At 69.1% G+C, this 115,343-nt stretch carries 118 protein-coding genes, 3 pseudogenes and 1 riboswitch (1 of these 122 running past the window's edge); of the genes and pseudogenes, 109 read left to right on the top strand and 12 right to left on the bottom strand.

Annotated features, from left to right (window positions below):
* The 5 genes from QME70_11335 to QME70_11315 all read right to left on the bottom strand — a co-directional run.
* Positions 1-878: the 5' portion of a class A beta-lactamase-related serine hydrolase gene (locus QME70_11335; GenBank protein MDI6895168.1), read on the bottom strand. Its footprint begins 16 nt before the window's first position; only the first 878 of its 894 coding nucleotides appear in the window; its start codon is at positions 876-878; its stop codon lies beyond the left edge, outside the window.
* A gap of 113 nt (positions 879-991) precedes the next feature.
* Positions 992-1,828, bottom strand: coding sequence for an ABC transporter permease (locus QME70_11330; GenBank protein MDI6895167.1), 837 nt, complete (start codon positions 1,826-1,828; stop codon positions 992-994).
* Between the two features lies 1 nt (position 1,829).
* On the bottom strand, positions 1,830-2,771 hold the full coding sequence (locus QME70_11325; protein ID MDI6895166.1) for an ABC transporter permease: 942 nt from the start codon (positions 2,769-2,771) through the stop codon (positions 1,830-1,832).
* Positions 2,772-2,843: 72 nt separating this feature from the next.
* Positions 2,844-4,448, bottom strand: coding sequence for an ABC transporter substrate-binding protein (locus tag QME70_11320; protein ID MDI6895165.1), 1,605 nt, complete (start codon positions 4,446-4,448; stop codon positions 2,844-2,846).
* 144 nt (positions 4,449-4,592) lie between these two features.
* The gene (locus QME70_11315) at positions 4,593-5,255 is read right to left on the bottom strand and encodes an NAD/NADP octopine/nopaline dehydrogenase family protein (protein ID MDI6895164.1); all 663 of its coding nucleotides are present in this window, start codon (positions 5,253-5,255) and stop codon (positions 4,593-4,595) included.
* A 148-nt stretch (positions 5,256-5,403) separates the two neighbouring features.
* Here QME70_11315 and QME70_11310 point away from each other — a divergent pair, with 148 nt between their 5' ends.
* The 19 genes from QME70_11310 (at position 5,404) to hslO (ending at position 26,213) form a co-directional block, all read left to right on the top strand.
* Positions 5,404-6,819, top strand: coding sequence for a hypothetical protein (locus QME70_11310; protein ID MDI6895163.1), 1,416 nt, complete (start codon positions 5,404-5,406; stop codon positions 6,817-6,819).
* A 944-nt stretch (positions 6,820-7,763) separates the two neighbouring features.
* Positions 7,764-8,705, top strand: a complete 942-nt coding sequence (locus QME70_11305) for an ATP-binding cassette domain-containing protein (GenBank protein MDI6895162.1) — start codon at positions 7,764-7,766, stop codon at positions 8,703-8,705.
* A complete protein-coding gene (locus tag QME70_11300) occupies positions 8,702-9,553 on the top strand; it encodes an ABC transporter permease (GenBank protein ID MDI6895161.1) in 852 nt (283 codons plus the stop codon). The genes QME70_11305 and QME70_11300 overlap by 4 nt, the downstream gene beginning before the upstream one ends.
* 126 nt (positions 9,554-9,679) lie before the next feature.
* The gene (gene dapF / locus QME70_11295; protein ID MDI6895160.1) at positions 9,680-10,564 is read left to right on the top strand and encodes a diaminopimelate epimerase; all 885 of its coding nucleotides are present in this window, start codon (positions 9,680-9,682) and stop codon (positions 10,562-10,564) included.
* Between the two features lie 67 nt (positions 10,565-10,631).
* Positions 10,632-11,795: an LL-diaminopimelate aminotransferase gene (locus QME70_11290; protein MDI6895159.1), complete on the top strand. Its 1,164-nt coding sequence runs from the start codon at positions 10,632-10,634 to the stop codon at positions 11,793-11,795.
* A gap of 13 nt (positions 11,796-11,808) precedes the next feature.
* Positions 11,809-12,726 carry a YicC/YloC family endoribonuclease gene (locus QME70_11285; protein MDI6895158.1) on the top strand — a complete coding sequence of 306 codons (918 nt, stop codon included), beginning with the start codon at positions 11,809-11,811 and terminating at the stop codon, positions 12,724-12,726.
* Between the two features lie 26 nt (positions 12,727-12,752).
* Entirely contained in the window at positions 12,753-13,034 is a 282-nt protein-coding gene (locus QME70_11280) for a DUF370 domain-containing protein (GenBank protein MDI6895157.1), read from the top strand.
* A gap of 10 nt (positions 13,035-13,044) precedes the next feature.
* Entirely contained in the window at positions 13,045-13,659 is a 615-nt protein-coding gene (gene gmk, locus QME70_11275; protein ID MDI6895156.1) for a guanylate kinase, read from the top strand.
* 15 nt (positions 13,660-13,674) lie between these two features.
* Positions 13,675-13,887, top strand: a complete 213-nt coding sequence (gene rpoZ / locus QME70_11270) for a DNA-directed RNA polymerase subunit omega (protein MDI6895155.1) — start codon at positions 13,675-13,677, stop codon at positions 13,885-13,887.
* Positions 13,888-13,933: 46 nt separating this feature from the next.
* Positions 13,934-15,199, top strand: coding sequence for a bifunctional phosphopantothenoylcysteine decarboxylase/phosphopantothenate--cysteine ligase CoaBC (gene coaBC, locus QME70_11265; protein ID MDI6895154.1), 1,266 nt, complete (start codon positions 13,934-13,936; stop codon positions 15,197-15,199).
* Position 15,200: 1 nt separating this feature from the next.
* Positions 15,201-17,459 (top strand): primosomal protein N', encoded by a 2,259-nt coding sequence (priA, locus tag QME70_11260; protein ID MDI6895153.1) that lies wholly within the window; start codon positions 15,201-15,203, stop codon positions 17,457-17,459.
* 20 nt (positions 17,460-17,479) lie between these two features.
* Entirely contained in the window at positions 17,480-18,877 is a 1,398-nt protein-coding gene (gene fmt / locus QME70_11255; protein ID MDI6895152.1) for a methionyl-tRNA formyltransferase, read from the top strand.
* A gap of 1 nt (position 18,878) precedes the next feature.
* Positions 18,879-19,577: a zinc metallopeptidase gene (locus QME70_11250; protein MDI6895151.1), complete on the top strand. Its 699-nt coding sequence runs from the start codon at positions 18,879-18,881 to the stop codon at positions 19,575-19,577.
* Positions 19,578-20,918, top strand: a complete 1,341-nt coding sequence (gene rsmB, locus QME70_11245; protein MDI6895150.1) for a 16S rRNA (cytosine(967)-C(5))-methyltransferase RsmB — start codon at positions 19,578-19,580, stop codon at positions 20,916-20,918.
* Between the two features lie 40 nt (positions 20,919-20,958).
* Positions 20,959-21,780, top strand: a complete 822-nt coding sequence (locus tag QME70_11240) for a protein phosphatase 2C domain-containing protein (protein MDI6895149.1) — start codon at positions 20,959-20,961, stop codon at positions 21,778-21,780.
* The gene (locus QME70_11235) at positions 21,777-23,612 is read left to right on the top strand and encodes a PASTA domain-containing protein (protein MDI6895148.1); all 1,836 of its coding nucleotides are present in this window, start codon (positions 21,777-21,779) and stop codon (positions 23,610-23,612) included. Before QME70_11240 ends, QME70_11235 begins: the two co-directional genes overlap by 4 nt.
* 12 nt (positions 23,613-23,624) lie before the next feature.
* A complete protein-coding gene (gene rsgA / locus QME70_11230; protein MDI6895147.1) occupies positions 23,625-24,491 on the top strand; it encodes a ribosome small subunit-dependent GTPase A in 867 nt (288 codons plus the stop codon).
* 14 nt (positions 24,492-24,505) lie between these two features.
* Positions 24,506-25,174 carry a ribulose-phosphate 3-epimerase gene (rpe, locus tag QME70_11225; protein MDI6895146.1) on the top strand — a complete coding sequence of 223 codons (669 nt, stop codon included), beginning with the start codon at positions 24,506-24,508 and terminating at the stop codon, positions 25,172-25,174.
* 172 nt (positions 25,175-25,346) lie between these two features.
* Positions 25,347-26,213, top strand: coding sequence for an Hsp33 family molecular chaperone HslO (hslO, locus tag QME70_11220; protein MDI6895145.1), 867 nt, complete (start codon positions 25,347-25,349; stop codon positions 26,211-26,213).
* On the opposite strand, the gene rpmB is transcribed toward hslO, so the two are convergent.
* Positions 26,182-26,373, bottom strand: a complete 192-nt coding sequence (gene rpmB, locus QME70_11215; GenBank protein ID MDI6895144.1) for a 50S ribosomal protein L28 — start codon at positions 26,371-26,373, stop codon at positions 26,182-26,184. The genes hslO and rpmB overlap by 32 nt on opposite strands.
* 139 nt (positions 26,374-26,512) lie before the next feature.
* Between rpmB and QME70_11210 the strand changes: the two genes are divergently transcribed.
* The 4 genes from QME70_11210 (at position 26,513) to QME70_11195 (ending at position 31,002) form a co-directional block, all read left to right on the top strand.
* Entirely contained in the window at positions 26,513-26,857 is a 345-nt protein-coding gene (locus tag QME70_11210) for an Asp23/Gls24 family envelope stress response protein (GenBank protein ID MDI6895143.1), read from the top strand.
* 73 nt (positions 26,858-26,930) lie between these two features.
* On the top strand, positions 26,931-28,529 hold the full coding sequence (locus tag QME70_11205) for a DAK2 domain-containing protein (protein ID MDI6895142.1): 1,599 nt from the start codon (positions 26,931-26,933) through the stop codon (positions 28,527-28,529).
* Between the two features lie 6 nt (positions 28,530-28,535).
* Positions 28,536-30,605: an ATP-dependent DNA helicase RecG gene (gene recG, locus QME70_11200; protein MDI6895141.1), complete on the top strand. Its 2,070-nt coding sequence runs from the start codon at positions 28,536-28,538 to the stop codon at positions 30,603-30,605.
* 157 nt (positions 30,606-30,762) lie between these two features.
* On the top strand, positions 30,763-31,002 hold the full coding sequence (locus QME70_11195) for an alpha/beta-type small acid-soluble spore protein (GenBank protein MDI6895140.1): 240 nt from the start codon (positions 30,763-30,765) through the stop codon (positions 31,000-31,002).
* A 114-nt stretch (positions 31,003-31,116) separates the two neighbouring features.
* Here QME70_11195 and gpr read toward each other — a convergent pair whose 3' ends face one another.
* The gene (gpr, locus tag QME70_11190) at positions 31,117-32,106 is read right to left on the bottom strand and encodes a GPR endopeptidase (protein ID MDI6895139.1); all 990 of its coding nucleotides are present in this window, start codon (positions 32,104-32,106) and stop codon (positions 31,117-31,119) included.
* Between the two features lie 320 nt (positions 32,107-32,426).
* On the opposite strand from gpr, the gene QME70_11185 reads away from it, so the two are divergent.
* From QME70_11185 to QME70_10760, 86 genes and pseudogenes are all read left to right on the top strand, one after another.
* Positions 32,427-32,606, top strand: coding sequence for a hypothetical protein (locus tag QME70_11185; GenBank protein MDI6895138.1), 180 nt, complete (start codon positions 32,427-32,429; stop codon positions 32,604-32,606).
* A gap of 199 nt (positions 32,607-32,805) precedes the next feature.
* Positions 32,806-33,351 carry a 16S rRNA (guanine(966)-N(2))-methyltransferase RsmD gene (gene rsmD / locus QME70_11180; GenBank protein ID MDI6895137.1) on the top strand — a complete coding sequence of 182 codons (546 nt, stop codon included), beginning with the start codon at positions 32,806-32,808 and terminating at the stop codon, positions 33,349-33,351.
* A 1-nt stretch (position 33,352) separates the two neighbouring features.
* The gene (gene coaD / locus QME70_11175; protein ID MDI6895136.1) at positions 33,353-33,841 is read left to right on the top strand and encodes a pantetheine-phosphate adenylyltransferase; all 489 of its coding nucleotides are present in this window, start codon (positions 33,353-33,355) and stop codon (positions 33,839-33,841) included.
* Between the two features lie 92 nt (positions 33,842-33,933).
* Entirely contained in the window at positions 33,934-34,416 is a 483-nt protein-coding gene (locus tag QME70_11170) for an ATPase (GenBank protein MDI6895135.1), read from the top strand.
* 14 nt (positions 34,417-34,430) lie between these two features.
* Positions 34,431-35,375 (top strand): hypothetical protein, encoded by a 945-nt coding sequence (locus QME70_11165; GenBank protein ID MDI6895134.1) that lies wholly within the window; start codon positions 34,431-34,433, stop codon positions 35,373-35,375.
* A 52-nt stretch (positions 35,376-35,427) separates the two neighbouring features.
* Entirely contained in the window at positions 35,428-35,958 is a 531-nt protein-coding gene (locus tag QME70_11160) for a DUF177 domain-containing protein (protein MDI6895133.1), read from the top strand.
* Between the two features lie 6 nt (positions 35,959-35,964).
* Positions 35,965-36,165, top strand: coding sequence for a 50S ribosomal protein L32 (rpmF, locus tag QME70_11155; GenBank protein MDI6895132.1), 201 nt, complete (start codon positions 35,965-35,967; stop codon positions 36,163-36,165).
* Positions 36,166-36,325: 160 nt separating this feature from the next.
* Entirely contained in the window at positions 36,326-37,027 is a 702-nt protein-coding gene (fapR, locus tag QME70_11150; GenBank protein ID MDI6895131.1) for a transcription factor FapR, read from the top strand.
* Positions 37,028-37,050: 23 nt separating this feature from the next.
* On the top strand, positions 37,051-38,043 hold the full coding sequence (locus QME70_11145) for a beta-ketoacyl-ACP synthase III (GenBank protein MDI6895130.1): 993 nt from the start codon (positions 37,051-37,053) through the stop codon (positions 38,041-38,043).
* A gap of 13 nt (positions 38,044-38,056) precedes the next feature.
* On the top strand, positions 38,057-39,016 hold the full coding sequence (gene fabD, locus QME70_11140; GenBank protein ID MDI6895129.1) for an ACP S-malonyltransferase: 960 nt from the start codon (positions 38,057-38,059) through the stop codon (positions 39,014-39,016).
* Between the two features lie 73 nt (positions 39,017-39,089).
* Positions 39,090-39,335, top strand: coding sequence for an acyl carrier protein (gene acpP, locus QME70_11135; protein ID MDI6895128.1), 246 nt, complete (start codon positions 39,090-39,092; stop codon positions 39,333-39,335).
* 14 nt (positions 39,336-39,349) lie between these two features.
* Complete coding sequence (gene fabF, locus QME70_11130; GenBank protein MDI6895127.1) at positions 39,350-40,594, top strand: beta-ketoacyl-ACP synthase II; 1,245 nt, start codon at positions 39,350-39,352, stop codon at positions 40,592-40,594.
* Between the two features lie 27 nt (positions 40,595-40,621).
* Positions 40,622-41,335: a ribonuclease III gene (rnc, locus tag QME70_11125; protein MDI6895126.1), complete on the top strand. Its 714-nt coding sequence runs from the start codon at positions 40,622-40,624 to the stop codon at positions 41,333-41,335.
* Between the two features lie 48 nt (positions 41,336-41,383).
* Positions 41,384-41,644 (top strand): stage V sporulation protein S, encoded by a 261-nt coding sequence (locus QME70_11120; protein ID MDI6895125.1) that lies wholly within the window; start codon positions 41,384-41,386, stop codon positions 41,642-41,644.
* A 52-nt stretch (positions 41,645-41,696) separates the two neighbouring features.
* Entirely contained in the window at positions 41,697-45,266 is a 3,570-nt protein-coding gene (gene smc, locus QME70_11115; protein MDI6895124.1) for a chromosome segregation protein SMC, read from the top strand.
* A 119-nt stretch (positions 45,267-45,385) separates the two neighbouring features.
* On the top strand, positions 45,386-46,240 hold the full coding sequence (ftsY, locus tag QME70_11110) for a signal recognition particle-docking protein FtsY (GenBank protein MDI6895123.1): 855 nt from the start codon (positions 45,386-45,388) through the stop codon (positions 46,238-46,240).
* Positions 46,241-46,433: 193 nt separating this feature from the next.
* A complete protein-coding gene (gene ffh, locus QME70_11105) occupies positions 46,434-47,762 on the top strand; it encodes a signal recognition particle protein (protein ID MDI6895122.1) in 1,329 nt (442 codons plus the stop codon).
* The gene (gene rpsP, locus QME70_11100) at positions 47,753-48,025 is read left to right on the top strand and encodes a 30S ribosomal protein S16 (protein ID MDI6895121.1); all 273 of its coding nucleotides are present in this window, start codon (positions 47,753-47,755) and stop codon (positions 48,023-48,025) included. The genes ffh and rpsP overlap by 10 nt, the downstream gene beginning before the upstream one ends.
* 38 nt (positions 48,026-48,063) lie before the next feature.
* Positions 48,064-48,294: a KH domain-containing protein gene (locus QME70_11095; GenBank protein ID MDI6895120.1), complete on the top strand. Its 231-nt coding sequence runs from the start codon at positions 48,064-48,066 to the stop codon at positions 48,292-48,294.
* Positions 48,295-48,305: 11 nt separating this feature from the next.
* Positions 48,306-48,806 carry a ribosome maturation factor RimM gene (gene rimM, locus QME70_11090; protein ID MDI6895119.1) on the top strand — a complete coding sequence of 167 codons (501 nt, stop codon included), beginning with the start codon at positions 48,306-48,308 and terminating at the stop codon, positions 48,804-48,806.
* A gap of 6 nt (positions 48,807-48,812) precedes the next feature.
* Positions 48,813-49,631, top strand: coding sequence for a tRNA (guanosine(37)-N1)-methyltransferase TrmD (trmD, locus tag QME70_11085; GenBank protein ID MDI6895118.1), 819 nt, complete (start codon positions 48,813-48,815; stop codon positions 49,629-49,631).
* Positions 49,632-49,661: 30 nt separating this feature from the next.
* Positions 49,662-50,021, top strand: a complete 360-nt coding sequence (gene rplS, locus QME70_11080) for a 50S ribosomal protein L19 (protein MDI6895117.1) — start codon at positions 49,662-49,664, stop codon at positions 50,019-50,021.
* 13 nt (positions 50,022-50,034) lie between these two features.
* The gene (lepB, locus tag QME70_11075; protein ID MDI6895116.1) at positions 50,035-50,568 is read left to right on the top strand and encodes a signal peptidase I; all 534 of its coding nucleotides are present in this window, start codon (positions 50,035-50,037) and stop codon (positions 50,566-50,568) included.
* Between the two features lie 4 nt (positions 50,569-50,572).
* The gene (locus tag QME70_11070) at positions 50,573-51,052 is read left to right on the top strand and encodes a 23S rRNA (pseudouridine(1915)-N(3))-methyltransferase RlmH (protein ID MDI6895115.1); all 480 of its coding nucleotides are present in this window, start codon (positions 50,573-50,575) and stop codon (positions 51,050-51,052) included.
* 107 nt (positions 51,053-51,159) lie between these two features.
* Complete coding sequence (locus QME70_11065; protein MDI6895114.1) at positions 51,160-51,582, top strand: YraN family protein; 423 nt, start codon at positions 51,160-51,162, stop codon at positions 51,580-51,582.
* Positions 51,583-51,634: 52 nt separating this feature from the next.
* A complete protein-coding gene (locus QME70_11060) occupies positions 51,635-52,177 on the top strand; it encodes a prepilin-type N-terminal cleavage/methylation domain-containing protein (protein MDI6895113.1) in 543 nt (180 codons plus the stop codon).
* Complete coding sequence (locus QME70_11055; protein ID MDI6895112.1) at positions 52,174-53,169, top strand: type II secretion system F family protein; 996 nt, start codon at positions 52,174-52,176, stop codon at positions 53,167-53,169. The genes QME70_11060 and QME70_11055 overlap by 4 nt, the downstream gene beginning before the upstream one ends.
* A gap of 25 nt (positions 53,170-53,194) precedes the next feature.
* Positions 53,195-54,199, top strand: coding sequence for an ATPase, T2SS/T4P/T4SS family (locus tag QME70_11050; GenBank protein ID MDI6895111.1), 1,005 nt, complete (start codon positions 53,195-53,197; stop codon positions 54,197-54,199).
* Positions 54,189-56,873 (top strand): prepilin-type N-terminal cleavage/methylation domain-containing protein, encoded by a 2,685-nt coding sequence (locus QME70_11045; protein MDI6895110.1) that lies wholly within the window; start codon positions 54,189-54,191, stop codon positions 56,871-56,873. The genes QME70_11050 and QME70_11045 overlap by 11 nt, the downstream gene beginning before the upstream one ends.
* Positions 56,874-57,102: 229 nt before the next feature.
* On the top strand, positions 57,103-57,969 hold the full coding sequence (gene ylqF, locus QME70_11040; GenBank protein ID MDI6895109.1) for a ribosome biogenesis GTPase YlqF: 867 nt from the start codon (positions 57,103-57,105) through the stop codon (positions 57,967-57,969).
* A complete protein-coding gene (locus QME70_11035) occupies positions 57,969-58,601 on the top strand; it encodes a ribonuclease HII (protein ID MDI6895108.1) in 633 nt (210 codons plus the stop codon). The genes ylqF and QME70_11035 overlap by 1 nt, the downstream gene beginning before the upstream one ends.
* Entirely contained in the window at positions 58,598-59,458 is an 861-nt protein-coding gene (locus QME70_11030) for a histidinol-phosphatase HisJ family protein (protein ID MDI6895107.1), read from the top strand. The genes QME70_11035 and QME70_11030 overlap by 4 nt, the downstream gene beginning before the upstream one ends.
* Positions 59,459-61,033 (top strand): YifB family Mg chelatase-like AAA ATPase, encoded by a 1,575-nt coding sequence (locus tag QME70_11025; protein MDI6895106.1) that lies wholly within the window; start codon positions 59,459-59,461, stop codon positions 61,031-61,033.
* 102 nt (positions 61,034-61,135) lie between these two features.
* Positions 61,136-62,389 carry a serine hydroxymethyltransferase gene (gene glyA, locus QME70_11020; protein ID MDI6895105.1) on the top strand — a complete coding sequence of 418 codons (1,254 nt, stop codon included), beginning with the start codon at positions 61,136-61,138 and terminating at the stop codon, positions 62,387-62,389.
* A gap of 89 nt (positions 62,390-62,478) precedes the next feature.
* On the top strand, positions 62,479-63,909 hold the full coding sequence (selA, locus tag QME70_11015; protein MDI6895104.1) for an L-seryl-tRNA(Sec) selenium transferase: 1,431 nt from the start codon (positions 62,479-62,481) through the stop codon (positions 63,907-63,909).
* Entirely contained in the window at positions 63,876-65,033 is a 1,158-nt protein-coding gene (locus QME70_11010; protein MDI6895103.1) for an acyl-CoA dehydrogenase family protein, read from the top strand. The genes selA and QME70_11010 overlap by 34 nt, the downstream gene beginning before the upstream one ends.
* A gap of 6 nt (positions 65,034-65,039) precedes the next feature.
* A complete protein-coding gene (locus QME70_11005; protein ID MDI6895102.1) occupies positions 65,040-65,825 on the top strand; it encodes an electron transfer flavoprotein subunit beta/FixA family protein in 786 nt (261 codons plus the stop codon).
* A 12-nt stretch (positions 65,826-65,837) separates the two neighbouring features.
* The gene (locus QME70_11000) at positions 65,838-67,040 is read left to right on the top strand and encodes an electron transfer flavoprotein subunit alpha (GenBank protein ID MDI6895101.1); all 1,203 of its coding nucleotides are present in this window, start codon (positions 65,838-65,840) and stop codon (positions 67,038-67,040) included.
* A gap of 128 nt (positions 67,041-67,168) precedes the next feature.
* Entirely contained in the window at positions 67,169-68,470 is a 1,302-nt protein-coding gene (locus QME70_10995) for a glycosyl hydrolase family 18 protein (protein ID MDI6895100.1), read from the top strand.
* Between the two features lie 103 nt (positions 68,471-68,573).
* Complete coding sequence (dprA, locus tag QME70_10990) at positions 68,574-69,578, top strand: DNA-processing protein DprA (protein ID MDI6895099.1); 1,005 nt, start codon at positions 68,574-68,576, stop codon at positions 69,576-69,578.
* An 87-nt stretch (positions 69,579-69,665) separates the two neighbouring features.
* A complete protein-coding gene (topA, locus tag QME70_10985) occupies positions 69,666-71,837 on the top strand; it encodes a type I DNA topoisomerase (protein MDI6895098.1) in 2,172 nt (723 codons plus the stop codon).
* Between the two features lie 87 nt (positions 71,838-71,924).
* Positions 71,925-72,413 carry a nucleotidyltransferase domain-containing protein gene (locus QME70_10980; GenBank protein ID MDI6895097.1) on the top strand — a complete coding sequence of 163 codons (489 nt, stop codon included), beginning with the start codon at positions 71,925-71,927 and terminating at the stop codon, positions 72,411-72,413.
* Positions 72,410-72,889, top strand: coding sequence for a HEPN domain-containing protein (locus tag QME70_10975; GenBank protein MDI6895096.1), 480 nt, complete (start codon positions 72,410-72,412; stop codon positions 72,887-72,889). The genes QME70_10980 and QME70_10975 overlap by 4 nt, the downstream gene beginning before the upstream one ends.
* A gap of 172 nt (positions 72,890-73,061) precedes the next feature.
* Positions 73,062-74,024 carry a tyrosine recombinase gene (locus tag QME70_10970; GenBank protein ID MDI6895095.1) on the top strand — a complete coding sequence of 321 codons (963 nt, stop codon included), beginning with the start codon at positions 73,062-73,064 and terminating at the stop codon, positions 74,022-74,024.
* A 75-nt stretch (positions 74,025-74,099) separates the two neighbouring features.
* Positions 74,100-74,654 (top strand): ATP-dependent protease subunit HslV, encoded by a 555-nt coding sequence (hslV, locus tag QME70_10965; GenBank protein MDI6895094.1) that lies wholly within the window; start codon positions 74,100-74,102, stop codon positions 74,652-74,654.
* A 69-nt stretch (positions 74,655-74,723) separates the two neighbouring features.
* Positions 74,724-76,121, top strand: a complete 1,398-nt coding sequence (hslU, locus tag QME70_10960) for an ATP-dependent protease ATPase subunit HslU (protein ID MDI6895093.1) — start codon at positions 74,724-74,726, stop codon at positions 76,119-76,121.
* Positions 76,122-76,149: 28 nt separating this feature from the next.
* Positions 76,150-76,941: a GTP-sensing pleiotropic transcriptional regulator CodY gene (gene codY, locus QME70_10955; protein ID MDI6895092.1), complete on the top strand. Its 792-nt coding sequence runs from the start codon at positions 76,150-76,152 to the stop codon at positions 76,939-76,941.
* A 186-nt stretch (positions 76,942-77,127) separates the two neighbouring features.
* Positions 77,128-77,215: riboswitch (cyclic di-GMP riboswitch) on the top strand.
* Between the two features lie 72 nt (positions 77,216-77,287).
* Entirely contained in the window at positions 77,288-77,683 is a 396-nt protein-coding gene (gene flgB, locus QME70_10950) for a flagellar basal body rod protein FlgB (GenBank protein ID MDI6895091.1), read from the top strand.
* Position 77,684: 1 nt separating this feature from the next.
* The gene (gene flgC, locus QME70_10945) at positions 77,685-78,158 is read left to right on the top strand and encodes a flagellar basal body rod protein FlgC (protein MDI6895090.1); all 474 of its coding nucleotides are present in this window, start codon (positions 77,685-77,687) and stop codon (positions 78,156-78,158) included.
* 64 nt (positions 78,159-78,222) lie between these two features.
* Complete coding sequence (gene fliE / locus QME70_10940; protein ID MDI6895089.1) at positions 78,223-78,597, top strand: flagellar hook-basal body complex protein FliE; 375 nt, start codon at positions 78,223-78,225, stop codon at positions 78,595-78,597.
* Positions 78,598-78,699: 102 nt separating this feature from the next.
* Positions 78,700-80,217, top strand: a complete 1,518-nt coding sequence (gene fliF / locus QME70_10935) for a flagellar basal-body MS-ring/collar protein FliF (GenBank protein MDI6895088.1) — start codon at positions 78,700-78,702, stop codon at positions 80,215-80,217.
* A gap of 3 nt (positions 80,218-80,220) precedes the next feature.
* Positions 80,221-81,228 carry a flagellar motor switch protein FliG gene (fliG, locus tag QME70_10930; protein MDI6895087.1) on the top strand — a complete coding sequence of 336 codons (1,008 nt, stop codon included), beginning with the start codon at positions 80,221-80,223 and terminating at the stop codon, positions 81,226-81,228.
* Complete coding sequence (locus QME70_10925; GenBank protein MDI6895086.1) at positions 81,221-82,147, top strand: FliH/SctL family protein; 927 nt, start codon at positions 81,221-81,223, stop codon at positions 82,145-82,147. Before fliG ends, QME70_10925 begins: the two co-directional genes overlap by 8 nt.
* Positions 82,128-83,465, top strand: coding sequence for a FliI/YscN family ATPase (locus QME70_10920; GenBank protein ID MDI6895085.1), 1,338 nt, complete (start codon positions 82,128-82,130; stop codon positions 83,463-83,465). Before QME70_10925 ends, QME70_10920 begins: the two co-directional genes overlap by 20 nt.
* Positions 83,462-83,935 (top strand): flagellar FliJ family protein, encoded by a 474-nt coding sequence (locus QME70_10915; protein ID MDI6895084.1) that lies wholly within the window; start codon positions 83,462-83,464, stop codon positions 83,933-83,935. Before QME70_10920 ends, QME70_10915 begins: the two co-directional genes overlap by 4 nt.
* 4 nt (positions 83,936-83,939) lie before the next feature.
* Positions 83,940-85,571: a flagellar hook-length control protein FliK gene (locus tag QME70_10910; protein MDI6895083.1), complete on the top strand. Its 1,632-nt coding sequence runs from the start codon at positions 83,940-83,942 to the stop codon at positions 85,569-85,571.
* A 14-nt stretch (positions 85,572-85,585) separates the two neighbouring features.
* On the top strand, positions 85,586-85,978 hold the full coding sequence (locus QME70_10905) for a flagellar hook capping FlgD N-terminal domain-containing protein (GenBank protein ID MDI6895082.1): 393 nt from the start codon (positions 85,586-85,588) through the stop codon (positions 85,976-85,978).
* Entirely contained in the window at positions 85,975-86,433 is a 459-nt protein-coding gene (locus QME70_10900) for a hypothetical protein (GenBank protein ID MDI6895081.1), read from the top strand. Before QME70_10905 ends, QME70_10900 begins: the two co-directional genes overlap by 4 nt.
* Before the next feature lie 2 nt (positions 86,434-86,435).
* Positions 86,436-88,058 (top strand): flagellar hook protein FlgE, encoded by a 1,623-nt coding sequence (locus QME70_10895; GenBank protein MDI6895080.1) that lies wholly within the window; start codon positions 86,436-86,438, stop codon positions 88,056-88,058.
* A 71-nt stretch (positions 88,059-88,129) separates the two neighbouring features.
* Positions 88,130-88,303: pseudogene (locus QME70_10890) on the top strand (flagellar FlbD family protein).
* Between the two features lie 139 nt (positions 88,304-88,442).
* Positions 88,443-88,886: a flagellar basal body-associated FliL family protein gene (locus QME70_10885; protein ID MDI6895079.1), complete on the top strand. Its 444-nt coding sequence runs from the start codon at positions 88,443-88,445 to the stop codon at positions 88,884-88,886.
* Positions 88,887-88,899: 13 nt separating this feature from the next.
* On the top strand, positions 88,900-89,889 hold the full coding sequence (gene fliM / locus QME70_10880; GenBank protein MDI6895078.1) for a flagellar motor switch protein FliM: 990 nt from the start codon (positions 88,900-88,902) through the stop codon (positions 89,887-89,889).
* A gap of 100 nt (positions 89,890-89,989) precedes the next feature.
* Positions 89,990-90,244 (top strand): annotated as a pseudogene (fliN, locus tag QME70_10875) (flagellar motor switch protein FliN).
* A gap of 30 nt (positions 90,245-90,274) precedes the next feature.
* A complete protein-coding gene (locus tag QME70_10870; GenBank protein ID MDI6895077.1) occupies positions 90,275-90,772 on the top strand; it encodes a response regulator in 498 nt (165 codons plus the stop codon).
* A 62-nt stretch (positions 90,773-90,834) separates the two neighbouring features.
* Complete coding sequence (gene fliP, locus QME70_10865) at positions 90,835-91,896, top strand: flagellar type III secretion system pore protein FliP (protein MDI6895076.1); 1,062 nt, start codon at positions 90,835-90,837, stop codon at positions 91,894-91,896.
* A gap of 60 nt (positions 91,897-91,956) precedes the next feature.
* Complete coding sequence (gene fliQ, locus QME70_10860; GenBank protein MDI6895075.1) at positions 91,957-92,223, top strand: flagellar biosynthesis protein FliQ; 267 nt, start codon at positions 91,957-91,959, stop codon at positions 92,221-92,223.
* Positions 92,224-92,327: 104 nt separating this feature from the next.
* On the top strand, positions 92,328-93,116 hold the full coding sequence (fliR, locus tag QME70_10855; protein ID MDI6895074.1) for a flagellar biosynthetic protein FliR: 789 nt from the start codon (positions 92,328-92,330) through the stop codon (positions 93,114-93,116).
* Positions 93,113-94,210, top strand: coding sequence for an EscU/YscU/HrcU family type III secretion system export apparatus switch protein (locus QME70_10850; protein MDI6895073.1), 1,098 nt, complete (start codon positions 93,113-93,115; stop codon positions 94,208-94,210). Before fliR ends, QME70_10850 begins: the two co-directional genes overlap by 4 nt.
* Entirely contained in the window at positions 94,197-96,251 is a 2,055-nt protein-coding gene (flhA, locus tag QME70_10845; GenBank protein ID MDI6895072.1) for a flagellar biosynthesis protein FlhA, read from the top strand. The genes QME70_10850 and flhA overlap by 14 nt, the downstream gene beginning before the upstream one ends.
* Positions 96,252-96,266: 15 nt before the next feature.
* Positions 96,267-97,142 carry a hypothetical protein gene (locus tag QME70_10840; protein MDI6895071.1) on the top strand — a complete coding sequence of 292 codons (876 nt, stop codon included), beginning with the start codon at positions 96,267-96,269 and terminating at the stop codon, positions 97,140-97,142.
* The gene (locus QME70_10835; GenBank protein MDI6895070.1) at positions 97,142-97,900 is read left to right on the top strand and encodes a PilZ domain-containing protein; all 759 of its coding nucleotides are present in this window, start codon (positions 97,142-97,144) and stop codon (positions 97,898-97,900) included. The genes QME70_10840 and QME70_10835 overlap by 1 nt, the downstream gene beginning before the upstream one ends.
* Complete coding sequence (locus QME70_10830) at positions 97,900-98,700, top strand: FliA/WhiG family RNA polymerase sigma factor (protein MDI6895069.1); 801 nt, start codon at positions 97,900-97,902, stop codon at positions 98,698-98,700. The genes QME70_10835 and QME70_10830 overlap by 1 nt, the downstream gene beginning before the upstream one ends.
* Positions 98,701-98,705: 5 nt before the next feature.
* On the top strand, positions 98,706-98,972 hold the full coding sequence (locus QME70_10825; GenBank protein ID MDI6895068.1) for a hypothetical protein: 267 nt from the start codon (positions 98,706-98,708) through the stop codon (positions 98,970-98,972).
* A gap of 414 nt (positions 98,973-99,386) precedes the next feature.
* Positions 99,387-100,112 (top strand): 30S ribosomal protein S2, encoded by a 726-nt coding sequence (gene rpsB, locus QME70_10820; protein ID MDI6895067.1) that lies wholly within the window; start codon positions 99,387-99,389, stop codon positions 100,110-100,112.
* A complete protein-coding gene (tsf, locus tag QME70_10815) occupies positions 100,109-100,699 on the top strand; it encodes a translation elongation factor Ts (GenBank protein ID MDI6895066.1) in 591 nt (196 codons plus the stop codon). The genes rpsB and tsf overlap by 4 nt, the downstream gene beginning before the upstream one ends.
* 13 nt (positions 100,700-100,712) lie before the next feature.
* A complete protein-coding gene (gene pyrH, locus QME70_10810; protein MDI6895065.1) occupies positions 100,713-101,441 on the top strand; it encodes a UMP kinase in 729 nt (242 codons plus the stop codon).
* The gene (frr, locus tag QME70_10805) at positions 101,434-101,991 is read left to right on the top strand and encodes a ribosome recycling factor (protein MDI6895064.1); all 558 of its coding nucleotides are present in this window, start codon (positions 101,434-101,436) and stop codon (positions 101,989-101,991) included. The genes pyrH and frr overlap by 8 nt, the downstream gene beginning before the upstream one ends.
* Positions 101,988-102,263, top strand: coding sequence for a hypothetical protein (locus tag QME70_10800; protein MDI6895063.1), 276 nt, complete (start codon positions 101,988-101,990; stop codon positions 102,261-102,263). The genes frr and QME70_10800 overlap by 4 nt, the downstream gene beginning before the upstream one ends.
* Positions 102,226-103,011: an isoprenyl transferase gene (locus QME70_10795; GenBank protein MDI6895062.1), complete on the top strand. Its 786-nt coding sequence runs from the start codon at positions 102,226-102,228 to the stop codon at positions 103,009-103,011. The genes QME70_10800 and QME70_10795 overlap by 38 nt, the downstream gene beginning before the upstream one ends.
* Before the next feature lie 4 nt (positions 103,012-103,015).
* Entirely contained in the window at positions 103,016-103,795 is a 780-nt protein-coding gene (locus QME70_10790; GenBank protein MDI6895061.1) for a phosphatidate cytidylyltransferase, read from the top strand.
* Positions 103,796-103,858: 63 nt separating this feature from the next.
* Positions 103,859-104,911, top strand: coding sequence for a sporulation integral membrane protein YtvI (ytvI, locus tag QME70_10785; protein MDI6895060.1), 1,053 nt, complete (start codon positions 103,859-103,861; stop codon positions 104,909-104,911).
* A complete protein-coding gene (locus QME70_10780; GenBank protein MDI6895059.1) occupies positions 104,908-106,062 on the top strand; it encodes a 1-deoxy-D-xylulose-5-phosphate reductoisomerase in 1,155 nt (384 codons plus the stop codon). Before ytvI ends, QME70_10780 begins: the two co-directional genes overlap by 4 nt.
* Positions 106,059-107,078 carry an RIP metalloprotease RseP gene (gene rseP / locus QME70_10775; GenBank protein ID MDI6895058.1) on the top strand — a complete coding sequence of 340 codons (1,020 nt, stop codon included), beginning with the start codon at positions 106,059-106,061 and terminating at the stop codon, positions 107,076-107,078. The genes QME70_10780 and rseP overlap by 4 nt, the downstream gene beginning before the upstream one ends.
* A gap of 1 nt (position 107,079) precedes the next feature.
* A pseudogene (gene ispG, locus QME70_10770) lies at positions 107,080-108,123 on the top strand (flavodoxin-dependent (E)-4-hydroxy-3-methylbut-2-enyl-diphosphate synthase).
* A 151-nt stretch (positions 108,124-108,274) separates the two neighbouring features.
* Complete coding sequence (gene proS / locus QME70_10765; GenBank protein MDI6895057.1) at positions 108,275-109,708, top strand: proline--tRNA ligase; 1,434 nt, start codon at positions 108,275-108,277, stop codon at positions 109,706-109,708.
* A 75-nt stretch (positions 109,709-109,783) separates the two neighbouring features.
* Positions 109,784-110,413, top strand: coding sequence for a glycosyltransferase (locus QME70_10760; protein MDI6895056.1), 630 nt, complete (start codon positions 109,784-109,786; stop codon positions 110,411-110,413).
* Positions 110,414-110,447: 34 nt separating this feature from the next.
* On the opposite strand, the gene QME70_10755 is transcribed toward QME70_10760, so the two are convergent.
* The 5 genes from QME70_10755 to QME70_10735 are packed head-to-tail and all read right to left on the bottom strand — an operon-like array spanning position 110,448 to position 115,229.
* The gene (locus tag QME70_10755) at positions 110,448-111,614 is read right to left on the bottom strand and encodes a type IV pilus twitching motility protein PilT (protein ID MDI6895055.1); all 1,167 of its coding nucleotides are present in this window, start codon (positions 111,612-111,614) and stop codon (positions 110,448-110,450) included.
* Entirely contained in the window at positions 111,571-112,278 is a 708-nt protein-coding gene (locus QME70_10750) for a hypothetical protein (GenBank protein MDI6895054.1), read from the bottom strand. The genes QME70_10755 and QME70_10750 overlap by 44 nt, the downstream gene beginning before the upstream one ends.
* A complete protein-coding gene (locus QME70_10745; protein ID MDI6895053.1) occupies positions 112,278-113,615 on the bottom strand; it encodes a hypothetical protein in 1,338 nt (445 codons plus the stop codon). The genes QME70_10750 and QME70_10745 overlap by 1 nt, the downstream gene beginning before the upstream one ends.
* Complete coding sequence (locus QME70_10740) at positions 113,615-114,787, bottom strand: hypothetical protein (protein MDI6895052.1); 1,173 nt, start codon at positions 114,785-114,787, stop codon at positions 113,615-113,617. The genes QME70_10745 and QME70_10740 overlap by 1 nt, the downstream gene beginning before the upstream one ends.
* Position 114,788: 1 nt before the next feature.
* Complete coding sequence (locus QME70_10735; protein ID MDI6895051.1) at positions 114,789-115,229, bottom strand: hypothetical protein; 441 nt, start codon at positions 115,227-115,229, stop codon at positions 114,789-114,791.
* Positions 115,230-115,343 lie beyond the last annotated feature (114 nt).

The raw sequence follows: 115,343 nt of genomic DNA, 5'->3' as shown, positions 1-115,343 counted from the left end.
GCCCAGGCCTCGAAGAGCAGGTGCGCGCAATCGGCAATGACTCGATCGGCCGCGATGGGATCGGCCACTTTCTTGGTGAACACGGCCAGCGCTACCGTGGCCCGCGCGCCGAAGATGATTCCTGCGTCGTTGCGCACCGGTCCCAGGGTCCCGGTTTTATTGGCAACCTTGACCCGCAACGGGAGCAACAGGGGGATGCGCTGCCTTAGTTGCTGCCTCTTCATAATGTCCAGCGCCTGTTCGCACACCCAGGGGCTGACATAGCGTCTTTCTGCAAGCATGGTGAGGAGGGACGCGAAACCCCGCGGGGTGGCCACGTTGTTGTCGGATCCCTCGCTGAGAGCCGGGCTGTCCGGTGGCAACTCGGCGGCCTCCAGGCGCTGGCGGGCCAGTTCCAGTTCCTCCGCGCTGGGATTGTCGGATACGATCCCGGCGGCTCTGGCAAGGATCTGTGTGCAGTTGAGGACCACGTTAACCTCCTCTATACCGTGAACTCTGAGCGTTCGGTTAACGTTGTCAAGTCCCACCACGTTCGCCAGCATGTCTGTAGCCCAGTTGTCACTGAGGATGATCATCAGCACTGCCAAATCACGCACCGTCGGTTGCAGGCCGGGATCCAGCTCCTTCAGCACGCCAGAGCCGAAGACCCTGGCCTCCGGTGAGAGGCTGAACCTCGCCCCTAGGTCGACGCTACCGAGTTCTGCTAGGCGAAGCAGTTCCAGGAGAAGCGGTACCTTGAAGGTGCTCGCCAGCGGGAAAACCAGGCCGGAGTTGATGTGGACTTCCTCTCCCGTGCCCAGGTTGCGGGCAGCAAGCCCGACTATCCCGGAGATGGAGGTAACCACCGAGCGCAGTTGCGAGGTCAGTTCCCTTGTCAATCCTGCTCTGCCCCCTTCGATATGCCAACGTTTCCTACGAAGCAACTCGAACGGCTACCGCATGCCCCGGTCGTCCGGGCTGGGGGTCGGTCCGCCTGGCCTAGCGGACAGTCTTACTGTTTGAGGCGCGGATCGAGCGCATCACGGAGGCCGTCCCCCAGCAAATTGAAGCCCAGGATCACGAGGGTGATAGCCAGCCCCGGGAAAGTGGCGACCCACCACGCACGCAGGATCCAGTGGCGACCCTGGCTGAGCATGAGGCCCCATTCGGGGAACGGGGGCTGCGCCCCCAGACCGAGGAAGCTCAAGCCTGCAGCCCACAGAATGGCGCTGGCGATACCGAACGTCACCAGCACAATAATCGGTGCGAACACATTGGGCAGCACGTGGCGATACAGGACCACGGGGGTTGGCAATCCGAGGCTCCTGGCCGCTTCCACATACTGGTTCTCCTTGACGGAAAGGACACATCCCCGCACCACCCTGACGTAATCCGGGATGCCGAATATGCCCACTGCGATCATGGCGTTGTAAAGGCCCGGGCCCAGCATGGCCACAATGGCGATGGCCAGAAGCATGCCGGGGAATGCCAGCATCACGTCCACGAGTCTCATGATGAGGCTGTCGAGGGAAGGGATAAACCCCGCCACGAGACCCAGTACGGTTCCGAAAACACACGAAATGCCCACAGAGATCAGGCCCACGGTGAGGGATACACGCGCTCCGAACATGACCCGTGACAGAATATCACGTCCCAGTTCGTCCGTGCCCATGAGGTGCCGCGGGTTCGGCGGTTGCAGCCTGACCGCGGCGTTGGGCTCGAGGGGATCGTGGGGTGCTATCCAGGGGGCTGCCAGTGCCATCAGTAGAAAGCATGCTACGATGACACTGCCCAGGACGGCACCCCGGTTCCTCCGCAGTCGTCTCAGGAAGCGAGTGTAATTCCGCATGTCACCCGTACCTTATGCGCGGGTCGAGATATGCGTAGAACAAGTCCACCGCCATGTTGACCAGCACGAACATTAGGGCCACCAGCAAGACCATGCCCTGTACCACGGGGATGTCGCGCATGAAAATGGCCTGCACGCCCAGACGGCCCACGCCAGGCCACGCGAACACCGTCTCTACGATGAACGCTCCACCCAGGAGGGCGCCGAATTGGAGCCCGGCCAGTGTGGTAACTGGGATCAGGGCATTCCGGAGCGCGTGCCGGTAGATGACAACCCGCTCGGTAAGCCCTTTGGACCGGGCCGTACGGATGTAATCCTCCCGTATCACCTCCAGGAGGGTCGAGCGAGTCATCCGGGCAAGGATGGCGGCGCTCCGGGCTCCCAGGGTGACGGCGGGAAGGACGAGGCTCTTGATCCACTCCAGCGTAAAGACGGGGGTTGAGCGACCGAAGATGGGGAACCAGGGAACCTCAACGGCGAACAGGAGCTGCAGGATAATGCCCAGCCAAAAACTCGGCATGGAGACCCAGACGATGGCCAGAACCATGGAGCCGCTGTCCGCAGGGCTGTTCTGGCGTATGGCGGCGATTGTCCCGATCCCCACGCCCAGGGTGATGGCTATCGCAGTCGATAGGGCGGTCAATTCCACTGTGGCCGGGAACCTGCTTCCTATCTCTTCCATCACGGGGCGGTTGGTGCGGATGGAGTCACCCAGATCACCGTGTAAGATGTTTATGAGATAATGTCCGAACTGCACGTGCAGGGGTTGGTCGAGACCAAGCTTGGCCTTGAGCAGCGCTATGGCCTCGGGAGTCGCCTGATCGCCCAACATGAGCTGCACCGGGTCGCCGGGCGTCAGGTGGATCATTAGGAAAGTCAGCAAAGACACCCCAAGCAGAACGGGTACGACCAGGAGCAGTCGACGTGCGATATACCGCCTCAATCCGGCATCTCCTCTGCCGTCGGTCACAGGTGATCTGCGGGGAAGGGAGGTCATCCCTTCCCCGCCTCCGGCTTACTTTATCTCCTTGTACGCGTCATGCAGCAACCAGCCGCCGTGCACTGGATGGACCTTGAACCCCTTGACCTCCTTCCGGACGCCGGTCACGGCCTTGGGCACATACAGCGGCACCCACACTCCGTCCTGCATGATTGTTATCTGGACTTCCCTGTAAACCTCCGTCCGCTGGTCGGGGTTCACGGTAGTGCGTCCCCGCTCGAGCAACTCGTCCACCTTCGGGTTTACGTAATGGCAGCGGTTGGTGGTGGGGAGACGCGACGAATGGAAGAAGTAAAATAGTATGTCGGGGTCCCGGTAGCCGTATAGAATCAGGATGGCGTCGTGCTCGCCTTTTGGCGTCGAGGCGAGGAGCGTAGCGCGTTCCACGGTCTTGAGCCGCGCATCTACCCCGACCTTGCGAAGCTGAGATACCACCACCTCGCCGACCCGCACCCAGTCAGGCTCCGGATAGGTCATGATGTCCAGCGTAAGGCGCTTGCCGTCCTTGACGACAAAACCCTCGGAGTCCACCTTGTCCCATCCCGCCTGGGCGAGCAGCGGCTTGACCTTGTCGGGGGCGTACTGGGGCGCGTAGTCTTTGATGCCTTCCCAGTACCCCGACATGGCCGGGACCAGGGGGCCCCATGCCGGTACAGCCATCCCCTCGAGGGCCTGGGTTATGATTTCCTCCCGGTTGATGGCGTGGGCAATCGCCTGGCGCACTGGCGCCTCCGTCCACGGGTACTTCTTGAAGTTGAATCCCAGGTAAGTTAGCTGCTCCGTTAACGTCTCGTGCAGGGTAACATCGGGGTTCCCACGTAGCCTTGGCACTGCGGTGGTCGGTACGTCTGTTATGTCGATGTCGCCCTTCTCCAGGGCCAGGACGCGCGTGTTCTCGTCCGGAATGATCTTCATGACCACTTTCTCGAAGTACGCCGGTCCTCGGTTCTCGTAATACGGTGCTGGCCACCGGTAGTCCTCATTGCGCTTGTAACTCAGGTGGTCGCCGGGGACCCATTCTTCCACTATGAAGGGTCCGGTGCTGACTGGAGAGCGGTTGAAGTTGTCGCCCAGCGTCCTTACCGCCTCAGGCGACATGATCCCTAGGTATGCGGAGTCCATGACGTAAAAGAACGGAGCAAAGGGCTCCTTGTACACCATCTTCACCGTGTACTCGTCCGCTGCCACCACTTGTTCCAGGGGACCGATCTGCCCGGCGAAGGGGGCCGCCATGGCAGGGTCCTTGAGGCGGTCGTATGTGAACTTCACCGCTTCGGCGTTCAGTCGCTTGCCGTCGTGGAACTTGACGTCTTTCCTCAGTTTGATGGTTATCTCTTTTCCGTCGGGCGAGACATTCCACGACTCGGCGAGTTGGGGCACGTACTTGCGATCTAGGTCCAGAGTCAGCAAGGGGTCATAGATAAGGCTGTGTACGATGTCAGCCCAGGAAGTGCGGTGGACGTCGAGCGCAACAGGGTCCTGGGGAATGGCAATCGTGAGGGCGCCGCCTCTCCCGGGCTTGGCCTCTCGGGGCTTCTGCGCACACCCGGGGAGGATACACGTCCCGGCTAGAACCCCTGCGACCAACAGGGCCACCGCTTTGAGCTTGAGCCGCCCCATGTAGTTACCCTCCCTTCCCTTTTCCTTTCATGAGCTTAACTACCCGATACAGTTGCCTGCGCCACCACCGCTGTCGCTCGACATCTCCCACTCTCCGATAGACGCCCAAGCTCGCTCGTGCAACGCTGCTGTCGGGCTGGTCTGCTAATACGCCCACGATGGGCCTGAAACTACAATCGCCCGTTCATCATCGGATTCACCTCCCACACGCTTGTTCCAGGCAATTCCTTCATGACACCTTATAGGTTTCCACCTACGTAGAGACCTTCCCGCACCAGGCGCTCGATTTTCATCGGCCGAAAGGTGATCAATTCCCAACTTCGCCGGCGTCCTCCCCTCCGACCGGAAATCCCGATCACACACGGCCGAGCCTAGGGAAACGAAGGCCGCGATCAGCGGCTTGTTCATCCCTGCCCTGTGGGCAAGCCGGGAGAGGGGAGCCAAACCCTGGGGCAGGTCGTCCGTAATGTATCGGTCGCGCACGGAACTGGGCCCCTTGATCTGGGCGGTCACACCAAGGGTGTAAAAGGGGACCTGCAAAGCCATCGCCATGATGTTCCCGGTGCTGCTGAAGTCACGATCCTCGTACCCAAGCACCTCCGTCCTGTACGCACCCGCAACCCTATTCACTTCGTCGAACACCCGGTGGATGACCCGGGCCACGGCCGCAGCGCTCAGGGGCCGCCCGCCCGTCATCGCACGCACGGGGTCGCCGGGCATCAGGTGTACCGTGCTGAAGACCAGCACAGCCACCCCCACCCACACGGGGGTGAACTGCAACACCCTGCGCACCACGTAACTGCCCACGGGACATCCGCCCCCTCGAGGACTTACGGTCACTCGGCCGTAGAACTTCCCTATCACGGGAGGGATTTCGCCAGCGGGCGCAGAATTCCTGCACGAGCAAGGAGCATCATGCTCTGGGTCGCGTTGCCGGGGAGGTGCGGCTTCGGCGGTGGTCACCGGAGTGGTGGGCCCCCACGACATGGTAGAAAGAACCTGCCTGATGGCGGGTGACTTCCCGGAACTCGCGCTGGTCCCCCTCCCCTACGACGAGGAAACTGAGGCGCTGTCGGTACTGGAATCTCACCTCGACGAGATCGACATCGTCTTCTTCACGGGGAACTGGCCCTATCACTACGTGACCGAGCGGAGGGGGTTCCCCCTACCCAAACCCACTGTATATGTGAGCTCCCACGCGGGGTCATCCCTGCACAAGACCCTGGCGCAGATGGCCCACCGGGGTGTCGACATAGGGCGCATAAGCGTAGATACCCTCTCTCGCTCCGAGATCCGGGAGGCGTACGGCGAGATCGGCCTGGATCCAGGCGGCGTGCATCCCTTCGAGATCACCCGTGCCGTCCCACGCCGCGAACTGGTGGATTTCCACCTGCGCTTGTGGCAGCGCGGGGAGACCCGGGCCGCGGTGACGTTCCTCCGCACGGCCTTCGCAGCCCTCGAGGAGGCGGGCGTACCCGTCTTCCGCTGCACGCCCAGCACCCACGCCATCAGAGAGGCCCTGCTGAGGGCAGTGCTGGAAGCCCGCGCCCTGCGGGCAAAAGCAGCGCAAATCGCCGTGGGTCTGTGCCGTCTGGCCGACGCCGCGAACCCGGTGGCGACCGTAGCACCTGGCCGAGGGGCCGCCGGTCGTGGCACCGGGGGAGATGGCCGGGCAACCACGCGGGGCATGGCAGCTGGGGCCGCCTCTGGCAGCGAGTTGAGCCAGGCCCGGCTCAAACTCCTGCAGATCTTGTTTGACCTTGCCGGTGACCTGGCAGCTTCCGTCTTCCCGGTGCAGGGCCACGAGTTCGTCCTGTTCACCACACGCGGCGCCTTGGAGCAGGCCACGGCCTCATTCCGTTCCCTGCCCATACTCGAAGTCATCCGGGAAACCCTTGCCACCCCGGTAAGCTTCGGCTTCGGGGTGGGTAGCACAGCTCAGACTTCCCATCGCTGCGCCACCGTCGCACTCGACCTGGCCATCCGGCATGGGGGCGACTGTGCCTTCGTTTGCTTTGACGATGGGGCGCAGGTCGGCCCCCTGGGCCGACCCGACTGCCTGGAGTATTCGCGGCGGGCCGAACCGGCCGTAATCGACGTCGCCAATCGAGCCGGCCTGAGCAGCACCACCGTCAATCGGTTGCGTGCGGTGTTGCAGCGGACCCGCAGCGATGTCGTTACCGCCCGGGGACTAGCTGCAGAACTGGGCATCACGCCCCGCAACGCCCGGCGCATCCTCCAACACCTGGCGCAGGCCGGACTGGCAACCGTCGTGCAGGTCGAACAACCACCCCGGGGCCGGCCCAGCCTGGTCTACCGCCTGGACATAGGCGGCCGGCTCTCCCTCCGCCACTCTCCCCCGCCCGGCTAGCCCCTTTGTCATACCGCACGCCGTGGCTCCAGCACCGCCCGCAGGCCGGCTGCGCAGTGCGCTCAGGGCTGGCGGAAGCCGACCGGCGGCTGCGAAGCCCGCTCCAGGGCTACGGCGGGATGCCCCAGAGCCCGCGTGGCCCGCTCAGCTAGTAAGACTCAGGACACCGCCAGTACGATGGCGGCCGTCATGACCACCACTAAAGTTCTCTCACCGTCGCCCACCTGCGGACTGCTACCAAAGATCTCGTTCGCTTCCCGCGTGGCCTATAAGTGGGAGAAGAAGGTTCCCGTGGGGTTCGCGCACAGAAGTTGGTCTCGGGGTCAAACTGACCCTGGCAGCAAGAGTCATGCCATGGCCAAGGCGATGGCGCCGCAGTTCGGCATCAACGAGAAGACAGTGCGGTGCTCCTCGCACAGCCCGTACAGCGCGGAGGTGCGCAGCCGGCTCTCGGTGAAGTCGAATGGACATTTGCGACATCTTCTGGCGCACGGCCCTTCTCGTGTCGCTTCGGTACATCCGAGAACTTGTGCGCCAGTCTTGTCCAGCGCAGCGATATAGTCCCTAACCTCCCGGCTCGACCCGATCCTCTCGCCGATCTCCAGCCCGTACAGCCCGGAGGTGGGGAAGCACCGCTCCGTGAACTTGAATGCTGCGGACGTAGCATCTTTTGATACGCGCCTTTCTGGTGCTGGCGGGCAAGATCCACTTGCGTACCAACCTTGTCGAGCAGCGTAATGTGGTTTCGCACCTATAATATGCAATACCACCACGGCGAAGCACCCCCAAACCTGCCCCGCGGGAGGCGCTGTGCGCGCTGACCAGGCGACACGGGGCTGCCTTCGGCCACGTTGATAGTTGATAGAGGTACAATCGCCCTGGGCTAGCTCTTCGGGGGAGCAGGCGTCCTCGGCCATATCGTCACTTGCTTGGCTAGGGTGAGCGTGAATGTTTCGGATTGCGTCCCCGGTCCGAATGGCGCGGGCAAGACCACCACCATCATGATGCTCACCACCCTCATCCGGCCTACGTCGGGGCGGGCGATGGTGTGCGGTCGCGACGTGGCGGCCTCACCCCACCGGGTGAGGCAGCAGCTGGGATACGTGTCCCAGGACGTGGCGGTGGATGAGAGCCTGACCGGGCGGGAGAACCTTTACCTGCAGGGCAGGCTGTACCACCTGGCACCGGCGGTCTTGCGGGAGCGCATCGCCGACGTGCTGGCCACCGTCGAGCTGGAGGAGCATGCCCACCGGCCGGTGGCCACCTACTCCGGTGGGATGCGCAAGCGGCTCGATATCGCCGCCGGTCTCATCCACCGGCCGCGGCTGCTTTTCCTGGACGAACCCACCCTGGGTCTGGACATCCAGACCCGCAGCCGCATCTGGGAATACATCTGGCGGATGAGAGACGAGCACGGAGTGACCGTGTTCCTCACCACCCACTACATGGAGGAGGCCGACCGCTTGTGCGACCGGGTAGCGATCATCGACCATGGCCGCATCGTGGCCCTGGACACGCCGGCGGCGCTCAAGCGTTCCCTGGGCGGGGACCTCATCACCATCCACCTGGCGGGGGTGGCGGCTGCTCCTGACCTGGCGGCGGCCGCTCCCGACCTGGCGGCGGGCATAGGGGGTCTGCCCCTGGTGGAGTCGGTGCAGCCCGGGGCGGACGGTACTTTCCAGCTGGTGGTGCGGGAAGGGGAACGGGCCACCCCGGTGCTGCTGGACTTCCTGTCTTCGCGGGGGGTACGGGTCGACTCGGTGGCGCTGAAGCGCCCGACGCTGGATGACGTCTTCCTCCGCTATACCGGGCGCCAGCTGCGCGAGGAAGAGGGGGCGGCCGGTTACCACCGCATGATGAGAGCCGTGAGGAGGGTGCGGCGATGACGGACACGGGGCTTGCGTACGGAAAGACCTCCGGGGGCGTGACAGAGGCATACGGGGAGGGAAAGGGCATGGTAATCGGCAGTACCTTGCCGGGGGATACCTGGTGGATATGCTGGCGGGAGCTGAAGCGCCTGTGGGGGCAGAAGATCCGCATCTTCATGACCCTGATCCAGCCCCTCATCTGGCTGGCCCTGATGGGCAACATGTTCCAGCGCATAGCGGCCATTCCGGGATTCCCCGCCCGCTCTTACCTGGACTACATGGCCCCGGGGATCGTCACCATGGTCACCCTGTTCGGAGGCATTTTCGGGGGCATGGGAATCGTCTGGGACCGGCGCCTGGGCTACCTGCAGAAGCTGCTGGCCGCCCCCATCTCCCGCACCGCCGTGGTCACGGGCAAGATGCTGGCCATCGCCGTGCAGACCGCATTCCAGGCCCTGGTGATATTTGCCCTGGCCCTGGCCATGGGAGTCCGCTTCGCCGCCGGAGTGGCGGGGGTGCCCATGCTCCTCCTGCTGGCCGTGCTCCTCAGCCAGGTGTTCGCCGGGATCTCGCTCTGCCTGGGGGCGGTGCTCACCAGCCACGAGGCCCTCATGGCAGTGGTGAACTTCCTGACCATGCCCCTCATGTTCACCTCCAACGCCATGATGCCCCTGGACATGATGCCCTCGTGGCTGGCGAGGCTGGCGGTGCTGAATCCCCTCAGCTATGCCATCAACCCCATGCGCACCCTGTTCCTCAGCGGCTGGGACTGGGCTGGTCTGGCGCGGGGCCTGGTGGTCCTGGCCCTGAGCGGTCTCCTCATGACGGTGGCAGCCTCGTCCCTGTTCCGCCGCAGCATGGCCTGACCTGTCCGCCGCCCGCGCCGGTGACGCTCGGGTATTATTCTGCCCGGCCCGGTATTGCCAAAGGAAGCCGGCACGGCTATCCTAGAAGCGATGCCGGGGGGTGGTCGGTTGGTTCCCTTCGTCAAGATGCATGGCCTGGGGAACGACTATGTGTTCGTGGACCTGGTGAGTCGCGGGCTCCCGGATGTGGGAGAGCGTGATTACCCCGCCCTGGCGCGGGCGGTGAGCGATCGCCACCGGGGCGTGGGGTCGGACGGCCTCATCCTGGTGCTGCCGCCCCCGGCGCAAGGCAGCCCCCACCGCATGCGCATCTTTAACGCCGACGGTTCCGAGGCGGAGATGTGCGGTAACGGGGTGAGGTGCTTTGCCTTTTACCTGTACAGCCGGGGATACTGCCCGGGGCCGGACTGCGACGTGGATACCCTTGCGGGCAGTATCCACACCCGCATCCTGCGGGTGGACAGGTGGGCGGGTGAGCCCCGGCGCGCCGGGGTGCGGGTGGATATGGGCCCCCCCCGCGAGTGGCGGGAGCTGGTCGTCGCGGCAGGCAGGCGGGAGTTCCGGGTGATGTCCGTGTCCATGGGAAATCCCCACGCCGTCATCCTGGATGGCTGGGATGACGCCGACTTCCCGGTTTACGGTCCCCAGCTCGAGAGGAACCCGGCCTTCCCGCAGGGTGCCAACGTGGAGTTCGTGCGCGTCCGCCATCCCGGCCTGCCCGAGGGCGCGGCGGCCGGAGGCAGCCACGCGCCGCTGAGTGGTGGCGACCTGGCTCCGGGGGGCGGGCACCTGGAGGTGCTGGTGTGGGAAAGGGGGTCGGGTCCCACCCTGGCCTGCGGGACGGGAGCGTGTGCCTCCCTGGTGGCGGCGGTCCTGCAGGGGAGGGCGGCCCGGCGGGCACGGGTTTCCCTGCCCGGAGGGGACCTGGAGGTGGAGTGGACTTCCGAGGGCAACGTGTACATGACAGGGCCCGCCGAGGAGGTGTGCCGGGGCGAGTTCCTCTGGCCCTGATGTGTGTCCCCGCAGGTGGGCTGGGCCAGGCGCGCGTGGTTGGCGAAGAACTGGAGGTGGGTGAGCCATGCCGCAGGTGGCGAAGAGGATAGCGAGTGTTCCGCCGTACTTATTTGCCCGCATGGATAAGGTGCGCAAGGAGCTGGCGGCGCGCGGGGTGGACGTGATCAGCCTGGCCATCGGTGACCCCGACGTACCCACGCCGGGATATGTGGTGGATGCCCTGAACCAGGCCGCCCGGGACCCTGCCACCCACCGCTACCCGCCCTATGAGGGTACGGCGGAGTTCCGCCGCGCCATGGCCGACCGGTACCGGCAGCGGTTCGGGGTGGACCTGGACCCCGACCGGGAAGTGATGACCCTCATCGGTTCCAAGGAGGGCATCGCCCACCTCTTCTGGGCTTTCGTCGATCCCGGGGATGTGGTGATCCTGCCCGATCCCGCCTACCCGGTGTACCGCACCCATGCTGCCCTGTGCGGGGCGCGTATCCACTCCATGCCCCTCCTGCCCGAGAGGGGCTTCCTGCCCGACCTGGAGGCCATCCCGGAGGAGACGGCGCAGGCAGCCAAGCTCATGTTCATCAACTACCCCAACAACCCCACCGCTGGGGTGGCCGACCTGGACTTCATGCGCCGGGCGGTGGATTTCGCCCGCCGCTACGACATCCTCCTGTGTCACGATGCCGCCTACATCGAGAACACCTACGACGGCTTCGTGGCCCCCAGCGTGCTGCAGGTTGAGGGCGGCAAGAACGTGGCCCTGGAGTTCTACTCGCTGTCCAAGCCCTTCAACATGACGGGATGGCGCCTGGCGGCGGCGGTAGGCAACGCGGCCGCCGTGGCGGGGCTGGGGATCATCAAGACCAACACCGACTCGGGTCAGTTCGCCGCCGTGCAACGGGCGGGGGTCAAGGCGCTCGAGGACAGCCCCGACCGGTTCATCGCCTCCATGAACGAGGTGTACCGTGAGCGGCGCGACCTGGTGGTGTCCACCCTGCGGGAACTGGGGTTCGACATCCGGCCGCCGCGGGGGAGCTTCTACATCTGGCTGCGCGTTCCCGAGGGCTCGACGGACGAGGATTTCTCCACCCGTCTGCTGGAGAAGGCGGGGGTAATGGTTACGCCGGGGTCGGCGTACGGGCAAACGGGACGTAGCTTCGTGCGCATCTCCCTCACCGTGCCTACCTCGCGTCTGGAGGAGGCCATGGGTCGCCTCCGCGCCAGCCTGTGAGGGGAGCGGTGGCATGCGCAGCATGAGCGGATACGGGTGCGGGGAAGCCCGCGCGGCCGGCTGGCGGGTGAGGGTGGAGGTGCGCAGCCTCAACCACCGCTTCCTGGATGTGGCCCTGCGCTTCCCCCGCTTCTGCCTGGCCCTGGAGGAGCGGGTGCGCGAGCTGATGGAGCAGCGCCTGCAGCGGGGCCGGGTGGAGGTGTTCCTCACCGCCGAGTCCACCGGGGATCTGCCCCGCCAGGTGCGGGTAGACCGTTCCCTGGCGCAGGCATACCACGCCGCCCTGCAGGAACTGGCCCACGCCCTCGGCGACGCGGGTATCCGGGAAGGGTCCTCCGAGGGGGAGCAGGTCAGGGCGCAGCCGGGTCCGGGAGAAGTGACCTGGATCGCCCAGCTGCCCGGGGTGATGGAGCCGGGCGAGGCCGAGGTGGACGCAGAAGCGGTGTGGGCGGCAGCGCTGCCCGCTCTGGAGCAGGCCCTGGGCTCGGTGCAGGAAATGCGGGCCGCCGAGGGGGAGCGGCTGGCAGCCGACCTGAGCGGCCGGATCGCGCGGCTGCGGGAACTGGTGGCCGGGGCACAGGATCGCGCGCCTCGGCTGGAAGAGGAATACCGGGAGCGGCTGGTCAGGCGGCTGGAGGAACTGGCTGTTACGGTGGAGCCCGCCCGGCTGGCGGCGGAGGCCGCCCTGCACGCCGAGAAGGTGAGCATCCACGAGGAGCTGGTGCGTCTGGAGTCGCACCTGGGCGAAATGGAGCGGCTGCTGCCCGGGGACGAACCGGTGGGGCGGCGCCTGGACTTCCTCCTGCAGGAGGCATTCCGGGAGGCCACCACCATGGCCGCCAAGGCCCAGGACGCGGGCATCTCCGCGCTGGCGGTCGAGATCAAGGCCGAACTTGAGAAAATGAGAGAACAGGGACAGAATGTGGTGTAGGGCCGGATGCAGCAGGGGAGGTTGCCATGGAGCTGAGGCTGGTCAACGTAGGATTTGGTAATATAGTGTCGGCGAACCGCATTGTGGCCATTGTGAGCCCGGAGTCGGCGCCCATCAAGCGCATCATAGGTGAGGCCCGGGACCGGGGGTTGCTCATCGATGCTACCTACGGCCGGCGGACGCGGGCGGTGATCATTGCCGATTCGGGTCACGTGGTGCTGTCGGCCGTGCAGCCGGAGACGGTGGCCCATCGCGTGGGGGGCAGAGAGCCGGTTGAAGAGGAGGCGGAATCGCCGGAAAGGGAGTGACGGCTCCCTCATGGAAACCGGACTGCTGGTGCTCCTTTCCGGACCATCCGGCGTGGGTAAGGGTCGGGTGAGAGAGGCGCTCACCGCGCGGATGACCGACCTGGTATACGCGGTGTCGGCCACCACCCGGGCTCCCCGTCCGGGTGAGGTGGACGGGGTGCACTACCACTTCCTCGATGAGGAGGAGTTCCACCGGCGTCTGCGCGCGGGCGATTTCGTGGAATGGGCCAACGTTTACGGGCATCTGTATGGTACTCCGGGTGAGCCGGTGCGGCGCCTGTTATGCGAAGGGCGTACGGTCATCATGGAGAAGGACGTGCAGGGGGCGCGCACGCTCCGGGAGGTGTTCCCGGAGGCGGTGTTCATCTTCCTCCTTCCCCCATCGGTGGAGGAGCTGTGGCGCCGGCAGGAGGGACGGGCTACCGAAACGGAGGAGAGCCTGGCCGTGCGCAGGCAGGCGGCGGCGGTGGAACTGGCGGAGGTGGAGTGGTACGATTATGCGGTGGTGAACGACGATCTGGAGCAGGCGGTGGCCATGCTCAGTGCCATCATCACCGCGGAGCGGTGCCGTGTCAGCCGGGTTCTCGCCGGACTGAGCTTTTCAGGGCGCCTCAAGGACGCATGAAGGAGAGGTGACACCTTGGACCTGGTGGATTTGCCCCTCGAGCAGTTGCTGCCCTATGTGGATGCCAAGTACACCCTGGTTTCCCTGGCGGCCAGGAGGGCGCGGGAGTTGCTGGATGGTCACCCACCCCTCCTGCTGAGCCGTTCCACCAAGCCGGTCACCGTGGCTCTGGAGGAGATAGCGAACGGGCTCATCACGTACCGGCGCGAGGTCATCAGGATGAAGTAGGCCAGGCGCCCCAAGGGGGGGCGTTCCCGGGAGGGGGTGAGGGGCGGTGCCCCCGGAGCACTCCGCGACAGGTGATTCCGGCGAGCGGGTCCTGGCGGGAAAGACAGTGGTGGTGGGCATCACCGGTGGGATTGCCGCCTACAAGGCGGTAGAGGTGGTGAGCCGCCTGCGCCGGCTGGGGGCGGATGTCCACGTGGTGATGACCCGGGCCGCCACCCGGTTCGTGACTCCGCTCACCCTGCAGACCATTTCGGGGAATGCCGTGGTGACCTCCATGTTCTCGCGGACGACCCGCTGGAACGTGGAGCATGTGGCCCTGGCGGATAGGGCGGACCTGCTGCTGGTGGTGCCCGCCACCGCCAACGTGGTGGGTAAGGTGGCGGCAGGGGTCGCCGATGATTTCCTCACCACCACCATCATGGCCTGCCGGGCGCCGGTGGTGTTCTGTCCCGCCATGAACTTCCGCATGTACGAGAACCCGATTTTCCAGGCGAACGTGGCCCGGCTCGAGGATCTGGGGTACCGCTTCGTCCCGCCGGAAGCGGGCTGGCTGGCCGAGGGCACGGTGGGGGTGGGCAGGCTGCCCGACCCCTCCCTGATCGTGGACCGGGTGGTGCAGATGCTGGGCGGACCGTCCGCGGGCGGGGGCGACCTGGCCGGATGCCGGGTGCTGGTCACGGCCGGGCCCACCTGGGAGATGATCGATCCCGTTCGCTTCATATCCAATCCCTCTTCGGGGAAGATGGGATATGCCCTGGCCCGGGCGGCCAGGATGCGAGGGGCGGCTGTGGTGCTGGTGTCCGGCCCCGTGGCCCTGCCGCCGCCCGAAGGGGTCGAGCTGGTCCCTGTCACCTCGGCCGAGGACATGTTCGGCGCCGTGATGGACAGGTTGCCCGGAACCGACCTGGTGTTGAAGGCCGCGGCGGTGGGCGATTGGCGGCCGCGCCTGGTGCACCCGTCCAAGGTCAAGAAGGAGCAGATGGCGGCCTGGGTTCTGGAGCTGGATCCCACGCCGGATATCCTGGCGGAGGTGGGCCGGCGCAAGGGAAAGACGGTGGTGGTGGGGTTCGCTGCCGAGACGGATGACATCGAGCGTCACGCCCGGGAGAAAATCGCCTACAAGAATCTGGATTTGCTGGTGGTGAACGATGTGAGCCGTCCCGGCGTGGGTTTCGCCAGCGACGACAACCAGGTCACCCTCTATTGGCCGGACGGATCCAGCGAGGACCTGCCCGCCATGAGAAAGGCCGAGCTGGCCCACCGCATCCTGGACCGGGTTGTCCCCGTGGTGCGGGCACGCCGCGGTGGGTAAGTTGTCCGAAGAGGATTACGTGCAGGTGGTTGAAGAGGATTACGTGCAGGTGGTTCTGGACGGCGCTCCCGCACCGGCGGGCGGTATCTGGACTTATCTGGTTCCGCCCCACCTCAAGGGTTCTCTCAGGGTGGGCCAGCGGGTGGAGGTGCCCTTTGGTGGCCGGGTGATGGAGGCAACGGTGGTGGGGTGGGGTGGGCCCCCCGGGCGGGGAGAGGCCCGCCCCGTGCTGGGTACGGTTCCCCAGCGGGTGGATTTGCCGGAGGAGCTGGTGGGGCTTGCCCTCCGGGTGGCAAAGCTGTACCAGTGCTCTCCGGCGGCCGGCCTGCGCTGCGTATCCCCCCCGGCGCTGCGGGTGGACGAGAGGGAGACGGTGCGCCTGCTGGTCTCCGGGGAGGAACTCATGGCGCGGGCCGGGTCCCTTCGTTCCCCGCGGGCCAGGCGGCTGGCTGGGGTGCTGGCGGCCGCGCCCCGCCGCCGGAGCTTCCCCCTGGGGGAACTGGAAGACACCTGGGGGGAGGGGGCCGGGTCGCTTCGGGACACGCTGCGATTGATGTCCCGGCACGGACTGGTACAGGTGGTGAGGGCCCGGCGCGCCGCTTCCTCCCCCCGGGGGAAGGCGGCGCCTGCTTCCGCCCCCGCGGGCGGCCCGCGCGGTGGTATCCCGGTCCCGGCGGCTGAGGGCGTTCGGCCCGCTCACCCTTCTGCCCGTGTTCCCGCGGGCGGCCCGGCCGAGACACTGGTTCTGTGGGGCGGTGACCCTTACGGGCGAGCTGAGGCTTACCTGGAGACCGTGGAGGAGGCCCTGGCCCGGGGCCAGACCGCGATCGTGCTGGCTCCATCCATCGAACAGGTGAACAGGATGGCGGGATGGTGGCGCTCCCGCCTGGGGGAGCGCCTGGCAGTGCTGCACGCGGGACTTACGCCGGCACGCAGGCAGGGGGCGTGGCTATCCCTGGCCCGGGGTGAGGCGCGGGTGGCTCTGGGCACCCGGTCGGCGGTGTTCGCGCCGGTAGGGGATGGGGACCGGGCCCTCGAGGTGGTGGTGCTGGAGAGGGAGCACGACGAGGCCTACAAGCAGGAGGAGGTGCCCCGTTATCACGCCGGCCGGGTGGCTGCCCTGCGCCCGGCGCGCCAGGTGGTGCTGGGGAGCAGCACGCCGCGGCTGGAGACCTTCTTCCGGGCCGAGCGGGGCGAGTATGGTCTCCGGCAGCTCCCCGCCCCCGGGCGCCCCCCCGTGACCGTGGTCGATGTGCGCCTGGCGGCAGGAGGCCCTCGCCGGGGGAGCCTCAGCGGCCCCCTCCGGGCTGCCCTGGCTCGGGTGGTGGCACGCAGGGAGAGGGCGGTACTGTTCCTGAACCGCCGCGGGTATGCGGCCGCCCTGTCCTGCCGGGAATGTGGTCAGTCTCTGGGGTGCCCGCGCTGCCGGGTCTCCCTGGTGTACCACCGTCCGGGATGGCTGCACTGTCACCTGTGCGGGTTCTCGCGCCCCGTTCCCGATGTGTGTCCCTTGTGCGGTGGCCGGCAGCTGGGCCTGGTCGGCGCCGGCACCCAGAAGGTGGAGCAGGAAGTGCAGCAGTTTCTCCCCGGCACGCCCGTGCTCCGCCTGGATTCGGATGTGGCTTCCTGTCCCGACCGGGTGCAGGAGTTGTGGGAAGCCTTTCTGGCCCGCCGCCCGGCGGTCCTGGTGGGCACGCAGATGGTGGCGGGGGGAGCCCAGTTCCCCGACCTGGGGCTGGTGGCCGCGGTCAACGCCGACGTGGGCCTCCACCTGCCCGACTTCCGGGCTGCGGAGCGCACCTTCTCGCTGCTGTACGATCTCGGGGAGATGGCGGTGGACTGGGGTGGAGAGGTTATGGTGCAGACCCATCACCCCGACCACCATGCCATCCGGGCGGCGCGCGTGCACGATTACCGGGAGTTCTACCGGGAGGAGATCGGGTCGCGCGAGGAGCTGGGCTACCCCCCCTTCTCCCACCTGGTGCGGTTGATCTTTGCGGCTCCCCGTGAGGAGGAGGCCCGGCGGGCCATGGAAGACCTGTGTGCTGAGCTCCCGGCCGGAGCGGGAGTGGAGGTGCTGGGGCCGGCGCCGGCGCCCCTTTCGCCCCTCAAGGGGTCTTTCCGCTGGGTCGCGCTCTTGAAGAGCCGGGAACCCGAGGGAGCCGCTGTCATGCTCCAGGAAGCCATGGCCAGGTCGGGAATGGAACGGCGGCGTGGGGTAAGACTGACTGTGGACGTCGATCCTTATGATATGCTTTGAGGGGGGTGAGGCGGGAGCGTATGGCATCGGGTGATGTAAAGCAAGATCCCGATCCCGTGTTACGCAAGGTGGCCAAGCCCGTGCGCAAGGTGAACCGCCAGGTGCGGGAGTTGCTGGACGACATGCTGGTGGCCATGCGCCGGGCCCGGGGAGTGGGACTGGCGGCCCCCCAGGTGGGTATATCCCGGCGGGTGATCGTGGTGGATGTGGGCGGGGGACCCATCGAACTCGTGAATCCCGAGATCGTCCACGCGGAAGGAAGCGAAACCGGGGTGGAGGGGTGCCTGTCCGTCCCCGGCCTGGTGGGAGATGTGCCCCGCTACCGGAAGGTTACCGTGAGCGGGCTCAACCGGTACGGACGCCAGATCTGGGTGGAGGCGGAAGGTATGCTGGCACGGGCCGTGCAGCACGAGATCGACCACCTCAATGGCATCCTGTTCCTGGACCGGGCCATGGAAGTGCGTGAGGTACTACCGGCACCGCGCGTAGTTCTCCTGGGGACGGGAGAGTTCGCCCTGCCCACGCTGGAAGCCCTGCACGAAGGGTGCGATCTGGCGGCCGTGGTTACCCGGCCCGATCGGCCCCGGGGCCGGGGCCTCCTGCCCGGAGCGCCCGCGGCCAAGGAGCGGGCTCGGGAACTGGGGATCGAGGTGTGGCAGCCCGCCTCCCTGGGGGAGGAGGAATTCCTGGCCAGGCTGCGATCCCTGGAGCCCGACTACCTGGTGGTGGCCGATTTCGGCCGCATCCTTCCCGCTCCCTTGCTGGCGATGGGGAAGGGGGTGATCAACCTCCATCCTTCCCTGCTGCCCCGGTGGCGGGGCCCGGCACCCATCGAACGGGCCATCATGGCGGGCGACGAGGTGACCGGGGTCACCACCATGTACGTCTCTGAGCGGGTGGATGCCGGAGACATCATCCTCCAGAAGGAGGTACCCGTTTCCCCCGAGGACACCGGGGGCAGCCTGCGGGCCCGGCTGGCCCGGGAAGGGGCCGAACTGGTGGTGAACACGGTGCATCTTCTGGTCAAGGGGGAAGCTCCCCGCCGGCCTCAGGACGAAGGGCTGGCGACCTACGCCGCGCCCATCACGGCGGCCGACGAGGTGGTGGACTGGGCCGGGTCGGCCGACGACGTGGTGAACCGTGTGCGCGCCCTCGCTCCGGTTCCCGGGGCACGTACGCGCTGGTGCGGACGTCAATTGAAGGTGGGGCGGGCACGTAAGCACGAAGCCGCACCTGGTGGGGCATCGCCGGGCGAGGTGATGGCTGTGAGCGAGGAGGGATTTCTGGTAGCGTGCAGCAGGGGAGCGGTGGAAATCCTCGAAGTGCAACCGGAGGGACGGCGCTGGATGCCGGCGGCGGACTTCCTGCGCGGTTACCACCTTCGGGTGGGGGAGTTTCTGGGAAAGGAGGGGGATTAGCTTGTACTGGGGCTACGGTATGGACGCCGGCCTGCTGCTCTTTGTCCTGCCGGCGTTCATCTTCTCCCTTTACGCCCAGGCGCGGGTGAGCGGCACCGCCCAGCAGTTCTCTCGGGTAATGGCCTCGGTGGGGAAGACGGGGGCCCAGGTGGCGGAGGAACTGCTGTGGCGAGCGGGCGTAAGGGAAGTGCGGGTGACGAGGACGCCGGGAGTGCTGAGCGATCACTACGATCCCCGCCAGCGCGTGCTGCGTCTGTCGCCCGCGGTCCACGACGGCCTTTCCATCACCGCCGTGGGGGTGGCCGCCCACGAGGTGGGGCATGCCATCCAGCACGCGGTGGGTTACGGGCCCCTGGCCCTGCGCAACCGCCTGGTGCCAGTGGTGAGCTTCGGCTCTCAGGCCGCCATTCCCCTGTTTTTCGTGGGGCTCATCATGGGTTCGGGCTCCCTCATGAATCTGGGGCTGATCCTGTTCCTGGGAGCGGTGGTGTTCACCGCCATCACCCTCCCGGTTGAGTACAACGCCAGCTCGCGGGCCCTGGCCGAACTGCAGGCGGGCGGCTATCTGCGCACGGAGCGGGAAGCAAGGGGCGCGCGGGCGGTGCTCAACGCCGCCGCTCTCACCTACGTGGCTGCCCTGGCCATGGCGGTGGCCCAGTTGCTCCGCATGTTCATGCTGGCCCGCAGCCGGGAGGATTAGGTGTCCGCCACCCCCGGCCGGGAGCTGGCGCTGCGCATCCTGGGCGAGGTGGAGAAGGGCGCATACGCCGATGTGGCTTTCGCGCGGCTGAGCCGTCAAGAGAAGGACCCCCGCGAGCGGGCCTTTGCCCAGGATCTGGCGTACGGGGTGGTGCGCTATCTCCTCCCCATAGACCACGGCCTGGCCCGTTACCTGCGGCACCCTCTGGAGAAGCTCCCCGCGCCCATCCGCAATGCTTTGCGCATGGGCGCGTATGAGCTCATGTTCGGCGGCGGTGCGTCTTACGCGGCCGTGTCCCAGGCGGTGGAACTGGCTCGCGCCCACGGGCATGCGGGGACGGCTTCTCTGGTGAACGCCGTCTTGCGCAGGGTGGCAGAGGAGCCCCGCCCGCGCGTGCGGGGGGAGGGCCTTTCGCTGGTCTACTCGTTTCCGGAGTGGCTGGTGCAGCGGTGGGTGCAGAGGCTGGGGAGTGAGGAGACCGAGGCCCTCTGTGCCGCCCTCAACCGCATCCCTCCTCTGAGCGGGCGAGGCAACCTGACCCGCGTCGCGGCCGAGGGACTTCTTTCCCGCCTGGAGGAAGAAGGAGTGCGGACTCGCCCCGGGCGTTATCGGGGCGAGTGCTTCGTGGTGGAGGAAAGCCCGGTTCCCGTGGCGGAGCTGCCTGCTTTCCGGGAGGGACTGTTCTCGTTGCAGGACGAGGGTTCCGCCCTGGTGGCGCCCGTGCTCGATCCCCGCCCCGGCGAGCGGGTGGTGGATGCCTGCAGCGCCCCGGGCACCAAGACCGCCCACCTGCTGGAGTTGATGGGCGGGCGCGGAGAAGTGCTGGCCGTAGACATCAACCCCCGGCGCCTGCGCCTGGTGGAAGAGGGTTGCTCGCGGCTGGGGCTGGGGGGGCTGCGCCCGGTGGCGGGGGACGCCCGCCGCCTGGGCGATTTGCTGCCCGATGCCTGGGGAGGAGAGGCGGATCGCATCCTGGTGGATGCCCCCTGCTCGGGCCTGGGGGCCCTGGCCAGGCGGCCGGACCTGCGCTGGCGGCGCCGGCAGGCGGACCTGGAGACCCTGGCCCGGCTGCAGGGGGAGATTCTGGACGGGGTCGCCTCCGCTCTGGCTCCCGGCGGCACCCTGGTGTATTCCACCTGTACCACGGAGCCGGAGGAAAACCAGCAGGTGGTGGATTCCTTCCTGGACCGCCACCCCGACTTCGTCGCCGACGACCCGGCGCCGTGGCTGCCGGAGAACCTGCGCGGGGAGTCCCGCAAGGGGTGGCTGCAACTCTGGCCGCACCGGCACGGAACTGACGGCTTTTTCATATGCCGGCTGCGTAAACACAGAAAGGGATGAATGGACTAGAAAGAGAACTCTGGGAGCGGGGGTGCAAGGGGTGAGGGCCTGGGCTGCCTCGGACTGCGGGTTGGTGCGCGGCCACAACGAAGACGCCTACCTGGTTCTCGAGCTGGGCGACGGTCTGGCCTGTGCGGTGGCCGATGGCCTGGGGGGCATGCAGTCCGGGGAAGTGGCGGCTGCCCTGGCTGTGGAGGTGGTGCGGGAGCACCTGACCCGGCAACTGGTCCGGGCGCCCGGCCGGCCGCTGCCGGCGCATCCTCAGGCGGGCGGCACGCTGGTCGATCCACCGGCGGGCGGGGCTTTGGCCGAGCCGATGGCGGGCAGGGCGGCTGGGGAAGTACTGCGGGATGCCATCCTGGCGGCCCACCGCCGCATCGGAGAAGCGGGACGATCCCGGGGGGCCGTGATGGCCAGCACCCTCACCCTGGGACTGCTTGCTCCCGGGCGGCTGGAGATCGCCCACGTGGGCGACAGCCGCGCCTACCTGTTCCGCCCGGCCACGGGACTGAGGAAACTCACCCGGGACCATTCCCGGGTGGGCGATTTGCTGTGGCGGGGGGAGCTCACGGAAGCCCAGGCGCGCCTTCATCCCCAGCGCCACCTGCTGGACCAGGCGGTGGGGACGGGAGAATTGATCCGGGTGGATCTCCTCGGGGGCGATCTGGAGCCGGGAGACATCCTGCTCCTGTGCACGGACGGGCTCACGGCGGTGGTGGACTCTGCCGAGATCGCCCGCGTCCTGGCTGAGGGCGACCTTTCCCTGGCTCCCGGGCGCCTGGTGGAGATGGCCAACAGGCGGGGCGGGCCCGATAATGTCACAGTGGTGGTGGCGGAGGCACATTGGGAGGACACTCGTTGATCGGCCGGAAACTAGGTGGTCGCTATCAGATAGTGGAGCGGCTGGGCGCGGGCGGCATGGGAGTGGTGTACCGGGCCGAGGACACCTGGCTGGGTCGCACCGTGGCCATAAAGGTATTGCGGCCGGAGCTGGCCGCCGATGCTGACTTCCTCCGCCGCTTCCGGCGGGAGGCAAAGGCGGCGGCGTCTCTCTCTCACCCCAACGTGGTGAGCCTTTTCGACGTGGGGCAGGACGGGGACCTCCATTATCTGGTTATGGAGTACGTGCCCGGTCCCACCCTGGAGGAGCGCCTGGACCAGGGACCTTTGCCGCCGGCGGAGGCGGTGCGGGTGACTTCCCTGGTGGCCACGGCCCTGGAGCATGCCCATTCCCACGACGTCGTCCACCGGGACGTCAAGCCCCAGAACATCCTGCTGGCGCCACGCGGGCAGGTCAAGGTTGCCGATTTCGGCATCGCGCGGGCGGGGGTGGCTTCTACGGTCACCCATCCTGGAGCCATCGTGGGTTCGGTGCATTACCTGGCTCCAGAGCAGGTCCAGGGAGCTCCGGGAGACCAGCAGGCGGATGTATATTCCCTGGGTGTGGTCCTGTACCGCATGCTGACCGGGCGGCTGCCCTTCGAAGGGGACAACCCCATCAGTGTGGCTCTGAAGCACGTCCGAGAGGAGCCTCAGCCCCTGCGCCGGCTGGCGCCCCGCACCCCACCCGGGCTGGAGAGGGTGGTCATGCGGGCGCTGTGCAAGGATCCGGGCGGGCGGTATGCGTCTGCGGCCGATTTCCTGGCCGCTCTGCAGGGCATTGATGCGCAGCCCGGGGCGGCTGCCGTGCGGGGAGGTGAGGCGGTGGTCGGGGAGCGGAGCCGCAACCCGGTACGCCACGGCCGGGTGACCAGGCGTCCCCGCCTGGTGGCCTGGGTGCTCTTCGCCATCCTGCTGGTGGGCGCGCTGGCATACGGAGGTCATGCCTTCCTGCGGTGGTGGTACGTGCCCACTCTCACCACTCCCAACGTGCTCAGGATGGACCTGAGTTCCGCCCAGGAGCAGTTGCGGGCCCGGGGGCTGCAGTACGAGGTGGTGGGGCAGCAGTATTCGTCGGAAGTGGAGGTTTCCTGCGTCATCGGTCAGGACCCTGACCCGGGAGAACCGGTGAAGAAGGGCGGCATGGTCAAGCTCTGGATCAGCCTGGGCCCCGAGTTCGTCAAAGGCGGGGTGCCGGCGGTGGAGGGTAAGAGCGCACGCGAGGCCGAGGAGATCCTGCGCTCCGGCGGGCTGGAGGTCAGGACCACTTACCGGTACGATAATGAGAAACCCAAGGACACGGTAATATCCCAGCGGCCCCGGGCGGGGGACCCTGCCGTGAGGGGTGCAGTGGTGGACCTGGAGGTTTCTTCCGGCCCCGAACCGAAGCCGGTTTCAGTACCGTCCGTTTACGGTCTCACCGTGGACCAGGCCGCCGCCCGGCTCAAAGAGGCAGGGCTGGCGCTGGGTACGGTGGACGAAGTACCCAATGCCCTGCCCCGGGGGATGGTGTGCGGGCAGGAGCCGGCGGCGGGGCAGACGGTGGCCCAGGACACGGTGGTGAATATCAAGCGCAGCAAGAGCACTGCTCTGCCCGTGCACCGTTCCCTGATTCTGGTTTCCGTCCCCGGGAAGGCCGAAGAGACCCGTCTGGTCCAGGTGGAGGTGTCGGACGAGCTGGGTACGGCGGTGGTGTATTCCGCGCCCAGGGCGGGGGGTTCCGACTTCCCGGTGGTGGTGACCTGGGCGGGCAACCAGGGGTCGGTCAGGATTCTTTGCGACGGACAGGTGGTGTCCCAGGTGGCACTGAAGTAGGAGCGGTAGGCGGTGCGGGGACAGGTGCTGGGGTGTTACGGTGACCGGGTGGTGGTGCGCTCGGAGGAAGGGGAAGAGCTGAGCTGTCGCCTGCGGGGTCGCCTGCGCCGGGAGGCCCTGGGTGTGGTGGCGGGTGACCTGGTGCGGGTGGGGGGGAGCCGGGCGGCTCCCGTGGTGGAGGAGGTGCTCCCCCGGCGCAACCTGATGGACCGCCCCCCGGTGGCCAACGTGGACCAGGTGCTGGTGGTGTTCTCGTACCGGGATCCCCCCCTGGACCTGGGGCAGGTGGGCCGGGTGCTGGTGGGTGCGGAGAAGGCGGGCGTGGATGCGGTGGCGGTGGTGAGCAAGGCCGATCTGATGGGGGAAGAGGAGCGGGAGGAGGTGCGGGAGCTGTTCCGCGCCGTCCCCTACCGGCTGGTGGTGACGAGCAGCGTAACGGCAGAAGGCCTGGAGGAACTGAGGCCGTTTCTCCGCGGCCGGGTTTCGGTGCTGGCCGGTGCGAGCGGGGTGGGCAAGTCCGGCCTGCTCAATGCCCTTAAGCCCGGCCTGGGTCTGGCCACCGGGGAAATATCCCCTCGCATAAGGCGGGGGCGCCATACCACCCGCCTGGCGCGGTTGCTGGATGTGGACGGCGGGACGGTGGCCGACACGCCGGGGTTTTCCCGCCTGGACCTGGGCGGCGTGGAGCCGCGGGAACTGGCGACGCTGTTCCCCGAGATGGCGCCGCTGGCACCCCGGTGCCGCTTCGCCGATTGCTACCACCGGGCCGAGCCGGGGTGCGAAGTGCGCCGGGCGGCGGAAGAAGGCGGGGTGGCTCCCTGGCGCTACCGCCTATACCTGGAGCTCCTGAGCGGCATCGAGGAGGCTTTACCCTGGTGAGCGAGGGACGGGGCATGGTGCGGGCAAAGAACGTGAAAGTGGCGCCCTCCTTGCTGGCGGCCGACTTCGCCGACCTGGGCCGGGCGGCGCGGGCGGCCGAGCAGGCGGGCGCCGATCTCCTGCACATCGATGTGATGGATGGTTGCTTCGTGCCCCCCATCACCCTGGGGCAGCAGGTGGTAACGGCTATCAGGCCCCTGGTGCGCATCCCCCTGGACGTCCACCTCATGACAGTCCACCCCGAACGGCACCTGGTCTCCTTTCGGGACGCGGGGGCGGACATAATAACGGTGCATGCCGAAGCCTGCCCTCACCTGCACCGGGTGCTGGGAAGGATAAGGGAATTGGGGGCGCAGGCGGGGGTGGCTTTCAATCCCGCCACCTATCCGGGGGTATTGAAGTACGTGGGGGACCTGGTAGACGTGGTGCTGGTGATGACCGTCAACCCGGGGTACGGAGGCCAGGCCCTGATCCCCGCCACCCTGCGTAAGGTGGAGGAAGTGTCCCGCCTGGGCCTGCGGGCTGAGATCGAAGTGGACGGGGGCATCAACCCGGAGACGGCCCTCCTGGCGCGGCGGGCCGGCGCCACCATCCTGGTGGCGGGTACTTCCGTGTTCGGGGCGCCGGACTACGCCGCTGCCATGAGAGCGCTGCGCACCGCCCCTGCCGGCCCGGGAATATAATGTGAGGGACCTGGGCATGAGGGAGGATGAATCCGGTGATCAGGTTCAACGTGTACAGGGTTCCCCGCGCCCTGGGGCCCATCGTACGCCTCCTGGCCCGCGCGCTGGGCCGGCGGGCGTCCTGACCGGGATCGCCGGGGAGGAACCGGGCAGCCTGCCGGGTGACTACCTGGTGCGGGCGGTGGTGAGGGACTCTCCCCTGGTCGGCCTGGCCGTCCGCCTCACCCGGGCCGTGGGAGAGGCCCGCCGCCGCCACCGCCTGTCCGCCCTGGCCACGGCCGCCCTGGGCCGGGCTCTGGCCGGGGCTGCTCTGCTGGCGGCCACCCTCAAGGGTGACGAGAGTATCACCATCCGGGTCGTGGGTGACGGTCCCCTGGGAGGGATTATTGCCGAAGGCCGGGCCGGAGGGGCGGTACGGGGATACGTGGAGAATGCCGCCGTCGAACTTCCCCCCACCGCCGACCACAAGCTGGACGTGAGCCGGGGGGTGGGACGGGGATACATGTACGTTACCAGGGACATGGGGCTGAAGGAGCCATATACGGGGCGTGCTCCCCTGGTCAGCGGGGAGATCGCCGGTGACCTGGCCTACTACCTGGCCACTTCTGAGCAGACGCCTTCAGCGGTGGCTCTCGGGGTCCTGGTGGAGCCCCGGGGGCGCGTGCGAGCCGCCGGGGGACTGCTGGTGCAGGCACTCCCCGGAGGGGACGATCGGCCGGAGCTGGCGTACCTGGAAGATAACCTGAGGACGCTGCCCGCACCCAGCGCCCTCATAGAACAGGGCAACGCCCCCGAGGACATCATGCTGGGGGCCTTTGCCGGTTACCCGGCGTCGTTCTCCCCGCCCCAGCCGGTACGCTACCGCTGCCGGTGCACGCGGGCGCGGCTGCTGGAGGCTCTTGCCACAATCGATCTTGACGATGCGGAGGAAGGCGAGATCCTGGAAGCTCGATGTCACTTCTGCGGCCACATCTATCGGGTGCCGGTGGGGGAGGTCAGGGCTCTTCTCAAACGGCCCGCTGCACCTTCCCCGCCTTGAGGCATCTGGCACAAACCAGGGCACGCCGCACCCGCCCGTTTTCCACGATACGGATCTTCTGCAGGTTGGGGTTCCACCGTCTCTTGGTACGCCGGTGGGAGTGGCTGATCTGGAACCCGACCCAGGCATCCTTACCACACACTACGCATTTGCGCCCCATTCGCATACCCCTTTGACAGAGAATCGGTCCCATTTTAGCATGGGATTGCTGAGGTGTCCACTGCAGGCAATGCAGTCCGGGGGCGATGCAGGCTGGAGGCAAGGCGCTGGGAGGCAATGCGGGCCGGAGGGAATGCGGTTTGCCCTATGAGTTGACGAACCGGCGGGGGAACGTGGTGTGGAGCGAGGAGGTCATTGCCACCCTGGCGGGCGCCGCTGCCAGCGAATGCCCGGGGGTGGTGGGAATGGCCGCCCGGGGAGTAGGGGCTCTGGCGGAGTTGTTGGGGCGGGACAGCCTGGCCCGCGGGGTGGAGGTCTCCGTTCGGGAAGGAAAAGTCCATCTGACCTTGAACATCATGGTGGGATACGGTAACCGCATACCCGCCGTGGGCCGCGACGTGGCCGAACGGGTGCGCGGCGCGGTGGAGGAAGCCGGGATCCCCGTGGGTCGCATAACCGTGCAGGTGCAGGGCGTACGCGTTTAGGGGCGGGCCGGGGGTTGTGGCGCCGGGGGTCGGCGGGTGAGGCCTGCGGGTGGGATCTGCGGGGGGAGGAGATGTGGCGGGACGTATCGGGGGATGGGATCTGCGCCGCATGATCGGCCTTGCCACCGGGTACCTGGAAAGGCACCGGGCCGAGGTGGACCAGCTCAACGTTTTCCCGGTGCCGGACGGCGACACGGGCACCAACCTCCTGCTCACCATGCGCTCCGCCCAGGCGGAAATGGACAGGGTGAACTCGTCTTCCCTCGGCGAGATGAGCGGAGCCCTGGCCCGGGGATCCTTGCTGGGTGCCCGCGGCAACTCCGGAGTGATTCTCTCTCAGATTTTCCGGGGCCTGGCCCGTACGTTCGAGGGCAAGGGGGAGGCGGACGGGCTGGACCTGGGCTTGGCCCTCCAGGAGGGAGTGCAGGCCGCCTATCGGGCGGTGGTCCGCCCCGTGGAGGGGACCATCCTCACGGTGGCGCGGGAGGCTGCCCGCCGGGCGGTAGAGGTGGGAAAGCGCACCCGCGACGCGGTGGTGGTCCTGCGGGAAGCCTGGAACGGTGCCCGCGAGACCCTGGGACACACACCGGACCTCCTGCCCGTGCTGAAAAGGGCAGGTGTGGTCGATGCCGGGGGACAGGGTCTGGTCTACATCCTGGAGGGCCTGCTGGCTGCCCTGGTGGGAGAAGAAGGTTCGGCCCAGATGGTCGAGCCCCAGCCGGTGAGCGTGTCGGCGATGGGCGTGGGAGCCTTCCCCTATGACGTGGTGGCCACCGTGCGGGTCCGGGGGCGATGGTCGCGGCTGCGCCAGGAGCTGGCCGCCCTGGGGGATTCCCTGGTGCTGGCCGAGGAGGACGAGTTCGCACGCGTTCACCTGCACACCGCTTCCCCCGACCGGGTGGTGGCCCTCCTCATGGACGAGGGGCTGGCGGAACTGCGGGTTGAGGACATGCGCCTGCAGGTGGAGGCGCACACCGGCGCGCCCTTCGGGGGCTCGGGGGCTCGCTCCGACGACCTCACGCGGGTGGCGGTGGTGGCAGTGGCACCCGGAGACGGGTGGGCCGAAGTGCTGGCCAGCCTGGGTGCGGCGGTGGTGGCCGGCGGTCCCACCATGAACCCCAGCGCCAGCGAGCTGATGGAAGCCGTCAGGCAGGCCCGCGCCCGCGAGGTGGTGGTGCTCCCCGGTCACCCCAATGCCTGGGCGGTGGCCCGCCAGGTGGCCTCTCTCAGTCGCATGCCGGTGCGGGTGGTTTCGGCCCTCTCCCCTGCCCAGGCCGTGGCTGCCGCTCTGGCCTTCAACCCCGAGGTGGGTGGCTCGGAGAACGTGGCCGCCATGCAGGAGGCGGCGGGGCGGGTGAAAACGCTTCAGGTCACCCGGGCCGTGAGGGATGCGGCGGTGGAAGACGTTCCCGTCCGTCGGGGTGACGTCGTGGGTTTCCTGGAAGAGGATCTGGTGGTGGTGGCCCCCACGTGCGAAGAGGCCGTGCTGGCGCTCCTGGAGCGGGCGGTGACGGGGGAAATGACGGCCGTGACCCTGTTCTACGGGGTGGACGTGGATGGGGCCCGGGCCGCTGCCCTGGCCGATCGGGTACGGTCCCGCTACCCGGGGTTGCTGGTGGAGGTCCACTACGGGGGCCAGCCCCTGCAGCATTACGTGATCTCGGTGGAGTGATTGGGATTGGCTGATCGCGGACTGGACATGCCCCTGCGCTTCTGCAAGGGGGTGGGGCCGGTGCGGGCGCGGGATCTGGCTCGCCTGGGACTGCGCACGGTGGGGGATCTGCTGTATTACTTCCCCCGGCGTCACGAGGACCGGCGGGAGCTCCTTCCCGTGGGCAGGCTGCGACCGGGAGAGGTGAACACGGTGCGCGGCGTGGTATCGGTGATCGAGGAACGCCGTCCCCGGCCGGGGCTTTCCCTGTTGCGGGTGGGGTTGAGCGATCATACGGGCACCGTGTGGGGAATCTGGTTCAACCAACCCTATCGCAAGAACCAGTTCCGCCGGGGCCTGACGGTGATATTCTCCGGGCGGGTGGAGAGACGTTTCGGCGAGTGGCGCATGGACAATCCCGAGTACGAGGTGGAGACGGGGGCGGATCCCCTGCACGTGGGTCGCCTGGTGCCCGTATATCCCCTCAAAGAGGGTGTGTTCCAGCGCCCCCTGCGCACCCTGGCCAAAGAGGTGGTGGATGAGTTCGCGCCTCTGGTCCCCGACATCCTCCCTGCGGGGGTTCGGGAAGGGGCAGGCCTGGTTTCCGCCGTAGTGGCCCTCCGGGACATGCATTTCCCCCCGAGCGCGGGTGACCTGGAGGCGGCCCGCCGCAGGCTGGCCTTCGAAGAGCTTTTTGTGCTGCAACTGGCCATTGCCCTGCAGAAGCGTCAGGTCAGGGAGCGGCAGGGGATCGGTCACCCGCCCGACGGGGAGATGCTGGGGCGGTTTCGCGCCCGGCTCCCCTACCGGTTGACGGCTGCCCAGGAACGGGTGTACTCCCAGATCCGGACCGACATGGAGTCGCCCCGTCCCATGAACCGCCTGCTGCAGGGGGACGTGGGTTCGGGGAAGACCGTGGTCGCCGCCATGGCCGCCCTCAAGGCCGCGGCCGCCGGGTACCAGTGCGCCTTCATGGTGCCCACCGAGATCCTGGCCGAGCAGCACTATCAGAATCTGGTTCCCCTGCTGGCCCCGCTGGGCATTGCGGTGGGTTTGCTCACGGGCAGCCAGGCTGCCGCCGAGCGCAACCGGGTGATGGAGGCCATGGACAAAGGGGTACCGGGGGTATATGTGGGCACCCACGCCCTCATCGGCGAGGGCGTGGCGCTGCCCCGCATGTCCCTGGCCCTCACCGACGAGCAGCACCGCTTCGGGGTGAGACAGCGGGCCACGCTGCTGGAAAAGGGCCTGGCCGCCGACGTGCTGGTAATGACTGCCACCCCCATCCCCCGTACCCTGGCCCTCACCGTGTTTGGCGACCTGGACCTGAGCGTCATCGATGAGATGCCCCCCGGGCGCCGACCGGTGCAGACCCACTGGCTCCCCTCCGCCCGCCGGCCGGAGGCCTACGCCTTCGTCCGCCAGCAGGTGCAGCAAGGGAACCAGGCTTACGTGGTCTGCCCGCTGGTGGAGGAATCGGACCGGCTGCAGGCTGAGGCTGCCACCAAACTCGCTGGCGACCTGCAGGAGGGCGATCTGCGCGGGATACGGGTAGGACTGGTGCATGGGCGGCTGCCGGCCCGCGAGCGAGAGGAAGTGATGTCCCGGTTCCGGGCGGGGGAGATCCAGGTGCTGGTGGCCACCACGGTGATCGAGGTGGGTGTGGACGTCCCCGCCGCCACGGTCATGGTGGTGGAAGGGGCGGAGCGCTTCGGCCTGGCCCAGCTCCATCAGCTGCGGGGCCGCGTGGGTCGGGGAGACCGGCCCTCCTTCTGCCTGCTCATCGGGGATCCCGGAAGCGAGGAGGCGCGCATGCGCCTGCAGGCCATGGAGCGGACGGCCGACGGCTTCGAAATTGCCGAAGAAGATCTGCGCCTGCGCGGTCCGGGGGAGCTGCTGGGAGTGAAGCAGCACGGCGTCCCGGATTTCAAAGTGGCCAACCCAATCCGGGACCTCCCCCTGCTGGAGCAGGCCCGGTCCGCAGCCGCTTCCCTGGTGAACGCTGATCCGGGACTGCGCCTTCCCGAGCACCGGATGCTCCGGCAGATGCTCCTGGACCGCTACCGGGAGCGCCTGGACCTTATCCAGGTGGGCTGACCGGGCATGGTGCAATTTTCTTTGCCAATTGCATGGCGACCCGCAGGTTGCATTTGCACAAAGGGGTCGCTTTCACCGGTTTGCCCATAGGGTTCCAGCATAACTGGGCGCGCGGGAGTGAAACTAGGATCAGAAAGCTGCAAGGAGGTGAACTTCCGTGGCCCAGGGTCAAAAAAGGAACCGCGCGCTCGTGCGTGAGGCCGGACCCGCACTGCAGAACTTCAAGTACGAGGTGGCCGGTGAGGTGGGAATCACTCCTCCTGCCGACGACTACTGGGGTGACTTCTCGTCCCGGCAGTGCGGCGCCGTGGGCGGCCACATGGTGCGCCGGATGATCGAGCAGGCTGAGCGTTCCCTGGCCGGAGGTACGACCCCGCCCAGGCCGCCAGGCCGGTAACGGGACAGGGCAGTGAGAGATGCCCGGCGGTACGCCGGGCATCCCCTTTTTGGGGCATTTTTCGGGCAAAGACCTTGCGGGCCTTGGGTGGGCCCGCCATCCCCCGTCTGCCCGTCAACGCAGATAGCGGGCCACTTCTTCCTCGGTGATGCCGGGGTGGAAGGCGGCGTTGATTCCGCCCGCAATGATGCGCGCCATTTCTTCCACGTCGGCGTCCACCTCCTTCGGGGTGACCACCATTTCTCCGGTGAGGGGACGCAGCACCCCGCCCAGGATCTCTTCCTTGCCCTGGGCATCCAGTCCCTGCAGATAGGTGCGCAGGCCTGCCGCCTGGGGCACCTGCTGGCTTAGCTGGCCGATGGCTTCCATGGCGATGGTCAGGGCGTATACCACGGTGGGGCATCCCACCGCGATTACCGGGGCACCCACCGATTCGCGGTCCACGCTCAGGCGGCGGTTCCCCACCCCCGAGCCCGGCCTGATGCCCGAATCGGCAAGCTGCACCGTGGTCATCATCCGGTCCAGGCTGCGGGCGGCCAGAGAGTCCACCGCCACCACCAGGTCGGGTTCGACCCGGTCCACCACGCCCCGGATCACCTCTCCCGTTTCGATACCGGTCACACCGAGCACGCCCGGGGCCATGGCGCACAGGCCGCGCATGCGTCCCTTCAACTCGGGCGGCACCATGTCCCGCAGGTGGCGGGTGACGAACACCTGCTCCACCACCCGGGGACCCAGGGCGTCCGGGGTGGCTCGCCAGTTTCCCAGTCCCACCACCAGCACGGTGGCGTCGGCCCGCAGGCGAGCCAGGCCTGCCAGCTCCTGGGCGATCACTCCGGAGAGGCGCTCTCCCAGTTCGCGGCTGCGGGAGCGCAGGTCCGGCGCTTCAATGGTGACGTAGGTACCCGGAGGTTTACCCATCATGGCCGCACCGTCCTCGTCCTGGACGACCACCCGCGTCACCTTGATGCCGTCCCGGGGGAACTCCTGGACGCTCACCCCCGGGATTTCCCTCCCGGTACGGGCCCGCACCCGCTCGGAGGCCTCGAGGGCCAGATCGGTGTATGCGTCGCACTCGCGAAAGAGGTCCTCCCCTGTCGCCAAAGCCATCCCACCTCCCCGCCGGGTTCCCCTGGGTATGCTTTCCCGCCCTCGGTCACCTATTCCGGCGATGTGCGGGCGTAAGAGAGGGAGAGCGGGGGTATAAGAAAGAGCACGGAGGCACTTGCGTTATAGTTCTGGTTGATGGGCCCCGGGACCGGCCTTGCAGGATTGTGAACGGAAGGGTTATATTGGATGGGGTCAAGGCCCAGGGGTTTCTGGCTCTGAAAGTGAAATTTATCACTATTCGAAGGGGGTGAGCCAACCCGGCACCAAGTGGCAGGGACCCGATCCCGGACTGCAGATGCAAGGGGGTATGCGTGATGGCATTGGAGAACCTGCGCTGCCAGTGCAAGAAGATCGTGTGCCAGATCGAAGGAGACGAGATCTGGATCAAGTGCCGCCACTGCAAGCGCATGATAGTCATCCGTACCAGGGGCATAGAGTCCATAACCAGCCGTGACACGGCCCCGGTGACAGTGCTGCAACCGAGCGTGTTGTGAGCGCGCCCCGGGTGCGTGGCACGGGCGCCGGCCCCAGGAAAGAAGCGGCCAGGCAGAGCCTGGCCCATTTGGGAGAGGAGAAACCGGAGGAAATCCCCTTCTCATTCTCCCCGGTAGTCCTCCCGGTTATGCCCGGGCGCGAAACCGGGCGTTGCCACCCGGTTGTGCTATAATTGACGTTCGGTGGAAGCAATTGCCCATGCGGGTGATCTCCGGCCAGGCCAGGGGGCAGGTGCTGCGCTCCCTCCGGGGGTCGGCCATCCGGCCCACCTCCGCGCGGGTGCGGGGTGCCCTGTTTTCCATCCTGGGGGAGAGCATCCAGGCAGGACCTTTCCTCGATCTGTACGCGGGTACGGGGGCGGTAGGGATAGAAGCCCTCAGCCGGGGGGCGCCGTGGGCCGATTTCGTGGAGCAGCACCGGGCGGCGTGCCGCGTGCTGTCGGGGAACCTGGTTGCCGCCCAATGCGCGGAGCGGGCCCGGGTCCTAGCCCTTCCCGTGGCGCGCTTTTTGGCCCGGTCGGCGGACAGGGCCTATGCCGTCGTCTTCGCCGACCCCCCCTACGGGGCGGGGGAGGGAGCGCGGGTGCTGGTACGCCTGGCAGGATGGTCCGGCGTCGCCCGAGAAACTCTGGTGGTGGTCCAGCACAGCGGCAGGGAGGAGGTGCGGGCGGGGGGATGGCGGCTGGTGCGGAGGGAAGCCTACGGCGATACCCGTCTTTCTTTCTACAGACCTGAGGGGGAGTAATGTGGTGAAGGCCGTATACCCCGGAAGCTTCGACCCCGTTACGGCAGGACACCTGGATATCATCGAGCGGGCGGCCAGGGTTTTCGATCACATCGTGGTGACGGTGTTCAACAACCCGGCCAAGGAACCGCTCTTCAGCGTGCAGGAAAGGATGGCCATGCTGAGAGAAGTTACGTCCCATCTTCCCAACGTGGAGGTGGATGCTTCCGAAGGGCTGCTCATCCCGTACGTCCGCCGCGTGGGCGCCCACGTGATCATCAAGGGCCTACGCGCCATGTCCGACTTCGACTACGAGTTCCGCATGGCTCTCATGAACAAGAAACTGGACCCCGAAGTGGAAACGGTGTTCATCCTGACTTCCAGCCAGTACGCCTACCTGTCCTCCAGCCTGATCAAGGAAGTGGCGTCGCTGGGAGGCTGTGTGGCCGGGTTGGTGCCGGCGGCCGTGGAGCGGCGGCTGCGGGAGATGTGGCCGCCGGCGGCGCAGTGAGACGGCCGCCGGTGGTGCCGGAGGCGTGCCCAGGGGCCGGGTGCGTTCCGGTGGCCGGGCGCGTCCCGGCGGCAGAATGAGGTGGTTGGCCGATGTACGCTCCGGGCCCGGAGGCTCTCCTGGACCGGCTGGAGAAGATCGTGGCCGACGCCCCCCGGGTTCCCCTGGGTAAGAGGGCGCTGGTGGATCAGGAGCAGGTATTCGCCCTCCTGGACGAGTTGCGCGCCAGCCTCCCCCGGGAAATCTCGGAGGCCCGTGCCCTGCTGCGCCAGCGGGATCAGATACTGGATCAGGCGCGGCTGGAGGCGGAGCAGCTCCTGGAAGCGGCGCGGGAGGAGGCCCGGGCGCAAGCCCGGGAACACGAGATCGTGAAGCTGGCCTCGGAGAAGGGTAAACAGGTGATCGCGGAAGCGGAGCGGGCTGCGCGGGAGATAATGGACGAATCGCACCGCTACGCGGGTGAGGTCCTGGGGCAGCTGGAGAACTGGCTGACCCGCGCCCTGGAGACGGTGCGGCGGGGCCGGCAGGAAGTGGAGGCGCGGGGACGGGAGGAGACAGGCGCATCTTCGGAGTAAGGGGGCGTGCCGGGGTGCCCCGGACCCGCTCGCGGCGTGCCCGGGTGTCCGGGTGGGCCCGGGCGGGGGCGGGGCTGGTCCTGGCGGTCGCTCTCGCCTGGATACCTTCGCCCTTCCTGGCCCTGGCCCCCGGCCACGTCTTCGACCTGAGTGGCGTGGTGAAGGTCGGGGGCGGGGGGCACGACCCCGGAGTGTCCGGGCTGGGCATGGTTACGGTGGAGGCCCGGCGCGCCCGCGGGTGGGAGGTGGCTCTGGATCTGTTTCATCCCGGACGGGAGCTGGTCTGGGCCCGGTCCCTGCCCCTTCCCGTGGAACAATACATGAATGCGGAGAGGCTTCTGTTCGTGGAGTCGGTGCAGTTTGCCGGGGTGACCGCGCTTTCCCTGATGGGGCGACCGGTTGAGGTGGCGGGAGACGGCATACTCGTGCAGTGGGTGACCCCGGGCGCGCCTCTGGCGGCCCGCCTGCAGCCCGGCGACATTCTGGAGGGGTATCCCACGTCCTTTCACCTGCGGCGTGTTCTGTGGGAGCGGGGATGGGCTTCGGTGAGGGTCAGGGGAGAGACGGTGGAGCTGGGGCCCGACGATCTGCGGGGCCTGGGTCTGGTGACCCTGCACCCCCGCGTGCCCGGCCTGTCCCTGGAAGTGGCGAATGCCGGAGGGGTGGGCGGACCATCGGCCGGGCTGGCCTGTGCCCTGGAATTGCTGCGTCAGCTGGGCGAACTGCCCCTGGCACCCGGGGCAAAGGTGGTGGCCACGGGCAGCATCGATCCCTCCGGAGAGGTGGGCAGGACCGGCGGGGTGGCCCTGAAAGCCCGGGCGGCGAAGGGGGCGGGCGCCGACCTGTTCCTGGTTCCCTCCGGGCAGGAGGAGGAGGCGCGCGGGGCGGCTCCCGGCTTGCGCGTGGTGGGTGTGAGTTCTCTGGCACAGGCGGTCGCTGCCATGAGGGACCTGCGTTGACACCGGTCGGCCCTCCCCATATAATTGCCGCCGGGCAAGGAAGGTGAAAACCGTGCGGGTGGACATCTCCGGGTTGCGCCTGCGCGCGGGCGAAAGGGTGATGTTCTCCTTCTGCGAACCCATCGCGGACGGCCTGCCCGAGGGTGTCTCGCTGGCCGGCCCGGTGAAGGTGGAAGGTGCGGTTCTCAATACCGGTCCTGCTTACCTGGTGCACGGGGAGATCGGGGCAGCGGTAGAGGCGACATGCAGCCGCTGTCTGGCGTCCTTCCGCCAGGAGGTGGAAACGCCCTTCCGGGAGGAGTTTCGCGAGGGAGTCGCTCCCTCCCCCGGGAAAGAAGAGGTGTCCGAGGAGAGCGGGGCAGAAGTGTGGTTCTTCCAGGGAGATGCCCTGGACCTCACCGAGGCGGTGCGACAGAACCTGCTCCTGGCTCTGCCTTCCCAGCCCCTGTGCCGGCCGGATTGCCCCGGGCTGTGCCCGGTGTGCGGCCGCCGGCTGGCCGAGGGCAGCTGTTCCTGCCGGGTGGAGGAGATCGATCCCCGCCTGGAGGCTCTGCGCCGGTTTCTCCCCCACAAAGAGGAGTGATGGTCCTTGGCAGTTCCCAAGAAGAAGACTTCCCGTTCCAGGCGGGGGATGCGCCGCTCCCACTGGCACCTCCCAGCGGCCACGCTGGTGCAATGCCCTCGTTGCCATGAGCCCATTGTGCCCCACCGGGCATGCCCGGCCTGCGGTTACTACGCCGGGCGCAAGGTGCTGGAGCTGGAGGAAAAAAAGAAGAGAAAGAAGTCCTGACGGCCAGGTGGCAGCAGCCGCACCGCGGGCGGCGCTGGCCCGTCCGTAGCGTGGGCCCACCGGAGCACCTCTGTAGCGCACCTCTGCCGGTGCACCTCCTCTTGCGCGGGGCTCCCGGCCGCGGTATACTTTTTGGCAGCAATCCCTAGAAGGTGGTTTTATGCCCAGGTCACAAGCAGTGGCGCCGCGGCCGGCAGCCACCACGGGCGGCCGGGGGGAGACGCAGTCTTCCCCCCGGGGGCGCGCTGCCGGCGGGGCGGGACCCCGGCACCGGCGTCTTCTCCTGCAGGAGAAGCTGCGGGAAAACCCCTTTCTCACTGACGAGGAGCTGGCCCGCGCCCTGGCCGTCAGCGTGCAGACGATACGGCTGGACCGCATGGCCCTGGGTATCCCCGAGCTCAGGCAGCGCACCCGCGAGGTGGCCCAGCGCACTCTGGGGACGGTAAGGGCCCTTGCCAGCCAGGAGATCGTGGGGGACCTGGTGGACATCGGGCTGGGACAGAGCGGGGTCTCTATCCTGGAGACGGGCCCGGAGATGGCGTTCTGCCGCACCGGGATCGTGCGGGGTCACTTCATCTTCGCCCAGGCGGAATCGCTGGCCCTGGCCCTGGTGGATGCCCCGGTGGCCCTCACCGGGCTGGCCAATCTGAAGTTCAAGCGGCCCGTGGGCGTGGGTGAGAAGCTGCTCGCCCACGCCCAGGTGCTGCGCGGCAAAGGGAAGAGCCTGGTGGTCCAGGTGGTGACCCGCTCCCGGGGCGAGCAGGTGTTCCGGGCCAAGTTCGTGGTCTTCCCCCTCTCTCCCGAGAACGCAGGGGCGGGAGATGGGGAAGCCACCGGCGGTGGCAGGTCGGGAGAGGAGTGAACGGGTTGGGTCGGCCTGGTGGTATGGCGGAGAATCGCCTGCGGGCCCGTATGGTGGGCCTGGGGGCGGCGGTCGGGGAGCGGGTGCTCACCAACTTCGACCTGGAGAAGATGGTGGATACCAGCGACGAGTGGATCGTCTCCCGCACCGGGATCAGAGAGCGGCGAGTGGCGGCCCCCCAGACGGCCACCTCCGACCTGGCGGTGGCCGCGTCCCGGGAGGCCCTCGCCCAGGCCGGTATCCCGGCCGAACGCCTGGACCTGGTGGTGGTGGGCACGGTTACCCCCGACATGAGCTTCCCCGCTACCGCGTGCCTGGTGGCGGAGCGGCTGGGGGTGCCGGGGGTGGCTGCCTTCGACCTTTCGTCGGGATGCACCGCGTTCCTGTACGGGTGCGGGGTGGCGGCCGGGATGATCGAGGCGGGCATGGTGAGGTACGCGCTGGTGACGGGCGGGGACGTCCTCTCCCGGATAACCGACTGGCAGGATCGCTCCACCTGCGTCCTGTTCGGGGACGGGGTGGGGGCGGCCGTGCTGGCCGCGGAAAAAGGAGAACGCGGCTTCCTGGGTTTCCGCCTGGGCTCCGATGCCACGGGGGGTAAACACCTCTACCTGCCGGCCGGGGGATCGCGCCTGCCCGCCAGCGCCGAGACGGTGGCAGGCCGGCTGCATTACATACACATGAACGGCCAGGAAGTGTTCAAGTTCGCGGTCCGGGCCACCGAGGAAGCGGCCCTTTCCCTCCTGAGCGACCTGGGGTTGACCCCCGCAGACGTGAACCTCTTTATCCCCCATCAGGCCAACCTGCGCATTATGGACGCTGCCGTGCGCCGCCTGGGGTTTCCCCCCGAGAAGGTCATGGTCAACCTGGAACGTTACGGGAACATGTCCGCCGGCTCCATACCGGTCGCCCTGTACGAGGCGGTCCAGGACGGCAGGGTATCGCCCGGGGATCTCGTCCTCATGGTGGCCTTCGGAGCGGGGCTGAGTTGGGCGGCAGCAGCCTGCCGCTGGTGAGGGGGTGGACGCGATGGCGGGCGGATTACGGGTGGCCTTCCTGTTCCCCGGCCAGGGGGCCCAGCACGTGGGGATGGGGGAGGATCTTTACCGGGAGTACCCGGTGGTGCGCGAGGTATTCGCCGCGGCCAGCGGCGCGGCAGGGATCGACCTGGAAACCCTGTGCTTCCGGGGCCCGGGGGAGCAGCTCGACCTCACCGAGAACACCCAGCCGGCCGTGCTCACTGTGTCCTGGGCGGTGGCGCGGGTGCTGGCCGGCCATGGCATCACCCCCCGGGCCGCCGCGGGGCTCAGCCTGGGGGAGTATACCGCCCTGGTGGCGGCGGGAGCCCTGTCCTTCCCGGAGGCGGTCGGCCTGGTGCGGCGAAGGGGGCGTTACATGCAGCAGGCCGTTCCCCCCGGGGAGGGGGCCATGGCAGCGGTAATGGGGGTTCCTGCCGCCGGGGTGGAGGAAATCTGCCGCCGGGCGCAAAAAGAGGGGGTAGTGGAGCCGGTCAACTACAACTGCCCCGGGCAGACGGTGGTGGCCGGGCATACCCGGGCGGTGCGGGAGGCCATGAGGCTGGCGCGGGAGGCGGGTGCCAGGCGGGTGCAGGAGCTGGCCGTCAGCGCACCCTTCCACTCCTCCCTGATGGCGCCGGCCCGGGAGAGGCTGGCGCGGGATCTGGCCCGCGCCCGCATCGGTGACCCCGCCTTCGGGGTGGTGGCCAACGTGCACGGGGAATACGTGCGCACGGCGGAGGAGGTGCGGAAGTCTCTGGAGGAGCAGGTGGACCATCCGGTGCTGTGGGAGCAGTGCGTGCGCAGGGTGGTGGCCGATGGTATCGACCTCTTCGTGGAGGCAGGTCCCGGTACGGTGCTGGCGGGGTTCTGCAAGCGCATCTGCCCCGACGTGCCCGTGTTCAGCGTGGGGGACGTGCCGTCCCTGGAGCGGCTGGTGGGGCGACTTGATTCCCGGGAGGAGGTTTGCTAATATTGGCGAGGCACTTGCCCAGATAACGGGGACGGTGCCAGATCTGTCTAATTCCCAGCAGGGGGTGGGGCGAGTGGCGGGTAAGGACGCCATCTTCCAGAAACTGAAGCGGATCATCGTCGAGCAACTGGGAGTTGATGACGAGGCGGTCACCATGGAGGCTTCCTTCCAGGACGACCTGGGGGCCGATTCCCTGGACGTGGTGGAGCTCCTTATGGCCATCGAGGAAGAGTTCGAGCTGGAAATCCCGGATGAGGACGCCGAGAAGATCCAGACGGTGGGAGACGCGGTGGAGTACATCCGGGAGCGGGCTTCCTGAGCCAGGGTGGGAGTGTGCAGGGCGAACGAGTAGTGGTCACGGGCATGGGGCTCATCACCCCCGTGGGGACGGGGGTGGAGGCATTCTGGCGCTCCCTGCGAGAAGGCCGTGCGGGGGTGGGACCCATCACCCGCTTCGACGCCGGTGATTTCCCCACCCGCATCGCCGCCCAGGTGGATGACTTCGATCCCTTGCAGTACATGGACCGCCGGGACGCGCGCCGCATGGACCGCTTCGTTCAGATGGCCCTGGCTGCCGCCCGCCTGGCCCTCCAGGATGCCGGACTCCGCCTGGAGGAATGTGACCTGGACCAGGTGGGCATCACCATGGGTACCGGGATCGGGGGCATCTCCACCCTGGTCGACCAGGTGGATGTGATGAGCGAGAAGGGCCCCGGCCGGGTGAGCCCGTACTTCATCCCCATGATGATCGCCAACATGGGAGGAGGGCAACTGGCCATCTCCCTGGGGGCACGGGGCCCCAACACCACCCATGTTACCGCCTGCGCCGCTTCGGCCAACGCCATCGGGGATGCCTTCCGCATCCTGCAGCGCGGGGAAGCGCAGGTCATGGTCACCGGGGGGAGCGAGGGGTGCCTGGTTCCCATAGCCCTGGCCGGGTTCTGCGCCATGAAGGCCCTCTCCGAGCGCAACGACGACCCCGCCCGGGCCAGCCGGCCCTTTGACGGCCGCCGGGACGGGTTCGTGATGGGAGAAGGCGCGGGGGTGCTGGTGCTAGAGGCGCTGTCCTTCGCCCGGGTGCGCGGCGCCCGCATTTATGCAGAAGTGGTGGGATACGGCATGACCGGAGACGCCTACCACGTTACCGCCCCGCCTCCGGACGGCAACGGCGGAGCGCGGGCCATGCGCAGGGCCCTGGCCGACGCCGGATTGAGACCCGAGGACGTGGACTACATCAACGCCCACGGCACCGCCACCCCGCTGGGGGACACGGCGGAGACAGCGGCAATCAAGGCTGTGTTTGGCGAGCATGCCTATCGCATCCCGGTGTCGTCCACCAAGTCCATGACCGGGCACCTGCTCGGGGCAGCGGGGGCGGTGGAGCTGGCGGCCTGCATCCTGGCCATCCGCGACGGCGTGGTTCCCCCCACCATCAACTACGAGTATCCCGATCCCGAGTGCGACCTGGACTATGTGCCCAATCGCGCCCGCCCCCACCACGTGAACGTGGCTCTGTCGAACTCCTTTGGTTTCGGAGGCCAGAACGCCACCCTGATCGTGAAGGGCTATGAGGGTTGAGGACGGTCACCGACAGGGGCCATGACGGTGCAGGAGGGTAGCCACGAGGCCATGGTGCTCGCCGCGCTGCGGCAGGCCCTGGGGGACTTCCGGAGTGACGGCCTCTTCCTGCAGGCCGTCACTCACAGTTCCTGGGTGCAGGAGCACCCCGGGGCCGGGCGTGATTCCAACGAACGGCTGGAGTTCCTGGGGGACGCCGTGGTGGGCCTGGCCATGGCATCTTACCTGTACTCCCGCTTTCCCCGTGCCCGGGAGGGAGAGTTGAGTCGCTTCAAGGCCGCCGTGGTGGGCGAGGGAGCCCTGGCCGGGGCCGCCCGCCGGCTGGGGCTGGGACAGCTCCTCTACCTGGGTCGGGGCGAGGAACAGAGCGGGGGGGCGTCCAGGCCCGCCCTTCTGGCGGACGTGTTCGAGGCGGTCTGTGCGGCCCTGTACCTGGACAGCGGCTGGCAGCGGGCGCGGGACTTCGTGGTCGGGCAGCTTGCCCCTGCCGTGGACCGGACCCTGAAGCGGGGCACGGGGGATTTCAAGAGCGTCCTGCAGGAGGTGGTTCAGGAGCGTGGGGGCAGCGTCACCTACCGGGTGGTGGGCCAGGAGGGACCCGATCACGCCCGTGTGTTCACGGTGGAGGTGGTGGTGGACGGCCGGGTGGCGGGCCGGGGCAGGGGACGCAGCAAGAAGGCGGCCGAACAGGAGGCAGCCCGGATCGCTCTGGAGGAGTCGGGACCGGGGCCGGCGAAATAATGGGTGCCACCTTGCAGAAACAGGAAACGGACGAAGGAGGATGGGCAGGTGGAAGTGCTCAAGGTCTCGGCCCAGTCTCGACCCAAGGCGGTGGCGGGTGCCCTGGCAGCCCTCCTGCGCGAGAAGGGCTCGGCCCAGATCCAGGCGGTGGGTGCCGGTGCCGTGAACCAGGCGATCAAGGCCATCGCCATAGCCCGGGGCTACGTGGCACCGAACGGGATTGATGCCGTGGTCATTCCTGCCTTTGCGGAGGTGGCCATTGACGGTGAGGTGCGTACGGCCATAAGATTCCTGGTGGAGCAACGATGACCTGGGCCCCCGGACCCCCGGGGGGTCTTGCCTTAACGGAGTAACCATGCTGTTGCGTCGTGTAGAAGTGGTGGGTTTCAAGTCATTCGCCGACCGCGTGGTGCTGGAGGTAGGCTCCGGAGTTACCGCCATAGTGGGGCCCAACGGTACGGGCAAGTCAAACCTGGCTGACGCGGTGCGCTGGGCCCTGGGCGAGGCCAACCCCCGCCAACTGCGGGGGTTGCGCATGGAAGACATGATTTTCGGGGGCTCCGAATCCCGCCGTCCCCTCTCCATGGCCCAGGTATCTCTGACCTTCGACAACAGTGACGGCGGGCTGCCCCTCGATTTCAGCGAGGTCACCGTCACCCGCCGGGTATACCGGGACGGTTCCGGTGAGTATTCCATCAACCGCACTCCGTGCAGGCTCAAGGACGTGCAGGAGCTGTTCTACGATACGGGGATCGCCCGGGACGGGTACTCGCTGGTGGGGCAGGGGCGGGTGGAGGAAATCCTCTCCGCCCGGCCGGAGGAGCGGCGGCTGCTCCTGGAGGAGGCAGCGGGCATCGTGAGGGCCCGCCAGCGCCGCCGGGAGGCTCTGGCGCGGCTGGAAGCCAGCAGCCGGGACAGCGAGCGTCTGGGGGACGTGCTGGCCGAGCTTGAGCTGCAGATGCAGCCCCTCGAGGAGGAAAGCCGGCGGGCCCGCGAGTGGGAGGCCTACCGCCAGCGGCGCGATGGGGCCCTTCTGGTGCTCACCTGGCGGGAGAGGACGGAGGTGGCCGGGCGGCTGGCGGAGGCCTCGGCAGCGGTGGCGAGCCTGGAGTCATCCTTGCGCGCCGAGCAGGAGAAGTCCCTGCGTCTGGAGCGGAGTCACGCCGCCCTCCGCGAGGAAGAGAGAGTACGGCAGGGGGAGCGGCAGAGTCTGCAGGAGGAACTCCTGACCCTCTCCGACCTGGTCTCCCGCGCCGGGCAGGAGGCCACACGCTGGGAGGAGCGCGTACGCTCCCTGGAAGCGGAAACGGGACGTCTCAGCCAGGAGAAGGATAACCTGACTGCCCGCCTGGCAGCGGCCCGTGAGCGGGTGGAGGAGTCCGCCCGGGCCCTGGATGTCTGGGTTCAAACCTGGGGGGAGGAGGCCCGGGCTCTGGAGGACCTGGGGGCCCGGTTGCAGGCGGAGGAGGAGGGCACCCGGAAGCTGGCAGCCGAACTGGAGGCGAAGAAGGAGGAGCTCATCGATCTGCTGGGGACGTCGGCGGCCGCCCGCAACCGACAGGTAACCCTGGAGTCCGAGGTCAGGCAGATCAAAGAGGCTCTTGGGCGGTCGGGGAAAAGGCAGCGAGAGCTGGAAGAAGCCTTGCGTCGTGCGGATGAAGACCTGCTGGTGCTGGCGGATCAGGAAGAGCGGGCGTACTCCCGCCGTACCGCACTGGAGGCCCGGCGGGACCGGGACCGGGCGGAGCGGGAGCGGGTCCGCACCGTGCGGGCGGAACAGGAGGCGGCATTCCGCCGGGCGGAGACTTCCTACCACCAGGTGACCTCGCGGCTGGCGGCACTGCGCGAGCTGGAGGAGTCCTTCGCCGGCTTTGCCCGCGGCCCGCGGGCCCTGCTGGAGACGAAACGACGTGACCCCTCCGCTCTTCCCGGCCTGATCGGCCCCGTGGCGGCCGTGCTGGACGTCCCGGAGCGGTATGAAACGGCCGTGGAGGTAGCCCTGGGTGCGGCCGCCCAGGATATGGTGGTGAAGACGGTGGACGACGCCCGGGCTGCCATCCGGTTCCTCAAGAGCAGCCAGGCGGGCTGGGCCACCTTCCTGCCCCTGGACTCCCTGCGGCCCTCCGCCCTCGCCCCGGGAGAGAAGATGGCCCTGCGGCGGGAAGGCATCCTGGGGGTGGCGTCGGACCTGATCAGCTTCCTGCCCGAGCACGCTCCCGCCGTGGAGTACCTGCTGGGGCGCACGGTGGTGGCCCGCGATCTTCCCGCCGCCCTGGGTTACGCCCGGGCGGTGGGGTTCCGGGTGCGGGTGGTGACCCTCGACGGCGATGTGGTGTTCCCGGGCGGAAGCCTGGCGGGGGGGTGGAGGAAGGGTTCCCGCGCCGGGGTGCTGGGGCGGGCGCGGGAGATCTCCCTGCTGGAGGAGAAGGCGAGGGAGACGGGCGATGGCATGGAGGCCTGTCGCCGGGCGGCAGAGGAGGCAACCGGGCAGGAGGAGGTTTTGACCCGGCGCCTGCGAGAGGTGGAGGAGGAGCTGCGCGGCCTCGAGATAACCTTGGCGGGACTGGCCAAGGAGACGCAGGCGAAGAAGGCCGAGCGTCAGCGGCTGGTCCAGGACCTGGCCGGCGTGGAGCTGGAGCAGAGCGTGCAGCGGGAGAGGCTGGCGGAGTTGGAGCGGGAGACGGGAGCCCAGGGCGAGCGGCTGCGGGAACTGGACTCCGCCCGCGCCGCCCTGGAAGAGGAGATATCGTCCCGGTCGGCCGGGCTGGGCGAGGCCCGGGAGGGCCAGCGCTCCCTCGAACAGGAGGTGGTGGCGCTGCGTGTACGGCTGGCTGGCCAGGAAGAGCAGCGCGCCCGCCTGGAGGAAGCAGTCGCCCGCGCCCGAGAGGAGATGACGGCGCTGGCCCGGGCCGGGGAGGAGATCGAGCAGGCCCTGGCGACCCGGGCCCGGGAACGGGAAGAGGCGCGCAGCGAGAGCCGGCGCGGGCAGGAGGAACTGGCCCGGGTCAGCGCCCGCCACGAGGAAGCCCGGGCCCACATGGGGGAATCCGCCCGGGAATGCGACCGGGTGGCGCGGCGGCTGGCATCCATCGAGCGCGCCCGCCGGCAGGTGGAGCGCAGGCTGGCGGAAGCACAGGAGGCCCTGCACGCCGCCCGGATGGAAGAGATGCGCCTGCGCCTGCGTCTGGAGGAAGCGGACCGCAACCTGGCCCAGCGTTTCTCCTGCTCCCCGGAGGGGGCCGGGGAGCGGGTGCGGGCCAGCCCCGACGCGGACCTCGACACCGCGGCCCTGGAGGAGACGGTGCGGGATCTGGAGGCGCGCATGCACGAGCTCGAGCCCGTCAACCTGGCTGCGGCGGCCGAATACACCCGTCTGAAAGAACGACACGGCTTTCTCTCCGATCAGCGCCGCGACCTGGAAGAGGGTCGCGCCAAGCTGGGCCAGGTGATCAGGGAACTGGAGCGAGAGATGACAGAGAAGTTCACCACCACCCTGGAGCGGGTGCGGGAGCGGTTCAGCAGCACCTTTGTCCAGATCTTCGGGGGAGGTAAGGCTGATCTGATTCTGGTGGGATCCGATCCCCTGGAAGGGGGGGTAGAGGTGGTGGCCCAGCCTCCCGGGAAGAAGCTGCAGCACCTCTCCCTTCTCTCCGGAGGCGAGCGTACCCTGTGTGCCATCGCCCTGCTCTTTGCCCTGCTGCAGACCAGGCCCAGCCGGTTTTGCCTGTTCGATGAGGTGGACGCCACTCTGGACGAGACGAACGTGGACCGCTTCGCTCGTTTCCTGCGCGAGCTTTCGCCCGCCGGCCAGTTCCTGGTGGTGACCCACCAGAAGGGGACCATGGAGGTGGCGGACGTGCTGTACGGCACCACCATGGAGGAGTCCGGCGTCTCCAGGGTGGTTTCCCTGCGCCTGGCCGAAGCATCATAGGAGCGCGGACGGCGCCCGGCGCAGGCCGCAGCGGGGGACGATGCGGGCCGGCTACCGGAAGAGGGCTTTTTGAGGGGGGAGCAGCCACGACATCGTGGTGGAGCAGGTGGCGGACTGGCCTGGCGCGGACGAGGGACGGTCTGGTCAACCAGGCGGCCCGGTGGTTCGGGGGGGGCCGGGACGAGGAGGCCTGGCGGGAGCTTGAAGACGCTCTCATCAGCGCCGATGTGGGCGTGGAAATGACGGCCGGGCTGCTGCGGGTGGCCCGGGCGGCCCGCGATGCCGACCCTCGCCGGGCCCTGCGGGAGGAAATCCTCAAGCAGCTTCACCGGGTCGAGGGGAGGCTGGTCCTCCCGGGTCCGCTGGACGTGATCACGGTGGTGGGGGTCAACGGGACGGGAAAGACCACCACCATCGGCAAACTGGCCCACCGGCTGCGCCAGGAAGGGAAGAAAGTGGTCCTGGCGGCCGCCGACACCTTCCGGGCCGCGGGCATCGATCAGCTTGCCATCTGGGCCGGGCGGGCGGGAGCGGAGCTGGTCCGCCACCGGGAAGGCAGCGACCCGGCGGCGGTGGCCTTTGACGCCCTGCAGGCGGCCCGGGCCCGCGGCTGCCAGGCCGTCATCGTGGATACGGCGGGCAGGCTGCACACCCGCGTCAACCTCATGGAGGAACTGAAGAAGGTCCACCGCGTGATCGCGCGCGAGCTGCCGGGTGCCCCCGCGGAGGTGCTCCTGTGCCTTGACGCCCACACCGGCCAGAATGCTCTCCAGCAGGCCCGCGTTTTCCTGGAGGCGGTGGGGGTCACGGGGATCGTGGTCACCAAGCTGGACGGTACCGCGCGCGCCGGCGTGGTGCTCGCCATTGCCGACCAGTTGGGCATTCCCATCAAGCTGGCCGGCCTGGGCGAAGACATCGATGATCTGGCCGACTTTTCCGCCCGCGAGTTCGTAGAAGCCCTCCTGCCGGACTGACCTGCGCGGCAGCCCGGGCACACCATGCGCCCGGTGTCTGTGAACACCGCTGAACACGCTGTGAGCTGCGCGCTGTGCACTGCTATTGACAGTCCGGCCCGGCAGGGGTACCATCTGCTTGCATTTGGCGACCTTGCCCTCAGGGCTCCGGCGCCCTTGGGCGCCGGCAGATGGGGGCAGGGAGGGAGGACCGGTGGCGTTCGAGAACCTGACCGCCCGCCTGGGGGATGTGTTCCGGCGGCTGCGGGGCAAGGGAAAGCTGACCGAGGCCGACGTCAACGAGGCCCTGCGCGAGGTGCGCGTGGCCCTGCTGGAGGCTGACGTCAATCTCAAGGTGGCCAGAGACCTCATCGCCCGGGTGCGGGAACGGGCGGTAGGCGAGGAGGTCATGGCCTCTCTCACCCCGGCTCAAACCGTCCTCAAGATCGTGTACGAGGAGATGACCCGGCTGCTGGGCGGCAGGGCCTCTCGCCTTGACCTGGGAGGCAGTCCCCCCATGCCAGTCATGCTGGTAGGCCTGCATGGCTCGGGCAAGACCACCACCGGCGGCAAGCTGGCTTTCACCCTGCGGCGGCAGGGGCGCTTCCCGCTGCTGGTGGCCACCGATGTGTACCGCCCCGCCGCGCCCCGGCAGCTGGAAGTGGTGGCGGACCGGGCAGGAGTTCCCTTCTTCTTCCAGGACGGGGCCTCCCCCGTGGTGATTGCCCGGCGCGGTCTGGAGCGGGCCCGGGAGACAGGACGGGATGTGGTGATCATCGATACTGCGGGCCGGCTGCAGGTGGACGCGGAGCTGATGGCGGAGCTGGAGGAAATGAAAGCGGCGGTGACGCCACGGGAGTGCCTGCTGGTGGTCGACGCCATGACCGGCCAGGAAGCGGTGAACGTGGCGCAGGCTTTTCACGAGCGGCTGGGGCTCACCGGGGTGATCCTCACCAAGCTGGACGGTGACGCCCGGGGTGGAGCAGCGCTCTCGGTGCAGGCGGTCACGGGGTGCCCGGTGAAGCTGGCGGGCATGGGGGAGAAGCTCGATGCCCTTGAGCCCTTCCACCCTGACCGTATGGCTTCCCGCATCCTGGGCATGGGGGATCTGGCCAGCCTGGTGGAGAGGGCCGAAGCTGCCCTGGAGGTGGAGAAGGCCCGCGAGCTGGAGAAGAAGATCCGCACCATGGAGTTCACCCTGGAGGATTACCTGGAGCAGCTGAAGCAGGTCAGGAAGATGGGACCTCTGGACCAGCTCTTGAGCCTCATCCCTGGCCTGGGCAGGGCCGTGCCCCAGGTGCAGGTGGACGAGAAGGGGCTTGTCCGCACTGAGGCCATCATCTGCTCCATGACCAGGGGGGAGCGGCGCAATCCCGCCCTCATCGGGGCGAGCCGCAAGCGGCGTATTGCCGCCGGGAGCGGGACCTCGGTACAGGAGGTCAACCGGGTGCTGAAGGGCTACGAGCAGGCGCGCCGCCTGCTGAAGCAGCTTCCCGATATGGAGAAGACCATGCGCAAAGGAGGAGGTCGTCTGTGGCAGTAAGGATCAGATTGAAGCGGATGGGGGCGAAGAACCGTCCCTTCTACCGGCTGGTGGTGGCGGATTCCCGCTCGCCGCGGGACGGCCGGTTCATCGAGGAAATCGGCTACTACGATCCCACCACGGAACCGGCCACCGTATCGATCAAGCAGGAGCGGGCCCTGGACTGGCTGCGCAAGGGCGCTCAGCCGTCCGACACGGCCCGGGCCCTGCTGGAGAAAGGCGGAGCCTGGAAGGTCTGGCAGGAAGAGCGCCGCAAGTCCTGACCGTCGGCTCATATCGCGGGCGAACGGTGGTGGTACGGGTGAAAGAGCTGCTGGAGTTGCTGGTGAAGGCCCTGGTCGACCACCCCGAAGAAGTGGAGGTCTCCGAGGTGGAAGGCGAGCGATCCGTGGTCCTGGAGGTGCGGGTTGCCCCCGACGACGTGGGCAAGGTGATCGGCAAGCAGGGGCGCATCGTGCAGGCGCTGCGGACGGTGGTCAAGGCGGCCGCTGCCCGGGCAGGCAAGAAGGCCGTGGTCGAGATCCTGCAGTGATGGGATGGGTCATGCCGGCGACGGGACGGATTACCATCGGGGAGGTGACGCGGCCCCACGGGGTACGGGGTGAGGTGCGGGTCAGACCGCTCACCACTCACCGGGAGCGTTTCCTGGGGCTGGGCCAGGTCTACGTGGGCGGAGTCCGCCGCCGGGTACGGGGCGTGCGCCTGGCCGGCGACGAAGTCATCCTCTCCCTGGAGGGCGCCGAGACGCGCGCCCAGGCCGGGGCGTTACGCGGCCAACTCCTGGAGGTAGATCCCGAAGAGGTTTTCCCCCTCCCAGAGGGGGAGTATTACTGGTTCCAGTTGAGGGGGCTGCGGGTCCTCAACCGGGAGGGCCGGGAGGTGGGAACAGTGGTGGATGTGGAGCCCAACCCGGCCCACGACCTGCTGGTGGTGGAGGGGGCCGGGCGTCGCTTTCTGGTACCCGCCGTGCGGGCGCTGGTCGCAGAGATCGATCTCGCCGGCGGCCGCCTGGTGATCAACGACATCCCGGGCCTGCTGGAGTGAGGAAGCGTGCGGCTCACTTTTCTCTCCCTTTTCCCGGAGATGTTTCCCGGACCTCTGGGTGCCAGTATCCTGGGGAAGGCATGCGAGCGGGGCCTGATCCGGGTCGACCTGGTGGACATGAGGGATTTTGCCCGCGACCGCCACCGCATCACGGATGACGTGCCCTTCGGCGGTGGGCCGGGCATGGTCATGAAGCCGGAACCCATCGTGGCCGCCCTGGAAGCGGTGCTGGGCAGGACCCTGGAACCTGCCCCGGCCGAGACGGTGGAGAGCGGCCACGGGCCTTACCACCCCGGCCTGGCCCGGGAAGGGGTACGGGTGGTGCTGCTCACGCCCCAGGGACGGCCGCTCTCCCAGGATCTGGCGGAAGAGCTGGCCGGATGCCGCCACCTGGTGCTGGTGTGCGGACACTACGAAGGGGTAGACGAACGGGTCCGTCTCTTCGTCACCGACGAGGTGTCCATCGGGGACTACGTGCTTACGGGGGGAGAGATACCCGCCCTGGTGGTGGCCGATGCCGTGACCCGGCTGATCCCGGGGGTGGTGGGCGATCCCCGGTCGCCCCGTACCGACTCCTTTGCCGGAGGCCTGCTCGAGGGGCCCCAGTACACCCGGCCCCGCTCGTTCCGGGGCCTGGAGGTTCCCCCCGTCCTGCTCTCGGGTGATCACGCCGCCATCGAGTCCTGGCGCAGGCTTCACGCCCTGCGTCGCACCCTGCTGCGTCGCCCCGACCTGCTGGCGCGGGCCCGGCTCAGCGAGGGCGATGTGGAAGCGCTGAGGGCGGTTCGCCACCAGGTGGCAGGGCCGGAGGACCCTGTGCTATAATAGCTCGTTGTCGGAAAGGAGCGCGCCAGATTGGACCTCATCAGGTTAGTGGAGCAGCAGTACCGGCGTCATGATTTGCCGGACTTCCGTCCCGGGGATACTCTGCGCGTCTCGGTGCGGGTGGTGGAGGCGGGCCGGGAGCGGTTCCAGGTCTTCGAAGGGATCGTCATTCAGCGCCAGGGTGGCGGGCTGGGGGAGACGTTCACCGTCAGGCGGGTATCTTACGGGGTGGGCGTCGAGCGCACTTTTCTCCTGCACTCCCCGCGCCTGGAGAAGATCGAGGTGGTGCGCCGGGGCCGGGTCAGGCGGGCCAAGCTCTTCTACCTGCGTGGCCTGAGCGGCCGGGCGGCACGGGTGAAAGAGGTCAGGGAGCGGCCGGGGCAGGGTTGAGGGGGCCGTGGTGGTGGACCGGCGACGGGGGTGGTGGCGCGACGCGATCCAGACCGTGCTCCTGGCCGGGGTGCTCGCGTTGGCAGTTCGCCTTTTCGTGGTGGAGCCGTTCCGGGTAGACGGTCCCTCGATGGAGCCCACTCTGTTCACCGGCGAGCGCCTGCTGGTGGACAAGATCTCCTATCGATTTCACCTCCCCCGGCGCGGGGACGTGGTGGTGTTCCGCAACCCGGGCAACCCCAGGGAGGACTACATAAAGCGAGTGGTGGCTGTTCCGGGGGACAGGGTGGAGATGCGCCTGGGGAGGCTGTACGTGAACGATCAGCCTGCCCCGGAGCCGTACGTGTTGAGAGACGGCATCTCCACTTACGGCCCCGAACTGATCCCTCCGGGATACATCTTTGTCCTGGGGGACAACCGTGCCAACAGCCGCGATTCCCGTTTCTTCGGGCCCGTCCCCATTTCCCTGGTCAGGGGCAGGGCCTGGCTCATTTTCTGGCCTCCGGCCCGCGTGCACGTGCTGGCCGTGCCCTCTGCCCTCCCCTGATCCCGTGCGGATCGAGATCATCACGGTAGGCTCGCTGCGGGAAGCTCACGTCCGGGAAGGGGTGGCCGAATACCTGCGCCGCCTGCGCAGGTATACGTCCGCCACGGTGACGGCGGTGCCCGAGGCCTACCTCTCCCCGGGGGCGGGTGCCGCCGAAGTCGAAGCAGCCAGGCGGAAAGAGGGGACAGAAATCCTCCGCCGGGTGGGCCGGGAGGCCCCCGTGGTGGCCCTGGACGAGCGAGGAGAGCTGCCCACTTCCCTGGAGCTGGCAGCCTGGCTGGGCACGCTGGCGGCCAGCGGGACCGGGCGGGTGGTGTTCGTCATCGGGGGGCCCCGCGGTCTCTCCCCTGCGGTGCTGGAGAGGGCCGACCGCCGCCTTGCCCTCTCCCGCCTCACGTTCACCCACGAGATGGCCTGCCTGTTCCTGCTGGAGCAGCTTTACCGGGCTTTCAAAACCAATCGCGGCGAGCCTTACCATTACTGATAGGCTGCCCTCTGCCACGGCGAGCCTTACCACTACTCATGGCCGCCCCCAGGCTTGGCGATCCGTGCCGGGTATTGACGAGTGCTGCCAATCCGTGGTATAAAAGGGTGGCACAGGAAGAGGAGGTGGTACTTGTCAGGCGTCCGCTGGAGGTGGTAGGGGGTGTGCTGCTGGTGGTGCGGGAAGGAGGTGTGGGTTTGATTGACCGCGGGGAGGAAGTCGCGGCGAAGTATCTGGAAGAGCTGGGGTACCGGATTGTGGCCCGGAACTACCGCACGCGCTGGGGGGAAATCGACATCATAGCCCGGGACGGGCCGGTGCTGGCATTCGTGGAGGTCAGGCGGCGGAACAGCCGCAGTCTGGCCCATCCTGCCGAGACGGTGGGCAGGACCAAGCGGGACCGCCTGGCACGGACGGCGGCGGATTTCCTCGGTAACCGGGGATGGTGGCACTTCGTGTGCCGCTTCGACGTGGTGACGGTGACGGAGGGCGAAGAGCCCGAAGTCCGCCTTATTCGAGACGCATTCTGATCCGGGTTCGCATTTGAAGGTTGGGACGCAAGACGGTCAGGGGGGTGCGATCATGACCGTTAGGGAGAGATGTCGTCGTTTCTGGCGGGGTTCCTCCCCGGGGTTCACGCTGGTGGAACTGATGGCGGTGGTGGTGATCCTGGGTCTGCTCGCCACGGTGGTGGTGCAGACGGTGCCCGACGCCGTGGCGCGGGCCAAACGCAGTGCCCTGTCCGCCAACCTCTCCGCCCTGCAGGGTGCGGTGGATCGCTTCTATTCCGACAGCAACGTCTACCCCACCTATTCGGGCGACGTGCCGGCATCGCAGCCCGACCCTCATACGGCGGTGGAAGTCCGCCCCGAAGCTGCCTGTCCGGGCGAACCCGACCGCCATTTCCTGGGAAATTACGTCCAGTTCATGCCCACCGGCGACGCCGTGGCGCTGGGCCTGGATCCCGCGCTGGGCGGGCGGGTCTACTGGGGGCTGGTGAGGAGCGGCCTGGTCTTCTGCACCCAGGTCCCTCCGGACCAGGGGGCCTGGGCCGACGGGGCGATCCGCATCCACACCCTGGACGCCCTGGAGGGGCGATCCCTGGCGGAGATCATGTCCCGATGAGGCAGGCGGAGGTGTGGGCCTGGTGCCGGCAAGTCGAGGTGGCGGCGCGGGCCGGCCTGCCCGCAGGCCCGGTGCTGGAGCGGTTGCCGGGAAAGATGGCGGGGAGGTTGCGGAAGCGGCTGGGGCAGGGCCACACCCTGGCCGAGGCACTGCGGGCGTGCGGCGTGTCCTCGCCGTGGGAAGCGGCCCGGTTGGAGCAGGCAGTCCGGGCCGGGCGGGGGGCTGTCATGCTCGGGGAGATGGCGGAGGAAGGCCTGGGCCGCGCCACCCGCACGGGTGAGCAGCGCGCGGGCCTGGTGTACCCGCTGCTGGTGGTCGGGCTGGGCGGAGCGGCGGCCACGCTGGTGGGCCTGTTCCTCCTGCCGGCGCTGTTGCCCCCGCTGCAACTGGTGGGTGTGCTGACCGGGCTGCCTCTCGCCACCCGCTTGCTCCTGTGGGCCGCCCCCCGGTGGCAGGCCGGGCTGGGGGTGGCGGCCCTTGCCGCGGCCTGTATGACCCTGTCCGTGGCGGGGAAGCTCGGCCCGGTGGGCGACCGGGCGGCTCTGGCTCTCCCCGGGATGGGGCGCGTCCTGATGTGGCGGGAGCGGGCCCGGCTGCTGGATTCGCTGAGCCGGCTGAGCAGGGCAGGAGGGCTGACCAGGGAAACAGTGGGGTGCCTGGCAGCAGGTTGCGGAAACGGCTACCTGCGGCGGAGGCTGGAGCGGGCGGCGCGGGATGTGCGGGCGGGGGCCCCGGCTCTGGAAGCCATCGCCCGTTCGGGTGGGCTGCCCCCCGCCCTGGCCGCCCAGCTGGCGGGGGCGGAAGCCGCCGGGGAGGCAGCCACGGTTTGCCACGACCTGGCTGCTTACTGTCGCTCCCGGGAACGCCAGTTAGAGAGGCTCGCCCTGTCCCTGCTGGAGCCGGTCCTCACCCTGCTGGCCGCCAGCGTGGTGGCCCTGGTGGCACTGGCCGTGGTGCAGCCGCTGTACCTCGCCCTGGCTCACCTGCCCTGACCGGGCTGCGAAAGGGGGTACCGTCATGTGGCTTCACCGGTCGCGGGACGCGAAGGTCGAAAGCGAAAAGGGAATGGAGCACACCCTGTACCGCCTGCTGGAGGATGCCGCCGGGCAGGGGGCGTCGGACGTCCACCTGGAGCCGGGCGAGGGGGTGGTGCGGGTACGGTATCGGGTGGACGGCGAACTGAGGGAGGTTTGCCCGCTGGGCGGGGGGGACTGGCCGCGGCTGGTGGGCGTGCTCAAGCTGCTGGCCGGGCTGGACCTGCTGGACGGCCTGCGCCCCCAGGACGGTGTCCTGCCGGTCAACGGGCATACCTGGCGGGTGGCCCTGCTGCCCTGCGTGCAGGGGGAAAGGGTCACGCTCCGCCTTCAGGGCGGGCTGCCTGCCTCCGGGCTGGAGGACCTGGGACTGGAACCCGAAGTGGTGGCAGAGGTGCGCTCTTTGCTCGAGGGTAGCGGCCTGCTGGCCATCACCGGGCCGGCCAGTTCCGGCAAGACCACCACCCTATACGCCTGTCTGAAGGAGGTGGCCGAAAGCGGCAAGTCGACCATTTCCGTCGAGGACCCGGTGGAGCAGCCCATTCCCGGGGTCACCCAGGTGCAGGTGCAGCCGCGGGCGGGGTTCGGGTTCCTGGCGGCCATGAGGGCGGCGCTGCGGCACGACCCCCGGGTGCTGGCTGTAGGCGAGGTGCGGGACGAGGAGAGCACCCGGGCCGCCGTGAGGTGCGCCCTGGGAGGGCACCTGGTGCTCTGCACGTTACACGCCGGGGGTGCCGCGGGCGCCGTCGAGCGCCTGGTGGAAATGGGGGCGGACCGGCGCCATCTGACCGTAGCCCTCTGTGGCATCCTGGAGCAGAGGCTGGTGAGGAGACCGTGCGGGGACTGCCAGGGGGCGGGTTGTCCGGAGTGCGGAAGCCGGGGCTGGCAGGGCCGCCGTGCCCTGGCCCGGCTGGTACGGGGTTTGCCCGGGATGCGGCAGTTCCCGGTGGACGAGCGCAAGGGGGGCCTGCGTCGTGATGAAGAATAACCGGGGCAGCTCTCTGGTGGAGGTGCTGGCGGCGGTGACCATCGTGGCGCTGCTGGCCGCGGTGGTGGCCGGGGCCATGCCGGGTATGTTCCCGCGGGCCCGCGTACAGGCCTGGCGCGGCAGCATGAGGGGGCTGCAGTCGGCGTGCGACCTTTTCTATGCTCTCTGGGGGAGATATCCCGTGGCCGACCAGGCCCCCCGCGGCGGGTCCCTTCCGCAGGGTGGGCCCCTGGCCTCTCTCCTCGACCTAGGGGCGACCGGGGGCGATGGGCGACCCTTTGCGGCCGGCCTGCGCTCCCTGCCGGCCGGCGACGCGGTCCAGGCGGGCCTGGGCGGTGAACCGCTCCCGCTGTACTACGGCATCAACCGCCTGGGCCGGGTGTTTGCCACCACGGCGGCGCCGCCATGGGCGGCGGACACCATCGTGTTCCTGCCCGAGGAACCGGGGGGCGCGCCCCTGGGAACGGGATTCCCCAGGGAGACCCCTCCCGGGCAGGGCCGTGAGGGAGAGGAATCGTCAGACGATGGGCAGCCGCCCGGGGAGGGACAGTCACCCGGGGAAGGGGAGGTGCCCGGGGAGGGACAGCGACCTCCGGCGGGCGGGGAAGAGTCCTCCGGGACCGGAGGAGGGGAGACCGTTCAGCTGGGGGTCGGGGTGGCGGCGCCCGATGCGGTCTTCTCCTGCGCGGGTGTCCGGGAGCGGGAAGGTGCCCTCGTCCCCGAGCACGGTCCCACCCTGGGGCCGGGCTGCTCCCTGCCCGTGCCGGTGTCGGGAGCGGGCGCCGCCCTGGTGGCGGGGGGAGCCTACCTGCTGGGAGGCCGGGGCAATGCCGACGGCATCCTGTACCAGCCTGGCCCCGACGAAGAGTGGCAGCTCCTGCCAACCCGCCTGCCCTACGAGGCTCCGGAGGCGACGGTGGCTACCGTGGGCGATAGGGCCTATCTCCTGGGGGGCGGCCCCGGGGAGGCCGGGCAGGAGGTCTGGGCGTACGAGGGAGTGGGGAAACCGCTGCGCAGGCTGAACTGCAGTTTTCCCGCCCCCCTCACGGGAGCCACCGCGTGTGCTCACGCGGGTAAGGTCTACGTGTTCGGCGGCTATCTGGGAGGCGCGCCCTCCCCGGCCATCTTCGCGTTCGACCCCGGCGCGGAGGCCATCGACCAGCTCCCCACCACCCTCCCCACGGCCCTGGCGGGGGCCCCGGCGGTGGCGCTGGGCGAGTATATCTACCTGTTCGGGGGCCAGACGCCCCGGGGCTGGTCGGACCGCATCCTGAGGTACTCACCCCGGAGCGGGGTGGTGGAGGATACCAGGCATCGCCTGCCCGCAGGCGCGGCTCGATCCGCTGCGGCTGTCCTGGAGGGGGTGGTGTACCTGCTGGGCGGGGCGGCGGGGAACCCGGGGAATCCCGCTGCCCTGAACACCCTGTGGTCATACACCCCCGAACGGGGCGTGGATCGGCTCACTCCGGCCCTCTCCTTCGCCCCCGGGTGCTGGGGCGCGGCGGGCGTCGTCCGGGGTGGTGAAGCGTATTTCTGCGGGGGATCGAGCAGCCCTGCGGTCGAGCTGGCCAGGGTGCTGCGGTTGCGCCGGGAGCCGGGCAGCCCGCGGCCGGTACTCACCCTGGGTGCTCCCCTCACCTACGCGGGGGTGGTGGCGGGGAGGGGCGGCGACATCTACGTGGTGGGCGGGGCCCCCGGCATCTGGGCCACGGAGCAGATTCGCCGGCTGACCCTGCGCGACCGGGAGGAACGGGTGCTGGGATTCACGCTGCCCGGACGGATCATGAACGCCCCCTGCGCCCGGGTGGGAAATCGCATTTTCACCTTTGGCGGGCGTAACCGCCACGCGTTGGTGGGAGGCAGGCTGAGCACCATAGCCATGGTGGATCTGGACAGCGGGACCGCCCGGGCGGTGGCATCCCTGCCCCGGGCCATGGAAGGTTCGGCAGCGGCGGCCTGGGGCGACGCGGTGTACGTCCTGGGCGGGTGCACGGACGCCGGCTCCAGCGACCGCATCCTGCGGTTCGATCCGGTCGCCTTCTCGTGGGAGGAACTGCCGGTGAGGCTCCCGTCCCCCCGCGGGCAGGCGGTGGCGGTAAGCGCACCGGAGGGGATATGGCTGGTGGGAGGCCGCAGTCCGGCAGGGCTGCTGGACGAAGTCCTGCTGTTCTGCCCGGTGGATGGTTCCCTGCGGCAGGTGGCCCATCTCCCCCTGCCCCTGGAGAGGGCGGCGGCGGTCCTGTGGCAGGATCGCCTCTACGTGATGGGCGGGGTCGGCCGGGAAGGGCTTTCCGCCCGCATCCTGGAGGTGGAGCCGGGCGGCTCCGCCGTGCGGGAGATGCCCCGCCCCCTGCCCGCGCCCGCCTGCGGGACGGCAGTGGTGGTGGACGGCCTGATCTACCTGGTGGCGGACGGGGGTGGAGTGCTGGAGGTGGTGCCCCGTCCGGAGGTGATCTGGCGCCTGGAAGGGGAAGAGAACACCCGCTGGCGCCTGGCGGAGGTGAGGGGGACGGGGGTGACGCTCAGCTTCCGCGCCTCCTCCGATGGGCTTCACTGGACGTCAGCCGCTCCGGAGCCGGCGGATCTTCCTCCCGGCAGGTACCTGGAGGTGAAGGCCATCTTCCTGGCGGAGGAATCCGCTCGTCTGGAGAGCGTGCGCCTGGCGCGGCGATAGACCTGCTGCCACCACGGAGGGCGGTGGCCACCCCAGGCCCCGCCCCCACCCTACCCCACGCGCCGCGATTGCCAGGACCGGGCAGGTATCGTATGATCTGGCCGGGCCGGCGCCCCGGCCGCCGGCGGTGGGCAGGCAGCAGGGACCCGGACGGCAAGGGAACAGGCGGCAGGCGCGGGGACGGCCCGGGCAAAGGGCCTCTCTCGCCGCCCGTATTGAGGTGGGGAAGATGAGCTGGTACCCGGGCCACATGGCCAGGGCCATGCGGCTGCTCAGGCAGAGGATGCGCCTGGTGGATGTGGTCCTCGAGGTGGCGGACGCGCGCGCCCCCGCGGCCTCCCGCAACCCGCTCCTGGTAGAGCTAGTGGAGGCGCGCCCCCGGCTGCTGGTACTGGCCCGGAGCGATCTGGCCGACCCGGCCTCGACCGGCGGGTGGGTGGCGCATCTGGCCACCCGGGGCGAGGAGGCGGTGGCGGTGGACGTGCGGACGGGGCGGGGCCTGGAAGGGGTACGTGCCTGGCTGGAGGGGCGCCGGGGGAAGCTGGCGCACCGGTCCTGGCACCGCCCCCTGCGCCTGGTGGTGGTGGGAGTATCCAACGTGGGCAAGTCCTCCCTGCTCAATCGCCTCACCGGCCAGCGCGTGGCGCGCACGGGCGCCCTGCCCGGGGTCACCAGAGGAGAGCAGTGGGTGCGGGTGGCGGACGGGCCGGGCGGGGGCGTGGAGGCCCTGGATCTGCCCGGGCTCCTCCCTCCCCGGCCCGAGCCGGAGGTCGCCACCACGCTGGTGGCCATCGGGGTGCTGCCCTGGGGCCAGGTGCCCTACCCACGGGTCATCTCCTGCCTGCTCGAGGCCCTCCCGCAGCGGGGCCGGCTGGCGCTGCGCGAGCGCTACGGGGTAGAATGGGGAGCGGCGGAGGAGGCGCTGGCCGCCATCGCGCGGCGGCGGGGGTTTTTGGGCGCCGGGGGGGCTCCCGACCCGGAGCGGGCGGCCCGGGCCCTGCTCGCCGATTTCCAGGCGGGAAGGCTGGGCCGCATCACCCTGGAGCGGGCTCCGGGCCCGGAAGGCACGGGAGAGGTGTGCCGGGGGGGAAGCTGATGGCTCCCGATTACAGGTTCGAGCTGGCCCTCTCGGAGGGCAGGGGTCCGGTGGCCGGGGTGGACGAGGCCGGCCGGGGCCCGCTGGCGGGGCCCGTGGTGGCGGCGGCGGTGGTCCTCCCGTCCGGGCTGGTCATCCCCGGGCTGGATGACGGCAAGAAGCTCGTCCCCGACCGTCGGGAGCGGGTGGCCGCCCTGGTGAGGGAGCGGGCGCTGGCCTGGGCCGTGGGAGTGGTGGAGGTGGAGTACATAGAACGGGAAGGCATCCTGGCGGCCACCTACCGGGCCATGCGCCGGGCGGTGGTGGGGCTGGCGTTGCGCCCCTCCTTCCTGCTGGTGGACGGGGGCGTGCTGCCCGGGGTCGAGCAGCCCCAGTGGGGGGTCATCCGCGGGGATGCCCTCTGTTGCTCGGTGGCCGCCGCCTCGGTGCTGGCCAAGGTGCACCGGGATGCCATCATGCGGGAACTCGACGCCCGCTACCCCGGATACGGCTTCGCCCGCCACAAAGGATACGCCACCCGCGACCACTGCGCCGCCCTGGCCCGGCTGGGGCCCTCCCCCTGTCACCGCCTGAGCTTTCTCTCCTCCCCGCGCGCGTCCGGAGAAGACGACGAGGAGGACCTATGCCATTGAGCGAGAACGCGACGAACGTCCCCGACCTGGGGTGGGCAGTGGACCACCACGTGCACAGCGCCCACTCCTGGGACGGTAGCGATCCCGTAGACGCCTATTGCCGCCGGGCCCTGGAGTTGGGGCTGGGCGGGATCGTATTCACCGATCATGTGGAGCTAGATCCGGATGGCAAGAGGTACCGGATGTACGATTACGACGCCGCCCGGCGCGCGGTGGAGGCGGCCCGGGAGAAGTACCCCGGGCTGCACCTGGGCCTGGGGGTGGAGGTGACCTACCTGCGGTCCCTGGAAGGGGAGGTCCGGGAGTTCCTGCGGGGCAAGGAGTTCGATGGGGTGATGGGCTCCCTGCACCAGGTGGGGGGTGTGGATTGCTCCGATCCCCGTGGGCGCGCGGTCCTGCAGAGCGGCGGGTTTGACCCGCGGAGTGTGCTGGGCGCTTACTTTGACGAGATGCGGGCCGCGGTGGAGAGCGGCCTCTTCGACGTGCTGGGGCATATCGACGTGTTCCTGCGCCTGGGAGCCGACATGTGGCGGAGCGTGGACAGGGACGGGGAGGGCCGCATGGGGGAGGTCCTCGACCTGGCGGTGCGGGTCGGGGTAGCCATCGAGGTGAACACCTCGGGCTTCCGCCACGGGGTGGGACATCCTCACCCGGGGGCGTCTGCCCTGGCTGCTTACCGGGGCAAGGGGGGTAGCCTGATCACCCTGGGGTCGGACGCCCACCGCGCTGCGCAGCTGGCCTGGGAGTTCCCGGCGGTGGCGGGCATGTTGCGCGACCTGGGCTTCCGGGAGGTGTACTTCTTCCGCGGCAGGCGGCCCGAGGGGCTGCCCCTTCCCGGCGGGGGCGGGGGATGCTAGGTGCTGGGAAAGACCTGGGGCTGCACCCTCACCGGCCTGGACGCCGTGCCGGTGCGGGTGGAGTGCGACGTGGGGGCGGGACTGCCCGGCGTTCAGATCGTGGGGCTGCCGGGGACTTCGGTGAAGGAAGCCACGGCGCGGGTGCGCTCGGCAGTGCGTAACTCCGGGCTGGACTTCCCCCTGCGGCGCATCACCGTCAACCTGGCACCGGCCGACGTGCATAAGGGGTCCCCGGGGCTCGACCTGCCCGTGGCCACCGCCATCCTGGCCGCTTCCGGCCAGCTGGGCGCGCGCGATCTGGGTTCCTGGTTCCTGGTGGGGGAGCTGGGCCTGGACGGGCGGGTGCGGGCGGTGGACGGCATCCTGCCCATGGCCATCACGGCCGCCCGGCTGGGCAGGGGGCTGGTGGTGTCCGCCGACGGGGCCGGGCAGGCGGCGGTGGTGGACGGGCTTGAGGTGCTCGTCCTGAACCGCCTTACCGACCTGGTGGCCTGGTCGCGGGGAGAAAGGGAACTGCCGGTGCCTCCCCGGCAGGTGTCTGAGGTAACGCCCGCGGAAGCCCCCGACCTGGTGGAAGTGCGCGGCCACCAGCTGCCCAAGCGGGCGCTGGTGTGTGCGGCGGCCGGCGGGCATCACCTGCTCCTGGTGGGGCCCCCGGGGGCGGGCAAGACGGTGCTGGCCTCCTGCCTGCGCGGGCTCCTGCCTCCCCTCTCCCGGGAGGAGTCTCTGGAGGTGAGCCGGATCTGGAGTGTGGCCGGGCTGCTGGGGGGAGAGGGAGGTCTGCTCTACCAGCCCCCCTGGCGTGCCCCCCACCCCCACCTGGGGCGGGCCGCCCTGGTGGGAGGGGGCCGGCACCCGGTGAGACCCGGGGAGGTGAGCCTGGCCCACCTGGGGGTGCTCTTCCTGGACGAGATGAACCGTTTCGCCGGTCCCCTGCTGGAATCGCTGCGGGGCCCGCTGGAGGAGGGTCGGGTCACCCTGGGACGGCTGGGCGAGGGGGTCACCTTCCCAGCCCGCTTCATGCTGGTGGGGGCCATGAACCCCTGCCACTGCGGCCGCTTGGGCGACCCCGAGTACCCCTGCACCTGTACCGGCCAGCAGGTGCACCAGTACTGGGACCGTATGTCCGGTCCCCTCCTGGACCGCATCGACCTCCAGGTGGAGGTCCGGCGCATGGCCTGGGACGAATGGCGTGACGCACCCGGTGGTCCCCCCTCCCGGGAGGTTGGATCCCTGGTCCTCCTGGCCCGCCAGCGCCAGGCCCACCGCCTGCGGCCGGCGGGCAAGCGTCTCAATGCGGAGATGGGTCCCCGCGAGGTGTCCGCCTTCTGCCGGCTCACTCCCGAGGCGGAGAAGGTGCTGGCCGAGGGCTTCGCCCGGCTGGGGCTGACTGGCCGCGGCTACTACCGCCTGCTGAAGGTGGCCCGCACCCTGGCCGACCTGGACGGGCGGGCGCAGGTGGGCGTGGAACACGTGGGGCAGGCCCTCCAGTTCCGCTGCCCGGCCTTCCTGCGCCCGGAGGCGGCCCCCGGGGAGCTCGGGCAAGCGCTCGCAGACCCGCCCGCGGCCCGGTAGGGGAACGTCGTCCGCGCAGCGAAATGCAACGTGGTTGACCCGCATCACACCAGGGAACGGAGCCCATCGCGGCTGAGCGTATCCCACCCCAGGAGGCGCAACATGGAACGGTACAGTGCGGAAGGGTTGCGGCGCGTGGACCCCGAGGTAGCGGAGGCCCTGGCGGAGGAGTTGGGCCGCCAGGAGGAGGGCCTGGAGCTCATCGCGTCGGAAAACTACGCCCCGCCCGAGGTCATGTGGGCCCAGGGCTCGGTGCTCACCAACAAGTATGCCGAAGGCGTGCCCGGGGCCCGTTATTACGGCGGCTGCGAATACGTGGACGTGGTCGAGGACCTGGCCCGGGAGCGGGCGAGGCGGCTGTTCGGCGCCGAGCACGCCAACGTGCAGCCCCACGCCGGTGCCCAGGCCAACACCGCCGTATATTTCGCCGTCCTGGAGCCCGGCGACGCGGTGATGGGGATGGACCTGACCCACGGCGGGCACCTGACCCACGGCCATCCCCTGAACATATCCGGCAAGTATTATCGTTTTGTGCCCTACGGGGTGCGCCCGGACACGGAAACCATCGACTACGAGCGCATGGCGGAGCTGGCCCGGGAGCACCGGCCCCGGCTCATCGTGGCGGGCGCCAGTGCCTACCCGCGTTTCATCGACTTCGAGCGCATCGCCGGGATCGCGGCCGAGGTGGGGGCCATGGTGATGGTGGACATGGCCCACATCGCCGGCCTGGTGGCGGCCGGGGCGCACCCCACCCCCGTGCCCCACGCCGACTTCGTCACCACCACCACCCACAAGACCCTGCGGGGTCCCCGCGGCGGGCTCATCCTCTGCCGGGCTCGCTATGCGGCGGATATCGACCGCGCGGTCTTCCCAGGCACCCAGGGGGGCCCCCTCATGCACGTGATCGCCGCCAAGGCGGTGGCCCTCAAGCTGGCCATGGGCGAGGATTTCCGCCGCTACCAGGAGCAGGTGGTCAAGAACGCCCGCGTGCTGGCGGAGGAGCTGGTACGGGAGGGATTCCGCCTGGTGTCGGGAGGCACCGACAACCACCTCATGCTGGTGGATGTGGGGGTGCGGGGGCTGACCGGCAAGAAGGCGGAGGAGATGCTGGGGGAAGCCGGCATCACCGTGAACAAGAACACCATCCCCTTCGACACCCGCGGAGCCAAAGTGGCCAGCGGCATTCGGGTGGGCACGCCCGCGGTCACCACCCGGGGTATGAAGGAAGAGGAGATGCGGCTCATCGCCCGCCTCATCGGAGCCGTCCTCCTGCGCGGGGTGCCGGCGGCCCGGGTACGGGCGCAGGTGAAAGAGCTTTGTGCCTCGTTCCCGATCTACCCGGGGTTTCCCGCCTAGGGCGAGCGCGGGACGCACCGGGTCCGGCAGCAGAACCTGGCACTGACCGGTCCATCGTGGTATGATCTGGCAGCGGAAGGGGGAATGAGGTGGGAGAAGACGCCCGGCGCCTGATCCCGGCCGTGGGGAGCCTGCTGGCCGATCCCGGGGTGAAGGAGGCGGCCCGGGGTTACCCGCAGCTGCTGGTGTCCCGCGTGCTGGGGGAACTGGCCGCGCGCCTGCGGGAGGAACTGGAACGGGGGGAGCAGGTGGCCGACCCCGCCGCTTGGATCAGGGGGCGGTTGCCGGCCGCCCTGCGCGGTGCCCGCTTCCCCCTGCGCAGGGTTTACAACGCCACCGGCGTGGTATTGCACACCAACCTGGGCCGGGCGCCCCTGGCCCCTTCCGCCCTGGAGGCGGTAACGGCCGCCGCCACCGGGTACTGCAACCTGGAGTTCGACCTGGAGGCGGGGGAGCGGGGGACCCGCTACGTGCACGCGGTGGGGCTGCTGCGCCTGCTCACGGGGGCGGAGGACGCCCTGGTGGTGAACAACAACGCCGCCGCCGTGCTGCTCTGCCTGGCTGCCCTGGCCCGCGACCGCGAGGTGGTGGTCTCGCGCGGCGAGCTGGTGGAGATCGGGGGAGGTTTCCGCATCCCCGAGGTGATGGCCCAGAGCGGCGCCCACCTGGTGGAGGTGGGCACCACCAACCGCACCCGGCGGGGGGACTACGAGCGGGCCATCGGCCCGCAGACGGCACTCCTGCTCAAGGTGCACCGCAGCAACTTCCGCATGGAGGGTTTCGTCTCCGAGGTAGAGTGGCCCGAACTGGTGGAACTGGGGCGATCCCGGGGCATTCCGGTGATGTTCGACCTGGGTTCGGGTTGCCTCTTCGACCTGGCGGGGGAGGGGGTGGGCGACGAACCCGTGGTGCCACGGGTGGTGGCCCGGGGGGGAGACCTGGTCACCTTCAGCGGGGACAAGCTGCTGGGGGGTCCCCAGGCCGGCATCATCGTGGGCCGGGCTGAGCTGGTGGCCCGCCTGCGCAGCCATCCCCTGCTGCGGGCCATGCGCGTGGACAAGATGACCCTGGCCGCCCTCTCCGCCACCCTGGCCCTCTACCTGGAGCCCGATCCCGCCGCAAACATCCCCGTGCTGGCCAGCCTGAGAGCCGACCCCGACCGCCTGCGGAGGCGGGCAGAGCGCCTGCGCCGCCTCATCCGGCGGCGTCTCCTGCCGGGTGCCCCCGGTGAGCTGAGGGTGGTACCGGCGCGGTCCACGCCCGGAGGAGGATCGCTTCCGGGCGTCGAATTGCCGGGTTATGCCGTGGCCGTCTGCTCCCCGCGGGGGGCTTCCCGGCTGGCGGAGGCGCTGCGGGGCGCCGCGGTGCCCGTGCTGGGGCGCGTGCAGGGAGAGCAGGTCCTGCTGGACGTGCGCACCCTGGCGGACGGGGAGTTGCCGGGTGTGGCCGACCAGGTGGCGGCGGTGCTGAACGCGGAGGTGAGCCAGTGGAGTACTTCCTCACTGACGAACAGAAGATGATCAAGGATTTGGCCCGGCGGGTGGCCCGGGAGCGCATCCTGCCGGTGGCGGCCGAGCTGGACGAGCGGGAGGAGTTCCCGTCCCAGCTGCGGGAGTGGTTCGGGGAAACCGACCTCATGGGGGTGGCCATCCCGGAGGAGTACGGCGGCCTGGGCGGAGGGGTGCTGGAGACGTGCCTGGCCGTGGAAGAGATATCGTGGGCCTGCCCGGGCGTGGCCACGTCCTATGCCGCCAACTGGCTGGGGATCATGCCCCTCCTGCTGGCGGGCAGCGAGGAGCAAAAGCAGAGGTACATCCGCGCCGTCGCCGGGGGGGAGAAGCTGGCCGCCTTCTGCCTCACCGAGGCGGAGGCGGGGTCCGACGCGGGAGCCATCCGCACCACCGCCCGGCGGGACGGAGACTTCTACGTGCTGGAAGGCACCAAGCAGTGGATCACCAACGGCGGTGAAGCCGACATCTACACCGTCATCGCCCTCACCGCCCCCGAAAAGGGGCCGCGGGGGGCCAGTTGCTTTGTGGTGGAGAAGGGTACGCCGGGACTGGGATTCGGTCGCAAGGAGAAGAAGATGGGCATCCGGGCTTCCGCCACCCGAGAGGTGGTTTTCACCGAATGCCGGGTCCCGGCCACTCAGCTGGTGGGCCGCGAGGGACAGGGCTTCGCCATCGCCATCCGCACCCTGGACCGGGCCCGGCCGGGCGTGGGGGCGCAGGCGGTGGGGCTGGCCCAGGGGGCCCTGGACCGGGCTCTGGCCTATGCCCGCCAGCGGGTGCAGTTCGGCAAGCCCATCATCACCTTCCAGGCCATCGGGCACATGCTGGCCGACATGGCCACCCAGGTTGAGGCGGCCCGGGCCCTCGTGTACGCCACGGCCCGCACCGTCGACGCCGGGGTGAAGGATTTCGCCAAGGAATCGGCCATGGCCAAGCTTTTCGCTTCCGACGTGGCCATGCGGGTTACCACCGATGCCGTCCAGATCCTGGGCGGTTACGGCTACATGCGCGACTACCCCGTGGAGAAGCTCATGCGGGACGCCAAGATCACCCAGATCTACGAGGGCACCAACCAGATCCAGCGTAACGTGATCGCCCAGGAACTGCTGCGCGAGAGCGCCCGGAAGGGGTGACCCGCGGTGAAGATCATCGTTCTCATCAAGCAGGTTCCCGAGAGCACCGAGGTGCGCATCAACCCGGAAACCAACACCCTCATCAGGGAAGGGGTGAAGAGCGTCGTCAACCCCTTCGACACCTATGCCCTGGAGGAGGGCGTGCTGATTAAGGAGCGCCTGGGGGGCACGGTGGTGGTGATGACCATGGGCCCGCCGCAGGCGCGGGAGGCCCTGCAGGATGCCATCGCCCTGGGTGGGGACGAGGCCATCCTGCTTTCCGACCGGGCCTTCGCGGGAGCCGACACCCTGGCCACCTCGCGGGCGCTGGCGGCGGCCGTGCGCAGGCTGGAGCCGTATGACCTCATCATCTGCGGCAAGCAGGCCATCGACGGCGACACCGCCCAGGTGGGTCCCGAGGTGGCAGAGCTCCTGGACATCCCCCACGTCACCTACGTGCGCAGGATCAGGGAACTGGAGCCCGGGCGCGCCGTGCTGGAACGCATGGTGGAGGGTGCTGTGGAAACCGTGGAGATGTCGTTGCCTGGCCTGATCACGGTGGTGAAGGATATCAACCAGCCCCGCATCCCCTCCCTGAAGGGGATCATGAAGGCGCGCCGCACCACCATTCCGGTGTGGACCCCGGCCGACGTGGGTCTCCCCGAGGAGGTGCTGGGGCTGCGCGGTTCCCCCACCACGGTGGAGAAGATATTTGTCCCCCAGGTGGAGCGGCGGGGCGAGATGATCGAGGGTTCCCCCGAGGAAGTGGCAGAGGTCCTGCTCTCCCGGCTGCAATCGGTCGGTGTACTATAGGGGGTGCTGCTGATGGCGGGAGACATGAGCGATCTCATCCGGGTGCTGGCCGACCTCTGCACCGGGTGTGAGGCCTGTGTGGGAGTCTGCCCCACGGGGGCCATCCAGATGCGGGAGGGGACTGCCCGCATCGGTGACGCCTGCAACCTGTGTCGGGCCTGCGTGTCCGCCTGCCCGGCGGAAGCCATCGAGGTGGTGGTGACGGGGCGGGGGGAAGTGGGCGAAGGCCAGGGGGTGTGGGTGTTCGTGGAACACCGGCGGGGCCAGGTGGCCCCGGTGGTGTATGAGCTGCTGGGGCAGGCCCGCCGCCTGGCGGAAAGCCTGGGGACGCAGGTGACGGCGATACTGGCCGGGGAGGGCGTGGCCCCCCTGGCGGCCGAACTGGTCGCGCGGGGGGCGGACGGGGTGCTGGTGGTGGAGGACCCCGCCCTGGGTGATTTGCGCGAGGAGCCGGTTACCACCGCCCTGGCGGACCTGGTAGGGGAACGCAAGCCCGAGATCTTCCTGTTCGGCGCCACTGCCCTGGGGCGCTCCCTGGCCCCCCGGCTGGCCGCCCGGCTGGGCACGGGGCTCACCGCCGACTGCACGGGGCTGGACATCGACCCCGAGCGCCGCGTACTGGTGCAGACACGGCCCGCCTTTGGGGGCAACCTCATGGCGGTGGTGGTGTGCCCGCGCCACCGGCCCCAGATGGCCACCGCCCGTCCCCGGGTGTTCCGTTCCCTGGCCCCCGACCCCTCCCGGCAGGGCGAGGTGGTCACCTTCCCGGTGGACGGGTCCCGGCTCCTCGGACGCACCCGCCTGCTGGAGTATGCCGAGGAAGTCATCGAGACGGTGAAGCTGGAGGACGCCGACATCATCGTGTCTGGGGGACGGGGCCTGGGTGGGCCCGAGCATTTCCAGTTACTCTTCGAGCTGGCGCGCCTGCTGGGCGGGGCGGTGGGGGCCTCGCGGGCGGCGGTAGACGCGGGGTGGATCCCCTACTACCACCAGGTGGGCCAGACGGGCAAGACGGTGGCACCCAAAGTGTACATTGCGGTGGGGATCTCCGGTGCCATCCAGCACCTGGCGGGGATGAATTCTGCCGACGTCATCGTGGCCATCAACAAGAACCCCCAGGCCCCCATCTTCAAGGTGGCCAACTACGGCATCGTGGGAGACCTGTTTGCCGTGATCCCGGCTCTCATCGAGGGTATAAAGCGAAGGAGGTCGTGACGGCGCGCGCGTGACGGCGCGCTATTGACAGCGGAGCCCCAGGCATGTACAATCCTGTCGGATAGTCCCAGATATTGTCGCGGAACCCATTTCTGGTCACCATACAGCAGCAATGGAGGAACACGGGTATGAAAGCGACAGGAACCGGCAGGGGGTCCGGGGCGGAGGTGGTGGGTGCCAGGCGCCCGCTGACGATGGAGCACGCGGTGCGCGTGGCGCTGCGGTGGCTGCTGGTGGCAGCGGTGGTCGCTGTGCTGGGGGGAACGCCCCCTGCGCTGGCAGCTCACCTGCTGGCGCAGGGTGCCAGCGGCACCGATGTGGTGGAATTGCAGGAGAGCCTGCAGCGGGCGGGGTTCGACCCGGGCCCGGTCGACGGGATGTTTGGAGTCCGGACTGCGGGGGCGGTGAGGGCGTTCCAGCGCTCCCGCGGCCTGACGGTCGACGGCATCGTGGGACCTGTCACCCGGGCCGCTCTCCGGGACGTGACCGCCGGGGGTCCCGTGGTGCTGGGGTACTTCTACGGGCCGGGCGCCCCGGAATCCCTCCGGTCATACGGGAACCATCTCACTGCGGTGGGCGACTTCTCCTTCCGGCTCAATCCCTACGGGTACGTGTCGGGCGACCCTGATCCCGATGTGCTCGCCTTCTGCCGCCAGACGGGAACCCGGGGCTGGATGGTGGTGACCAACGAGAGCCCCCAGGGGTTCGACGCCCGGCTGGCCCACCAGTTGCTGTCTTCCAGTACGGCGCGGCAGAGGGCAGCCCGGTCACTGAAGGACCTGTGCCTGAAGCACGGGTACACGGGCGTGATCCTGGATCTGGAGAACGTGGTGCCCGGTGACCGCTCGGCCCTCGCCCTGTTCGTCGGCGAGGTTGCGCAGGCTCTACATATGGCGGGGAGGCAGGTGGCCCTGGCCCTTCCCCCCAAGACGGGGGACGACGATCCGGCCTGGAACGGTGCCTACGATTACCCGGCGCTGGCCCGCCTCGCGGACTTCATCGCCCCCATGGCTTACGACTATCACTGGGCGGGCAGCGTGCCCGGGGCGGTGGCCCCGCTGGAGTGGGTACGGCAGGTGGCCTCGTACGCTGCCCGGGCGGCCGGCCCGGAGAAGGTGTGGCTGGGGCTGGCCGCGTACGGCTACGAGTGGCTGGCCGGGACCAGCCGGGGTGTGGCGCTGCCTGCCTTCCGGGCCCGCTACCTGGCGGTTCAAAGCGGCGCTTACCACCAGTGGGACGACTGGGCCCAGGCGCCCTACTACGAGTACGTGCGGGCCGGGTCGAGCCGGGTTGTCTACTACGAGAATGAGTACTCCCTGGCTCCCAAGCTGGATCTGGTGAAGGAGCTGGGGCTGGGCGGCATCACCATCTGGCGGCTGGGCACGGAGGTCCCTGAGATCTGGTCTCTTATCGACGAACGTCTCCGTTGACTCCGGCGACGGGTCACCCCGGGGAGGTGCGGGTGCCGCGGAAGACATTCATTACCTGGCGGAACTGCTGCGGCTGCCCGGCGTTTCCCGGCGGTGGCTGCAGGTGCTGCGGGGGGCGGTGTCGTCTGCCCGGGCGGTTTGGGAGGCCTCCCCGGCCCGCATGCGGGAGCTGGGCGTGCCCGAAGAGCAGATTGCGGCCATCCTGGCCCATCCCCCCCGCCTCACCAGTCCGTCCCCGCACGTGGAGCGGGCCTGGCGGCTGGGATACCGGGTGTTCTCCCGCTGGGACCGGGAGTATCCTCCCTGGCTGCGGCAGATGCCCGATCCCCCGCTGATCCTCTACTGCCGGGGCGAAGTGCGGGCGGAGGACCAGAAAGCGGTGGCGGTGGTGGGCACCCGGCATCCTACCACCTACGGGGTGGAGGTGACGGGGCGCCTGGTCCGTAACCTGGCCCGGGCGGGGCTCACGGTGGTGTCGGGGCTGGCCCGCGGCATCGACACCTGCGCCCACCGGGAAGCGCTGGCCGCGGGCGGGCGGACGATAGCGGTGCTGGGTTCGGGGCTGGACCGGGTGTATCCGGCGGAAAACCGGCCCCTGTGCGCGCACATTGCCACCCGGGGGGCGGTTCTGAGCGAGTACCCACCCGGTACCGATGCTCTTCCCCACCATTTCCCCACCCGCAACCGCATCATCGCCGGCCTGGCGCAGGGGGTAGTGGTGGTGGAGGCGCCCCTGCGGAGCGGCGCCCTCATCACCGCCGATTGTGCTGATGAGCTGCAGCGGCCGGTGATGGCCGTTCCCGGCCCCATCACCCGCAAGGAGAGCGCGGGGTGCAACCGCCTGATCAGGGACGGGGCCCACCTGGTGGAGGGGGTGGAAGATATCCTGGTTGTGCTGGGCACCGAGGGGGTGAAGCCTGCCGGGCCACCGGAGATGGAGCCCAGGGAACAACTGGTTTGGGACCTGCTGGAGCAGGGTTCCAGCTACGATCGGCTACACTCCCGTAGTCAGCTGGCGGCAGGAGATCTCGGGGCGGTGCTTTTGTCCCTGGAACTCAAAGGACTGGTCCGCCGGTTGCCCGGCCAGGTCTACGTGCGCACCTGGTGAGGACCTCCGCGGGGATTGACAGATGCCGGCATAGTGTATAATTAGCGGCGCGGAGGGCACCTCCGACGCTGCCGGGAGGGGGATGTCTTGGCGAAGAGCAGCGGCGGTGGGGCCGGCCGGCAGCAGGGGTCAGACAGGGGACGCCCCCTGATCATAGTGGAGTCGCCGGCCAAGGCCCGTACCATCGAGAAGTTCCTGGGCAGACAGTACCGGGTGATAGCGTCCATGGGCCACGTGCGGGACCTGCCCCGCAGCCGGCTGGGGGTGGACGTGGAGCACGGCTTCACCCCGCGTTACATAACCATCCGGGGCAAAGGGGAGGTGGTGGAAGCCCTGCGCCGGGAAGCCTCGCGGGCGCCGCAGGTGGTGCTGGCCACCGACCCCGACCGGGAGGGTGAAGCCATCTCCTGGCACCTGGCCCAACTGCTCTCCCTGAAGGACGGCGAGGCCCTGCGGGTGGAGTTCCCCGAAATCACCCGCCAGGTGGTTCGCGAAGCGATCAGGCAGCCCCGTCCCCTGGACATGAAGCGGGTGGAATCACAGCAGGCCCGCCGCATCCTGGATCGGCTGGTGGGGTACAAGCTCAGCCCCCTGCTCTGGGAGAAGGTGCGCGCGGGGCTGTCGGCGGGGCGGGTGCAGTCGGTGGCCCTGCGCCTGCTGGTGGACCGCGAGCGGGAGATCCAGCAGTTTCGACCCGAGGAGTACTGGACCCTGGTCGCCCACCTGAAGACGGCGGGCGACCGTCCCTTTGACGCCCGCTTTTGGGGCCGGGCGGGCGAGAAGGTGGAGCTTCGCTCTGAGGACGATACGCGAGCGGTCATGGAGGCCGTGGCGGGGCAGGTGTTCCGGGTGGCGAAGGTCACCCGGCGCCAGCGGCGGCGTGGCCCGGCACCGCCCTTCACCACCAGCGCCTTGCAGCAGGAGGCTTTCCGCAAGCTGGGGTTCGCGGTGCGACGCACCATGGCCGTGGCCCAGCAGCTTTACGAGGGCCTGAATCTGGGGCCGGCGGGGCACACCGGTCTCATCACCTACATGCGCACGGATTCCACCCGGGTGGCCGAGGAGGCGGTGCGGGCCGCCACCGCCCTGGTGAGGAGCCGCTACGGGGAGGACTTCGCGGCGGGAAGGGCCCGGTCGGGCACACGCAGGCCCGGGGAGCAGGGTGCCCATGAGGCAATCCGCCCCACCTCCTTGGAGCGCGATCCCGATTCGGTGCGCCCCTATCTGACCTCCGAGCAGTACCGGCTCTACCGGCTGATCTGGGAGCGGTTCCTGGCCTCGGTGATGACCGATGCCGTCTACGATCAGGTTCTGGTGGAGCTGGAGGCGGATACTCACCAGTTCCGGGCGGCAGGGTCAACCTTGCGCTTTCCCGGGTTTCTCGTGCTTTACAGTGAGGGCCGGGACGAGGGAGCGCCCGCCGAGGAAGAAGAAGGAGAGTTGCCGCCCCTCGCCGAGGGAGAGGTGGTGAGCCTGGTTTCCCTGGAGCCCGCCCAGCACTTCACCCAGCCGCCGCCCCGGTACACCGAAGCCACCCTGGTGAAGACCCTGGAAGAGAAGGGAATCGGGCGACCCAGCACCTACGCTCCCATCCTGAGCATCCTGCAGGAAAGGGAGTATGTGCAGCGGGAGGGGGGACGCCTGGTTCCCACCGACCTGGGCATGGTGGTGGTGGATCTGCTCCGCGAGCACTTCCCGGGCATCATGGACGTGGACTTTACCGCCCGGGTGGAGGAGCGCCTGGACCGGGTGGAGGAGGGGGCGGTTTCCTGGCGGGACGTGGTGGAGGATTTCTGGAAACCATTTTCGGCTTCCCTGGAGCAGGCTGAGAAAGACATGCCCCGGGTGCAGCTACCGGAGGAGGAAACCGGGGAGACATGTCCGGTGTGCGGTCGACCACTGGTCATCAGGCGGGGGCGCTATGGCAAGTTCCTGGCCTGCTCCGGATATCCGGAGTGCACCCATACCCAGCCTCTGGTGGCGAGGAGCGGGGTGACGTGCCCCGAGTGCGGCCGGGGCGAACTGGTGCAGAAAAGGAGCCGCAAGGGTCACACTTTCTGGGGCTGTGAACGGTACCCGGAGTGTCGCTACGTCATCTGGAACAAACCCGTCCCCGAGAAATGCCCGCGCTGTGGTCACTTCCTGGTGGAAGTGGGCCGCAAGGGCGGGACGGTGCTGCAGTGCGGGGCCCGTTGCGGCTACCGCACCCGTCCCCCCGCCGGAACCCCGCAGCCACCGTCCGACCGGGCCTCCCGTTGATTCCATCTCCCGGACCCGCTGTACCGCCTGCGGGCCTGCTTGGCATCACACCCAGGTTGTGGTAGGATCGCTGGGGAGTTCAGCATGATGCGGGAAGCCTTTGAGCACCTGGTGGGCAGGGCAGGAGAAGAAATCAGCCGGCACTACGGCGAGCGGCTGGTATCGCTGGCCGTGTTCGGGTCGGTGGCACGGGGCACGCCCGGCCCTTTCTCCGACGTGGACCTGCTGGTGGTAGCCGATCCCCTTCCCGCCGGCAGAGTCAGGCGCGTTCAGGAATTCCAGGCCATTGAGGAGCGGCTGGGGGGGGAGATCCGCCCGCTCGTTCGCCAGGGCATTCACACCGACCTGGCCCCTGTTTTCAAGACGCCAGCGGAGGTCCTGATCGGGAGTCCCCTGTTCCTCGACATGGTGGAAGAGGCCCGCATCCTCTTCGACCGGGGACACTTCCTTTCGGACTACCTGGCGAAACTGAGGCGGAGTCTGGCCCGGACGGGAGCGCGCAAGGTACGCTGGCGGGGCGCGTGGTACTGGGATCTTACCCCCCATTTCGACTGGAAGGACGTGATTCGGGCATGACCCCACTCACTCTCGCCCAGAGTTACCTTATCAAGGCCAGGGCTCGTCTTAAGATCCTCGGGGTGTTGCTAGATGAGGAAGCCTATTCGGACGTTGTGCGGGAGGCTCAGGAGGTAGTGGAACTCGCCCTCAAGGCCATTCTCCGTCAGTTGGGGATCGACCCACCCAAGCAGCATGATGTGGGCGGGCTCCTCCTCGAGTTCAGAGACCTCCTCCCGGATGGGGTGCGAGCTCAGGCAGAGACCCTGGCCGGCACATCGAAGTGGCTCCGCAAGGAGCGGGAACTGGCCTTTTATGGCGACGTGGATTTTGTCCCCACGGCGGAGTATACCCGCGACGATGCGGAGCGGGCGATTCGCGAGTCGCGTGCGGTGGTGCTGGCCGCAGGCGAGGTCATCCCGTTGCCCGCACCACCGCGACCGGCCCACGAAGATAGCGACCCGGCGGAAGAGGCAGCCCGCGAGGGAGAGGCCTGACGCGGCGGCAAGCTGCTCTGGCCACGGGACAATTGGTTTCTGGGGCCGGGTATTTTGGTTATGCCGGCATAGCAAGCTCTGGCAACCGTTGCACGCGTGACAAGCGTTATGCACTGGAATCAATTCTGAAGTTATGGTAGTATTGTGCGTGTTCAGGCTTAGGGGGTTGGCTGTGTCTCGGGCTGACTGGGACCGGTGGCAGGATGAGTTTCTGGCGTACTGCCTTTCCGCCCGCGGAGGGTCTCGCCATACGGTGACCGCGTATGCGACCGACCTCTCCCAGTTCGCGGCGCTGGCTTCCCAGCGCGGGGTTACCGCGCTCGATGGGGTGGACAGGAACCTGGTGCGAGAGTTCCTGGGCTGGATGATGAGAGCGGGTTACGACCGCGCCACGGTCCACCGCAAGCTGTCCGCCCTGCGCTCGTTCTTCCGGTTCCTGTGCTGGCGAGGGGCTGTCCCCCAAAACCCGGTCCGGGATCTGCTCTCTCCCCGGAGGGAGCGGCGACTTCCCTCGTACCTGGGCATACCGGAGGTGGCGCGGCTGCTGGGGATGCCCGACGCCACCACTCCTCTGGGCCTCCGGGACCGCGCCCTGCTGGAAGTCCTGTACGCCTGCGGCCTGCGGGTGTCAGAGCTGGTGGCTCTGGACGTGGGCGATGTCGACTACTCCGACGGGTTCGTGCTGGTCAGGCGGGGGAAGGGGAAGAAACAACGCTTCGTCCCTCTTGGATCACAGGCCATCGCTGCGCTGGACGAGTACCTGAGCCGGGGCAGGCCGGCACTGGTTCGTGCCCGGGCCGCGGCCGGGGAAGCACGCGGTACGGGTAGCGCATCCCGGGGCACGGCCAGGGCAGCCCTGTTCCTGAACCGCCGGGGCGGGCGGTTGTCGGACCGGAGCGTGAGGCGTATCGTGGAGGGGTACGTGCGCCGGACGGACGTGGGCGGGCGCGTTTCCCCCCACACCCTGCGGCACAGCTTCGCCACCCACCTCCTGCAGCGAGGAGCCGACCTGCGCTCGGTGCAGGAGATGCTGGGGCACGCCAGCGTGAAAACCACGCAGATTTACACCCACGTCGACTCCTCCCGCCTGCGGGAGGTATACGAGCGGGCCCACCCCCGGGCCGGGAAGGAATGAGCAGATGGACGGGGCGGACGGGAGTGGGTGGATGCCCGGGGTGGAACGCGGGATGGACGGGGGGATGAGCGGGAGATGAGTCGGGCGGGCAGCACCATGATGGGTACCACCATCCTGGCCGTGCGACACCGCGGGCAGGGGGCCATGGCCGGCGACGGCCAGGTAACCCTGCCGGGGGCGACCCCCACGGTGGTCAAGCACGGGGCGCAAAAGATCCGCCGTCTTTACGAGGGTCGGGTGCTGGCCGGGTTCGCGGGCGGGGTAGCCGATGCCTTCACCCTCTTCGAGAAGTTCGAGGGGAAGCTGCAGGAATCCCACGGCAACCTGGCCCGGGCTGCGGTGGCGCTGGCCCGGGACTGGCGTACCGACCGGGTGCTGCGTCGGCTGGAGGCGCTGCTGCTGGTGATGGACGCCGACCACCTCTTCCTGCTATCGGGATCGGGGGAGGTGGTCCAGCCTGACGACGGCATTGCCGCCATCGGGTCGGGGGGTCCCTATGCGCTGGCTGCAGCCCGGGCCCTGGTACGGCACAGCGACCTGGGGCCGGCCGAGATTGCGCGGGAGGCCATGCGCATTGCGGCTTCCATCGACGTATATACCAACGAGCAGATCGTGGTGGAAACGGTATGAGGGGCGAGCCCGCGCGGGCCATGACGGGACAGCAATGGGTGTGACGGGCAGCGGCAAGGGGGCACAGGTGTGGACGATCTCACTCCCCGCCAGATAGTGGCTGAGCTGGACAGGTACATCATCGGGCAGGACGAGGCGAAGCGCGCGGTGGCCATCGCTCTGCGCAACCGCATGCGGCGGCGCCGGCTACCGCCCGAACTGCAGGAGGAAGTGGCTCCCAAGAACATCCTCATGATCGGGCCCACGGGGGTGGGCAAAACCGAGATCGCCCGCCGCCTGGCCAGGCTGGTCAATGCCCCCTTCGTGAAGGTGGAGGCGACCAAGTTCACCGAGGTGGGGTACGTGGGCCGCGACGTGGACGCCATGGTGCGCGACCTGGCGGAGGCTTCCATCCGCATGGTCAAGCAGGAACGCATGGAAGAGGTGAAGGAGAGGGCCGAGCAGCTGGCCGAGGAGCGGTTGCTGGAGATCCTGGCCCCTCTGCCTCACCGCGAACCCGCGCCCCGCAACCCCTTGGAGGCCCTGTTCGGGCAGCTTACCCACGAGCGGGTCGAGCCCGGCGATTTCGAAGAGCGGCTGCGCCAGGCCCGGGCCGAGCGCCGCATCGTGGAAAGGCGGCTGGCCGGGGGCGAGCTGGAAGGGGAGTTGGTGGAGATCGAGGTCGAGGACACCTCGTCTCCCATGGTCGACATCTTTTCCGCGGCCGGGGCCGAAGAGCTGAGCATCAACTTCCAGGACATGCTCGGAGGCATCTTGCCCAAGCGCAGGAAGAAGCGGAAGGTGACGGTGGCCCAGGCCCGGCGCATCCTGGCTCAGGAGGAAGCCCAGAAACTGATAGACATGGATGCCGCCGTAGCCGACGCCATCTACCGGGCAGAGCAGTACGGCATCATCTTCATCGATGAGATCGACAAGATCGCGGGGCGGGAGGCCGGGGTGGGGCCGGACGTTTCCCGGGAGGGAGTGCAGCGGGACATCCTCCCCATCGTGGAGGGCTCCACGGTCAACACCAAGTACGGCGCCGTGAAGACGGACCACATGCTGTTCATCGCCGCTGGGGCATTCCACATTTCCAAACCGTCGGACCTCATCCCGGAACTGCAGGGCCGCTTCCCCATCCGGGTGGAACTGAAAGCTCTCACCAAGGAGGATTTCAAGCGCATCCTGGTGGAGCCGCAGAACTCGCTCGTCAAGCAGTACCGCGCCCTGCTGGCCACCGAGGGGGTGGAGGTGGAGTTCCGCCAGGAAGCCCTGGACGAGATAGCTGAGCTGGCCTGGCAGGTCAACGGGCAGACCGAGAACATCGGGGCCAGGCGGCTGCACACTGTAATGGAGAAGCTACTTGAGGATCTCTCTTTCGAAGCGGGCGAAGCGGGTCCCCACCGGGTGGTCATCGATCGCGACTATGTGCGGCAGAAGCTGGCTGACCTGGTCAAGGACACCGATTTGAGCCGGTATATCCTGTAACACAGAATGGGGAAAGGGGAGAGGACGGATGAGCAGTTTGCTGGCCAAAACCCGGGAGGTCAACCGCATGCTGCAGAAGGCAGCGGGTCGGCCCGTCGACCTCCGGGATATGGCCGAAGCCCTGTCGGACCTCATCTCGTGCAACGTGTACGTGGTGGACCGGCAGGGACGCATCCTGGGCCACGGGCTCATGCACGAGTTCGAGTGCGAGATCTTGAGGGACGAGGTCCTTGACCGGGACCGGTTTCCGGAAGACTACAACGACAAGATCCTGAAGATCGAGGAGACCTCTCCCAACATCCGCCAGGGTCAGCGCCGGTGTGTGTTCAACCGGGAGAAAGGGTGCATCTACGAAGAGAAGGTCACCACCATCGTGCCCATCAATGGAGGCGGGGAACGCCTGGGCACCATGCTCCTGGCCCGCTACGGGGAGGAGTTCACCGACGAGGATCTGGTCCTGGCCGAGTACGCGGCCACCGTGGTGGCTATGGAGATGCTGCGGGCCAAGTCCGAGGCCCTGGAGGAGGAAGCGCGCAAGAAGGCGGCGGTGCAGGTGGCCATTGGCACCCTTTCCTTCTCCGAACTGGAGGCCATCCGGCACATCTTCGACGAGCTCAAGGGCCGGGAAGGATTTCTGGTGGCCTCCAAGATCGCGGATCGGGTGGGCATCACCCGGTCGGTGATCGTGAACGCGCTGCGCAAGTTCGAGAGCGCCGGGGTCATCGAGTCGCGCTCGCTGGGGATGAAGGGCACCTACATCAGGGTTCTCAACGACCGCCTGCTGGAGGAGTTGAATCGCATCAAGGCCCAGCGGGGCTAACCCCCGGGGGCACGGGATGACATCGCCGGGGCGGGGGCATCCCCGCCCCGGTTGCCATCTATGGCGGGAGCCCCCTATAGCGAGCGCGTCTGGTCGACGAAAATTTTGGTTTGAGGGTGGCAGGAGAGGAGGAATTTGGGCAGCGATGTAGAATAGTGACGACCAAGACAGATATATATGGGGCTAACCCGACAAAGGCAAACCCGCCGAAAGGCGGGGACGCAAAGCCCACGGGTCTACAGCTCTGCGGAGCTACGACGGCCGGGCTGCCGAAGGAGCCCTGAATTCTTTGGGCTGCTTCCGCACCGGCGGAAGCATTTTTCGTTCAAAAGCGGGGGCGGGCAAAATGGGTGAACCCTTCTCAACCTGGCAGGTACGGGGGCTGGAGAGAGCCCTGGAGGCTGCCGTGCGCCGCAACGAGGCGCTGGCGGACAACGTGGCTAATGCGGACACCCCCGGTTACAAACGCCAGGATGTTCCTTTTGCCACCGAATTGCGGCGGGCCGGAGAAAAGCTCGCTCTGGCGAGGACCGATCCCGCTCACCTTCCCGGTCCCCGGCCGGCGGCCGTCACGCCCGTGGTCCGCGAAACCACCACGGGCAGGCCCGACGGCAACAATGTGGACATCGAGTTCGAGCTGGCCTCCCTGGCGGAAAACGGCCTGTGGTACCAGACTCTCATTCGCCAGCTGGGGGCCAGGTTCGCCATGTGGCGCACCGCGATCACGGAAGGGAGGAAGTAGCATGAAGCTCTTCCGGGCCATGGACGTGAGTGCCTCTGCGTTGACGGCCCAGCGCCTCCGCATGGAGGTGTCGGCAGCGAACCTGGCCAACGCGGAATCCACCCGCACTGCCGAGGGCGGACCCTACCGCCGGCGGCTGGTGCGGCTGGGTGAGCGCAGCCCCGCTCCCCCCCGGGGAGAGAGCTGGGGACGATCGCTGGCCGTGGCCGCCGGCATGCCCGATCGGGCGGGGGGAGCGGTGGGCGGAGAAGGAGTGCGGGTGCTGGGCATACAGGAAGACGGCACTCCCCTGCGCCGGGAGTACCGGCCCGGCCACCCCGATGCGGACGCGTCGGGCTACGTGCAGCTTCCTAACGTCAACCCGGCCCTGGAGATGGTGGAGCTGATCGCCGCCAGCCGCGCATACGAGGCCAGCCTGGCTGCCCTGGAAACCGCCAAGTCCATGGCTCAGCGCACCCTGGACCTGGGGCGGTGAGCACCTGGGGACGCGTCGGTCCCGGGGCGCGGGGGCCCGCGGGTGACCGTGAGGAGGTGTGACTGTGACCGGAGTGGGCGGGATATCGCCGGCGGGAGGGCGACCTTTCGTTGTGGACCGGGTCAGTTTCCCGGGTGCGTCGCGGGCGGAAGTGGCGCGTGGGGGTGGGACAGAGGCGCCGGCGGTGGGGCAGGGGCCCGCCGAAGGGGGCCCGGCCACAGGGTCCTTCGGCGGGTTGCTGGGTAGGGCCCTGGACGAGCTCTCCTCCCTGGAGAACCGGGCCGACATGCTCACCGCCCGGCTGGCCCAGGGCGAGCCGGTAGAGCTGCACGAGGTGGTGATCGCCACCGAGAAGGCTCAGCTGGCCCTGGATCTGGCCGTGCAGCTGCGCAACCGGGCGGTGGAGGCTTACCAGGAGATCATGAGGATGCCGGTGTGATGCAGGCGGAGTCGGGGATGCCGGTGTGAACCCCACACACGGGGTGACACCGGGGGCGAGCCGGGCAAGGGGGCGGGGCGCGTGCCGGGTGGGAGGGACATCTTGAACAGGGGTTTGGGTTGGTGGCGGGGGCTCTTGCCCGGCGCCCGCACGATGCTCGGCCTGGGTGTGGTGGCGGCGGTGCTGGGGGGCGCCTTGATGATGTTTCTCAGCCAGCCCCGTTTTGTCCCTCTCTATACCGGGCTGGACATCTCCGATGCCGCCGGGATCACCCAGAAGCTGTCCGAGCAGGGGGTCCCCTACCGGCTCCAGGACGATGGGCGCACGGTGCTGGTCCCCGACCAGCAGGTATACCAGGCCCGCCTGAATCTGGCCGCCCAGGGACTGCCACGACAGGGCACGGTGGGGTTCGAGATCCTGGACAAGCCTCCCCTGGGTGCCACCGAAGCCGACCGGCGGCTGGCATACCTGCGGGCGCTGCAGGGAGAGCTGGCGCGTACCATCGCCCAGGTGGAAGGGGTGGAGCAGGTCCGCGTGCACGTGGTGGTGCCGGAGCCCCAGTTGTTTGCGGCTCAGGAGCGCCCCGTCACCGCCGCCGTCTTCCTCAAGCTGCGTCCCGGCGCCGAACTGAACGGGGAACAGGTAGGCGGCATCGTCCACCTGGTGACCCACAGCGTGGAGGGGCTGCGTCCGGATGGCGTTTCCGTGGTGGACCAGCTGGGGCGGGTTCTGTCTGCCCGCCTGGAGGAAGAGAACACACCCTCGGGTGCGGCGGGCCGCCTGCTCGACGTGCAGCACCAGTTCCAGTCCGACCTGGAGCGGCGGCTGCAGTCCCTCCTGGAGCAGGTGCTGGGGATCGGCAACGTGGCGACCCGGGTGACGGCGGAGCTGAACTTCGACAGCCGTACCGTGGAGCGGCAACTGTTCGAACCGGGCTCCCCCGATGGCGTGGTGCGGAGCATTCAGCAACTGGAGGAGACGTTCTCCGGTCCGGCCGGGAGCCTGCCGCCCACCGACGGTAACATCCCCGGGTACCAGGCGGGCGGCCAGGGCGGACCCTCCTCCTACCAGCGCCGGGAGGTTACCCGCAACCTGGAAGTGGGGCAGGTACGGGAGCACACAGTGGTGATGCCCGGGAGCGTGAAACGGCTCTCCGTGGCGGTGGTGGTGAACAGGGAACTGGAGTCCGCCCAGCAGGAAGCCATCAGCCGCCTGGTGGCGGCGGCTATCGGGTCCGACCCGGCCCGCCAGGACCAGATCACCGTACTGGGGATACCCTTCGCCGCCCGGGGAGTGGATCTGGGGGAGAAGCCCCCCACCCCGCCGGTTTCCTCCCCTATCCCCGACTGGCGCTATCTGGCAGCCGGAGGGGGTGGGTTGGCCTTGCTGCTTGTCCTGTGGTGGCGGGGACGGCGCCGGCGCCGGCGGGCGGCCGTGCCCGAAGCGGTATCCGCTCCCGCGCCGGCACCGGCAGCCGAAGCGGTCGCCGCTCAGGTGCCGTCTGAGGAACCGGAGGTGCTCGCCGACGAGGCACGCCTGCGGGTGGAAGTAGAGAAGCTGGCGCGCAAGTCGCCGGATGCGGTGGCCCAGCTCATCAGGGCCTGGATGGCGGAGGAGTGAGCCATGCTCAGGACCCCCGGGGGCAGGCAAAAGGCAGCCGTGCTGCTCATCTCCCTGGGACCGGAGATATCGGCCCAGGTCTTTCGGCACCTGCGGGAGGAGGAGATAGAGCAGCTCACCCTGGAGATCGCCAACGTGCGCAAGGTGTCTCCCGATTCGCGGGCGCGGGTGTTCGAGGAATTCATGCAGATGTCCTACGCGCGGGAGTACATGGCCCGGGGCGGTATCGAGTACGCCAAGGAGCTGCTGGAGAAGGCCCTGGGGGCGCAGAAAGCGCTGGACATCCTGCACCGCCTCACCGCCACCCTGCAGGTCCGCCCCTTCGACTTCGCCCGCAAGACAGACCCGGGCCAGCTGCGCAACTTCATTCAGAACGAGCATCCCCAGACCATCGCCCTGGTGCTGGCCTACCTGCAGGCAGAACAGGCAGCGGCCATCCTCTCCGCCCTCCCTCCGGAGCTGCAGGCGGACGTGGCCCGGCGCATCGCCCTCATGGATCGCACTTCCCCCGAGATCATCCGCGAGGTGGAGAGGGTGCTGGAACGCAAGCTCAGCTCTCTCACCACCCAGGACTTCGCTGCCGCGGGTGGGCTGGAGGCGGTGGTGGAGGTGCTCAACCGGGTCGACCGTTCCACGGAGAAGTCCATCATGGAGACCCTGGGAATCAACGACCCCCAGCTGGCAGAGGAAATCAAGAAGCGCATGTTCCTGTTCGAGGACATCGTCACCCTGGATGACAGGTCCGTGCAGCGCATCCTGCGGGAAGTGGACCTGAATCGCGACCTGCCCATGGCTCTCAAGGTGGCCTCCGAGGAGGTCAAACACAAGATCTTCCGCAACCTCTCCAAGCGCGCCGTGGAGAACCTGAAGGAGAACATGGATTACCTGGGTCCCGTGCGCCTGCGCGAGGTGGAGGAGGCCCAGCAGAAAATCGTCAACGTCATCCGCCGGCTCGAGGAGGAAGGCGAAGTGGTGATCGCCCGCGGAGGAGGCGAGGAGATCGTTGTTTAGGGCCAGCACCACCCTCATCAAAAGGCACGTGGCCGCCCTGGTCGGTTCCCGGCAGGTGGTGTCTCTGCCCCCTGCAGAGGTAACCCTGCCCGCAGAGGAAGCAGGGGAGTCCTGGGGAGATGGCACCGGGCCCCGGATCGACGTCACGTCGGGGCCGGACGCCCAGGGCTCCACGCTGGAGACCCGCGTGGGGGTGCCTGCCTCTGCGGATAACGGGGCTGCGATAGCTGTCCCGGGGTCAGGAGACGGGGAGGTGCCCGCGGAGGTGGCGGCCATGCTGGAGGCGGTACGGGCCGAGGCCGGGCGCCTGGAGCGGGAGGTGCGGGAGCGGGCGGAGAGGGAAGGCTGGGAGGCGGGGTTTGCGGCGGGCCAGGAGGAGGGCCGGGCTCTGGCGCGCCGGGAGACCGAGGAAACGCTGCACGGTGTTCTTGCCCTCCTCGAGGACGCCCGCCGGGAACGCCTGGTCATACTCCGCCAGGCCCAGCAGGATGCGGTGCGCATGGCCCTGGACCTGGCGGCCCGCATCCTCGAGCGGGAGGTCAGCCTTTCCCCGGAGGTGGTGCGGGAACAGGCGGCTGCCCTCCTGGGCCGGTTCGAGCACGGGGAGAAAGCCACTCTACATGTCCACCCCGATGACGTGGCTGTCATGCAGCCCTGGCTGCCCGAGCTGGCCGGGGCCTGCGGCGCATCGCTGGACGCGGTGGCCGACCCCGCGGTGGGCAGGGGCGGGGTCATGGTGGAGACCGAGCACGGCTACCTGGACGGCCGGCTGGACCGCCAGCTGCGCCGGCTGGGGGAAGCGTTGTTGAACTGGACGGGGAGCCTGCCCGATCCGGGAGAGGAAGAAGAGGGACGGGAAGGCGACGGTCGGGAGCACCCCGATGCGGGGGGTGACGGCAATGGCCAGGATGCCGGCTAGCCTGCCGTGGGAGGAACTGCGAGAGCTGGTCAGGCGCTCCGACCCCGTACGCCGGGTGGGGGTGGTCACCCAGGTGGTGGGGCTCACCGTGGAAGGACACGGGCCGGGAGTGCCGGTGGGTGAAGTGTGCCTGCTTTACCCCGGGGGCAGCCAGCCTCCCGTACGGGCAGAGGTGGTGGGCTTCCGGCAGGGGCGCACCTTGCTCATGCCCCTGGGCGAACTGAGGGGCATCGGGCCGGGATGCGAGATCGAAGCGGTGGGGATGCCCCTGGAGGTGGAGGTCGGACCCGGCCTGCGGGGGCGGGTGCTGGACGGGCTGGGCCGGCCCATGGACGGCAAGGGGCCCCTGCGCGGGGAAACCAGCTATCCGGTGATGGCCAGTGCTCCCCCACCCCTGGAGCGGCGCCGCATCACCGAACCCCTCTGGGTGGGGGTACGGGTCATCGACGCCGTGCTCACCTGCGGCAAAGGACAGCGCGTGGGCATATTCGCCGGCAGCGGCGTGGGGAAGAGCGTGCTGATGGGCATGCTGGCCCGCAACACCCGGGCGCAGGTCAGTGTGATCGGGCTGGTGGGAGAGCGGGGCCGGGAGGTGAAGGACTTCCTGGAAAAGGACCTGGGACCGGAAGGCCTGCGCCGATCGGTGGTGGTGGCGGCCACCTCGGATCAGCCCGCCCTGGTGCGCATTCGGGCCGCCTTCGTGGCCACCGCCATTGCCGAATACTTCCGGGACCAGGGGCAGGATGTGCTCCTCCTCATGGATTCGGTGACCCGCTTTGCCACCGCCCAGCGCGAGGTGGGGCTGGCCATCGGCGAGCCACCCGCCACCAGGGGATATACCCCCTCCGTCTTTGCCCTGCTGCCCCGCCTGCTGGAGCGGTCGGGGACCTCGGCGCGGGGGAGCATCACCGGCATCTATACCGTCCTGGTGGAAGGGGACGACATGAACGAGCCGGTGGCCGACCAGGTACGCAGCATCCTGGACGGGCACATCGTGCTCTCGCGGGACCTGGCCACCCAGGGTCACTACCCGGCGGTGGACGTCCTGACCAGCGTGAGCCGTCTGGCCGGTGACCTGCAGGACGAGGAGCACCAGCGGGCGGTTTCCCGGCTCAAGTCGGTGCTGGCCACTTACAGAGAAGCTGAGGATCTGATCAACATCGGGGCGTATGTGCCCGGCTCCAACCCTGCCATCGATTACGCCCGCAGCCGCATCGCCGCGGTGCGCGCCTTCCTGCGCCAGGGGACCCGCGAGAAGGCCGGTCCGCTGGAAGCCCGGGCCAGCCTGGTGCAAATGCTGAAGGACGCACCTGAGTGAGGAGTGTCGCCATGAGCCCCTTCCGCTTCCGCTTTCAGAAAGTGCTGCACGTGCGGGAGGCCAGGGAGAAGTCGAGCCGCAGCCGGTTTGTCCTTGCCCTGAAGGCCTGGCGCACGGCGGAGAGTGCCCTGGAACGCGCCCGCAGCGAACACCGGGACGCCCTCGATGCCATGGCAGCGGCGAGGACGGAAGGCGACATCTCCCGGGTGCTGCTGCTGGAAGCGGGGATGAAAGCCACCGCCCGGTGCCTGCGGGAGCGGGCCGAGCACACCCGGGAAGCGGCCCGGGAGGCATCGCGGCGCAGGGAGGATCTGGTGGTGGCGACCCGGGCCCGGCGGGTGGTGGAGAAGCTGCGCGAGCGCAGGCGTTCGGCTCACCTGTACCGGGAGAACTGGGAAGAGCAGAAGCACGTGGACGAAGTAGCCATCCAGTTCACCGGTAAGCTAAGGAAACCGGCAGAAAGGAGGTGATACCTTGGACTCGATCTTGACGACCCAGCTGGCGGCCGCGCTGCCGGGTTCCCCTCCCGCTGCACCGGGGCCCGGGGCCCCGGCGGGACCGGCCCTGGCGGCTCCTTCATCCCCCGATGCGCCTTATGCCGCCGGTGCTCCCGCATCGATGCGGCCGGGGCGGTCGAGCACCCCGGGGGCGGAATTCACCCTGGCCCTGGCCGCCCTCCTGGGTATGCCCGTCCCACCGGCTCCGGTTGCCCAGCAGGCTCACGCCGGCCCGCCACCGGCTAGCGCACAGGCGCACGCTGCCGCGTCACCGGCACCTGCCGGACCGGGAAACCTCCAACTCTTCGGCGCTGCCGAACCGGCGCTCTCCCCGCCCGGGGACGCGGGCCTGTCCGTGCCTGGGGGCCTGCAACTCACGCTTGCGGGCGGGGGCGTGCTGGCAGGGCAGAGCGACACCGGTGGTAGCCGGCCTGCGGCAGTGACGGCGGGGGGGGACATGCCCGCGGCCACGGTGCGCATCACCGTCTTTACCCCCGTGGCGCCGCAGCCCGGCTCCCCGGCGGTCGGCATGGACGTCCGCGAGGGACCCGCGCCGGCGGCGCCGGGAGTGCAGGTCGTGGGTGAGGAGGCGTCCCCGGTCAACGCGGTTCCGGCGCAGGCTCCCGCCCCGGCTGCGCCGCAGGCTCCCGCTGGGACTACCCGGGCTTCCGGTCACCCTGCTGCGGCTGCTGCCCTTCCGCCGCCCGATCCTGCTCATCCTGGCGGTGGGCAGGCAGCGGGGGTCGCTCTGCCGTCCCGGACGGTGCATGTAGGCGCGCCCGGGCCCGACGGACCCGTTGCGGCTGGTGCGGGTGCCCCCCGGCCGGGGAAGGGCGAGGTGCCGCCGGCCGGTCCGGACCGGACGGCCGGGCCGGAGGAGAGCGGGGAATCGACGCGCGGTAGCGTGGTAGACCAGAGGGATGTAGCGCGTGGGGAGAAGCCCGGCGGGGAGCGGTCCCGCGCGGAGGGGTCCCGCGCGGAGGGGTCCCGCGCGGAGGGGTCCCGCACGGAGGGGTCCCGCACGCTGGGGTTCCCTGGTGGAGACGGACCCGGACAGCATCTGCGCCGGGGCGACCTCGATCCCGCGGCAGTGACCTCGAGCCGGACGGGACAGGATGTGGCTCCCTCCCCCGACCGGAACGGTGACCGGGCTGTGCCGGCACGGGAGGCGGCGATTGACGGACGGAACGTCTCGGGACCGGTTCGGGACGCCCATTGGCCCGGGCAGCGGCCGGCGGAAGTGGAAGTGCAGGTGGATGCCGGGGACCTGGGGCCGGTGACCGTGCGGGTGGCGGAGCGTCACGGCACGGTGGCCGCCCGGTTCGTGGTGGAGGAGGGCACCGCGTCGTACCTGCTGCAGCGCAACATGCCCGAGCTGCAGACCCGGCTCGAACAGGCGGGGCTGGTGGCCGGTCAGCTCGAGGTTTCCCTGGGCGGAGGGACCGACCGGGGCCGCCGGTTCTCTCCCGGTCGACGGGAGCCTTCCCGGGTGGAAGGCGCGGGATCGGTGGCGCGGGGGTCGCGTGCCCCCTCGGTTTCGGTCCGGGCAGCGGGCGGAGTGGTCCGGCCCACGGCCGTTGGGAGGGGCGCGCTCGACGTGCTCATGTGAAAGGTGGTGGGACTGTGCAGGTAAGCGGTGTGGGTGATCCCCGGGAGGTGGTGAGCATCTCCTCCGGGGTCACGGAGAAGCTTGGTAGCCGGGAGTTCCTGCGCCTGCTGGTGGCGGAGCTGCAGCACCAGAACCCCCTGGAACCGTTGAAGGACAGGGATTTCATGACGCAGCTCGCCCAGTTCAGCACCCTGGACTCCCTGCACCGCATGGAGGCCAGTCTGGCGTCCCTGGGCGGGGCCGAGCAGGCCCTGGCCGCGGCGGGCCAGCAGATCCTCGGTCGCCTGGAGGCCGGCAGTCAGAGCCTCCAGGAGATCCGGGCCAGCCTGGAAACCCTGCGGCGTATCGAGGACCACCTGGCCAGGCTGGCCGCAGCCCTGGCCGGGACGGAGGTGGCCAACCCGTGAACGTGCGCGGAACGGAAGGGGCGCCACAGCAGAGCACAGCGCCGGTCGCCCGGCCGGCACCCACCCGTAGCGCCGGCGGGGCGGGGGATGCGGGCGCGGCGCCCGGGTCGCCTTCCTTCGCCCGGGTACTGGCGGAGACCGCGGCCGGGTTGCGCATATCCCAGCACGCCCGCCAGCGCCTGCGTTCGGCCGGGATGGACCCCCATGACCTGGAGCCGGTGGGCCGGGCGGTGGAGAAGCTGGCCGCCCACGGCAGCCGGGAGTCCCTGGTCATGTACAGGGACGCTGCTTTCCTGGTGAGCGTGAGGAACCGCACTCTCATCACCATGGTTCCTGCCGCGCGCATGCGGGAGCAGGTCTTCACCAACATCGACAGCGCTGCCTTCGTGAGCAGCGAGGATAATCTCTCCGGGGCTGGACCCGCATGGGAGGCCGCCGGAGAAAGGAGGGCATGACCATGTTGAGGTCCCTGTTCGCAGGCGTATCGGGTCTGCGCAATCACCAGATCCGCATGGATGTGATCGGCAACAACATCGCCAACGTCAACACGGTGGGGTTCAAGGCGGGACGGGCCACCTTCCGGGAGATGTTCAGCCAGCTGCTCTCCGCCGCCTCCGCTCCCCAGGAGGGCCGCGGAGGCACCAATCCCCTGCAGGTGGGCTTGGGCGTGTCCCTGGCCTCCATCGATACCCTGCACGAGCAGGGCAACCTGGAGTCCACCGGAGTGGCCACCGACCTGGCCATCGACGGGGCCGGCTTATTCGTGGTGAGCGACGGCCAGCAGAGGTTCTACACCCGGGCGGGTGCCTTCTCCTGGGACGACAGCTACAACCTGGTGACCCCCTCGGGCCTGAAGGTGTTGGGCTGGCTGGCCCAGAACGGCGCCCTCCCCGCCAGCCGCACCGGCGTGGACCTCAAGCCCATCTCTCTGTCCGACGTGCAGTCCATCCCCGCCCGCACCACGGGCGAGATCAAGTTCGCCCGTAACCTGGACGCCTCCGACATGGGCACCTACACCCTGTCCGGCAGTTCCCTCAATCTCACCCTGTCCGATGGGACCACCAGCGTCACCCGTAAAGTCACCTTCGAGCTCAGTCCCACCAGTGAGTTCAACAAGTGGCGCTGGCACCTCGCCGGGGACGGTGTCCAGTTCTCCGAGGCCGATGGCTACATCTGGTTCGACGATGCCGGACAAGTGGATCGGGTGACCAATCTGGCCGGTACGAACCTGCCGGACTCGAGCGGCGATGGGAGACCGGACGTCACGGTGTCGGACACAGCCACTCCTACACTCCTCGACTACATCAACTTCCCTGCCGGGGGCGCCAAGACGTCCTGGACCATATCCGGGACCAACGCTCCCAGCCAGGAGATCACGGCCACGTATGCGGATGCCCGCAGGGTGACTTCCATCACTGCCATAGGGGCCAAGGGTGAGACGTACAGCGTGATCACCACCTTCACCAAGGTGGATGACAACGTCTGGAACTGGGCGGCGGCAGTGAAGGGATCGGCCGGTGAGAATATACCGGTTACGAGCGGTACCGGGTCGGGTCAGGTGGTGTTCGATGTCACCGGGAAGGTGGATCGGGTCACGGGGGACCAGCTCGGCTTTCAGGTGGCGGGGTATGCTCCTCTCTCGGTCACCATGAACTTCTACGGGCTAACCCAGTACGCCACGGGCTACACCGCCCTGGCTTCGGAGCAGAACGGTTACGGCCCTGGGGAGCTCATGTCAGTGACGGTGGACACCAAGGGGGTGGTGATGGGGTCGTACTCCAACGCCCTTTCGTGCCCGCTGGCGCAGGTGGCCCTGGCCAGCTTCTCCAACCCGGCGGGGCTGGTGAAGCGGGGGGAGGCCCTGTTCCAGGAGTCGGCCAACTCCGGTGAGCCCCAGGTGGGCGATCCGGGGACGGGCGGCCGCGGCACCATCGCGCCGGGTTCTCTGGAGATGTCCAACGTGGATCTGGCCCAGGAGTTCACCAACCTGATCATCACCGAGCGCGGGTTCCAGGCCAACTCGCGGGTGATCACCACCGCGGACGAGATGCTGCAGGACCTGGTGAACCTCAAGCGGTAAGGCACCCCAGCGCCTCGGTTGGCCAGGGCGGTGCGGGGGCGGGCAGCGGTAACGGGTGAGGGGGTGACGGGATGATCCGGGTGACCAGGCTGAACGGGCAGGAGATGGTGCTCAACGCGGACCTCATAGAGACGGTGGAGGGGACGCCCGACACCGTCATCTCCCTCACCACCGGCCGCAAGGTGCTGGTGAGGGAACCTCCCGCGGAGATAACCAGGAGGGTGCTGGCCTACCGCCGCCGGGTCGCGGGCAGGTGGTGGGGCAGCGGGCCGGCGGTCGCGGGCAGGCGGTCGCGCATCCGGGCGGCGGTCGCGGGTGCCCGGGCGCCGGCCGGGGAGGCGGAGCAGGTGGCGGACGGCCCCTGCGCAGGGAGGTGAGGCGGCGGTGAGGAAGGCGCGCGTGGGAAAGCTGGTCATGTGGGTGCTGGTGGGGGTGGTGGCCCTGGGAGCCATGGGGGGCGTCTCCTATCTGGTGGCGACTCGCCTGGTGGCGTCCCCACCCCGGCAGGTGGCGAGTACGGCAGGAGAGGCGGTGCTTTACCATGCCGGGAAATACCTCACCAACCTGCGGGACAACGGCGGGCGCCGCTACATCAGCGTGGACATCACCCTGGAGCTGTCCACCGGGCGCATGAGCAAGGAATTGGAGAGCAAGAAGGTGCTGCTGGAGCACACCATCATATCCGTGCTGCGCGACAAGACGTACGGGGAGCTGGAAGGTGAAGACGGGATGCTGGGCCTGGCCCGGGACCTGGCCGACCGCATCAACGGCATTCTGGAGTCGGGGAAGGTGCAGCGCATCTTCTTCACCGAGTTCCTGATTCAGTAGGGGGGCGGGCACGGTGGAAGTACTCTCCCAGAAAGAGGTGGACGATCTGTTGCAGGCCCTGGCCTCCGGGAAGCTGGGGGGCCAGCCGGCCCAGCGGGAAGGACCCGTCATCAGGCCGACCGTGCGGGTGTACGACTTCCGTCGACCGGACAAGTTCTCGAAGGATCACCTGCGCACCCTGCAGATGGTGCACGAGAACTTCGCCCGCGTGTGGACCACCGTTCTGTCCGCCCACTTGCGCACCATGGCCCGGGTGACCCTGGATGCGGTGGAGCAGCTCACCTATGGCGAGTTCCTCACCTCTGTGCGCAGTCCCTCGGTGCTGTGCCTGGTGAGCATGGAACCCCTACCGGGCCGACAGATGGTGGACGTCCACCCCGCCCTGGCCTTCCCGCTCATCGATCGCCTGCTGGGGGGCCTGGGCGCGGGAGAGGCAGGGGAGCGGGCCCTCACCGACATCGAGGTGACGGTGATGGAGCGGGTCTTTGGGGGCATGCTCTCGGCCCTGGCGGAGGCGTGGCAGGGCCTGGTGGCGCTGAAACCACGGCTGGACTCCATTGAAACCAATCCCCTGTTTGCCCAGGTGATTCCGCCCAACGAGGTGGCGGCGGTCATCACCTTCACCGCCATGCTGGGAGAAACAGGGGGGTCGCTGCGCCTGTGCCTGCCGTACTCGTCCCTGAAGTCGGTGCTGGGACAGCTTACTTCCCACCGCTGGGCGGGAGGGGGGGAGATTGCGGCGCCAGCGTCCAATGGGGCCAACCTCCAGGACGTGCGGGTGGACATGTCGGTGCGACTGGGGAAGGCCACGCTCACCATAGGCCAGCTGCTCAACCTCGAGCGGGGAGACGTGGTCAGGCTGGGCCAGCCGGTGGGTGAACCGCTCACCGTGTATCTGGGGACCCGCCCGGCTTTCCGGGTGCGGCCGGGCCGGGTGGGAAACCGGGCGGCGGTGCAGGTGGTGAAGGTGCTGGCAGCAAGGGAGGCGGAGGACGATGAGTAAGGGTTCGAGCCAGAAAGATAAGGTGGCCGACGAGCGGGTGGCGGTGGAGAAAGCAGAGTTCGAGGAACTGGCGCCTGCCTCCGGCCGCGGGGAAGGGGTGAGCCTGGACCTTCTGCTCGACGTCCCTCTGCAGGTTACCGTGGAGCTGGGACGGGCACGGCGGCTGGTGCGGGACATCCTCAGCCTGGGGGTGGGCTCCATCATTGAGCTGGACAAGCTGGCGGGAGAGCCCGTAGACGTCCTGGTCAACGGCAAGCTGGTGGCGCGGGGCGAAGTGGTGGTGGTGGACGAAAACTTCGGGGTCCGGGTAACGGACGTGGTGTCCACCGCCGATCGGGTGTCGGCCCTCAAGTGATGGGGTGGCGGTGCGGGCGGTCCGGGTGGGATGGGGAAGGAACCCGATGGTGAGTGGGAGGGCGTGCGGGTGAGCTACGCGGCGGGCAACGACCTGGCTGCGGTGGGGGGCAACAACCTGGCCGCGGCGGCGGGCAACAACCTGGCTGTGGTGGTGGAGCAGACCCGTTTCCTCCGCCAGGAGCTGGTCTCCGAGCTGGCGCGGGCGGGCTGGCAGGTGGTGGGTGCGGCGGGCGATGGCCGGCGGGGCCTGGAGATGGCGCTCACCCACCGGCCGGGCCTGGTGGTGCTCGACCTGGCGCTGCCGGACATGCCTGGTACGGAGCTGATCAGGCGCATCAAGGCCGAGGTGCCCTGGTGCCGGGTGGTGGTGTGTTCGGCCCTGGTGCAGTCGCGGTGGGTGCAGGCGGCGGTGGAGGCGGGTGCGGACGACTTCGTGGTGAAGCCGCTGGATGAGGGCAGGTTCCGGGCGGCGGTGGGCGGTGCAGTCGGCCCGGTGCCGGCCGAGCGGGCCCAGCGGGGTGGATAGAAAGAGGGGCGGGGCCGATGGGGTGGGCGTTGCTGCAATTTGTGGTCTTTTCGCTGCTGGTGATGGCACTGGCGTATGCTTCGGCCCGCTACTTCGGGCGGCTGAACCTCCCCCGGGGCAACCACCTGCGCCTGGTGGAGACCATGCCCCTGGGGGGCAACCGCTACCTGTGCCTGGTGAGGTTCGGGGACCGCTGGATGCTGCTGGGCGTGGGGGACGGGGTATCCCTCCTGGCGGAGACCGCTGCCGGCGAAGAGACGGCACCCGCTCCGGCCGGCAGGCCCTTCGCCGAGATGCTGCGCCGGCTCGTCTCTCACCGGGGGCAGGGTATGATGCTGGGACTCGTGCTGCTGGCCGTAGGGGGTGTGGTGCTGGGTTCGGTGCTGGGATGCCCGGGGGTGGCCCTTGCCCAGCCGGCCCTTCCCGCGCCGGGGCATCAGGACAGCTGGCCCTTCCCCCGGGTCACCGTGGGGGTCGAGCCCGGCGGCGGGCCGGGCGGCCTGACCCTTACCGTGCAGATCCTGCTCCTGCTCACCGTGCTCTCGCTGGCCCCCGCCATCCTGATCATGGTGACCTCCTTCACCCGGGTGGTGGTGGTGCTCTCCTTCCTGCGCAGCGCCCTTGCCCTGCAGCAGACGCCCCCGAACCAGGTGCTCATTGGCCTGGCCCTTTTCCTCACCGTCTTCATCATGGCCCCGGTCTGGCAGACCGTGAACCGGGATGCCCTGCAACCCTATCTGGCGGGGGAGATCGATCAGACCCAGGCCCTCACCCGGGCCCAGGCGCCGTTGCGGGACTTCATGCTGCGCCAGACCCGGCAGGCCGATCTGTCGCTCTTCCTGCGGCTGGGAGGACAGCCCCGGCCCGAAAGACCCGAGGACGTACCATTGTGGACGCTGGTGCCCGCCTTTGCCACCAGCGAGCTGAAGACTGCCTTCCAGATGGGGTTCATCCTCTTCGTGCCCTTCCTGGTCATCGACATGGTGGTGGCCAGCACCTTGATGTCCATGGGGATGCTGATGCTGCCCCCCATGATGGTGTCCCTGCCCTTCAAGCTCCTTCTCTTCGTACTGGTGGACGGCTGGGACCTGCTGGTGCGGTCCCTGGTGACCTCCTTTCACTGATGCGCTGCCCGGAGGCCAGCCGGCGGCAGGGCGGCGCGGACGGATGACGGGGTGGTGCGCATGACCGACGGGTGGGCGATGGCGTTAGGGCGGGATGCCCTGATGACCGTGCTGCTGGTGGGGGCACCCGTGTTCGCCCTGAGCATGGGGGTGGGTCTCCTGGTCAGCCTGATCCAGGCCACCACCCAGCTCCACGAGCAGACTCTGGCCTTCGTGCCCAAGATCGTGGCGGTTTTCGTGGGATTCCTCCTATTCGGGGGATGGATGCTGCGGGTGCTGGTGGCATTCGTGCAGCGGGCCTTCGCCCAGATGGGCGCAGTCCCATAGAGTCACGCCACCACGGCCCGCGGGCGTGGTGGCAGCCGGGCCGCCGGGCCCAGGCCCGGGAGGGCGGCGCGGCGGAAGCGACCGGCGAGGGGAGGGAGATCATGGTGGCGGTGCTGGAGACCCTGGCGGGCGGGATACCTGTCTTCTTCCTGGTGCTCATGCGCCTGACCGGGCTCTTCCTGGCCGCCCCCTTCTGGTCGAGCCGCATGTTCCCGGCTGCGGTGAAGATTTCCCTCTGCCTGTTTCTGGCCGTCGTCCTCCTCCCCACGGTGGACGGCTCTCGCGTGCCCGCATCTGCGGTTCCTCTGGCCCTGGCCGGGGCCGGGGAGCTGGCCTGGGGGGCCCTGGCGGGATTTGCGGCCTCTCTGTGCTTCGCCGCCGTGCAGATGGCGGGATACTATCTGGACTTCGAGCTGGGCGTGGGCATCGCCAACGTGGTCGATCCCACCTTCGGGGCGCCCGTGCCGGTGGCCGGTACCTTCCTGTACCTCGTGTGCCTGGTCGTCTTCTTGGGGGCGGACGGACACCACCTCCTGCTGGCGGCCCTGGTGCGCAGCCTGCAGATCATCCCCCCGGGTGCGGTGGTGCTGACTCCGGCGGCCGCACAGGGCCTGGTGGTCCAGGCGGGGGCCATGTTCGTACTGGGGCTCCAGCTGGCAGCCCCCCTGGTGGTGCCCATGTTCCTGGCCAACCTGGCCCTGGGACTGGTCTCGCGCACGGTCCCCCAGATGAACATCTTCGTGGTGGGCCTGCCCCTCAAGAGCTGGCTGGGGGTGCTGTTCCTGGCCCTCGCCCTGCCCGCCTATGTGTCAGCCTTCGGAGGTTGGCAGCAAAGGGTGGCGGAGGCATTGCTGCGGGTGATGACTCCCGCTCCGGGAGGTGGAATGCCGTGACCTTCGACCTGCAGCTTTTCGCCGACGACAGGCCGTTTCCGGCCACCCCGCGCAAGAGACAGGAGGCCCGCAGGCGGGGCCAGGTGTTCCGGAGCCAGGAGGCCACCGCTGCCGCCGTGACGGTGGCGGTGCTGGTGAGCTGCCGCTACCTTCTCCCCCTGACGGCCCGGGCATGGCGGGACATGGTCCGCGCCCTGTGGAGCCGTCCCCTGCCCGAGCTGAGCTGGGAGAATCTGGGCCTGGTGCTGGTTCCAGCGGGGAAGGTCCTGGCGCTGGGGGCGCTTCCCCTCATGGGAGTGGCGCTCACGGCGGGCCTGGTGGTGAACCTGGGGCAGGTGGGGTTCCTCTTTACCGGCGGTCCCCTCTCCTTCGATCTCGGCCGGCTCGACCCGGTGCGCGGGTTGGGGCGGCTGCTCTCCCGGCGAAGCCTGGCCGAGCTGCTGAAGGGGTTCCTCAAGGTGACCATCGTGGGGTACGTGTGCTACCTCACGGTCTCCGCCCGGCGGGAGGTCCTGGCCACCCTGCCCCTGGTCTCCCTGGGAGAAGCCCTGCGCGCCGCCGCCGAAATGGCGTACCGCATGGTGCTGTGGGCGGGGGGTGGGTTCGTGGTCCTGGCGGTCGCCGACTGGTTCTATCAGCGCTGGGAGTACGAGGTCAGCCTGCGCATGTCCCGGCAGGAGCTCAAGGAAGAGCTCCGCCAGGCCGAGGGGAACCCGGAGCTGCGGGCCCGCATCCGGCGCCGGCAGCGGGAGATCAGCCGCATGCGCATGCTGTCCGACGTGGCCCGGGCAGATGTGGTGGTGCGCAACCCCACCACCTACGCGGTGGCCCTGCGCTACGACCCCGCCGGCATGGACGCCCCCGTGGTGGTGGCCAAGGGCAAGGGGCACGTGGCGCTACGCATCATCGCCCTGGCCCGCAAGCACTGGGTGACGGTGGTGGAAAACAGGCAACTGGCCCAATCCCTGTACCGCCTGGTGGACGTGGGGCAGGCCATCCCGCCCCAGCTCTACCAGGCGGTGGCGGAGGTGCTGGCCTTCGTGTACCGGCTCACGGGACGCCGGATGGGAGGTGATGAGGATGGCGATGGCTAAGCAGGGCGACCTGGCCCTGGCCGCGGGCATGGTGCTGGTACTGGCCATGCTGGTGGTGCCCGTGCCTCCCCTGCTGCTGGACCTCCTGCTCTCATTCAATCTCGCTTTCTCCCTGCTGGTCCTGCTGGCCACCACCTACCTGCTCCGCCCTCTCGACCTGGGCGCGTTCCCCTCCCTGCTCCTGGTGCTGACCCTGTTCCGGCTTTCCCTCACCGTGGCGTCCACCCGGCTCATCCTGCTCCACGGGGCGGCCGGGCAGGTGATCGGTCGCTTCGGCGAGTTCGTCATCGGTGCCAGCCCGGCCGTGGGCATCGTGGTGTTCCTCATCCTGGTCCTGGTGCAGTTCCTGGTAATCACCCGGGGCGCGGAGCGCATCGCTGAGGTGGCGGCCCGGTTCACCCTGGATGCCATGCCCGGCAAGCAGATGGCCATAGATGCCGACCTCCATGCCGGCAACATCACCGAGGAGGAGGCGCGCGAAAGGCGGCGGCTGATAGAGCGGGAGGCTGACTTCTTCGGCGCCATGGACGGTGCCTCCAAGTTCGTGCGGGGCGATGCCATCGCCGCCCTGGTGGTGATGGCGATCGACGTGGTGGGCGGCCTGCTGGTGGGTGTCCTGCAGAGGGGAATGGCCGCGGGGGACGCCCTCCAGCTGTATGCCCTGCTCACGGTGGGGCAGGGCCTGGCCGTCCAGATACCGGCCCTGCTCATCTCCACTGCCGCCGGCATGGTGGTAACCCGCTCCGCCTCGGGGGCCAGCCTGGGGGAAGAGCTGGGGACTCAGGTGCTGGGATACCCCCGCGCCCTGGGGATTGCGGCGGTGGTGGTGGCCATCATGGGCCTGGTCCCCGGGCTCCCCCACCTGCCCTTCCTGGCGCTGGGTGCCGCCCTGGGAGGGCTGACCGTCACCATCCGCAACCGCCGCCGGCGGGACGAGGCCGAGGAGGAGCGGCGCCAGCGGGAGGAAGAGCTGGAAGCCATGCGCCGGCCCGAGAGCATCTTCAGCCTGATGCGGGTCGACCCCCTGGAGGTGGAGCTCGGATATTCCCTCATTCCCCTTGCGGACGCCCGCCAGGGCGGTGACCTGCTGGAGCGGGTGGTCATGATCAGGCGCCAGGTGGCCCTGGAGCTGGGTGTGGTGATCCCGCCCGTGCGGGTGCGGGACAACATCGGCGGCCTGGGTCCCAACTCGTACAGCATCAAGGTGCGGGGCGTGGAGATCCAGGGCGGCGAGCTGTATCCCAACCGCCTGCTGGCCATGAATCCGGGCGAGGCCGGGGAGAGCCTGGAGGGGATTCCCACCCGGGAGCCGGCCTTCGGCTTGCCCGCCCTCTGGATATCCCGGGAGGACCGGGATCGGGCCGAGCTGGCCGGCTACACGGTGGTGGAGCCTTCGGCCGTGCTGGCCACCCACCTGACGGAAGTGATCCGGGGCAACGCCCACCTCCTCCTGGGCAGGCAGGAGGTGCGGGACATGCTGGACGCCCTCAAGGAGACCCATGCCGCCCTGGTGGAAGAGCTCGTTCCGGGACTGCTTACCCTGGGGGAAGTGCAGAAGGTGCTGGCCAACCTGGTGGGGGAGGGCGTGTCAATTCGCGACCTGGTGCTCATCGCCGAAACCCTGGCCGATCACGCCCGTGCCACCCGCGATACCGAGTTCCTCACGGAGATGTGCCGGCAGGCGCTGGCCCGGGTCATCACCCACCAGTTCGGCCTGGATCGCGGCCCTCGCCCCGTCGCCACCCTCCACCCCGACGCGGAAAAGGCCATCCTGGAAGGCGTGGAGGCGGCGGGGGGAGGGTTGTCGGCGCTGGATGCAGCCTCGTTGCAGGGGCTGGGCCGGTCCCTGGCGGCCGCGGCAGCCCGGGTGGCCGGGCGGGGCCACCCTCCCGTGCTGCTCTGCCAGGCGGTGGCCCGTCCCCACGTGCGCCGGCTGGTGGAGAAGCTGGTGCCCCGCATGACCGTGCTCTCCTATGCGGAGCTGGATGAGAAGGCCGAGATCGAGCCGGTGGCCACGGTGACCCTTTCTGAAGAGAGCTGACCGGGAGGTGATGAGATGCATGCCCGCGCTTTCCGGGCGTCGACCACCCACGAGGCCCTGGCCCTGGTGAACAGTGAGCTGGGCCCCGATGCCCTCATCCTGGAAACCCGGCGGGCACCGGCGGGAAGGCAGGTGGAGGTGCTCGCCCTCCCGGGCCCGCGGCCTACGTGGGATCCGGGCCTGTTGCCCGCCCTGCTGGCCCACGGGGTGGACCTCTCCTTCGCCCTGGAGCTGGCTCTATCGCCCCACCCCGCCCAGGCCCTGGGGGCACGCCTGGGACGGGTCAGGCTGCTGGACTGGCCCCGGGACCGGCGGGTGATGGCGGTGGGCCCCACCGGGGCGGGTAAGACCACCTCCCTGGCCAAGCTGGCCGCCTGGGCCCGCTCGCGCCACGGTTGCCGGGTGGGGCTGGTGAACCTGGACACCGTGCGCCCGGGTGCCCAGGAGCAGACCCGGGCCGTGGCCCGCATGCTGGATCTGGAGACGGCGACCTGCGACGTGGACCACCTGGCTGACCTGCTGCGAGAGTGGGAGGCGGTCGACCTGGTGCTGGTGGATACGCCCGGACGCAACGCGCGGGTGGACTCCCACCGGGCCCAGGTGGAAGCCATGGTGGGCGCCCTGAAGCCCCATCTCCTGCTGGGCGTCATACCGGTGACCATGGAGCGGCAGGAAGCCCTGCACTGGGGTGGGTTCCTCCGGGGTCTGGGCTGTGACGCCCTGCTCTTCACCAAGCTCGACGAGAGCGGCCGGTGGGGGCTGGTCCTGGAAATGGTGGCGAAGACGGAGCTGCCCCTCAGCTACCTGTGCAGCTCTCAGGATCTGTGGCAGGGCCTGGAGCCCGCCGCTCCCCAGCGGCTGGCCAGGCAACTGCTGGGGGAGGCGGCCTGATGGGCGGGGGCCCCCGGGAGTCACCTGATGGGACCCGGGTGCACGAGGGAGGCCGCACGAGGCAGGGGGACGTGCTGCGGGAGGGGCAGCGGGCCATCCTGAAGCTGGGTACCGAGGGCCGGATGTACGTGGTGAGGATCGAAGAGGTACGCGAAGACGCCCTGGTCCTCTCCGCGCCCATCTGCCTGGGCCAGGTGGTGTGCTTGGAACCGGGTGCCAGCGTGGAAGTGGAGTACCACCGGTACGGCAGCATGTACGGCTTCCAGACCACGGTGCAGGATTTCCGTCCCGGCCACCTTCCCCTCATCACGGTGATGCGCCCGGCCGAGATCCGCAAGGTCCAGCGCCGGGAACACGTGCGCTGGCCGGTGCTCCTTCCCGTGGTGGTGGCCGGCCCGGGCGGGGACGGGGAAGTGGAGGGACGGGCGGTGGACCTGAGCGGGGGAGGGCTGGCGGCGAACCTGCCGGGGGAGTGGGAGGAGGGTCAGGAGGTGCGGGTGCGGCTTTACCTGCACCCGGACCATCTGCGGGAGGTCGTAGAGGCCATGGCCCGGGTGGTGCGGGTATGGCGCCCGGAAATCCCGGGTGCCGAAGGGGCGTGTGCCGCCCGGCGGGGGACGCCGCCCCGCCTGCGGGTGGCCTTCGAGTTCACGCGCATCGCCCCCGCTTCCCGGGAGGCCATCATCCGGTACATATTCGCCCGGCAACGGGAGTTCCTGCGCGCGGGGCTCGCGGGGCGGGACAGGGGGGCGGGATGATGAGGGCCCAGGCCCGGGTTCAGGAACTGTGGGAACGGTACAAGGGCTCCGGGGACCCGGCAGCCCGCGAGGAGCTGGCAGTCGGCTACCTGCCCCTGGTCAAATTCGTGGCGGGACGGGTGCGCATGACCCTGCCCGCCTTCGTCGATGAGGACGACCTGGTGGGATACGGGGTGCTGGGCCTGCTGGACGCCATGGGCAAGTTCGACCCCTCCCGGGGGGTGAAGTTCGAGACGTATGCGGTGACCCGCATCCGGGGCGCCATCCTGGACGGGTTGCGGGCCCTGGACTGGGTTCCTACCCACGTCCGCCAGCGCGTGAGGGAATTGCAGGGGGTGTATGCCCGGCTGGAAGGGCAGCTGGGGCGCCCGGCCACTGACGAAGAGGTGGCGGCGGAAATGGGGGTAACCCCGTCCGAGCTGTCCCAGCGCATCACCGAGGCGGCATGTACCTCCCTGGTGTCCCTGGAAGGCCTGTGGGCGGCAGAGCAGCGAGAGGGGCCGGTGCTTTCCTCCCTGCCCGACCGGGAAGCGCCCGATCCGGTGGAGATGGCGGAGTGGGAGGAACGCAAGGAAGTCCTGGCCTGGGCCATCGAACGGCTGCCCGAGCGGGAGAGGCTCATCATCACCCTTTTCTACTATGAAGGGCTGACTCTCAAGGAGATCGCCCGCCTGCTGGGCGTCTCGCCCGGACGGGTTTCTCAGCTGCACGCCCAGGCCATGCTGCGGCTTAGAGCCGGCCTGGAACGTGCCGAGCGGGAAGGCATATCGCGCACCCTCGGCACCCGCGAGGGGAGGTGAACGCGGTGAAGCCCATGGACTGGCAGTCCGTCATCCCGCGATCGCCGGAGGTAAGCCGGGTACAGCAGGCGGCTGAAGTGCAGGGGCAGGCCGCTCAGGAACACCTGGACCGGGTGGCCCGGGCCCGGGAGCAGCGAGCTCCCCGGGTGAAGGACGCCACCAGCTCTCCTGCCGTCCGGGACAGGCGGGAGGGGCGCCCGCGCGGGCAGCGCCGGCGCCAGGAAGGCAAAGACGGCGCTGACTCCGGGCCGCATCTCGACGTGCGTGTTTGAGCCGGCGGCGCCAGCGGCTGCCCCGGGCTTCACCCGGCTTCACCGGGCTTCTGGTGCGCCGGCGCCGGCCCTCGGCAGCCGGCCGGGTGCGCTGGGCGTGCATCCGCCTTGCCGGGCCGGGCGCCGGGCGCTGCGCAGCGGCGGCGTTTCGTTGCTGGCCGGTGGAGGTTGTGGTATACTTTGCGGCGGCGCCCGCAGACCCGGGCAGGCGTGGGCTGGCTCGGGCTCATGGGGGCGCAAACCACGCACGTCTCCCGACCGGAGCAGTCGGTGCCGGTTTCCCCAGCCCGGGCCCGGGCCGCGCGCGACCACACCAGCGCCGCAGCACGCGCCAGCAGCGTGGCTTGGGCGCCCGGCGCGGGGGCCGGATCTGCCCGGAGTGAAGGAGGCGGAGGCCAACCGGGAGGTAGCATCATGCCCGTATTGTCCATGAAGCAGTTGCTGGAGGCAGGGGTGCACTTCGGGCACCAGACCAGGCGCTGGAATCCGAAGATGCGCCCCTACATTTTCACGGAGCGGAACGGCATCTATATCATCGACCTGCAGAAGACGGTCCGGCTGCTGGACGAGGTCTACGAGTTCCTGCGGGACGTGGTTTTCCAGGGAGGCAGGGTGCTCTTTGTGGGCACCAAGAAGCAGGCCCAGGAGTCGGTGGCCGAGGAAGCCCGGCGGTGCGGTCAGTTCTACGTCAACCAGCGCTGGCTGGGTGGCACCCTTACCAACTTTCCCACCATCAGGCGGCGCATCGAGCGGCTCATGCAGCTGGAGGAGATGGTGGAGTCCGGCTACCTGGCGCGCCTGCCCAAGAAGGAAGTCGCCCGCCTGGAGCGGGAGCGGTTGAGGCTGGACAAGTACCTGGGCGGCATCAAGGGGATGAAGGAACTCCCCTCGGCGTTGTTTGTGGTGGACCCGCGCAAGGAGGCCATCGCGGTCAAGGAGGCCCGCCGGTTGCGCATCCCCATCGCGGCCATCGTGGATACCAACTGCGATCCCGATGAGGTGGACTACATCATCCCCGGCAACGATGACGCCATCCGGGCAGTCAAGCTGATCACGGGCAAGATGGCGGACGCCGTCCTGGAGGGCCTGCAGGGGGTGCAGGTGCTGCCCGCCGGGGAAGTGAGGGAAGAAGGGGCATGAGCGAGAGGGTCAGACAGCTGCGGGAGATGACGGGCGCGGGGTTGCTGGACTGCAAGAAGGCCCTGGAGAGCGCGGCAGGCGACCTGGAACGGGCCGTGCGCATACTCCGGGAGAAGGGGCTGGCCCTGGCGGCGAAGAAGGCCGGCCGGGAGGCTTCCGAAGGGGCGATCGACGCCTACATCCACCCGGGCTCCCGCCTGGGGGTACTGGTGGAGGTCAACTGCGAGACTGACTTCGTGGCACGCACCGCGGAGTTCCGGGAGTTCGTGCACGAGGTGGCCATGCAGATTGCGGCCATGAATCCCACCTACGTTTCCCGGGACCAGGTCCCGGGGGAGGCGCTGGAGAGGGAGAGGGAAATCCTGCGGGTGCAGGCGGAGGCGGAGGGTAAGCCCGCCCATGTGGCCGAGAAGATAGTGCAGGGCCGGCTGGACAAGTTCTTCCAGCAGGCCTGCCTGCTCGACCAGCCCTACATCCGCGACGGGCAGGTCACGGTCGGGCAGCTCCTCACACAGCTCATAGCGCGGGTGGGCGAAAACGTGGTGATCAGGCGCTTTGCCCGCTTTGACGTGGGCGAGGCCAGCTGAGGAGGCATCCCGCGTGCAGCCTCGGTACGGGCGGGTGGTATTGAAGCTGAGTGGCGAGGCCCTGGCGGGAAGCCTGGGACGGGGCATCGATCTCGATTTCCTGGATGGCATGGCGGCGGAAATCGAAGATGTGGCCGCGATGGGTGTCCAGATCACCATCGTGGTGGGGGGCGGTAACATCTGGAGGGGGGCGGAGGGCAGCGCCCGGGGGATGGACCGGGCCACCTCCGACTACATGGGGATGCTGGCCACCGTGATCAACTCCCTGGCGTTGCAGGACGCCCTGGAGAGGCGCGGGCTGGAAACCCGGTTGCAGACCGCCATCGAGATGCGGGAGGTGGCGGAACCCTACATAAGGCGGCGCGCCATCCGCCATCTGGAAAAGGGGCGGGTGGTCATTTTCGCCGCGGGGACGGGCAACCCTTACTTCTCGACTGACACCACCGCCGCCCTGCGGGCGGCCGAGATCGGGGCCGAGGTGCTCCTGATGGCCAAGATGGGAACGGACGGGGTATACGACGACGATCCCCGGAGGAACCCGGCTGCCCGCAAGCTGGAGCGCCTGGCCTACCTGGACATCCTCAACCAGGGCCTGCGGGTGATGGATGCCACCGCTGCTTCCCTGTGCATGGAGAACCGGGTGCCCATCATCGTTTTCGATGTAGGCACGCCCGGCAATATCCGTAGGGTGGTACTGGGGGAACCCATCGGGACGCTGGTCGGGGGGGAGAGCCATGCTTGATGAGGTGTACCGGGAGACCGAGGAGAAGATGAAGAAGACCTGCACGCTGTTCCAGAAGGATCTGGCGGGGATGCGGGCGGGGCGGGCCAGCCCGGCGCTTCTGGAGAAGGTGGTAGTCGACTACTACGGTACCCCTACGCCCATCACCCAGCTGTGCACCATCACCGTCCCCGAACCCCGGCTGATGGTGGTGCAACCGTGGGACCGGTCCCAGATCTCGGCCGTCGAGAAAGCCATCATGAAGTCGGAGCTGGGCGTCACGCCGGCCAGTGACGGGACGGTGATCCGGCTGGTGCTCCCTCAGCTCACCCAGGAGCGGAGGCAGGAGCTGGTAAAGCAGGCCCGGCGGTGGGGGGAGGAGCAGCGGGTGGCCATCCGCAACCTGCGCCGGGAGGCGATGGAAATGCTCAGGGAGCTTGAGGACGAGGGGCAGATCACCGAGGACGACCTGCGCCGGGGGCAGGAGCAGGTACAGAGGCTTACCGACAGGTACATTGGGGAGATCGATCGTATACTGGCAGCGAAAGAAAAGGAGATCATGGAGGTTTGACCCCGTCGGCCCCGTCCGGTCCGCCCCCATCCCCCCCGCCGTCCGGTCCCCTGTCCGGTCCGCCCCTCCTGTGGGGCCTTTCCCGGGAGGAGGCCCGGTCGCAGGCCCGGGCAGCGGGCTGGGAGGTGGAGGAGGTGCTCACGCGGCCCCCCTGGCCGGGTAACCCGGCGGGAAGGGCCATGGTGGTGGGGCAGCGGGTTGGCGATGCCGGGAGATTGCTCCTGATATACGCTTATGAAGAATACGTCCGGGAGAAGAAAGAGGGGAAATAGCGACTGGGAGCAGCGCAAGGCCCAGTTGCGGCGGGGACTCGTGCCCCGGCATGTGGCCATCATCATGGATGGCAACGGCCGCTGGGCCCGGCAGCGGGGGCTGCCGCGCCTGGCCGGGCACCGGGCGGGGCTGGAGTCCGTCCGCCAGGTGGTGGAGGCGTGCGCCGAACTGGGCATCGAGGTCCTCACCCTGTACGCATTCTCTACCGAGAACTGGAAGCGGCCGCCCGAGGAGGTGCAGGGGCTGATGGACCTCCTGGCGGATTACGTTGATCGAGAGCTGGACACCCTGGCCAGGAATGGGGTCCGGGTGCGGATCATAGGCCATCCCGAGGACCTGCCCGCCCGGGTGCGGGAGGCCCTGGGGCGGGTGAGGGAGCGCACGGCGGCGGGAGACAGGCTGCAGCTGGTGGTGGCCCTCAACTATGGCGGCCGGCGCGAGATCACCGATGCCTGCCAGCGCTTCGGCCGGGATATCCGTGAGGGGAAGACGGAAGCGGAGCTGAATGAGGATAAGTTCGCGTCGTACCTGGACACGGCCGGACTGCCGGACCCCGACCTGCTCATCCGCCCTTCCGGAGAGCTGCGCATATCCAACTTCCTGCTCTGGCAGGCTGCCTACGCTGAGTTCTGGTTCACCCCGGTGCTGTGGCCCGACTTCCGGCCGGTCCATCTGGCGGAGGCCGTGGCCGACTACCAGCGCCGGCGCCGCCGGTTCGGCGGGCTGGATGCTGCCGAGGGGAGATAGGGGCGTGCTCAGAACCCGGGTCCTCACCGTCGTCCTCGGGGCCCCGCCCTTGCTGGCCTGCCTGTGGTATGGGGGCAGGGTGTGGGCGGTGGCGGTGGCCCTCCTGGCCGGTGCGGCTGCCGCGGAGGCGGTGGCCATGGCAGAGGCGAGCCGCCGGCTGCCGGCGGGGGTGGCGGCGGTGCTGGCCGGGTGCCTGGTCTTGCTGCTGGGAGGCCTGGTGCCACTCCCGCTACTGCTGGGCGCCACCGCCGTACTGCTGGCGGTGATGATCCTGGATGCCGCCCTTTACCCGGGGGGAGTGCGGGCTCCGGCCATGCTGCTGGGCGTGCTGTATCCCGGCCTGGGCCTGGGCCACCTTGTATTGCTGCGCCAGGGAGCGCAGGGCCTGGGGTGGAGCCTCTTTCTGCTGGCTGCGGTCTGGGCGGCCGACATAGCCGCCTACTTCGTGGGCCTGGCCCGGGGACGCCACCGCCTGGTGCCGCGGCTGAGCCCGGGGAAGTCCCGGGAAGGAGCGCTGGCGGGAGTGCTGGCGGCGGCGGTGGCCGGGGCGGTGGCCGCCGGGCCGCTCCTGCACCGGGGGGCGGCCGTGGGGGTGGCCCTGGGTGTGGGGGCGGCTGTGGCGGGAATGGTGGGCGATCTGGCGGAGTCGGCCCTGAAGCGGGCCGCCGGTCGCAAGGACTCCGGCCGCCTGGTGCCCGGGCACGGCGGGGTGCTGGACCGGTTCGACAGCCTCGCCTTTGCCGCTCCCGTCCTGTACTGGTGGAAGATGCTGGGGGGGATGTGACTTGAGGACGGATGGGGGGGATGTGAGTTAAGGACGGCGATCAGTCCCTTTGCAGCTTCGTGCTTGCTGGCCGGCGGAGTCCTGGCGGGGGCATACGTTTTCGTGCGCTACTTGCTGCCCTACCTGTGGCCCTTCGTCCTGGGGTTGCTGCTGGCCCTGGCGGTGGAACCCGTGGTGCGGGGCCTGCAGAGGTTGCGCGTGGCCCGGTCCGTGGCCGTGCTGGTGGCCCTCGCCCTGGTGCTGGGGCTGTTCTTCGCCCTGGTCACCTGGGCGGTTTCCACCCTGGTGGTGGAGATCACCAAGCTGGTGGAAGCCCTGCCCACGTATTACCAGACCGCCCGCCAGGTGGTGGACGATCTCACGGCGCGGGCGGGCCAGTTCATGGCGTCGTTGCCTCCCACGGTCACCGAGGAGATATACGGGCAGCTCGCCAGGCTGTACGCCTTTCTCGGGCGGGTGCTGTCCGGAGCCCTCCTGGCCGTGGCCGGCCTGCCCGAGGTGGGCCTGATCACCCTGGTGGCGGCCATCGCCTCCTACTTCATAAGCCGGGACCTGGGAGCGATAGGGGCCTTCTTCCTCGGCCTGCTTCCCGGAGGATGGCGGGAACACGCGGCCAACCTGGCCGGGCGGCTGATGCGCTCGGTGGGGGAGTTCGCCTTCGCCCAGTTCCTTCTGATCGTCCTCACCACCGTCATCACCATAGCCGGCCTCGCGGCCCTGGGGATACCCTATGCCCTGCTGCTGGGGCTCGCCTCGGGACTGCTTGACATCCTGCCCGTGCTGGGACCCGGGCTGCTGTTCGTGCCGTGGATGCTGTACAACTTCATCTGGGGCAAGGTGGGGTTGGGGGTGGGGTTGGGCCTGCTATACCTGGCCATTTCCGTGGTAAGGCAGGTGGCTCAGCCCCGGGTGATCGGGGAAAGGCTGGGCATTCATCCGCTGGCCGCCCTGGTCTCCATGTACGTGGGCGCCCGCCTGCTGGGCATCCTGGGGCTGGCGGTGGGGCCGCTCGTGGTGATGCTGCTCTCTGCCATGAGGCAGGCCGGTATCCTCACCTTCGGCGAGCCGCCCGGCGGACCCGGGGGCGGCCGCCCCGGGGGTGGTGGGCGGGCGTGAGGCACCTGGTGATCCTGGGGAGCACGGGTTCCATTGGCCGCCAGGCCCTGGACGTGGCGCGCCGGCATCCGGAGAGGCTGCAGGTGGTGGGGCTGGCTGCGGGCGGTCGCATCGATGTGCTGGCGGAGCAGGCGCGGGAGTTCCGGCCCCGCGTGGTGGCCCTGGCCGATCCCGGGGCCGCCCGGCGGGCAAGGGAGCTGCTGGGTGCAGTAGCGGGGCCGGTGGTGCTGGCCGGCGATGATGGCATGCGGGAGCTGGCCTCCTGGCCGGAAGCGGACACCGTGCTGGTGGCCAGCGCCGGGCTGGCCGGCCTGGTGCCCACCCTCACCGCCCTGGAGGCCGGGAAGCGGGTGGCTCTCGCCAACAAGGAAACCCTGGTGGCGGCGGGCCACCTGGTGATGCAGGCCGCTCGGGGCGGGGAGCTCCTGCCCGTCGACAGCGAGCACGTGGCGGTGCACCAGTGCCTGCGCGGGGAAGATCCGGCCGGCGTGCGCCGCATCATCCTCACTGGTTCGGGGGGGCCCTTCCGCGCCCTGGACGCCGGGGCCCTGCGGAATGTCACCCCCGGGGAGGCTCTCCGCCACCCGGTGTGGAACATGGGGCCCAAGATCACGGTGGACTCCGCCACCCTCATGAACAAGGGGCTGGAGGTGATCGAGGCCCACCACCTGTTCGGGCTGGATTACGACCGCATTGAAGTGCTCATCCACCCACAGGGGCTCGTCCATTCCCTGCTCGAGATGCAGGACGGGTCGGTGCTGGCCCAGATCGGTTCCGCGGACATGCGCCTGGCCATCGCTTACGCCCTCTTTTACCCCGAGCGGGTCTCGCCGCCCATCTCTCTTCTTGAGCTCGCCGGGCGCGAGCTGACTTTCGAGCGCCCCCGGGTGGAGGACTTCCCTTGCTTGCAATACGCCTACCGGGCGGGTAGAATGGGGGGGACTGTGCCCGCGGTGATGAGTGCGGCAGACGAAGTGGCGGTAGAACGTTTCCTGCGGGGCGAGATCTCCTTCCCCGGCATTGCCCGCCTGGTGGAGCGGGTTATGAGCGAGCACGTCCCGGGCCCGGCGCGCTCCCTGGAGGAAATCCTGGCGGCGGCCGCCTGGGCCCGCCGGCGGGCGGCCGAGGCGGCCGGGGAGGACGGCGGATGACCATCCTGGTGACAGTTCTGGTCCTGGGGTTGCTGGTAGTGGTGCACGAAGCCGGGCATTTCCTGGCGGCCCGGCGGGCGGGCATCAAGGTGCACGAGTTCACCATCGGCTTCGGTCCCGCCCTCTACCGGCGTCGCGTGGGTGAGACTTACTACGCCCTCCGGGTCATCCCGTGGGGTGCGGGAGTACGCATTGCCGGCATGGAGGCGGGGGAAGCGGATGACCCCGAGGGCTTCTCCCGCAAGCCCGTGCGCACCCGCGCGGGCGTCATATTCGCCGGTCCCCTCATGAACCTGGTGCTGGCGGTGGCGCTGTTCACCTTCATCTTCGCCGTGCTGGGGATCGGGCGGGCCACCCTCACGGTGGCCCAGGTGCTGCCGGGCGGTCCCGCCGCGGGGGCGGGGTTGCGGGTGGGCGACCGCATCCTGGAGGTGGACGGGCGGCGAATGACCTCCTGGGACCAGGTGGTGGCCATGGTGCAGGCCTCTCCCGGCCGGCCCCTGGCCTTCACGGTGGAGCGAGGGGGAGTCCGGCGACAGGCGGTGGTGGTCCCCGAGCGCTCCCCCACCGACCAGCGGGTGGGATTCGTGGGCCTGGCGCCGGTGGTGCGGGCCGAGCGGGATGCCCTGCCCGGGGCCCTGTGGGCCGGCGTGAAAGAGACCTACCGGGTCACCATTCTCCTGATCAGGGGGGTACTGCTGGCCATCACCGGCAAGGTAGAGGCCCGGCTGATGGGCCCGGTGGGCATCGGCGAGCTCATCGGGCAGGCGGCCCGCATGGGCCTGCGCGAGCTCATGTACCTCACCGCCGTGCTCTCCGCCAACCTGGCACTCTTCAACCTGGTTCCCATCCCGGCCCTGGACGGCAGCCGGCTCATGTTTCTGGGGCTGGAAGTGGTGCGGGGCAAGCCCGTGGACCCCGCCCGGGAGAACCTGGTGCACCTGGTGGGTTTCGCCCTGCTCATGCTCCTCTTTCTGGTGATCACGTATATGGATCTGGCCCGACTGGGAGCCTGAGATGGTGAGGACGGCACGGCCGGTGAAGGTGGGGAATCTGGTCCTGGGCGGGGGCAACCCGGTCCGGGTCCAGTCCATGACCAAGACGGATACCCGCGACGTGGAAGCCACCGTGGCCCAGATTATGCGCCTGCACGCAGCCGGCTGCGAGCTGGTGAGGGTGGCCGTTCCCGACGGGGAGGCGGCCCGGGTGCTGGGCGAGATCGGGAGCCGGACGGCCGTGCCGCTGGTGGCCGACATCCACTACGATTACCGCCTGGCCCTGGAGGCCCTCGCCCAGGGCGTGGACAAGCTGCGCATCAACCCGGGCAACATCGGTTCCCGGTGGAAGGTTGAAGAAGTGGCTCGGGCGGCGCGGGAGCGGGGAGTGCCCATTCGCATAGGGGTCAACGCCGGTTCCCTCGCAAAGGAACTGGAGAGCACATACGGGCGCACGGCGCGCGCCCTGGTGGAAAGCGCCCTGCGCCAGGCCGACGTGCTGGAGTCGGTGGGCTTTTCCGACATCGTCCTCTCCCTGAAGTCCTCGGACGTCCTCACGACGGTGGAAGCGTACCGTCAGGTCGCCTCCCGCTGCCCCTATCCCCTGCATCTGGGCCTGACGGAGGCGGGCACGGCCTGGGCAGGAGCCATCCGGTCGGCGGTGGCCGTGGGCGCCCTCCTGCTGGATGGAATTGGCGACACCCTCCGGGTCTCCCTGAACGCAGACCCGGTGCGCGAGGTGCAGGCGGGCTGGCACATCCTGCGGGCAGTCGGGTTGCGGGCCCGGGGGGTGGAGCTGATCGCGTGCCCCACCTGCGGGCGCTGCCAGGTGGATCTGATGACGGTGGCGTCCCGGGTGGAGGAGGCCCTGGCCGGGGTGGAGGCGCCCCTCAAGGTGGCGGTGATGGGCTGCGTGGTGAACGGCCCCGGCGAAGCGCGCGAGGCGGATGTGGGCCTGGCGGCCGGGCGGGGGAAGGCGGTGCTCTTCCGCAGGGGCGAGAGGATCCGCACCGTGCCGGCGGGGCGCATGGTGGAAGAGTTGCTGGCAGAAGTGCAGGCCCTTTTGGACCCGGAGGCCGTGCGGCCAGAGGGCGACGAGGGGCGGCACGGCCCGCCGGCCCGCGGCCCTTCAGCGGCGGACGGGCCGCCGCACGACGCTGCTCCGGCAGCCACGCCGCGCGACCATGCGGCGGCGGATGAGGGAGGTACGTAGCACGATGGAGAAGGAGTTCGTTAAGGCCATCACCCCACGGGCGCAGGATTTCTCCCAGTGGTACGTGGACGTGGTGCTCAAGGCGGAGCTGGCAGACTACGCTCCCGTCAAGGGGTGCATCGTATTCCGCCCTTACGGCTACACCGTCTGGGAGCACATCCAGGCCGAGCTGGACCGTCGCTTCAAGGAGACGGGTCACGTCAACGCCTACTTCCCTCTCTTCGTGCCCGAGAGCTTCTTCCGGCGGGAAGCGGAGCACGTGGCCGGGTTCTCTCCCCAGGTGGCCTGGGTAACCCGGGGGGGAGACGAGGACCTGGCCGAGCGGCTGGCGGTGCGGCCCACCTCCGAAACCGTCATCGGGGTCATGTACAGCAGGTGGATCCAGTCCTACCGCGACCTGCCCGTGCTCATCAACCAGTGGTGCAATGTGGTGCGGTGGGAGAAGGCTACCCGCCCTTTCATCCGCACCACCGAGTTTCTGTGGCAGGAAGGGCATACCTGCCACCGCACCGCCGGGGAGGCGGAGGAGGAAGCCCTGCGCATGCTGGAGGTATACCGCAGCTTCGTGGAGGACTACCTGGCCATCCCCGTCATCCCGGGCGAGAAGAGCGCGGGGGAGAGGTTCGCCGGGGCCGAGTGCACATACACCATCGAGGGCCTCATGGGGGATTGCCGCGCCCTGCAGTGTGCCACCTCCCACTTCCTGGGCCAGAATTTCGCCCGCAGCTTCGACATAAAGTTTCTGGATGAGGACGGCCAGCTCAAGTATGTGTGGCAGACCTCCTGGGGGATTTCCACCCGCATCGTGGGGGCTCTCATCATGGTGCACGGAGACGACCGGGGCCTGGTTCTGCCGCCTCCGGTGGCGCCCTACCAGGTGGTGATAGTGCCCATCGTGGGCCGGGATACGGAGAAGGTGCTGGCCGCCGGCCGGGAGGTGGCCGACCGGCTGCGCAGGCGCTTCCGCGTGAGGCTGGACGAGCGGCCCGAGTTCAGCCCGGGCTGGAAGTTCAACGACTGGGAGATGCGGGGGGCGCCGCTGCGCCTGGAGGTGGGGCCGCGCGATCTGGCGGCCCAGCAGGTGACGGCGGCCAGGCGCGATACCGGAGAGCGCACGGCGGTGCCCATGGCCGGGCTGGAAGAAGGCGTGTCCGACCTCCTGGAGGCGGTGCACCAGGGGCTGTACCGCAGGGCGCTCGAGTTCCGGGAGGCGAACACCCGCCAGGCACAGGACTACGCCGAGTTCCGGTCCATCATGGAAGGGCCGCGGGGACTGATCCGGGCCCTGTGGTGTGGGAAGCCGGAGTGCGAGGAGCGCATCAAGCAGGAGACGGGAGCGACCATCCGCTGCCTGCCCTTCGGCGAGCAGGGAGAAGGCCGCTGCCTCCTGTGTGGCGGGCCCGCCCACCAGGTGGCCTACTTCGCCCGTGCTTACTGACCAGACGCAGGGTGGCTCTGCCTGCCGTCCGGGCGGCACCTACCCCGGGCTGGCGCAAACGAGGGGGGCTGCGGGGTGAAGGTGGCGGCGGTGGTGCCCGCCTATAACGAAGAGCGTACCATCGGAGCCGTCCTCTCCGTTCTGGTTAAGTGCCGGGGTCTGGACGAGGTGGTGGTGGTTTCCGACGGCTCCACGGACGGTACCGCGCGGGTGGCCCGTTCCTTCGGAGTCAAGGTCGTGGAACTCGAGTCGAACCGGGGCAAGGGGGCGGCCATGGCGGCCGGGGTGGCGGCCACGGACGCCCCTTTGGTGGTATTCCTGGACGCCGACCTGGTGGGACTGCGGGAGGAACATGTGACCGATCTGGTCCTTCCCGTGATCCAGGGAGAAGCGGACATGACCATGGGCACCTTCACCGGGGGGCGTCTTTCCACCGATCTCGCCCAGGCCATCACCCCTTTTCTCACCGGGCTGCGGGCCATGCGCCGCCAGGTGATCGCAGAGATGCCCGCGGTGGAAGTAACGCGGTACGGGGTGGAGGTGGCTCTCACCCGCCACGCCCGCCGCCAGCACCTGCGGGTGAAAGAAGTTCCCCTCCCGGGGCTCAGTCAGGTGATGAAGGAAGAGAAGCTGGGATTCTGGGCCGGGTTCGCACGCCGCCTGCGGATGTACTGGGAGATAATCTGGCACGGCCTGCGTGCCTGACCGGAACACCCCGGCCGCGGGACCCCAGGCCCCGTCACCGCGGCGGCCCGAGCCCCAGGTACCCCTGGAACAGCTGCCCGTCCACCGACCGCGAGCGCGCCTCCTCCAGGTCCACCAGCCCGGCCCTCACCAGGTCGGCCAGGGCGCGGTCCATCGGCACCATGCCGTGCTGGGCCCCGGTCTGGACCGCCGAGGGGATCTCCTGCACCCTCCTGTCCCGGACCATCGCCCGCACCGCAGTCGTCGCCACCAGGACTTCCACCGCCACCACCCGCCCCGAGCCGTCCGACCGGGGCAGGAGCTGCTGCGCCAGCACGCCCTGGAGGGACCCGGCCAGCTGCGCCCGCACCTGGTCCTGCTGGTGGGGCGGGAACACGTCCACGATCCGCGTCACCGCGTCCACCGCCGTCCGGGTGTGCAGCGTCGACAGCACAAGGTGTCCGGTCTCCGCCGCCGTCAGCGCCGCCCCTATCGTCTCAGCGTCCCGCATCTCCCCCACCACGATCACGTCCGGGTCCTCCCGCAGGGCGGCCCTTAACCCTTCCGCGAACCCGGACACGTCCTCTTCGACCTCCCTCTGGTTGACCACGCCGCGGCCGTGCCTGAGCAGGTACTCTATGGGATCCTCCAGGGTCACCACGTGCCGCGGTTCCACCCCCACCAGGTGGTCCACCATCGCAGCAAGCGTGGTGGACTTCCCGGACCCCGTGGACCCGGTTACCAGGACGAGGCCCCGCGGCAGCAGCGCCAACCGCCGCACCACGTCGGCCAGGCCGGGCTGGTGGGAGAACAGCTCGTCAAGTGACGGCACCCGGCTCGCCAAATTTCGGCAGGCCAGCGCGGCGCAGCCCCGCTGCCGGAATACGTTCACCCGGAACCGCGAGGCTCCGGGGACGGACAGGGCGAGATCGCAGGAACCTTTCTCCTCGTACCTCCTTTTGTGCTCGGGCCTGGTCAGCGCGGCCTGGGCGAGGCCGGCCAGGTCGTCGGGGGAAGGCGGCCCCTCCCACTGGGGGGAGGAGGCCAAGAAGTCCAGCGCGCGGGACGCCGCGGCGTCGGGCCCCTTCCGCGCCAGCTCCGGCAGGCGCCAGAGCCTGCCGTGCAACCTGAACACCACGGGAACTCCCGCTGTGAAGTGCACGTCGGAGGCGCCGATCTCAACGGCCAGCCTCAGCAGGGACTCCAGTTCCGCCCTCAACAGGCGGCACCTCCTTTCCGGAAGCAGGCTCGGGGCCGGCAGGCGCCGGCGGCGACCAGGAGGCCGGTGGCAGCCAGACGTCGGCCCGCGCCCGCGGAGGAGAGAGCAGGTCCTCCTCCAGCGGGGGGTTCGTCGAGTAGAGGAGCAGCAGGCACGAGGCCCTCACCTGCCCTGGCGGGGCGCCGGGGGAGTCGTCCGCGGCCAGGGAAAACACTCGCACCTCCCCGGGATACGGGAGGGACTCGCACAGGGCCAAAAACGCCTGCATCCCCGGGCCGGAGCCCACCGCTTCCAGCCGGTACGGGACGGCCCGCAGGTGTCCCTTGAAGAAGCCCTCCACGCGCGGGGAGGGCTCAAGGAGCACCACCCTCACCAGGGCGCGGGAGGCCGCGTCCCCGAGCGCGGAGAGCACCCGGCCCGCCTCGGGGTCGCGGGCAAGCGGCCGGGCGGCCGCCCGGAACCGCTCGAGCGCCGCGGCACACTGCGCCTCCCGCGCGCGCAGGGCTCCGGCCTCGGACGAGACCCGCACCGCCTGCAGCCGGGCCTCCAGCGCGCGCTTCCCCTCGGTGGCCGCCCAGCGGCCCGAAAGCGCAGCAGCGGCGAGCGCGGCCAGCACGCACAGCGCGTAAAGGACCCGGCCGCGGGACCGCAAGGAAGGCAGCTTCATCACTCCCCCTCACCCCCCACGACCGCCTCGACACGGAAGGAATAGCAGCCCAGGGAGTCGTCCCAGACCACCCTGGCCACCCGCACCTCGCAGCCCAGGGCGGCACGCAGGGCGTCCCGCACCACGCCGGGCGCGGCCAGCGACAGCGAGCGCCCCTCCACCACGAGCTGGCTCCCGGCGGGCGGCAGCCCCGGGCCCTTCCCCTGGGTCTGGCCCTGGTCTCTGGACGGCAAGAGATCCACCCGGGTCAGCCAGGCGTCCGGGGGCACCGAGCGGGCCACCATGTCGACCAGGCGCGCCCGGGAGGGGAGCTGCCCTAAAAACGCTGCCACCAGGTCGCCCCAGGAGGCGACCTCCTTCAGATCCTTTGCAAGCCGCGCGGATTTTGACGCCGCGGGGGCAAGCACCTCGGCCTCCCGGCGGGCGCGCCCGGCCTCGGTCCGGTAGTGCAGGGCCGCCTGGCCCAGGCCGGCCGAAGAGGCAGCCAGCACGCCCACGAGTAGCCAGGGCAGGAGCCGCCTGGCCCGCGCCCCCTCCCGCATCTCCCGGGTCAGGAGGTCGACCCGCGGCTCCAGCCACGGGTGCAGCGCCAGCCCGGCCGCCAGGTGGAACTCGGGCGGGACGTCCGGCACGGAGAGGGGGGACCACCCCTCGGGCGGGGAAGGACCCGCCCACAGCCTCGCCGACACCTTCAGCCTCTGCTGCGACTCCCAGTAGGACACGGCCCGGTCGAGGTCGGGGGGCGCGGCCGCGGGCAGCGAGATGGCGAACTCCAGGTGCTCGCTCCCCGCCACCAGCACGGCGCCGCTGCCCGACGGCGCCGCCAGGGCCACCGGGCCGTCGGGACCGGGGACGGCCCCGACGAAGGAGACAAGCCGCCACAGGGCGCACACCTCAATGTCCACGGCAAGGAGCCTCACCCGCCCGGAAAGAGGCTGCACCAGAGCCCTCAGCCAGTCCTCGGGGACGGCGCAGGCGAGCACGCCAAAGCCGTCCCCAGAAGGGCCCAGCACCGCGTGCCGGACGACCGCCCTTCCCTTCCGCTCGCCGAGGAGGAGTTCCATCTCCCAGGAGGCCGCCGAGCCGAGGTCGCGCGGCGACAGCTTCGGTGCCCGCAGGCAACGCACGGCGAGGTCGGGGCCGGAGCAGGAAAGCACCACGGGCGCCCGCCCCAGCTCCCCCACCAGCCGCCCCAGGCCCTCCTCCACCCCGTCCGGGCGCCTGAGCAGGGGCTGGCGGGCGAACCTGAGAAAGCGCGGGCCCCGCCGCGTGCTTACCGCCAGGCAGCCAAACGCCTCTTCCTCGGAACGCCATATACCGAGGCACCGCCTGAGCATCAGTCTCCCGTCCTCTCCAGGATCTGGGCCACGTGCACGGGCCCGGAGACCAGGCCGAAGTCCACCTCGTCGTCCTGCTCCAGGGTGATGTTCCCCCGCAGCCTGTTTCCGTTCACCGTGGCCGCCGCCAGGGCCCCGTACTCCATGCGGAAGCCGCCGCTCCCGCCGCCGGTCCCGCCCCAGCCGACGTCGCCCCCGGCCACAATGAGGGCCACGTGGACCGCAGAGCTGTCGCGGGTAACCACATCCTCCCCCGCAACCAGGGAAACCCGCGGGGCGTCGAGCGAGCCATAGAGCACTATGTCTCCCCCTGACACGAGGGAGGCGCGGGCCGAGGTGGAGCCGCCTGACACGTAAGCCGTGCCCTCCACGAAGTACACGCCTTCCATCGACGCCAGGTCGGCGGCGGTGAAGGTGCGGTCCCCCGGGAAGTAATGCTGTACCCCGGTGGCCGCCTCGAGGAGCCGGGCCTGCAGGCGGCCGAGCTCGACCATCCCGGCCACCCGGCCGATGTCGGGGAACTCCTCGAGCGGGGTCCAGCCGGAGACGTTCTCCCCGGTGGCCGCGCCCGGGGAAACGGTCCCGGTCGCGTACGCGGAGCCCCAGATGACCGCGGGCTGCTGGCTGTAAATGTCGCCTGACACGTAAACCTTCCGGGGCTCGGAGTCGGAACCCACCCGGGCGCTGCCGCCAACCGATAGCCCGCCGGAGACAAGCAGGCCAGAAAACAGGGCGGCGCTGCCCAGTGCCTCCAGCGGGGTGCCCCCCAGAGCCTTCACCCCGCCCCCGTACGCACCCACCAGGGGCACCAGGCCCAGCCTTAGCCGCACCGTCACCGTCTTCCGCACAGGACCAACCTGGCCGGAAACCCCCACCGAGGTCACCGTCACCACGTCGCCCTCCCGCTCGATGTTCACCTCCTCGACTGCCGCCCGGTCGCCGACCGGGCCCACGGCCACCCTGCCATCGGACCAGGCGGGGTGGGCGGCCAGGTAGCGCAAGATCCGCTCCACTCCTGCGTCCGCCGCCAGGCGCGCCTGCGCGGTGTCGAGGTCGAGCGCAAAGGCCCGGCGCGAGGCCACCCCCACCTGGTGCACGCCGAAAGCCGCGGTGGCCACGGCCAGGGCTAAGACAGCAGCCAGGAGCACGCTCAGGTAGCCTCCCTGCCGCACCCTAACCACCCCCCTCGTAGACCATCACCGCGGTGCGCAGCGGGCCGGCGGGGCCGTCGAGGAACACCGCCACCGGACCGCCGGGCTCCCGGGAGAAGCGCGCGTCCGCAAACCGCCACGACCTGGAGACCCCGCCCGCCGACCTCACCAGGACCCCGCCCGAAAACGACCAGGAAACCTCCTCCCCGCCCACCTGAAGGCGGAGCCAGGCGTCGGATACCTCAAGCACCCTCCTCGCCCCCCGCAGGTCGCGGCAGAGGGCCAGGAAAGCAGAGCGCGCCGAGGAAGCCTCCTCAAACCCCGCCCGCGCCCGCGCGGAGAGGGCGGGCACCCGCCAGGAGACGTCGAGGAGGGCAAAGAACAGCAGCGCGGAAAGCGCCCCCGCGACGACCACCTCCGCCAGGGCCCAGCCTTCACTCGACCCCGGCCCGCTCAAAGACAAGGACAGCCTCTTCTTCACCGCCCGGGGCAGCATACGACACCACCACCTCCAGCCGCTTCAAGAGAGTCACTCATGACGGCCTGCCGTCGCCACCGCCGATGAAAACGGGGGTTG

It is taken from the genome of Bacillota bacterium (genome assembly GCA_030019365.1).
Classification (GTDB): Bacteria; Bacillota; Sulfobacillia; order JACIYH01; family JACIYH01; genus JACIYH01.
The sequence above is the reverse complement of the archived record's forward strand: the minus strand, read 5'-3'. Positions and strand labels throughout refer to the sequence as shown.

Coding starts and splice junctions, on each gene's coding strand:
- flgB (MDI6895091.1), top strand. CDS start 77,288: ATGGGTGAACCCTTCTCAACCTGGCAGGTACGGGGGCTGGAGAGAGCC.
- QME70_10835 (MDI6895070.1), top strand. CDS start 97,142: ATGGGCGGGGGCCCCCGGGAGTCACCTGATGGGACCCGGGTGCACGAG.
- rpe (MDI6895146.1), top strand. CDS start 24,506: ATGGTGCGGGCAAAGAACGTGAAAGTGGCGCCCTCCTTGCTGGCGGCC.
- hslV (MDI6895094.1), top strand. CDS start 74,100: ATGAGTCGGGCGGGCAGCACCATGATGGGTACCACCATCCTGGCCGTG.
- QME70_10975 (MDI6895096.1), top strand. CDS start 72,410: ATGACCCCACTCACTCTCGCCCAGAGTTACCTTATCAAGGCCAGGGCT.
- ylqF (MDI6895109.1), top strand. CDS start 57,103: ATGAGCTGGTACCCGGGCCACATGGCCAGGGCCATGCGGCTGCTCAGG.
- frr (MDI6895064.1), top strand. CDS start 101,434: ATGCTTGATGAGGTGTACCGGGAGACCGAGGAGAAGATGAAGAAGACC.
- fliQ (MDI6895075.1), top strand. CDS start 91,957: ATGACCGACGGGTGGGCGATGGCGTTAGGGCGGGATGCCCTGATGACC.
- QME70_11045 (MDI6895110.1), top strand. CDS start 54,189: ATGAAGAATAACCGGGGCAGCTCTCTGGTGGAGGTGCTGGCGGCGGTG.
- QME70_10840 (MDI6895071.1), top strand. CDS start 96,267: ATGCATGCCCGCGCTTTCCGGGCGTCGACCACCCACGAGGCCCTGGCC.
- QME70_10995 (MDI6895100.1), top strand. CDS start 67,169: ATGAAAGCGACAGGAACCGGCAGGGGGTCCGGGGCGGAGGTGGTGGGT.
- QME70_10980 (MDI6895097.1), top strand. CDS start 71,925: ATGCGGGAAGCCTTTGAGCACCTGGTGGGCAGGGCAGGAGAAGAAATC.
- fliG (MDI6895087.1), top strand. CDS start 80,221: ATGCTCAGGACCCCCGGGGGCAGGCAAAAGGCAGCCGTGCTGCTCATC.
- rsmD (MDI6895137.1), top strand. CDS start 32,806: ATGCGGGTGATCTCCGGCCAGGCCAGGGGGCAGGTGCTGCGCTCCCTC.
- QME70_11300 (MDI6895161.1), top strand. CDS start 8,702: ATGACGGACACGGGGCTTGCGTACGGAAAGACCTCCGGGGGCGTGACA.
- QME70_10745 (MDI6895053.1), bottom strand. CDS start 113,615: ATGCTCAGGCGGTGCCTCGGTATATGGCGTTCCGAGGAAGAGGCGTTT.
- QME70_10870 (MDI6895077.1), top strand. CDS start 90,275: ATGGGGAAGGAACCCGATGGTGAGTGGGAGGGCGTGCGGGTGAGCTAC.
- codY (MDI6895092.1), top strand. CDS start 76,150: ATGAGCAGTTTGCTGGCCAAAACCCGGGAGGTCAACCGCATGCTGCAG.
- flgC (MDI6895090.1), top strand. CDS start 77,685: ATGAAGCTCTTCCGGGCCATGGACGTGAGTGCCTCTGCGTTGACGGCC.
- QME70_11320 (MDI6895165.1), bottom strand. CDS start 4,448: ATGGGGCGGCTCAAGCTCAAAGCGGTGGCCCTGTTGGTCGCAGGGGTT.
- dapF (MDI6895160.1), top strand. CDS start 9,680: ATGCATGGCCTGGGGAACGACTATGTGTTCGTGGACCTGGTGAGTCGC.
- QME70_11285 (MDI6895158.1), top strand. CDS start 11,809: ATGCGCAGCATGAGCGGATACGGGTGCGGGGAAGCCCGCGCGGCCGGC.
- gmk (MDI6895156.1), top strand. CDS start 13,045: ATGGAAACCGGACTGCTGGTGCTCCTTTCCGGACCATCCGGCGTGGGT.
- fliP (MDI6895076.1), top strand. CDS start 90,835: ATGGCACTGGCGTATGCTTCGGCCCGCTACTTCGGGCGGCTGAACCTC.
- QME70_11055 (MDI6895112.1), top strand. CDS start 52,174: ATGAGGCAGGCGGAGGTGTGGGCCTGGTGCCGGCAAGTCGAGGTGGCG.
- QME70_11050 (MDI6895111.1), top strand. CDS start 53,195: ATGTGGCTTCACCGGTCGCGGGACGCGAAGGTCGAAAGCGAAAAGGGA.
- QME70_11000 (MDI6895101.1), top strand. CDS start 65,838: ATGGCGGGAGACATGAGCGATCTCATCCGGGTGCTGGCCGACCTCTGC.
- tsf (MDI6895066.1), top strand. CDS start 100,109: ATGAGCGAGAGGGTCAGACAGCTGCGGGAGATGACGGGCGCGGGGTTG.
- QME70_10750 (MDI6895054.1), bottom strand. CDS start 112,278: ATGAAGCTGCCTTCCTTGCGGTCCCGCGGCCGGGTCCTTTACGCGCTG.
- QME70_10830 (MDI6895069.1), top strand. CDS start 97,900: ATGAGGGCCCAGGCCCGGGTTCAGGAACTGTGGGAACGGTACAAGGGC.
- QME70_11035 (MDI6895108.1), top strand. CDS start 57,969: ATGGCTCCCGATTACAGGTTCGAGCTGGCCCTCTCGGAGGGCAGGGGT.
- QME70_11330 (MDI6895167.1), bottom strand. CDS start 1,828: ATGCGGAATTACACTCGCTTCCTGAGACGACTGCGGAGGAACCGGGGT.
- QME70_11185 (MDI6895138.1), top strand. CDS start 32,427: ATGGCATTGGAGAACCTGCGCTGCCAGTGCAAGAAGATCGTGTGCCAG.
- QME70_11290 (MDI6895159.1), top strand. CDS start 10,632: ATGCCGCAGGTGGCGAAGAGGATAGCGAGTGTTCCGCCGTACTTATTT.
- glyA (MDI6895105.1), top strand. CDS start 61,136: ATGGAACGGTACAGTGCGGAAGGGTTGCGGCGCGTGGACCCCGAGGTA.
- QME70_10895 (MDI6895080.1), top strand. CDS start 86,436: ATGTTGAGGTCCCTGTTCGCAGGCGTATCGGGTCTGCGCAATCACCAG.
- QME70_10920 (MDI6895085.1), top strand. CDS start 82,128: ATGGCCAGGATGCCGGCTAGCCTGCCGTGGGAGGAACTGCGAGAGCTG.
- QME70_11170 (MDI6895135.1), top strand. CDS start 33,934: ATGTACGCTCCGGGCCCGGAGGCTCTCCTGGACCGGCTGGAGAAGATC.
- rseP (MDI6895058.1), top strand. CDS start 106,059: ATGACCATCCTGGTGACAGTTCTGGTCCTGGGGTTGCTGGTAGTGGTG.
- fabD (MDI6895129.1), top strand. CDS start 38,057: ATGGCGGGCGGATTACGGGTGGCCTTCCTGTTCCCCGGCCAGGGGGCC.
- QME70_11280 (MDI6895157.1), top strand. CDS start 12,753: ATGGAGCTGAGGCTGGTCAACGTAGGATTTGGTAATATAGTGTCGGCG.
- proS (MDI6895057.1), top strand. CDS start 108,275: ATGGAGAAGGAGTTCGTTAAGGCCATCACCCCACGGGCGCAGGATTTC.
- QME70_10795 (MDI6895062.1), top strand. CDS start 102,226: ATGAAGAATACGTCCGGGAGAAGAAAGAGGGGAAATAGCGACTGGGAG.
- rpmB (MDI6895144.1), bottom strand. CDS start 26,373: ATGGGGCGCAAATGCGTAGTGTGTGGTAAGGATGCCTGGGTCGGGTTC.
- fmt (MDI6895152.1), top strand. CDS start 17,480: ATGGCATCGGGTGATGTAAAGCAAGATCCCGATCCCGTGTTACGCAAG.
- fapR (MDI6895131.1), top strand. CDS start 36,326: ATGCCCAGGTCACAAGCAGTGGCGCCGCGGCCGGCAGCCACCACGGGC.
- rpsB (MDI6895067.1), top strand. CDS start 99,387: ATGCCCGTATTGTCCATGAAGCAGTTGCTGGAGGCAGGGGTGCACTTC.
- QME70_11060 (MDI6895113.1), top strand. CDS start 51,635: ATGACCGTTAGGGAGAGATGTCGTCGTTTCTGGCGGGGTTCCTCCCCG.
- QME70_11145 (MDI6895130.1), top strand. CDS start 37,051: ATGGCGGAGAATCGCCTGCGGGCCCGTATGGTGGGCCTGGGGGCGGCG.
- rimM (MDI6895119.1), top strand. CDS start 48,306: ATGCCGGCGACGGGACGGATTACCATCGGGGAGGTGACGCGGCCCCAC.
- flhA (MDI6895072.1), top strand. CDS start 94,197: ATGGCGATGGCTAAGCAGGGCGACCTGGCCCTGGCCGCGGGCATGGTG.